General features: G+C 68.6%; 113 protein-coding genes, 1 tRNA gene and 2 other RNA genes (2 of these 116 running past the window's edge). 54 read left to right on the top strand and 62 right to left on the bottom strand.

Going from position 1 to position 109815, the window contains the following annotated elements; all coding sequences use genetic code 11:
• The 8 genes from AC3IPP_RS04175 to AC3IPP_RS04140 all read left to right on the top strand — a co-directional run.
• Positions 1-200, top strand: partial view of an ABC transporter ATP-binding protein gene (locus AC3IPP_RS04175; protein WP_489150480.1) — the final stretch only. 1672 nt of this gene lie to the left of the window's left edge; 200 of the gene's 1872 nt are visible here — the last part of the coding sequence; the start codon falls outside the window, past its left edge; its stop codon occupies positions 198-200.
• Positions 197-883: a lysophospholipid acyltransferase family protein gene (locus tag AC3IPP_RS04170; RefSeq protein ID WP_489150479.1), complete on the top strand. Its 687-nt coding sequence runs from the start codon at positions 197-199 to the stop codon at positions 881-883. The genes AC3IPP_RS04175 and AC3IPP_RS04170 overlap by 4 nt, the downstream gene beginning before the upstream one ends.
• Before the next feature lie 2 nt (positions 884-885).
• Positions 886-2187, top strand: a complete 1302-nt coding sequence (locus tag AC3IPP_RS04165; RefSeq protein ID WP_489150478.1) for a 3-deoxy-D-manno-octulosonic acid transferase — start codon at positions 886-888, stop codon at positions 2185-2187.
• Entirely contained in the window at positions 2184-3188 is a 1005-nt protein-coding gene (gene lpxK, locus AC3IPP_RS04160; RefSeq protein ID WP_489150477.1) for a tetraacyldisaccharide 4'-kinase, read from the top strand. Before AC3IPP_RS04165 ends, lpxK begins: the two co-directional genes overlap by 4 nt.
• A 326-nt stretch (positions 3189-3514) precedes the next feature.
• Positions 3515-4816: an adenylosuccinate lyase gene (gene purB / locus AC3IPP_RS04155; protein ID WP_489150476.1), complete on the top strand. Its 1302-nt coding sequence runs from the start codon at positions 3515-3517 to the stop codon at positions 4814-4816.
• A gap of 1 nt (position 4817) precedes the next feature.
• Positions 4818-5216, top strand: a complete 399-nt coding sequence (locus AC3IPP_RS04150) for a hypothetical protein (RefSeq protein WP_489150475.1) — start codon at positions 4818-4820, stop codon at positions 5214-5216.
• A complete protein-coding gene (locus AC3IPP_RS04145) occupies positions 5213-5719 on the top strand; it encodes a DNA-deoxyinosine glycosylase (protein ID WP_489150474.1) in 507 nt (168 codons plus the stop codon). The genes AC3IPP_RS04150 and AC3IPP_RS04145 overlap by 4 nt, the downstream gene beginning before the upstream one ends.
• Before the next feature lie 132 nt (positions 5720-5851).
• A complete protein-coding gene (locus tag AC3IPP_RS04140; protein WP_489150473.1) occupies positions 5852-6472 on the top strand; it encodes a fasciclin domain-containing protein in 621 nt (206 codons plus the stop codon).
• A gap of 150 nt (positions 6473-6622) precedes the next feature.
• Here AC3IPP_RS04140 and AC3IPP_RS04135 read toward each other — a convergent pair whose 3' ends face one another.
• Positions 6623-6946 (bottom strand): DUF1476 domain-containing protein, encoded by a 324-nt coding sequence (locus tag AC3IPP_RS04135; RefSeq protein WP_003165778.1) that lies wholly within the window; start codon positions 6944-6946, stop codon positions 6623-6625.
• Between the two features lie 259 nt (positions 6947-7205).
• On the opposite strand from AC3IPP_RS04135, the gene purC reads away from it, so the two are divergent.
• Entirely contained in the window at positions 7206-7964 is a 759-nt protein-coding gene (gene purC / locus AC3IPP_RS04130) for a phosphoribosylaminoimidazolesuccinocarboxamide synthase (RefSeq protein WP_003165779.1), read from the top strand.
• Entirely contained in the window at positions 7964-8203 is a 240-nt protein-coding gene (gene purS, locus AC3IPP_RS04125) for a phosphoribosylformylglycinamidine synthase subunit PurS (protein ID WP_087141089.1), read from the top strand. Before purC ends, purS begins: the two co-directional genes overlap by 1 nt.
• 182 nt (positions 8204-8385) lie before the next feature.
• Here purS and AC3IPP_RS04120 read toward each other — a convergent pair whose 3' ends face one another.
• Complete coding sequence (locus AC3IPP_RS04120) at positions 8386-9555, bottom strand: class I SAM-dependent methyltransferase (protein WP_489150472.1); 1170 nt, start codon at positions 9553-9555, stop codon at positions 8386-8388.
• Positions 9556-9679: 124 nt separating this feature from the next.
• On the opposite strand from AC3IPP_RS04120, the gene AC3IPP_RS04115 reads away from it, so the two are divergent.
• The 3 genes from AC3IPP_RS04115 to purQ all read left to right on the top strand — a co-directional run bounded on the left by AC3IPP_RS04115 (position 9680) and on the right by purQ (position 12208).
• On the top strand, positions 9680-10162 hold the full coding sequence (locus AC3IPP_RS04115; protein ID WP_489150471.1) for a YbhB/YbcL family Raf kinase inhibitor-like protein: 483 nt from the start codon (positions 9680-9682) through the stop codon (positions 10160-10162).
• 108 nt (positions 10163-10270) lie between these two features.
• Complete coding sequence (locus tag AC3IPP_RS04110) at positions 10271-11512, top strand: MFS transporter (RefSeq protein WP_489150470.1); 1242 nt, start codon at positions 10271-10273, stop codon at positions 11510-11512.
• A 33-nt stretch (positions 11513-11545) separates the two neighbouring features.
• Positions 11546-12208 (top strand): phosphoribosylformylglycinamidine synthase subunit PurQ, encoded by a 663-nt coding sequence (gene purQ / locus AC3IPP_RS04105; RefSeq protein WP_489150469.1) that lies wholly within the window; start codon positions 11546-11548, stop codon positions 12206-12208.
• Here the strand turns inward: purQ and AC3IPP_RS04100 are convergent.
• Together AC3IPP_RS04100 and AC3IPP_RS04095 are read right to left on the bottom strand one after the other, a co-directional pair.
• Positions 12205-13299 carry an aspartyl/asparaginyl beta-hydroxylase domain-containing protein gene (locus AC3IPP_RS04100; RefSeq protein ID WP_489150468.1) on the bottom strand — a complete coding sequence of 365 codons (1095 nt, stop codon included), beginning with the start codon at positions 13297-13299 and terminating at the stop codon, positions 12205-12207. The genes purQ and AC3IPP_RS04100 overlap by 4 nt on opposite strands.
• A gap of 39 nt (positions 13300-13338) precedes the next feature.
• Positions 13339-13578, bottom strand: a complete 240-nt coding sequence (locus tag AC3IPP_RS04095) for a hypothetical protein (RefSeq protein ID WP_489150467.1) — start codon at positions 13576-13578, stop codon at positions 13339-13341.
• 112 nt (positions 13579-13690) lie between these two features.
• Here AC3IPP_RS04095 and AC3IPP_RS04090 point away from each other — a divergent pair, with 112 nt between their 5' ends.
• The 4 genes from AC3IPP_RS04090 to AC3IPP_RS04075 are packed head-to-tail and all read left to right on the top strand — an operon-like array spanning position 13691 to position 18194.
• A complete protein-coding gene (locus AC3IPP_RS04090; protein WP_489150466.1) occupies positions 13691-14485 on the top strand; it encodes a hypothetical protein in 795 nt (264 codons plus the stop codon).
• Between the two features lie 41 nt (positions 14486-14526).
• Positions 14527-16737: a phosphoribosylformylglycinamidine synthase subunit PurL gene (gene purL / locus AC3IPP_RS04085; protein WP_489150465.1), complete on the top strand. Its 2211-nt coding sequence runs from the start codon at positions 14527-14529 to the stop codon at positions 16735-16737.
• Positions 16737-17111, top strand: a complete 375-nt coding sequence (locus AC3IPP_RS04080; protein WP_489150464.1) for an indole-3-glycerol-phosphate synthase — start codon at positions 16737-16739, stop codon at positions 17109-17111. Before purL ends, AC3IPP_RS04080 begins: the two co-directional genes overlap by 1 nt.
• An 18-nt stretch (positions 17112-17129) precedes the next feature.
• Positions 17130-18194, top strand: a complete 1065-nt coding sequence (locus tag AC3IPP_RS04075; RefSeq protein ID WP_489150463.1) for a glycosyltransferase family 4 protein — start codon at positions 17130-17132, stop codon at positions 18192-18194.
• Positions 18195-18200: 6 nt separating this feature from the next.
• Here the strand turns inward: AC3IPP_RS04075 and AC3IPP_RS04070 are convergent, their stop codons facing one another.
• The 5 genes from AC3IPP_RS04070 to AC3IPP_RS04050 all read right to left on the bottom strand — a co-directional run bounded on the left by AC3IPP_RS04070 (position 18201) and on the right by AC3IPP_RS04050 (position 20734).
• On the bottom strand, positions 18201-19022 hold the full coding sequence (locus AC3IPP_RS04070; RefSeq protein WP_087141080.1) for a TIGR00282 family metallophosphoesterase: 822 nt from the start codon (positions 19020-19022) through the stop codon (positions 18201-18203).
• On the bottom strand, positions 19019-19564 hold the full coding sequence (locus tag AC3IPP_RS04065; protein WP_489150462.1) for a 5-formyltetrahydrofolate cyclo-ligase: 546 nt from the start codon (positions 19562-19564) through the stop codon (positions 19019-19021). Before AC3IPP_RS04065 ends, AC3IPP_RS04070 begins: the two co-directional genes overlap by 4 nt.
• A gap of 211 nt (positions 19565-19775) precedes the next feature.
• Positions 19776-19936: non-coding RNA, 6S RNA (ssrS, locus tag AC3IPP_RS04060), on the bottom strand.
• 181 nt (positions 19937-20117) lie between these two features.
• A complete protein-coding gene (locus AC3IPP_RS04055) occupies positions 20118-20459 on the bottom strand; it encodes a cell division protein ZapA (protein WP_489150461.1) in 342 nt (113 codons plus the stop codon).
• A complete protein-coding gene (locus tag AC3IPP_RS04050) occupies positions 20459-20734 on the bottom strand; it encodes a hypothetical protein (protein WP_489150460.1) in 276 nt (91 codons plus the stop codon). Before AC3IPP_RS04050 ends, AC3IPP_RS04055 begins: the two co-directional genes overlap by 1 nt.
• 144 nt (positions 20735-20878) lie before the next feature.
• Between AC3IPP_RS04050 and tkt the strand changes: the two genes are divergently transcribed.
• The 8 genes from tkt (at position 20879) to AC3IPP_RS04010 (ending at position 30156) form a co-directional block, all read left to right on the top strand.
• Complete coding sequence (gene tkt, locus AC3IPP_RS04045; RefSeq protein WP_489151035.1) at positions 20879-22828, top strand: transketolase; 1950 nt, start codon at positions 20879-20881, stop codon at positions 22826-22828.
• Between the two features lie 5 nt (positions 22829-22833).
• Positions 22834-23682, top strand: coding sequence for an alpha/beta hydrolase (locus tag AC3IPP_RS04040; RefSeq protein ID WP_489150459.1), 849 nt, complete (start codon positions 22834-22836; stop codon positions 23680-23682).
• Entirely contained in the window at positions 23679-24071 is a 393-nt protein-coding gene (locus AC3IPP_RS04035) for a VOC family protein (RefSeq protein ID WP_489150458.1), read from the top strand. Before AC3IPP_RS04040 ends, AC3IPP_RS04035 begins: the two co-directional genes overlap by 4 nt.
• 4 nt (positions 24072-24075) lie before the next feature.
• The gene (gene purT / locus AC3IPP_RS04030; RefSeq protein WP_489150457.1) at positions 24076-25269 is read left to right on the top strand and encodes a formate-dependent phosphoribosylglycinamide formyltransferase; all 1194 of its coding nucleotides are present in this window, start codon (positions 24076-24078) and stop codon (positions 25267-25269) included.
• Between the two features lie 105 nt (positions 25270-25374).
• Positions 25375-27462, top strand: a complete 2088-nt coding sequence (locus AC3IPP_RS04025) for a carbon starvation CstA family protein (protein WP_489150456.1) — start codon at positions 25375-25377, stop codon at positions 27460-27462.
• 64 nt (positions 27463-27526) lie between these two features.
• Positions 27527-27709, top strand: a complete 183-nt coding sequence (locus AC3IPP_RS04020; protein ID WP_489150455.1) for a YbdD/YjiX family protein — start codon at positions 27527-27529, stop codon at positions 27707-27709.
• 128 nt (positions 27710-27837) lie between these two features.
• Entirely contained in the window at positions 27838-28845 is a 1008-nt protein-coding gene (gene gap, locus AC3IPP_RS04015) for a type I glyceraldehyde-3-phosphate dehydrogenase (RefSeq protein WP_489150454.1), read from the top strand.
• Positions 28846-28959: 114 nt separating this feature from the next.
• Positions 28960-30156, top strand: coding sequence for a phosphoglycerate kinase (locus AC3IPP_RS04010; RefSeq protein ID WP_489150453.1), 1197 nt, complete (start codon positions 28960-28962; stop codon positions 30154-30156).
• Positions 30157-30212: 56 nt separating this feature from the next.
• On the opposite strand, the gene AC3IPP_RS04005 is transcribed toward AC3IPP_RS04010, so the two are convergent.
• Positions 30213-30614 (bottom strand): hypothetical protein, encoded by a 402-nt coding sequence (locus AC3IPP_RS04005; protein WP_489150452.1) that lies wholly within the window; start codon positions 30612-30614, stop codon positions 30213-30215.
• Positions 30615-30770: 156 nt separating this feature from the next.
• Here AC3IPP_RS04005 and fba point away from each other — a divergent pair, with 156 nt between their 5' ends.
• A complete protein-coding gene (gene fba / locus AC3IPP_RS04000) occupies positions 30771-31835 on the top strand; it encodes a class II fructose-bisphosphate aldolase (protein WP_489150451.1) in 1065 nt (354 codons plus the stop codon).
• A 67-nt stretch (positions 31836-31902) separates the two neighbouring features.
• Here fba and AC3IPP_RS03995 read toward each other — a convergent pair whose 3' ends face one another.
• Positions 31903-32541 (bottom strand): DUF2799 domain-containing protein, encoded by a 639-nt coding sequence (locus AC3IPP_RS03995; RefSeq protein WP_489150450.1) that lies wholly within the window; start codon positions 32539-32541, stop codon positions 31903-31905.
• Positions 32542-32635: 94 nt separating this feature from the next.
• Here AC3IPP_RS03995 and AC3IPP_RS03990 point away from each other — a divergent pair, with 94 nt between their 5' ends.
• Together AC3IPP_RS03990 and rpoH are read left to right on the top strand one after the other, a co-directional pair.
• Entirely contained in the window at positions 32636-33619 is a 984-nt protein-coding gene (locus AC3IPP_RS03990) for an RluA family pseudouridine synthase (protein ID WP_489150449.1), read from the top strand.
• Between the two features lie 228 nt (positions 33620-33847).
• The gene (gene rpoH, locus AC3IPP_RS03985; RefSeq protein ID WP_087141064.1) at positions 33848-34732 is read left to right on the top strand and encodes an RNA polymerase sigma factor RpoH; all 885 of its coding nucleotides are present in this window, start codon (positions 33848-33850) and stop codon (positions 34730-34732) included.
• An 18-nt stretch (positions 34733-34750) separates the two neighbouring features.
• On the opposite strand, the gene AC3IPP_RS03980 is transcribed toward rpoH, so the two are convergent.
• The 8 genes from AC3IPP_RS03980 to AC3IPP_RS03945 form a co-directional block, all read right to left on the bottom strand.
• Complete coding sequence (locus AC3IPP_RS03980) at positions 34751-35557, bottom strand: response regulator (protein WP_087141063.1); 807 nt, start codon at positions 35555-35557, stop codon at positions 34751-34753.
• 119 nt (positions 35558-35676) lie between these two features.
• Complete coding sequence (locus tag AC3IPP_RS03975) at positions 35677-36972, bottom strand: adenylosuccinate synthase (RefSeq protein WP_040345924.1); 1296 nt, start codon at positions 36970-36972, stop codon at positions 35677-35679.
• Between the two features lie 93 nt (positions 36973-37065).
• Complete coding sequence (locus AC3IPP_RS03970) at positions 37066-38226, bottom strand: phosphoserine transaminase (protein ID WP_489150448.1); 1161 nt, start codon at positions 38224-38226, stop codon at positions 37066-37068.
• A 54-nt stretch (positions 38227-38280) separates the two neighbouring features.
• Complete coding sequence (locus tag AC3IPP_RS03965; RefSeq protein WP_489150447.1) at positions 38281-39198, bottom strand: DnaJ C-terminal domain-containing protein; 918 nt, start codon at positions 39196-39198, stop codon at positions 38281-38283.
• Positions 39199-39277: 79 nt separating this feature from the next.
• Positions 39278-42967, bottom strand: a complete 3690-nt coding sequence (locus tag AC3IPP_RS03960; RefSeq protein WP_489150446.1) for a baseplate multidomain protein megatron — start codon at positions 42965-42967, stop codon at positions 39278-39280.
• Between the two features lie 19 nt (positions 42968-42986).
• The gene (locus AC3IPP_RS03955) at positions 42987-43436 is read right to left on the bottom strand and encodes an NlpC/P60 family protein (RefSeq protein ID WP_489150445.1); all 450 of its coding nucleotides are present in this window, start codon (positions 43434-43436) and stop codon (positions 42987-42989) included.
• Positions 43437-43609: 173 nt separating this feature from the next.
• The gene (locus AC3IPP_RS03950; RefSeq protein WP_489150444.1) at positions 43610-44263 is read right to left on the bottom strand and encodes a DUF2163 domain-containing protein; all 654 of its coding nucleotides are present in this window, start codon (positions 44261-44263) and stop codon (positions 43610-43612) included.
• Between the two features lie 3 nt (positions 44264-44266).
• Complete coding sequence (locus AC3IPP_RS03945) at positions 44267-44878, bottom strand: phage distal tail protein, Rcc01695 family (RefSeq protein WP_489150443.1); 612 nt, start codon at positions 44876-44878, stop codon at positions 44267-44269.
• Positions 44879-45041: 163 nt separating this feature from the next.
• On the opposite strand from AC3IPP_RS03945, the gene AC3IPP_RS03940 reads away from it, so the two are divergent.
• On the top strand, positions 45042-45740 hold the full coding sequence (locus AC3IPP_RS03940) for a DUF805 domain-containing protein (RefSeq protein ID WP_489150442.1): 699 nt from the start codon (positions 45042-45044) through the stop codon (positions 45738-45740).
• A gap of 118 nt (positions 45741-45858) precedes the next feature.
• Here AC3IPP_RS03940 and AC3IPP_RS03935 read toward each other — a convergent pair whose 3' ends face one another.
• The 8 genes from AC3IPP_RS03935 to AC3IPP_RS03900 form a co-directional block, all read right to left on the bottom strand.
• On the bottom strand, positions 45859-46392 hold the full coding sequence (locus AC3IPP_RS03935) for a phage tail tape measure protein (protein ID WP_489150441.1): 534 nt from the start codon (positions 46390-46392) through the stop codon (positions 45859-45861).
• Entirely contained in the window at positions 46385-46558 is a 174-nt protein-coding gene (locus AC3IPP_RS03930) for a phage tail assembly chaperone (RefSeq protein WP_087138720.1), read from the bottom strand. The genes AC3IPP_RS03935 and AC3IPP_RS03930 overlap by 8 nt, the downstream gene beginning before the upstream one ends.
• Positions 46558-46848: a GTA-gp10 family protein gene (locus tag AC3IPP_RS03925; RefSeq protein WP_489150440.1), complete on the bottom strand. Its 291-nt coding sequence runs from the start codon at positions 46846-46848 to the stop codon at positions 46558-46560. Before AC3IPP_RS03925 ends, AC3IPP_RS03930 begins: the two co-directional genes overlap by 1 nt.
• Positions 46848-47258, bottom strand: coding sequence for a phage major tail protein, TP901-1 family (locus AC3IPP_RS03920; RefSeq protein WP_489150439.1), 411 nt, complete (start codon positions 47256-47258; stop codon positions 46848-46850). The genes AC3IPP_RS03925 and AC3IPP_RS03920 overlap by 1 nt, the downstream gene beginning before the upstream one ends.
• Before the next feature lies 1 nt (position 47259).
• Entirely contained in the window at positions 47260-47667 is a 408-nt protein-coding gene (locus AC3IPP_RS03915) for a DUF3168 domain-containing protein (RefSeq protein ID WP_489150438.1), read from the bottom strand.
• Positions 47664-47966, bottom strand: coding sequence for a phage head completion protein (locus AC3IPP_RS03910; protein ID WP_489150437.1), 303 nt, complete (start codon positions 47964-47966; stop codon positions 47664-47666). The genes AC3IPP_RS03915 and AC3IPP_RS03910 overlap by 4 nt, the downstream gene beginning before the upstream one ends.
• Positions 47967-48007: 41 nt before the next feature.
• A complete protein-coding gene (locus AC3IPP_RS03905) occupies positions 48008-48274 on the bottom strand; it encodes a head-tail connector protein (protein ID WP_489150436.1) in 267 nt (88 codons plus the stop codon).
• Positions 48275-48465: 191 nt separating this feature from the next.
• The gene (locus tag AC3IPP_RS03900; protein WP_489150435.1) at positions 48466-49689 is read right to left on the bottom strand and encodes a phage major capsid protein; all 1224 of its coding nucleotides are present in this window, start codon (positions 49687-49689) and stop codon (positions 48466-48468) included.
• A 127-nt stretch (positions 49690-49816) separates the two neighbouring features.
• Here AC3IPP_RS03900 and AC3IPP_RS03895 point away from each other — a divergent pair, with 127 nt between their 5' ends.
• A complete protein-coding gene (locus tag AC3IPP_RS03895; protein WP_489150434.1) occupies positions 49817-50245 on the top strand; it encodes a hypothetical protein in 429 nt (142 codons plus the stop codon).
• Between the two features lie 7 nt (positions 50246-50252).
• On the opposite strand, the gene AC3IPP_RS03890 is transcribed toward AC3IPP_RS03895, so the two are convergent.
• The 10 genes from AC3IPP_RS03890 to AC3IPP_RS03845 form a co-directional block, all read right to left on the bottom strand.
• Entirely contained in the window at positions 50253-50660 is a 408-nt protein-coding gene (locus AC3IPP_RS03890) for an HK97 family phage prohead protease (protein ID WP_489150433.1), read from the bottom strand.
• Positions 50661-50837: 177 nt separating this feature from the next.
• Positions 50838-51068 (bottom strand): hypothetical protein, encoded by a 231-nt coding sequence (locus AC3IPP_RS03885; RefSeq protein WP_489150432.1) that lies wholly within the window; start codon positions 51066-51068, stop codon positions 50838-50840.
• A gap of 162 nt (positions 51069-51230) precedes the next feature.
• Positions 51231-52409: a phage portal protein gene (locus AC3IPP_RS03880; protein WP_489150431.1), complete on the bottom strand. Its 1179-nt coding sequence runs from the start codon at positions 52407-52409 to the stop codon at positions 51231-51233.
• Between the two features lie 161 nt (positions 52410-52570).
• On the bottom strand, positions 52571-53815 hold the full coding sequence (locus AC3IPP_RS03875) for a DNA-packaging protein (protein WP_489150430.1): 1245 nt from the start codon (positions 53813-53815) through the stop codon (positions 52571-52573).
• A complete protein-coding gene (locus AC3IPP_RS03870; RefSeq protein WP_489150429.1) occupies positions 53715-54170 on the bottom strand; it encodes a hypothetical protein in 456 nt (151 codons plus the stop codon). Before AC3IPP_RS03870 ends, AC3IPP_RS03875 begins: the two co-directional genes overlap by 101 nt.
• A gap of 121 nt (positions 54171-54291) precedes the next feature.
• A complete protein-coding gene (locus AC3IPP_RS03865; protein WP_489150428.1) occupies positions 54292-56703 on the bottom strand; it encodes a PAS domain-containing protein in 2412 nt (803 codons plus the stop codon).
• A gap of 32 nt (positions 56704-56735) precedes the next feature.
• Complete coding sequence (locus AC3IPP_RS03860; RefSeq protein ID WP_489150427.1) at positions 56736-57215, bottom strand: YcgN family cysteine cluster protein; 480 nt, start codon at positions 57213-57215, stop codon at positions 56736-56738.
• Positions 57216-57256: 41 nt separating this feature from the next.
• Positions 57257-57544: a DMT family transporter gene (locus tag AC3IPP_RS03855; RefSeq protein WP_489177461.1), complete on the bottom strand. Its 288-nt coding sequence runs from the start codon at positions 57542-57544 to the stop codon at positions 57257-57259.
• 47 nt (positions 57545-57591) lie between these two features.
• A complete protein-coding gene (locus AC3IPP_RS03850) occupies positions 57592-58182 on the bottom strand; it encodes a TetR/AcrR family transcriptional regulator (RefSeq protein WP_087138965.1) in 591 nt (196 codons plus the stop codon).
• Positions 58183-58229: 47 nt separating this feature from the next.
• Positions 58230-58823: a hypothetical protein gene (locus AC3IPP_RS03845; RefSeq protein ID WP_489150426.1), complete on the bottom strand. Its 594-nt coding sequence runs from the start codon at positions 58821-58823 to the stop codon at positions 58230-58232.
• A gap of 96 nt (positions 58824-58919) precedes the next feature.
• On the opposite strand from AC3IPP_RS03845, the gene AC3IPP_RS03840 reads away from it, so the two are divergent.
• From AC3IPP_RS03840 to AC3IPP_RS03820, 5 genes are all read left to right on the top strand, one after another.
• A complete protein-coding gene (locus tag AC3IPP_RS03840) occupies positions 58920-60737 on the top strand; it encodes an ABC-F family ATP-binding cassette domain-containing protein (protein ID WP_489150425.1) in 1818 nt (605 codons plus the stop codon).
• 187 nt (positions 60738-60924) lie between these two features.
• Positions 60925-62469: a S10 family peptidase gene (locus tag AC3IPP_RS03835; protein ID WP_087138962.1), complete on the top strand. Its 1545-nt coding sequence runs from the start codon at positions 60925-60927 to the stop codon at positions 62467-62469.
• 669 nt (positions 62470-63138) lie between these two features.
• Complete coding sequence (locus tag AC3IPP_RS03830; RefSeq protein ID WP_489150424.1) at positions 63139-64167, top strand: ABC transporter substrate-binding protein; 1029 nt, start codon at positions 63139-63141, stop codon at positions 64165-64167.
• A 65-nt stretch (positions 64168-64232) separates the two neighbouring features.
• Positions 64233-65678, top strand: a complete 1446-nt coding sequence (locus tag AC3IPP_RS03825) for a hypothetical protein (RefSeq protein WP_489177441.1) — start codon at positions 64233-64235, stop codon at positions 65676-65678.
• Complete coding sequence (locus AC3IPP_RS03820; RefSeq protein ID WP_489150422.1) at positions 65675-66805, top strand: DUF2336 domain-containing protein; 1131 nt, start codon at positions 65675-65677, stop codon at positions 66803-66805. Before AC3IPP_RS03825 ends, AC3IPP_RS03820 begins: the two co-directional genes overlap by 4 nt.
• A gap of 1 nt (position 66806) precedes the next feature.
• Here AC3IPP_RS03820 and AC3IPP_RS03815 read toward each other — a convergent pair whose 3' ends face one another.
• The 16 genes from AC3IPP_RS03815 to AC3IPP_RS03740 form a co-directional block, all read right to left on the bottom strand.
• Positions 66807-67937, bottom strand: coding sequence for a mechanosensitive ion channel family protein (locus tag AC3IPP_RS03815; protein ID WP_087138959.1), 1131 nt, complete (start codon positions 67935-67937; stop codon positions 66807-66809).
• Between the two features lie 170 nt (positions 67938-68107).
• Entirely contained in the window at positions 68108-69193 is a 1086-nt protein-coding gene (gene murG / locus AC3IPP_RS03810) for an undecaprenyldiphospho-muramoylpentapeptide beta-N-acetylglucosaminyltransferase (protein ID WP_489150421.1), read from the bottom strand.
• Between the two features lie 13 nt (positions 69194-69206).
• Complete coding sequence (ftsW, locus tag AC3IPP_RS03805; protein ID WP_087138957.1) at positions 69207-70388, bottom strand: putative lipid II flippase FtsW; 1182 nt, start codon at positions 70386-70388, stop codon at positions 69207-69209.
• Positions 70385-71914, bottom strand: a complete 1530-nt coding sequence (locus tag AC3IPP_RS03800) for a Mur ligase family protein (protein ID WP_489150420.1) — start codon at positions 71912-71914, stop codon at positions 70385-70387. The genes ftsW and AC3IPP_RS03800 overlap by 4 nt, the downstream gene beginning before the upstream one ends.
• 4 nt (positions 71915-71918) lie before the next feature.
• Entirely contained in the window at positions 71919-73028 is a 1110-nt protein-coding gene (gene mraY, locus AC3IPP_RS03795; protein WP_087138955.1) for a phospho-N-acetylmuramoyl-pentapeptide-transferase, read from the bottom strand.
• Positions 73028-74467: a UDP-N-acetylmuramoyl-tripeptide--D-alanyl-D-alanine ligase gene (locus AC3IPP_RS03790; RefSeq protein ID WP_489150419.1), complete on the bottom strand. Its 1440-nt coding sequence runs from the start codon at positions 74465-74467 to the stop codon at positions 73028-73030. Before AC3IPP_RS03790 ends, mraY begins: the two co-directional genes overlap by 1 nt.
• A complete protein-coding gene (locus AC3IPP_RS03785) occupies positions 74460-75917 on the bottom strand; it encodes a UDP-N-acetylmuramoyl-L-alanyl-D-glutamate--2,6-diaminopimelate ligase (protein ID WP_489150418.1) in 1458 nt (485 codons plus the stop codon). The genes AC3IPP_RS03790 and AC3IPP_RS03785 overlap by 8 nt, the downstream gene beginning before the upstream one ends.
• Complete coding sequence (locus AC3IPP_RS03780; RefSeq protein WP_489150417.1) at positions 75914-77692, bottom strand: peptidoglycan D,D-transpeptidase FtsI family protein; 1779 nt, start codon at positions 77690-77692, stop codon at positions 75914-75916. Before AC3IPP_RS03780 ends, AC3IPP_RS03785 begins: the two co-directional genes overlap by 4 nt.
• Positions 77689-78075 carry a cell division protein FtsL gene (gene ftsL, locus AC3IPP_RS03775; protein ID WP_489150416.1) on the bottom strand — a complete coding sequence of 129 codons (387 nt, stop codon included), beginning with the start codon at positions 78073-78075 and terminating at the stop codon, positions 77689-77691. Before ftsL ends, AC3IPP_RS03780 begins: the two co-directional genes overlap by 4 nt.
• Entirely contained in the window at positions 78072-79034 is a 963-nt protein-coding gene (gene rsmH / locus AC3IPP_RS03770) for a 16S rRNA (cytosine(1402)-N(4))-methyltransferase RsmH (protein WP_489150415.1), read from the bottom strand. Before rsmH ends, ftsL begins: the two co-directional genes overlap by 4 nt.
• Positions 79031-79507 (bottom strand): division/cell wall cluster transcriptional repressor MraZ, encoded by a 477-nt coding sequence (locus AC3IPP_RS03765; protein ID WP_087138949.1) that lies wholly within the window; start codon positions 79505-79507, stop codon positions 79031-79033. Before AC3IPP_RS03765 ends, rsmH begins: the two co-directional genes overlap by 4 nt.
• A 339-nt stretch (positions 79508-79846) precedes the next feature.
• Positions 79847-80225: RNase P RNA component class A (gene rnpB / locus AC3IPP_RS03760), an RNA gene on the bottom strand.
• Between the two features lie 286 nt (positions 80226-80511).
• Entirely contained in the window at positions 80512-81273 is a 762-nt protein-coding gene (locus AC3IPP_RS03755; protein ID WP_489150414.1) for an N-acetylmuramoyl-L-alanine amidase, read from the bottom strand.
• Positions 81274-81298: 25 nt separating this feature from the next.
• The gene (locus AC3IPP_RS03750) at positions 81299-81622 is read right to left on the bottom strand and encodes a hypothetical protein (RefSeq protein ID WP_489150413.1); all 324 of its coding nucleotides are present in this window, start codon (positions 81620-81622) and stop codon (positions 81299-81301) included.
• A 121-nt stretch (positions 81623-81743) separates the two neighbouring features.
• A complete protein-coding gene (gene sppA / locus AC3IPP_RS03745) occupies positions 81744-83543 on the bottom strand; it encodes a signal peptide peptidase SppA (protein WP_087138946.1) in 1800 nt (599 codons plus the stop codon).
• A 151-nt stretch (positions 83544-83694) separates the two neighbouring features.
• Positions 83695-84453, bottom strand: a complete 759-nt coding sequence (locus AC3IPP_RS03740; protein WP_489150412.1) for an SIMPL domain-containing protein — start codon at positions 84451-84453, stop codon at positions 83695-83697.
• A gap of 189 nt (positions 84454-84642) precedes the next feature.
• Between AC3IPP_RS03740 and AC3IPP_RS03735 the strand changes: the two genes are divergently transcribed.
• The 9 genes from AC3IPP_RS03735 (at position 84643) to AC3IPP_RS03695 (ending at position 93160) form a co-directional block, all read left to right on the top strand.
• Positions 84643-84718 (top strand) — tRNA-Ile (locus AC3IPP_RS03735).
• Positions 84719-85218: 500 nt separating this feature from the next.
• Positions 85219-85971 (top strand): hypothetical protein, encoded by a 753-nt coding sequence (locus AC3IPP_RS03730; RefSeq protein ID WP_489150411.1) that lies wholly within the window; start codon positions 85219-85221, stop codon positions 85969-85971.
• Between the two features lie 20 nt (positions 85972-85991).
• Positions 85992-86489, top strand: coding sequence for a GAF domain-containing protein (locus tag AC3IPP_RS03725; protein WP_489150410.1), 498 nt, complete (start codon positions 85992-85994; stop codon positions 86487-86489).
• A 277-nt stretch (positions 86490-86766) separates the two neighbouring features.
• Positions 86767-87660, top strand: a complete 894-nt coding sequence (locus AC3IPP_RS03720; RefSeq protein ID WP_489150409.1) for an ROK family protein — start codon at positions 86767-86769, stop codon at positions 87658-87660.
• Positions 87661-87723: 63 nt separating this feature from the next.
• Entirely contained in the window at positions 87724-88401 is a 678-nt protein-coding gene (locus AC3IPP_RS03715; protein WP_489150408.1) for an SDR family NAD(P)-dependent oxidoreductase, read from the top strand.
• Positions 88401-89219 carry an HpcH/HpaI aldolase/citrate lyase family protein gene (locus tag AC3IPP_RS03710; protein WP_489150407.1) on the top strand — a complete coding sequence of 273 codons (819 nt, stop codon included), beginning with the start codon at positions 88401-88403 and terminating at the stop codon, positions 89217-89219. Before AC3IPP_RS03715 ends, AC3IPP_RS03710 begins: the two co-directional genes overlap by 1 nt.
• A 217-nt stretch (positions 89220-89436) precedes the next feature.
• Positions 89437-91500, top strand: coding sequence for a capsule polysaccharide biogenesis protein (locus AC3IPP_RS03705; RefSeq protein ID WP_489150406.1), 2064 nt, complete (start codon positions 89437-89439; stop codon positions 91498-91500).
• Between the two features lie 149 nt (positions 91501-91649).
• The gene (locus tag AC3IPP_RS03700; protein ID WP_489150405.1) at positions 91650-92795 is read left to right on the top strand and encodes a beta-ketoacyl-ACP synthase III; all 1146 of its coding nucleotides are present in this window, start codon (positions 91650-91652) and stop codon (positions 92793-92795) included.
• A gap of 98 nt (positions 92796-92893) precedes the next feature.
• A complete protein-coding gene (locus AC3IPP_RS03695; RefSeq protein ID WP_087139307.1) occupies positions 92894-93160 on the top strand; it encodes a hypothetical protein in 267 nt (88 codons plus the stop codon).
• Positions 93161-93234: 74 nt separating this feature from the next.
• On the opposite strand, the gene AC3IPP_RS03690 is transcribed toward AC3IPP_RS03695, so the two are convergent.
• The 4 genes from AC3IPP_RS03690 to ctrA form a co-directional block, all read right to left on the bottom strand.
• Complete coding sequence (locus AC3IPP_RS03690) at positions 93235-93762, bottom strand: porin family protein (RefSeq protein WP_489150404.1); 528 nt, start codon at positions 93760-93762, stop codon at positions 93235-93237.
• Between the two features lie 211 nt (positions 93763-93973).
• Entirely contained in the window at positions 93974-94507 is a 534-nt protein-coding gene (locus AC3IPP_RS03685) for a porin family protein (protein ID WP_489150403.1), read from the bottom strand.
• 218 nt (positions 94508-94725) lie between these two features.
• Entirely contained in the window at positions 94726-97416 is a 2691-nt protein-coding gene (gene ppdK, locus AC3IPP_RS03680; RefSeq protein ID WP_489150402.1) for a pyruvate, phosphate dikinase, read from the bottom strand.
• Between the two features lie 233 nt (positions 97417-97649).
• Positions 97650-98351 (bottom strand): response regulator transcription factor CtrA, encoded by a 702-nt coding sequence (gene ctrA / locus AC3IPP_RS03675; protein ID WP_003165857.1) that lies wholly within the window; start codon positions 98349-98351, stop codon positions 97650-97652.
• A gap of 373 nt (positions 98352-98724) precedes the next feature.
• On the opposite strand from ctrA, the gene AC3IPP_RS03670 reads away from it, so the two are divergent.
• From AC3IPP_RS03670 to AC3IPP_RS03655, 4 genes are all read left to right on the top strand, one after another.
• On the top strand, positions 98725-99096 hold the full coding sequence (locus tag AC3IPP_RS03670) for a chromosomal replication initiator DnaA (RefSeq protein ID WP_128116018.1): 372 nt from the start codon (positions 98725-98727) through the stop codon (positions 99094-99096).
• Positions 99093-99809: a DUF6456 domain-containing protein gene (locus AC3IPP_RS03665; protein WP_489150401.1), complete on the top strand. Its 717-nt coding sequence runs from the start codon at positions 99093-99095 to the stop codon at positions 99807-99809. The genes AC3IPP_RS03670 and AC3IPP_RS03665 overlap by 4 nt, the downstream gene beginning before the upstream one ends.
• A gap of 113 nt (positions 99810-99922) precedes the next feature.
• On the top strand, positions 99923-100714 hold the full coding sequence (locus AC3IPP_RS03660) for a hypothetical protein (protein ID WP_489150400.1): 792 nt from the start codon (positions 99923-99925) through the stop codon (positions 100712-100714).
• A gap of 24 nt (positions 100715-100738) precedes the next feature.
• On the top strand, positions 100739-101797 hold the full coding sequence (locus tag AC3IPP_RS03655; RefSeq protein ID WP_489150399.1) for a linear amide C-N hydrolase: 1059 nt from the start codon (positions 100739-100741) through the stop codon (positions 101795-101797).
• A gap of 22 nt (positions 101798-101819) precedes the next feature.
• Here AC3IPP_RS03655 and AC3IPP_RS03650 read toward each other — a convergent pair whose 3' ends face one another.
• Positions 101820-102113, bottom strand: coding sequence for a hypothetical protein (locus AC3IPP_RS03650; protein WP_087139314.1), 294 nt, complete (start codon positions 102111-102113; stop codon positions 101820-101822).
• A gap of 70 nt (positions 102114-102183) precedes the next feature.
• Positions 102184-102621: a SufE family protein gene (locus tag AC3IPP_RS03645; protein ID WP_087139315.1), complete on the bottom strand. Its 438-nt coding sequence runs from the start codon at positions 102619-102621 to the stop codon at positions 102184-102186.
• 158 nt (positions 102622-102779) lie between these two features.
• Between AC3IPP_RS03645 and AC3IPP_RS03640 the strand changes: the two genes are divergently transcribed.
• Complete coding sequence (locus AC3IPP_RS03640; RefSeq protein WP_489150398.1) at positions 102780-104417, top strand: sensor histidine kinase; 1638 nt, start codon at positions 102780-102782, stop codon at positions 104415-104417.
• Between the two features lie 3 nt (positions 104418-104420).
• On the opposite strand, the gene AC3IPP_RS03635 is transcribed toward AC3IPP_RS03640, so the two are convergent.
• Positions 104421-105044, bottom strand: a complete 624-nt coding sequence (locus AC3IPP_RS03635) for a LysE family translocator (RefSeq protein WP_489150397.1) — start codon at positions 105042-105044, stop codon at positions 104421-104423.
• A 106-nt stretch (positions 105045-105150) separates the two neighbouring features.
• Here AC3IPP_RS03635 and AC3IPP_RS03630 point away from each other — a divergent pair, with 106 nt between their 5' ends.
• On the top strand, positions 105151-105591 hold the full coding sequence (locus AC3IPP_RS03630) for a DUF6389 family protein (protein WP_489150396.1): 441 nt from the start codon (positions 105151-105153) through the stop codon (positions 105589-105591).
• Here the strand turns inward: AC3IPP_RS03630 and AC3IPP_RS03625 are convergent.
• Positions 105588-106463, bottom strand: coding sequence for a hypothetical protein (locus AC3IPP_RS03625; protein ID WP_489150395.1), 876 nt, complete (start codon positions 106461-106463; stop codon positions 105588-105590). The two genes, AC3IPP_RS03630 and AC3IPP_RS03625, sit on opposite strands and share 4 nt — an antisense overlap.
• 55 nt (positions 106464-106518) lie before the next feature.
• On the opposite strand from AC3IPP_RS03625, the gene AC3IPP_RS03620 reads away from it, so the two are divergent.
• The 3 genes from AC3IPP_RS03620 (at position 106519) to AC3IPP_RS03610 (ending at position 109019) form a co-directional block, all read left to right on the top strand.
• Positions 106519-106848, top strand: coding sequence for a DUF1491 family protein (locus tag AC3IPP_RS03620; RefSeq protein WP_087139320.1), 330 nt, complete (start codon positions 106519-106521; stop codon positions 106846-106848).
• A gap of 192 nt (positions 106849-107040) precedes the next feature.
• Complete coding sequence (locus tag AC3IPP_RS03615; protein WP_489150394.1) at positions 107041-107421, top strand: hypothetical protein; 381 nt, start codon at positions 107041-107043, stop codon at positions 107419-107421.
• A gap of 56 nt (positions 107422-107477) precedes the next feature.
• A complete protein-coding gene (locus tag AC3IPP_RS03610) occupies positions 107478-109019 on the top strand; it encodes a hypothetical protein (protein ID WP_489177440.1) in 1542 nt (513 codons plus the stop codon).
• 16 nt (positions 109020-109035) lie between these two features.
• Here AC3IPP_RS03610 and AC3IPP_RS03605 read toward each other — a convergent pair whose 3' ends face one another.
• The gene (locus tag AC3IPP_RS03605; protein ID WP_489150392.1) at positions 109036-109176 is read right to left on the bottom strand and encodes a hypothetical protein; all 141 of its coding nucleotides are present in this window, start codon (positions 109174-109176) and stop codon (positions 109036-109038) included.
• Between the two features lie 158 nt (positions 109177-109334).
• Here AC3IPP_RS03605 and AC3IPP_RS03600 point away from each other — a divergent pair, with 158 nt between their 5' ends.
• Positions 109335-109815: the 5' portion of a peptide chain release factor 3 gene (locus tag AC3IPP_RS03600; protein WP_489150391.1), read on the top strand. Its footprint extends 1148 nt past the window's final position; the window shows 481 of its 1629 coding nt (coding positions 1-481); the start codon lies at positions 109335-109337; its stop codon lies beyond the right edge, outside the window.

The raw sequence follows: 109815 nt of genomic DNA, 5'->3' as shown, positions 1-109815 counted from the left end.
TCGCCCACCGCCTGTCGACGGTGAAGAACGCCGACCGCATCTATGTCATCGACGGCGGCCGCGTGGTCGAGGAAGGCGCGCACGACGCCCTGGTGGCGCGCGGCGGCCTCTACGCCCGCCTGGCCCGGCAGCAGTCGCTGGACAGCGACCCGGTCGTCCTGCCCCCGCTGGCTGAACTGCCCGACGAGACCGGCGCATGAGGCCGCTGCGCAACCCCGCCATCCAGAACGCCCTGGCCTGGACCCTGGCCCAATGGATGCGCTTCTGCATCGCCACCACCCGCTGGACCCATGAAGACCAGCATCTGGCCGAGGAGGTCTGGCGCGACGGCGGCGGGGTGCTGTGCGCCTTCTGGCACTCGCGCATCAGCCTGGCGCCGTCCTGCTGGCCGCGCGACCGCGCCCAGCCCGCCAAGGTGCTGATCTCCCTGTCCGCCGACGGCGAATTCATCGCCAAGGCCGTGTCGCGTCAGGGCTTTCCGGCCGTGCGCGGCTCTTCGACCAACAAGGACAAGACGGAAAAGGCCAAGGGCGGCACGCAGGCCCTGCGCGACGGGCTGAAACAGTTGAAGGTCGGCGCCCTGGCCCTGACCCCCGACGGCCCGCGCGGCCCCGCCCGCCAGATGGCCGAGGGCCTGCCCCTGATGGCCAAGATCTCCGGCGCGCCCGTGCTGCTGATCGGCATGTCTTGCAAACCGGCGATCCGGCTGAACAGCTGGGACCGCGCCCTGCTGCCCCTGCCGTTCGGCAAGGGCGCCGTGGTCTGGGACCGGGTCGACTGGCCCGAAGGCGGCGATCTGGCCGCCGTCGCCGCCGAGTGGGGCGAGCGCCTGACCGCCGTCGAGGCGCGCGCCGACGCCCTCACCGGGCTGGAGCGCGTCTGAACGTGTCCTTCAGCCCCGCCCTGATCGCCTATCAACTGCTGACCCGCCTGCTGGAGCCGCTGGCCCCGCGCCTGCTGGACGCCCGCGTCAAGAAGGGCAAGGAAGATCCGGCCCGTGTCGATGAACGGCTGGGCCAGCCCGGCATGGCGCGCCCGGACGGGCCTTTGATCTGGATTCACGGCGTCAGCGTCGGCGAGGCCCTGTCGATCCTTCCGCTGGCCGAGCGCATCCGCAAGGACCGGCCCGATGTGACGGTGCTGGTCACCACCGGCACCCTGACCTCGGCCCAGGTGCTGGCGACCCGCCTGCCGCGCGGCGTCATCCATCAGTTCGCCCCGGTCGACGCTCCCTCGGCCGTCGCGGCCTTCCTCGACCACTGGCGGCCCAACGCCGGCGTCTTCGTCGAGAGCGAACTGTGGCCCAACCTGCTGACCACGGCGCAAAAGCGCGGCGTGCCTCTGGCGCTCGTCAGCGCCCGCATCACCGACAAGACCGCGCAGGGCTGGAAGAAGGCGCCCGGCATGGCCCGCGCCCTGATGAACGGCTTTTCCCACGTCTGGCCGCAGGATCAGGACAGCGCCGACCGGCTGACCGCGCTGGGCGCCCGCGTCGACGGTCAGGTGAACCTGAAGCTGTCCGGCGAGCCCCTGCCCTATGACAAGGGCGAGTTCGCCCGCCTGTCGGCCCTGATCGACGACCGCCCCGTCGTCGTGGCCGCCAGCACCCATGAGCATGAGGAAATGGCCATCGTCGGCGCGCTGGACCATCTGGCCGACCGCCTGTTCCTGATCGTCGTCCCGCGCCACCCGGAACGCGCCGACGCCATCGCCGAGGCCCTGGCCCACGACGGCTACGGCTTCGCCCGGCGCAGTCAGGGCCAGCCGATCTGCGACCAGACCGACATCTATCTGGCCGATACGCTGGGCGAGCTAGGCCTGTTCCTGCGGCTGGCCGATGTGGTGGTCATGGGCGGCTCCTTCGCCCCGGCGCTGGGCGGCGGCGCGGTCGGCGGCCACAATCCGCTGGAGCCTGCGCGCCTCGCCAAGCCCATCGTCACCGGCCCCGACGCCAGCAACTGGCAGGCCGTGACCCGAATGCTGAAACAGGCGGGCGGCCTCGTCTCGGTCCTGTCGCCCGCCGAACTGCCCTCGGTCGTCGGCCCCATGCTGGCCGATCCCGAGGCCGCCCGCGACATGGGCGAGCGCGCCCGCCGCTCCGCCGAGGCCGCCGCCGCCGGGCTGGACCGCCTGTGGCTGGCGCTTCAGTCCCATCTGCCCGCCGCCCCTTCACGCAGGCGCCCATGAAACTGAACACCCCCCGCTGGTGGTACAGCCGCGACCGCCGCCACGCCCCGATGACGCGCATGATGCTGAAGCCCGCCTCCTGGCTTTGGGCGGGCGTGACGGCGCGCAGGATCGCCCGCGCCGCGCCGGTCGATCCGGGCGCGGTGGTCATCTCCATCGGCAATCTGACGGTCGGCGGATCGGGCAAGACGCCCGTCGCGCGCGAGACGCTGCGTCTGCTGCGCGCCCAGGGCGTCGAAGCCGCCGCCCTGTCGCGCGGCTATGGCGGCAGGCTGGAAGGCCCCGTCCGCGTCGACCTGAATCAACACACCGCCGCCGACGTCGGCGACGAGCCCCTGATGCTGGCGCAAGACGCTCCCGCATGGATCGCGCGCGACCGCGTGGCGGGCGCCCGCGCCGCCGCGGCCGACGGCGTGCAGGCCCTCGTGCTGGACGACGGCCACCAGAACCCGGCGCTGAAGAAGACCCTCAGCCTGATCGTGGTCGATGGCGAGACGCGCGGCGACGAATGGCCCTTCGGCGACGGCTCCGTCTTCCCTTCCGGCCCGATGCGCGAGCCGCTGAAGGCCGGGCTGGCGCGCGCCGACGGCGTGGTCGTCATGCTGCCGACCGATGCGGACGCCGCCGATCCTGAACTGCTGGAGGTCTTCGGCGACCTGCCCGTCTTCATCGCCCGGCTGGAAGCCGCCGCCCCGCCCCCGCCCGGCCCTCAGGTCGGCTTCGCTGGCATCGCCAAGCCGTGGAAGGTCGAGCGGTCGCTGATCGCCGCAGGCTGCGACCTCAAGGATTTCGTCCCCTTCCCCGACCACGCCGCCCTGTCCGACCGCGACTTCGCCTTCCTGAACGACCGCGCTGCCGTCTATGAGGCGGGCCTCGTCACCACCGAAAAGGACTGGGTGCGCCTGACGCCGGAACAGCGCGCCGCCGTCACCGCCTGGCCCGTCGCCGCCCGGTTCGAGGACGAGGCGGACTTCACCGCCTTCATCATGCGCGCCCTCTGAATTTTTTCTTCTGCAATCGGCCAGCCTACCCCTCCGCCTGTGCCAGACTGCCCTGTCAGCCACAGGGGATTTCAGACGATTCAGACGAATTGGACTCTCTTTTTCCTTCTCCCCTTGAAGGAGAAGGTGGGCGCCGGAGGCGCTCGGATGAGGGGTGGCGGCGCGACGTGCCGAAAAGAGGCGCGGGCTGTCGGAGCAAAATTGTCATCTGTGACGCAAACACCCCTCATCCGTCAGGCTCCGCCTGCCACCTTCTCCCTCAAGGGGAGAAGGAAACCCGCGCCCCGTCTTGACTCCCAGCCCCTCTGGACCGACACGACCCAACCATGATCACGCGCTATTCCCGCCCCGACGCCGTCGCCATCTGGTCGCAAGAGACCAAGTACAAGATCTGGTTCGAGATCGAGGCCCACGCCGCCACCAAGATGGCCGAGCTGGGCGTGATCCCCAAGGAATCGGCCGAGGCCATCTGGGCCAACGGCAAGGACGCGACCTTCGACGCCGACCGCATCGACGAGATCGAGCGCACCACCAAGCATGACGTCATCGCCTTCCTGACCCATGTGTCGGAAATCGTCGGCGAGGAAGCCCGCTTCCTGCACCAGGGCATGACGTCTTCGGACGTGCTGGACACCTGTTTCGCTGTGCAGCTGGCGCGCTCGACCGACCTGCTGCTGGGCGGCGTCGATCGCGTTCTGGCCGCGCTGGAAACGCGCGCCAAGGAGCACAAATACACCCCGACCGTCGGCCGCTCGCACGGCATCCACGCCGAGCCGGTGACCTTCGGCCTCAAGCTGGCCGGCTATCACGCCGAGTTCCAGCGCGCCAAGCGCCGCCTGATCACCGCCCGTGAAGAGATCGCCACCTGCGCCATCTCGGGCGCCGTCGGCACCTTCGCCAACGTCGATCCGGCCGTTGAACAATACGTCGCCGACCAGATGGGCCTCGCCGTCGAGCCCGTCTCGACCCAGGTCATCCCGCGCGATCGCCACGCCGCCTATTTCGCCGCGCTCGGCGTTGTCGCCTCCTCGGTCGAACGTCTGGCCGTCGAGATCCGCCACCTGCAGCGCACCGAAGTCCTCGAAGCCGAGGAGTTCTTCGACAAGGGCCAGAAGGGCTCGTCGGCCATGCCGCACAAGCGCAACCCGATCCTGACCGAGAACCTGACAGGTCTGGCCCGTCTGGTCCGTTCGGCCGTGACCCCGGCGATGGAGAACGTCGCCCTGTGGCACGAGCGCGACATCAGCCACTCCTCGGTCGAGCGCGGCATCGGCCCGGACGCCACCATCCACCTGGACTTCGCCCTGCACCGTCTGGCGAACGTGGTCGAGCGCCTGAACGTCTATCCTGAGAACATGCAGAAGAATATCGACCGCCTTGGCGGCCTGGTCTTCTCGCAACGGGTCATGCTGGCCCTGACCCAGGCGGGCGTGTCGCGCGAGGACGCCTATGCGGCGGTTCAGGAGAACGCCATGAAGGTCTGGCGCGGCGAAGGCGTCTTCATCGACTTCCTGAAGGCCGACGCCCGCGTCACCCTCCCCCACGACGAGTTGGAGGCCCTGTTCGACCTCGGCTACCACACCAAGAACGTGGATGTGATCTTCGAGCGGGTGTTCGGAGAAAACTGAGATGCCTTCGCTGGTCAGCCTCGCCCTCTTCTGGATGATCAACGGGTATTCCGCCCAGGAAGCTGAAGAACAGCCTCTTGAGATCGTGCAGACGGTCGATCACGACGCTATGGAACGGTGCCTGCAAGGCATCGCGGGCTTCAGCCTGACCATGCAATGTCGCGTGGACGCCGAAGGACGCGGCCAAGGCTGCGAAGTTCAAAATCCCACGGCCGCCTCACGGCGCAATGACCGCACCTTCCAGTGCATGGCCTCCAAAATGCGCTTCCACTACGCCGATGGAACGCCGGCAGAGGGTGAGTGGGTGGAGTTTCGCCTCGGCGGCCAGACTGTTCTGGGAGAAGGCGAATACGCTCGGCATCGGAACGAGCGCCGGAAGAGGGAACGTGAGCAGCATTGAGCACGCCTCCGGAGCGCAGCGTCGGCTTCGCCCCCGTCGTCGACGCACGCACCCGCGTCCTGATTCTCGGCAGCCTGCCGGGCGACGCCTCCTTGAAGGCGGCTCAGTATTACGCCCACCCGCAAAACGGCTTCTGGCGGCTGATCGGGGCCGTCGCCGCTCAACCGGACCTGGCGGCCCTGCCCTATGAGGCGCGGCTGGAGCGCCTACAGGCGGCGCGGATCGGCCTGTGGGACGTGATCGCCTCGGCCGAGCGGCAGGGCAGCCTGGACGCCGCCATCCGCAACCCCGAAGGGGCCGACCTGGCCGACCTGACGGCGCGCCTGCCCGACCTGCGCGCGGTCGCCTTCAACGGCGGGACGGCCGCGCGTCTGGGTCGACGCGCCCTGTCCGAAATGTCTGGCGTCGCCCTTATCGATCTGCCCTCGTCCAGCGCCGCCCATACCCGGCCCTTCACCGAGAAACTGTCGCACTGGTCGGCCCTGGCCCCCTATCTGGGCTGAGACGAGCCTCACCGCACATCACGCGCCGCGCCGGAAAAATTGATCGAGAGCGCATCCTTTTGCGCGGGCAGCCGTATTCCTTCCCGACGCGGCCTTCCCCCGCCCGCAAGCCGACGTCGATGGAGGAATCACATGACATTCACCCGCACCACCGCCCTCGCCGTATCGTCCGCCGCCCTGCTGGCCGTGGCCGCCTGTGGCCAGAACGAGACGAAGAAGGAGCCGGCGCCGGTCGAGACCGCCCCGCCCGCCATGGCCCCCGCCACGACCGAGCCCATAGTCGGCGGCGTAGCGATGAATCCGTCCGACAACCTGGTCGCCAACGCCTCCAAGGCCCCGAACCTGACCACCCTGGTCAGCGCGATCCAGACCGCCGGTCTGACCGAACGGCTGCAAGGCCCCGGCCCCTTCACCGTTTTCGCGCCTGACAACGCGGCCTTTGACAAGATTCCCGCGGCCACGCGCGAGGGCTGGATGCAGCCCGCCCAGAAGGCGGCGCTGACCAAGCTGCTGACCTATCACGTCGTGCCCGGTCGCCTGACCGCCGCCGACATCGCCGCCCAGGCCCAGGCCAACGGCGGAACAGCCACCCTGACCACGGTCCAGGGCGAGAAGCTGATGGTCAAGGACGCCGGCGGCGGCCAGTGGCGGATCACCGACGCCAAGGGCGGAACCTCGACCATCACCCAGGCCGACGTCGCCCAGTCGAACGGCGTGGTTCACGTCGTCGATACGGTGTTGATGCCGAAATAGACGTCGGATCGAACCGACCGGCTGCGGGCGCGTTGATCAGATGCGCCCCGGCGCCTCCGGTCACTCCCGTTTCCCCGGCGGGAGGCAGATCGAAGAAGGGCCGCAACCGGCGACGGTTGCGGCCCTTCTGGGATCAGTCTGTGACGCAGATCACTCGCCGGCGCGGATTTGCTCACGCGCGATTGAGGCCAGTTCGTCCATCTTGGAGCGCAGTTCGCCTTCGGACACGGTCATGCCCGAGGCCTTGAAGTCGCCGGCCACCTTGCGGAAGACGTCTTCCTCGCCCGGCTGTTCGAAGTCGGCGCGGACCACTGCGGCGGCGTATTGCTCGGCGCTCTCGGTCGACAGGCCCATCTTCTCGGCAGCCCACAGGCCCAGCATCTTGTTGCGACGCGCGATGGCCTTGAATTCCTGTTCCTGATCGAGGGCGTACTTGGCCTCATAGGCCTGTTCCCGATCGTCGAAGGTCGTCATGCGCGTCGTAACTCCAGTCACGGACCAGTCTCGTCCGCAAACGGCTCTATGGCCCCCGGCGCGACCGAACGCAACCAGACTTCGGTCGGACAAGCTGACCTAGGGGCGGTTCAGGATATTTGTGTCACAGACGCCCTTCGGCTAAAGGGCGCGTGGTTCTATATAGCCGCCATCGATTCAGAACCGCGCCGCCCTGACCTTCGGGCCGCGCGTTTTTCGTTTTGAGACCGTCCGTTTCCTTCCCGTCCGGGACCCGAAGATGAACACCAAGCGCAAGAAGCTCTACGAGGGCAAGGCCAAGATCCTGTACGAGGGTCCTGAGCCGGGCACGCTGATCCAGTATTTCAAGGACGACGCGACCGCCTTCAACGCGCAGAAGAAGGCGACGCTTGAGGGCAAGGGCGTCATCAACAACCGCATCAGCGAATTCATCATGTCGCGCCTGAACTCGATCGGCGTGACCAACCACTTCATCAAGCGCCTGAACCTGCGCGAGCAACTGATCCGCGAAGTCGAGATCATTCCGCTGGAAGTCGTCTGCCGCAACGTCGTCGCCGGCTCGCTGGCCCAGCGCCTGGGCCAGGAAGAGGGCACGCCCCTGCCCCGTTCGATCATCGAATTCTACTACAAGAAGGATGAGCTGAACGACCCGATGGTGACGGAAGAGCACATCACCGCGTTCAACTGGGCCACCACCCAGGAACTGGACGACATCCTGGCCATGACGGTGCGGGTGAACGACTATCTGTGCGGCATGTTCGGCGCCGTCGGCATCACCCTGGTGGACTTCAAGATCGAGTTCGGCCGCGTGTGGGAGAACGACTTCGCCCGCGTCATCCTGGCCGACGAAATCAGCCCCGACTCGTGCCGTCTGTGGGATTCGACCACGGGCGAGAAGCTGGACAAGGACCGCTTCCGCCGCGACATGGGCGACGTCATCGAAAGCTACACCGAGGTGGCCCGCCGCCTCGGCATCATGAAGGACATGCCGACCGTGATTCAGGGAGGGCTGCATTAATGGCCAAGGTTAAAGTTCACGTCTTCCTCAAGCCCGGCGTTCTGGACGTCCAGGGCAAGGCCGTCGAAGGCGCCTTGCAGGGCCTGGGCTGGAACGGCGTCGCGAACGCCCGCGTCGGCAAGCTGATCGAGTTCGACCTCGATGACGCCGTCGCCGACAAGGAGGCCGAGGTGAAGCGCATGTGCGAGACCCTGCTGGCCAACACGGTCATCGAAAGCTACCGGATCGAAGTCGCCTGAGGGCGATGACGGTTCAGACGATCAAGGCCGCTCGAAAGGGCGGCCTTTTTTCTTTTCCTCCCCATGCAATGGGGAGGTGGCGCGGAGGCGCAGCCGACGTGACGGAGGGGCTGCTTGGTTCCGCTGTCGTAAAGCCCCTCCACCGCTACGCGGTCCCCCTCCCCATTGCATGGGGAGGAAAGTCACCCGCACAGATAGTCGCGGCTGAGCGGCACGGCCGTCTGCTTCTTCGTCAGCTGCAGCTGGAACACCATGTGGCCCAGTTCGCGGAAGGCGACCTCGCTGGCGGCGAGATAGAACTCCCACATCCGGCAGAAGCGTTCATCGTACATAGCCAGCGCCTCGCCGCGCCTCGCCAGGAACCGCTCACGCCAAAGCCGCAGCGTCTCGGCGTAATGCAGCCGCAGCACCTCCATGTCCGTGACCCACAGGCCCGCGCGCTCGATGGCGGGCAGCACTTCGGACAGGGCCGGGATATAGCCGCCGGGGAAGATGTATTTGCGCACCCACGGCTGGGTTCGGTTGGGCGGCGACTTGCGGCCGATAGCGTGGATCACCGCCACGCCGTCGTCGTCCAGCAGACGGGCAACCGTGTCGAAATACTCCTGATAGTTCGGCACGCCGACGTGCTCGAACATCCCAACCGAGATGATGCGGTCGAAGGTCTGGTTCAGGTCGCGATAGTCCTGCAACCGGAAATCGACCCGGTCCGTGACGTCCAAAGCCGTCGCCCGCTCATTGGCCGTGCGGTGCTGTTCGGTGGACAGGGTGACGCCGGTCACGCGCGCTCCGCGCTCGACCATGGACAGGCCCAGTCCGCCCCACCCGGCGCCGATGTCTAGAGCGCTATGCCCTGGCTCCAGCAGCAGCTTGTCGATCAGGCGGCGCTTCTTGGCGACTTGGGCCTGCTCCAGACTGGCGTCCGCCGTCTCGAAGAAGGCGCAGGAATATTGCAGGTCTTCGTCCAGGAACAGGCGATAGAAGTCGACCGTCAGATCATAGTGATGGCTGACATTGCTGCGCGCGTGGAGCCGGTCGTTGGCCTGCTCCGCTCCGCGCTTGAGCCGCTGCATCCAGGTCAGCTTGGGCGACCGCGGCCGCAGGGCCAGTTGCGAGGTCGTCAGTTGCAGGAAGTCATAGATGCTTCCGCCCTCGATCCGGAACGTCCCGTCCATAAAGGCTTCGCCCAGCGCCAGATCGGGATTGGCGGCGATGGCGACGGCGGTCTTCATGTCGGCCAGCACGGCCGTCAATTCCGGTTCGCCCGGCCCCGCCGTCAGTTCGCGACCATCCGGAAGCCGCACCCGGATCGACCGCGTTTGAAAGGTTCGGTCCAGCAGGGCTTGCAGCATCCCGTTCCTCCGCTCATCAAGACAGCTTGACTTTAGCTAGGGACAGAATGTCGCGACGCAACGTCCGTGACCAGTCTTTCGTTAGTTGGGTCGCCTGATCCGCCACCCAAGGGAGAGCGCCGCCATGAGCTTCACCATAACCTCGACCGATTTTTCCGACGGAGGCGTCCTGCCCGACGCCCAGGTCAAGGCGTTGGGAAACATCTCGCCGCAGCTGTCGTGGTCGGGCGCACCCGAAGGAACCAAGAGCTTCGCCGTCACCTGCTATGATCCCGACGCCCCGACCGGCTCGGGCTTTTGGCACTGGACAGTCGCCAACATCCCGGCCGACGTCGCCGCACTGGCCGCCGACGCGGGCGCCGTGGGCGGCGCGAACCTGCCCAAGGGCGTCGTTCAAGGCCGCACCGACTACGGCGAAGCCGGTTTCGGCGGCGCCGCCCCGCCGCCCGGCCACGGCCCGCACCGCTACATCTTCACCGTCTTCGCCGTCGACGTGGATCGGCTGGACGTGAACGAGGACAACTCGGGCGCCGTCTTCGGCTTCAACCTGCACTTCCACACCCTGGCCAAGACATCGATCACGGCGACCTACGAGAACCGGGGCTGACCAGCCGACACAAAGCGTGATGACCGCTTCGACGCCGCCCCGGTTGATGCCGTGGGCGGCGTCCTTATTTTGCAACGCAACGTCCCCCTTGCTGCATCGCGACAATCCATGGCCTCTGCCGACGCTCCCTGCATCGACGATCCGCGCTGCGTTGCGCCCGGCAGCGACGAGCGCATAGCCGAGCCGGGCAAGGTGGCGCTGGTGCTGCTGGCGCTGGCCATGGGCGGCTTCGCCATCGGCGTGACCGAGTTCGCGGCCATGAGCGTCCTGCCCGACTTCGCGGCGGGTCTTGGCGTCAGCGAGCCCAAGGCGGGCCATGTCATCAGCGCCTATGCCGCCGGGGTGGTGGTTGGAGCGCCGATTCTGGCCGTGCTGGGCGCGCGCCTGCCGCGCTGGCTGCTGCTGATCGGCTTCATGGCCCTGTTCGCCGTCGGCAATGCGCTCAGCGCCATCGCCCCGACCTATGAGTGGATGCTGGCCTTCCGCTTCCTCAGCGGCGTGCCGCACGGGGCCTACTTCGGCGTGGCGGCCCTGGTGGCGGCGTCGCTGGTGCCGCTCAGGCTCCGAACCCGCGCCGTCTCGACCATCCTGCTGGGCCTGACGGTCGCAACCGTGATCGGGGTGCCGGTCGCCAACGCCATCAGCCACCATTTCGGCTGGCGCTGGACCTTCGCCATCGTCAGCGTGCTGGCGGTGCTGACCATGGCCCTGGTCGCCCTGTTCGCGCCGCGCGATCCGGCCCATCCCGACGCCAGCCCCTGGCGCGAGCTGGGCGCCCTGAAGCGCGGCCAGGTCTGGCTGACGCTCGGCGTCGGCGCGGTCGGCTTCGGTGGCATGTTCGCGGTCTACGCCTATCTGGCCTCGACGTTGAAGGCGGTGACGGGCGTCGGGCCGGAAGTTCTGCCCTGGGTCTTCGCCCTGTTCGGCTTAGGCATGGTGGCGGGCAATCTGCTGGGCGCCTGGGCGGCCGACCGCTTCGGCATGCTGGCGGCGGGCGGCCTGTTGCTGTGGAGCGCGGCGGCGCTGGCCCTCTACCCCTTCGCCGCGCCGCACCTGTGGGCGATGATGATCGTGGTGCTGCTGATCGGCGGCGGCGGCGGGCTGGGCTCGGTGCTGCAGACCCGACTGATGGATGTGGCCGGCGACGCCCAGACCCTGGCCGCAGCCCTGAATCACTCAGCCTTCAATACGGCCAACGCCATCGGCCCCCTGCTGGCGGGCATGGCCGTGGCGGCGGGCTGGGGCTGGACTTCGACCGGCTGGGTCGGCGTGGCCCTGTCGCTGGCCGGTTTCGCCGTCTGGGTCGTGGCGTGGACGACAGGACGTAACACGCAGCAAAGCGACGCCTGACATTCGTCGCGAAGGGTGCTAGGAGGCCCGGCCATGAGCGCAGCCGTCATTGTATTCCCCGGTTCCAACTGCGATCGCGACTGCAAGGTCGCCGTCGAACGTTCCACTGGCGAGCAGGTCCAGATGGTCTGGCACGCCGAGACCGAGCTACCCAAGGGCCTCGATCTGATCGTGCTGCCGGGCGGTTTCTCCTACGGCGACTATCTGCGCTGCGGCGCGATGGCGGCCCAGGCCCCGATCATGCAGGCGGTCAAGAAGGCTGCGGACGACGGCGTCACCGTGGTCGGCATCTGCAACGGCTTCCAGGTCCTGTGCGAAGCCGGGATGCTGCCGGGCGCCCTGATGCGCAACAGCAGCCTGAAATACATCTGCAAGCCGATCAGCATCACCGTCGCCAACGCCCAGACCCGCTTCACCTCGGGCTATCAGGGCCAGCGCGAAGTCGTCATGACCCAGGGCAACGCCGACGGCAACTACTTCGCCGACGCCGAGACGCTGAAGCGCATCGAGGGCGAGGGCCAGGTGGTCTTCCGCTACGTCGACAACCCCAACGGCTCGGTCGGCGACATCGCCGGTCTGCAGAACGAACGCGGCAACGTCCTGGGCATGATGCCCCACCCGGACCGCGCGTTCGAAGCCGAACTGGGCAGCGCCGACGGCGCCGTCCTGTTCCAGAGCATCTACGCGGCGGCCTAAACGCCCAGTTTAGGCGCAGCCGCGCCGCTGGCGTCGATCGTCGCGAACAGGGCCCGGATCAGTTCCTGCTCCTCGGCGGTGATCTCTGGTTTCCAGACATCGAAGATCAGGATGGTGCGATCCTGGTCGCTGTCGTTTGCGGCCTCGTGCTCGATCGTATCGTCGAAGGCCCAGGCCTCGCCCGCCTTCCACTGACGCTCTTCGCCGCCGACGCGGAACCAGCAGTCCGGCGGCACGACCAGCGGCAGGTGGCAGATCAGCCGCGTATTGATCAGCCCGTGGTGCGGCGGAATCTTCGCCCCCGCCTGAAGTCTGGAGAACAAAATCGAGGGCGAGCGGCCGGGGATGCGGCACAGGGGCGCCGCCGCCAGCGCCTTCATCGTCTGCGGGCAGCGCTCGGCGACCTCGGGAACCTCGACCCCGTCTTTCCACAGGAAGACCGCGCTCCAGGCGTCATTGCCCAGCAGCCCCGCCTGATCATGCCGAGGGCGGTTGGCGCGATCCTCGATGTAGGGCGCAAACAGGGCCGGTTCGGCCAGGATGGCATCAAGCTCGGCGCGAATGGCGGGCGCCGCCGCTTCCACCTGCGCCAGCCAGGCGACGGTCTCGCGCGGCTGAAACTCGATCTGCGGCAGGCCCGGAAACATGTAGAATTTCGGCTGCTGATAATAGAGCCGCCGCCGTCCCGTCATCAGATCCAGAGAAGCGGCGAAGCGTGCGCTGGACGTCGCGGGGTCGAAGCCGCGCTGGGCCAGGCCGTCCCGCAGCCCCTGCTCAAAGCGGCGCGCGCCTTCAGCCTGAGCCGCGGCGGCGTGCTGAAGCTCGGCGCGCAGGTCCGGCGGCGGGGCGGCGATCGCCCGTCCCTGAGCCAGGGCGGCGCCGTAAAAACTCATGGCCGAGCGATGATCCCCCTGGGCGCTCAGAGCGTCGCCCTTGAACACCAGGGCGCGCGGCTCGCGCGGATTGAGCCGCAAGAGGGCCTCAGCCGCCGCCGCCAGGGTCACCGCATCCGACCGCTCGCGCGCCTGTCGAGCCTCGCGGATGAGGGCGTCGGCCTGAAGCTGCGGATCCGCAGGGTGAGCGTCGGTCATGAGCGGATGGAACCGCCCCCTGCGGCGACGGTCAAGCGTTCAGCCGTCCTTGCGATCCAGAACGCTGGCGCTGCGCCCGGCGTCCCCGACCTCGACGTCTTCCTCGATCGGTTCGCCGTCCTCGTCGACCGCGCGCTCCAGCGTGCCTTCAGCGCCGGATTCGTGGATGGCCGCCAATTCGCGGGCGCCGACGCCCAGGCCCCGCTCCAGGGCGCGGTTGGTTTCGACTTCTTCCTCGAGCGTCTGCTCGATCGGCTCGGGAGCGTTGGGATCAGGCATGGCGGCCTCCTTCTCGGTCTGCCTCAAAGCAAGGCGAAAAGCCGCGGACAGGTTCCCTTGAACCTTCTTCAGCGCGGCGCGTAGATACGGCGAAGCTGAGCCGGAGAGACGCATGACCGCCATCGAACGCCCCACCCCCGCCCAGCAGACGCGCCGCCTAGCCGTGCTGGCCGCCGCCGTCTTCGCCGTCATGGTCCCGCTGGTTCAGATGCTGGGCGGTTTCGGCCTGAGTCAGGCGGAGTTCGCCGCCGACGGAAACCAGACGCTGCGGGTGGCCGGTTACGCCTTTTCGATCTGGAGCCTGCTGTATCTGGGCCTGCTGATCTACGCCGGGCGTCAGGCCCTGCCCCAGACGGGCGAGAGCGTGCTGATCCACCGCATGGGCTGGCCGTCGGTCGTGGCCTTCTTCGGCATCGGCTTCTGGATCGTCATGGCGGCGCTGAACCTGAAGGCGGCCAGCGTCGTCGTCATCCTCGCCGCGCTGCTGGCCCTGCTGCTGCCGATGCTGGCCAGCGCGCGCACCATCCGCGCCACAGGGACGATGGAGCGGGACCGCTGGTTCCTGATCTGGCCGCTGGCGGCGCTGGCGGGCTGGCTGACCGTGGCGGCGCCGCTGAACCTGATCACCGTGGCCACGGCGTTCGAGGCCCTGCCCGCCGCCCTGTCGCCGACCGGCTGGGCCGTTCTGGCCGTGGTCGTGACGACCCTGGTCGGCGTCGGCGTGACCTGGGCGCTGCGGACCCTGGCCTATCCCCTGCCCATCGCCTGGGGGCTGGTGGGGGCCTTCGTGGCCGAGCAGGAGGTCAAGCCGGTGCTGGCTTTCACGGCCCTAGCGGCCGCCTTCGCGCTGGTCGTGGCGGGGGTCATCATCGTCTTCGGTCTGAGGCGCGGTATCGAACGCCGGTGACGGGCTGACAGACGCTCCAGAGACGGCTAGAAGGCCCGCCCATGAGCGCGCCCCAAAAGACCATCGCCCAGCTGGCCGAAGAGTACGGCCTCGCCCCCAATGAATATCAGGTCCTGCTGGACCGGCTGGGCCGCGAGCCCAACCAGGTCGAGTTGGGCGTGTTCTCGGTCATGTGGTCCGAGCACTGCTCCTACAAGTCGTCCAAGAAGCAGTTGATGAAGTTCCCCGTCACGGGCGACCGCGTCATCTGCGGCCCCGGCGAGAACGCGGGCGTGATCGACATCGACGACGGCGACGCCTGCATCTTCAAGATGGAGAGCCACAACCACCCCTCCTACATCGAGCCCTATCAGGGCGCGGCGACGGGCGTGGGCGGCATCATGCGCGACGTCTTCACCATGGGGGCGCGCCCGGTGGCCCTGCTGAACGCCCTGCGCTTCGGCGATCCCTCGCACGAGAAATCGAAGCGTCTGGTCAAGGGCGTCGTCAGCGGCATCGGCGGCTACGGCAACTGCGTCGGCGTGCCGACGGTCGCGGGCGAGACGAACTTCCACAAGGGCTACAACGGCAACATCCTAGTCAACGCCATGTGCGTCGGCCTGGCCCGCGCCGACGAGATCTACTACTCGGCCGCGCCGGAAGCGGGCCACGACGTGGTCTATTTCGGTTCCAAGACCGGCCGCGACGGCATCCACGGCGCCACCATGTCCTCGGCCGAGTTCGACGATGAGTCGGACGCCAAGCGCCCCACGGTGCAGGTCGGCGACCCCTTCGCCGAGAAGCTGCTGATCGAGGCCACGCTGGAGCTGATGGCTTCGGGCGCGGTCGCCGCCATTCAGGATATGGGCGCGGCGGGTCTGACCTCGTCCTCCGTCGAAATGGCGGGCAAGGGCGGCGTCGGCGTCGAGCTGGACCTCGACAAGGTGCCTCAGCGCGAAACCGGCATGACCGCCTATGAAATGATGCTGTCGGAAAGCCAGGAGCGGATGCTGGCCGTCCTGAAGCCCGGCTATGAAGACGTCGGCTATCGCATCTTCCAGAAATGGGGCCTGGACTTCGCCGTCATCGGCAAGACCACGAACACCGGCCATCTGGTGCTGAAGCACCATGGCGACGTGGTCTGCGACGTGCCGCTGGCTCCGCTGTTCGACGATGCGCCCCTGTACGACCGCCCGTGGGTCCAGCCCGAGCTGCAACCGCGCCTCGACCCGGCCGAAGTCCCGGCCCCGGAAAGCTGGAACGACGCCGTGCTGAAGGTCGTCGCCTGCCCCGACATGGCGTCCAAACGCTGGATCTGGGAGCAGTACGACCGCCACGTCATGGCCGACACCCTGCAGGACTCCTCCACCGGGGCCGACGCGGGCGTGATCCGCGTCCACGGCACGGAAAAGGGTCTGGCCGTCACCAGCGACTGCACCCCGCGCTATGTCCAGGCCGACCCCTACGAAGGCGGCAAGCAGGCCGTGGCCGAAGCGTGGCGCAACCTGACCGCCGTCGGCTCGCGTCCCATCGCCATCACCGACAACCTCAACTTCGGCAACCCGCAGCGCCCCGAGATCATGGGCCAGATCGTGCGCGCCACCGACGGCATGGCCGAGGCCTGCCGCGAGCTGGACTTCCCGGTCGTGAGCGGCAACGTCAGCCTGTATAACGAGACCAACGGCGTCGCCATTCCGCCGACGCCGACCGTCGGCGCCGTGGGCCTGCTGACCAACTATGACGTGACCACCGGCTTCGGCGGCGCGGCCGAGGGCGACCAGCTGGTGCTGATCGGCCAGACCAACGGCGAACTGGGCGCCTCCATCTATCTGCGCGAGGTGCTGGGCCGCGAGGACGGCGCCCCGCCGCCGGTCGACCTGAAGCTGGAACGCAAGACCGGCGACTTCGTGCGCGGCCTGATCGAGGCGGGCGAACTGACCCTGGTCCACGACCTGTCTGACGGCGGCCTGGTCGGGGCGGCGGCGGACATCGCCCTGGCCTCGGACGTCGGGATCGAACTGAACGCCTCCAGCGCCGCCCACGCCCACGCCTTCCTGTTCGGCGAGGACCAGGGCCGCTATCTGGTCGCCGTGGCCGACGCCGACGCCCTGATCGCCAAGGCCAAGGACGCGGGGCTGCACGCCTCGGTCGTGGGCCTGGTCAAGGGAACGGACTTCGCGTCCTCGGGTCCGAAGGGCGAGCTGTTCCGCATCCCCGTCGCCCATGTGCGCGAGTTCCACGAAGGCTGGATGCCGAACTGGATCGAAGGCTGATGCGCAGCGGCGCCCTCATCCTCGTCGTCGCGGGCGCCGCCCTGCTGTCGGCCTGCGAATTCGAGGGCGGCGATCCCGTCCAGCACGCCCTGCGCGATGCGGCCGCCGCCCGGCAGGCCGCCGCGCTGAAGACCACCGAGGAAGAAGAAGCTCAGGCGATCCGTCGCCCGACCGCCTCCGGCCCGGCCCTGCATGAGCCGGACGAACTGTCGCGCCTGATCGCCGCCCGTCGTCAGGCGGTGCAGGAGACGCGCGTCGCGCTGGCCGCCATCGCCGATCCGACCTTGAAGGCCCAGCTGACCGAAGACCTGAAGGCCGAAGAAGCCAGTCTGCGCGCGCTGGAAGCCCGCGCCGCCGCCAGAGCGTCCAACTAACCGGAGACACGCAGGGTCATGAGAACCGCCGTCGTCATGCCTGTCGGCGCGCGCTTCGACCTGCGTCAGCCGAACTCGATGGAGACGGTGGCGCGCACGCTGGCGCAGGCCGACAGCGGCGAGGTCCGCATCTTCTGCTGCGAAGGCGCCCAGGAGCACGGCGACCTGCCGGTGCAGACCCTGCCCGCTGCGGACCGGCTGAAGGCCCTGCGTCAGGCGCTGACCGACTATCGCCCCGACGTCATCGAATTCCATCAGCAGACGCAGCAGGCCGTCGCGCTGGCTCCGCATTTCCCGAACGCGGCCATCACCCTGTATCGCCACAATGCGGTGAAGCCGCCGCGCCACCTCATCGACCGCTGGCGCTATGAGCGGCGTTATGACCGCATGGACGGTCTGATCTTCGTCAGCGAGGCGGCGCGGCTGGATTTCCTGAAGGATTTTCCCCGACTGGAGGCCAAGGCCTTCGCCGTGCCCAACCCCATCGACGTGGACCTGTGGCGCGCGCCGGTCGAGGGGCGCGAGCCGCTGATCGCCTTCGCCGGACGGGCCATGCCGGAAAAGGGCGTGGACGTAATCTGCGCCGCCCTGCCCGCCGTGCTGGAGCGCCATCCCGACTGGCGCGCCGTGCTGATGCTGAACGACTGGGACCGTCATGCGGACTGGGCCGCACCCCACATTGCGCCGCTGGAACGGTTCGGCAAGCGGGTGCGTGTGCTGAAGTCGGCGCCGCTGGCGCAGGTGCGCGCCGAGATGCAGCGCGCGGCCATCGCCCTGACACCCTCCGTCTGGGCCGAGCCTCTGGGCCTGACCGCGCTGGAGGCCCATGCGGCGGGCGCGGCGTTAATCTCGTCCGGTCGCGGCGGCCTGCGCGAGGCCAGCGGCCCGCACGCCCTCTATGTCGACGAGGTGACGCCGCAGACGCTGGAGGACGCCATCAACCAGCTCGTGCAGGAGCCTGAGCGTCGCCTGGATATGGCGCGCGCGGCCCAGACCTATGTGGCGCAGACCCACACGCCACAGCACCGCGCCGAACAACTGGCCGCCCTGCGGCGGCGGCTGGTGCAGGCCAAGCGCGCCTGAACGCGCTCAGACCTGCGGGATCGCCTGGCTCAGTCGGCCGCCGACGCGGATCGGCTCGACGCGCGTGGCCAGGCCGGTGCGGTCATCGGTCTCGACGAAGACGCCGCAGATGGTGGCCGGGCCGCTGGCGGGGGTGTAGCGCCCGCCGGACAGCCGGGTGGTGAAGCGCCGCAGCGGCTCTTCCTTGTCGTTGCCGATGACGGAGTCGTAGTCGCAGCAGCCGCCCGCGTCGGTCTGATAGGCCGTGCCGCCGGGCAGGATCTGCGCGTCCGCCGTCGGGACGTGGGTGTGGGTGCCGACCACGAGGCTGGCGCGGCCGTCGCAGAAGTGGCCCATACCCATCTTCTCGCTGGTCGCCTCGGCGTGCATGTCGACAATGACGGCGTCAGCGACGACGCCCAGAGGCGCGGCCTCAAGCTCGCGCTCGACGGCGCTGAACGGGTCGTCCATCGGGTCCATGTGGACGCGGCCCAGCACATTGATGACCAGAACCCGGCGACCATCCGGCGTGACGAAGACGTCGGCGCCGCGCCCCGGCGCGTCCATCAGGCGCGGATAGTTGGCCGGGCGGATCAGACGCGGCTCGCGCACGATATAGGTCAGGGCCTCGCGCTGGTCCCAACTGTGGTTGCCCAGCGTCAGGACATCGGCCCCGGCGTTGAAGATGTCGTTGGCCGTGTTCTCGGTGATGCCGAAACCGCCCGCGGCGTTCTCTGCATTGACCACCACGAAGTCGAGCTTGAGGTCGCGCCTCAGCCCCGGCAGGTGGTCCGAAAGTCCATCGCGCCCGGACTTACCGACCACGTCACCGAAAAATGCCAATCTCATGGGATGGCTCTATAACCGGTCTCGGTCAGAACGCCATGCAGGCGGATGTCGTGCGGCTCCAAATCAAGGCGATCCACCGCCTGTCCCGCGTAAGCGAAGCCGATACGGCGCGCGTCGGGCATCGCTGCGAACGTCCGATCGTAAAAGCCGCCGCCCTGCCCCAACCGGCCGCCGTGACCGTCGAAGGCCAGCAGGGGCGTCAGGATCAGGTCCGGCCGCACCACCTCGCCCAGCGGCAAGGGCGCGGGGCATCCGGCGGCGTCGAGCTCCAGCGGCTCGCCCGGCGTCCAGGCGCGGAAGATCATGGCCGCGTCGCGTTCAATCACCACCGGCAGACACAGGCAACGGCCCGCCTGATGCAGGACATTGGCCAGGGCGTCCGTGTCCAGTTCCGACCCCATGGCGCGATACAGGGCGACGACGGCGCCGCTCGGCAAGGCGTCAGCATGACCCGCCGCGCGCTCGGCGGCCTCGGGGTCGGTCTCGGCCAGACGCTTGCGCAGGGCGCGCATGGCGGCGCGGAGTTGGTGCTTGGGGGTCATGGGACGCTCTTACACCACCGTCGCCCGCCTTTCCTCCCCACACTGTGGGGGGGCCGCGAAGCGGTGGAGGGGCTTTACATCAGCGGAACCCAGCAGCCCCTCCGTCTCGTCCGCTATCGCGTCCGATCCACCTCCCCATGAAATGGGGAGGAGAAGACGCTCAAGCAGCGCGCCGCCGCGCGGCAAGTGTTAGCGGGAAAAGAAGAGGGTTGGCGGCGCCGCGTGAGCCGTGAAGAACGTTTAAATCCTCTCGACCTGGGTAGCCAGGTGGGCTCCGTATGCCCAGGCCCTCGAGCCCGAACAGGGACAGATCCCTATGAGTGAATTAAGGTCAGAAGGATATGTTGTCTTCGACGTGAGCCGCAGCATGACCCGCCGCTGCGCAAGATAGGCGTTCGTGGCGATTTCAACAATCCTTTCCTCCCCATGAAATGGGGAGGGGGACCGCGTAGCGGTGGAGGGGCTTCTGCCAGCGGAACCAAGCCGCCCCTCCGTCTCGTCCGCTATCGCGTCCGATCCACTTCCCCATCAAATGGGGAGGAAAGTCGTCGCCCTATATCGTCTGGATGATCTTCTCGATGCGAGCGGCCACCGCGTTCAGCGCCTCGGCCACGCCGTCGCTGGCCGAGGTGGGCGCCGCAACCACCGCCGTTGCCGCCTTGGCGCGGCCGGAGTTCTGAACCACCGCCTGTCGCTTCGCCTCCCCAAGCTCATCGGCCAGCATCAGCGCCGCCATCAGGAACAGGCGCACGTCGCCGACCTGGCCCACCTGATCGGCCACGCCCTGCACCCGCTCGTTGAACTGAGCCGCCAGGTCGCGCACGCGCGCCTCCTGACCGTCGGCGCAACCCACCGCATAGGGGCGGCCGTGGACCTCTACCGTCACCGTCGCCATCAGTTCGCCTCCTCTTGCTGCGCGACCTGTTGCTGCGCCAGCACCTCGCGCACGGCGTCGGCCGCGCGAGCCAGCGCCTGCGCGGTTTCCTGACCAGCCGTCTCCAGCTCGGCGATGCGCGCCAGGTCGGCCGCGTTCGAGGGACGCGGCGCGAACAGGTCGTCGTCCGCGATAGGCGGCGCCGAGGCGGGCCTAGCCTTCAGCTCCAGCACCTTGCGCTCCAGATCGGCTAACGCTCGATCGATCCGCGCCTTTGCAGCCGTAACGGCGTCCATGGGGGTCCTTTCTTCCAGATTCCGTGTAGAACCTGCCGGCGCGCCGGGGTAAAGCGGCGCCACCCCCGCTTTATCCTGTTCCTGAGGAAAGGTCTCGCCGTGACCGACGCCCAAGCCGCATTCGCCAAGCCTTCGCCCAAGCAGATGGCCGACGCCATCCGGGTGCTGTCCATGGATGCGGTCGAAAAGGCCAAGAGCGGCCACCCCGGCATGCCGATGGGCATGGCCGACGTCGCCACCGTCCTCTACTCGAAATTCCTGAAGTTCGACGCCAGCCGCCCCGACTGGGCCGACCGCGACCGCTTCATCCTGTCAGCCGGTCACGGCTCGATGCTGATCTACAGCCTGCTGCACCTGACGGGCTACAAGGACGCGACCAAGGAGCAGCTGGAAAATTTCCGCCAGTGGGGGTTCAAGACCGCCGGCCACCCGGAATACGGCCACATGGCGGGGATCGAGACGACCACCGGCCCCCTGGGTCAGGGTCTGGCCACCTCGGTCGGCTTCGCCCTGGCGGAGCGGCATCTGGCGGCGCGTTTCGGCAAGGATCTGGTCGATCACCGCACCTGGGTCGTCGCCGGCGACGGCTGCCTGATGGAAGGCGTGTCGCAGGAGGCCATCGCCCTGGCGGGCCGCCTGAAGCTGAACAAGCTGTGCGTCCTGTGGGACGACAATGAGATCACGATCGACGGCAAGGTGTCGCTGTCGGACGCCACCGATCAGCTGGCCCGCTTCAAGGCCTCGGGCTGGGCGGTCAAGGCCGTCGACGGCCACGACTACAAGCAGATCCAGAAGGCCCTGGCCTGGGCCGTCAAGCAGGACAAGCCGACGCTGATCGCCTGCAAGACCAAGATCGGCAAGGGCGCCGCCACCATGGAAGGCAGCCACAAGACCCACGGCGCCGCCCTGGGCGCGACCGAGATCGCGGCGACCCGCCAGGCGCTGAACTGGCCGTTCGAGCCGTTTGAACTGCCCGAAGGGATCAAGACCGCCTGGGCCAAGGTCGGCAAGCAGGGTGCCAAGGCCCGCAAGGCGTGGGAAGCCCGCCTGCTGAACCACGACCACCGCGACGACTTCACCCGCGCCATGGCGGGCGACCTGCCCACCGGCGCCTTCGAGGCGCTGGACGCCAAGCTGAAGCAACTGGTCGAGGACAAGCCCGCGCTGGCCACCCGCCAGTCCTCGGGCGAGGCGCTGGAGACGGTGTTCAACGCCATCCCCGAAATGGTCGGCGGCTCGGCCGACCTGACCGGCTCGAACAACACCTTCGTCAAGAACACCCAGATCATGGACGCGCCGGACTATGCCGGTCGTTACCTGAACTACGGCATCCGCGAGTTCGGCATGGCCGCGGCGATGAACGGTCTGGCGCTGCACGGCGGGGTCATCCCCTACGGCGGCACCTTCATGGCGTTCGCGGACTACAGCCGCCCGGCGATCCGTCTGGGCGCCCTGATGGGCGTGCGCGTGGTCCACGTTCTGACGCACGACAGCATCGGCCTGGGCGAAGACGGCCCAACGCACCAGCCGGTCGAGCATCTGGCGGCCCTGCGCGCCATCCCCAACCTGCTGACCATGCGCCCCGCCGATACGGTCGAGGCTCTGGAGTGCTGGCAGGTCGCCCTGCAGCACAAGACCGCGCCGACCGCCATGTGCCTGTCGCGTCAGAAGACCCCGGCCGTGCGCGTGACCGACGCGGGCGAAAATCTCTCTAGGAAGGGCGCCTATGAGCTGAAGGCCGCCAACGGCGCAGCGAAAGTCACCCTGTTCGGCACCGGCACCGAAGTCGCCCTGGCCCTGAAGGCCGCCGAGGCGCTGGAGGCCGAAGGCGTGCCCACCCGCGTCGTCTCGGTCCCCTGCTTCGCCCTGTTCGAGCAGCAGCCCAAGGCCTATCAGGACGCCGTCATCGGCCGCGGCACCGTCCGCGTCGCCGTCGAGGCCGCCATCAAGCAAGGCTGGGAACGCTTCATCGGCGAGGACGGCGGCTTCGTCGGCATGACCGGATTCGGCGCCTCGGCCCCGGCCGAAGTCCTCTACCGCGAGTTCGGCATCACCGCCGAGGCCGTGGTCGAAGCCGCCAAGGCCCGGCTGTAAGCCCCATGCGCCGTCTCGCCCTCGTCCTGAGCCTCGGCTTGTCGATGGCGGGCGGCGCAACCGCCCTCGCCGCATCGGCCGAGGACGCGCCCGCCGTCGCCGAGACGCCCATCGTCATCGGCCGCTCCTACGCCCTGCCCTCAGCCGTCATGAACCAGACGCGCGAGATCAACGTCTGGCTGCCGCCCGGCTATGCTGAAAGCGGCCAGACTTATCCGGTCCTCTATGTGCTGGACGGCGGACAGGATCAGGACTTTCACCACATCTCCGGCATCGCCCAACTGGGGACCATCGTCGGCACGACGCGCGACGTCATCGTCGTGGGCATCGCCTCGGTCGACCGCCGCAACGAGCTGGCCCTGCCGACCGACGACGCCGAACTGATCGCCCGCTATCCGACGCAGGGCCATTCCGACCGCTTCCGCCGCTTCATCGCCGAAGAGGTCCAGCCCTTCATCGAAAGCCGCCTGCGCACCAGCGGCGAGACGGCGCTGATGGGCGAGTCTCTGGCGGGCCTGTTCGTGGTCGAGACCTTCCTGAAAGAGCCGCAGACGTTCGACGCCTATGTCGCCGTCAGCCCCAGCCTGTGGTGGGACGGCGGCAAGCTGGCGCGGCAAGCGGGCGCCCATCTGCGCGATCACTCCAACGACCCGCGCACCCTGATCCTGACGCTCGGCGACGAGGGCGAAATGATGCAGGCGCCGATGGATGTGCTGACCGCCAACCTGCGCGACCACGCCCTGCCCGGCGTCAAATGGGACTTCACCCCGCGCCCGAACGAGAGCCACGCCACCATCTATCACGGCGCCGCTCTGGACGCCTTCCGCCGCCTCTATGCGGTCCCTGCACCATGAGCCACCTCGGGGCCGTCAGCCTGCTGGTCCGCGACTACGACGAGGCCATCGCCTTCTACGTCGGCAAGCTGGGCTTCGATCTCAGCGAAGACACCGACATGGGCGGCGCAAAACGCTGGGTTCGCGTCACCCCCAAAGGCGGCCAGACCTCGCTTCTGCTGGCCCGCGCCGCGACGCCGGAACAGATCGCCCGGATCGGTGATCAGGCGGGCGGCCGCGTCTGGCTGTTTCTCTACACCGACGACCTGATGCGCGACCACGCCGCCTGGCTAGAGGCCGGCGTTGTCTTCCGCGAAACGCCCCGTCACGAGGCCTATGGCAAGGTGGCGGTCTTCGAAGACCTCTACGGCAACGCCTGGGACCTGATCGAACCCGCTGCTGGAGCCTGACGCCATGAAGATCGGCACGCCGCTTACCGACCACGCCACGCGCGTCATGCTGCTAGGCTCGGGCGAGCTGGGCAAGGAGGTGGCCATCGAGTTGCAACGCCTCGGCGCCGAGGTGATCGCGGTCGACCGCTACGCCAACGCCCCCGCCATGCAGGTAGCGCACCGCAGCCATGTCATCCCCATGACCGACGCCCAGGTGTTGAACGGCGTCATCCTGGCTGAAGCCCCGCACATCATCGTGCCTGAGATCGAGGCCATCGCCACCGACGTACTGGCCGGCATCGAGGCGGCGGGTCTGGCCCGCGTCATCCCCACCGCGCGGGCGACGCAACTGACCATGAACCGCGAGGGCATCCGCCGTCTGGCCGCCGAGGAGTTGGGCCTGCCGACCAGCCCCTACGCCTTCGCCGTCTCGGCCGAGGAACTGGCGGCGGGCGCCAAGGCCGTCGGCTTCCCCTGCTTCGTCAAGCCGGTGATGTCGTCCTCGGGCAAGGGTCAGTCCTATGTCGAAGGCCCCGAGGGCGTGGCCGACGCCTGGGCCTATGCGGAAGCGTCGGGCCGGGTCGCGGGCGGCTGCGTCATCGTCGAGGGGCGGATCGACTTCGACTATGAGATCACCCTGCTGACGGTGCGGTCGCTGCGTGACGGCGCCATCCGCACCGACTTCTGCGCCCCCATCGGCCACCGCCAGCAGAAGGGCGACTATGTCGAAAGCTGGCAGCCGCAGGCCATGAGCTCCGCCGCGCTGAAGGCGGCGCAGGCCATCGCCGCCAAGGTGACCGAGGCGCTGGGTGGTCTCGGCGTGTTCGGCGTAGAGCTGTTCGTGAAGGGCGACGAGGTCTGGTTCTCGGAGGTGTCGCCGCGCCCGCACGACACCGGGCTGGTGACGCTGGCCACGCAGGTCATGAGCGAGTTCGCCCTGCACGCCCGCGCCATCCTGGGCCTGCCGGTCGACGTCACCCTACGCGAGCCGGGCGCCAGCGCTGTCATCTACGGCGGGATGGAGGCCGAGGGCGTGGTGTTTGAGGGCGTGGCCGAGGCCCTGTCGGTCCCGACCGCCGACCTGCGCCTGTTCGGCAAGCCCGAAGCCTTCGAACGCCGTCGCATGGGCGTGGCCTTGGCCCGCGGCGCGGACACCGACGAAGCCCGCCAGCGCGCGACCGAGGCGGCGGGCAAGGTGCGGGTGGTGAAGCCCTGACGTCTCCCGCACCGCTTCTTCGACTTTTGTCGATTGGCGCCGCGCGCGATTAAGGTTCAAAAAAGGCGAAAGGTCGCACCCAGTCGACCCGGAGGACCGTTCGCCATGGGCAAGCTCAAGACGGCGCTGATATTCGGCGCCATCGCCATCCTGGGGGCCGTGTCCCTCGCCGTCATCGCCCTGCACCAGGGCGAAAGCATCAGCGCCGTGTGGATCGTGGTTGCGGCGCTGTGCGTCTACGCCATCGCCTACCGTTTCTACGCCCGCTATCTGGCCGGAAAGGTCCTGGGCCTGAACGCAAGGCGGCCCACGCCCGCCGTCAGGCACAACGACGGGCTGGATTACGTCCCGACGCCGCGCAACGTGCTCTTCGGCCACCACTTCGCAGCCATCGCGGGCGCAGGGCCTCTGGTCGGGCCGGTGCTGGCGGCGCAGATGGGCTATCTGCCCGGCGTGCTGTGGATTCTGGTCGGCGCCGTCGTCGCCGGGGCCGTGCAGGACATGATCGTCCTGTTCATGTCGACCCGCCGCGACGGCCGCTCGCTGGGCGACATGGTCCGCACCGAGATGGGTCCGATCCCCGGCGTCATCGCCCAGGTCGGGGTGCTGATGATCATGGTCATCATCCTGGCCGTGCTGGCGCTGGTGGTGGTCAAGGCCCTGGCTGAGAGCCCGTGGGGCACCTTCACCGTCGCCGCCACCATTCCCATCGCCATCTTTATGGGCCTGTACACCCGTTATCTGCGGCCCGGTCGTGTGGGCGAGGTGTCGGTGATCGGCGTGGTGCTGCTGGTCCTGGCCATCATCGGCGGCGGCCATATAGCGGCCGATCCCTTCTGGGGTCCGGCCTTCACTCTGTCGGGCACCACGCTGGCGCTGGCCATGATGGCCTATGGCTTCATCGCCTCGGTCATTCCGGTGTGGCTGCTGCTGGCGCCGCGCGATTATCTGTCCACCTTCCTGAAGATCGGCGCCATCGTCGCCCTGGCCATCGGCATATTGATCGTGCGCCCGCACGTGCAGATGCCCGCCATCACCCCCTTCATCGACGGCAGCGGCCCGGTCTTCTCGGGCGCTCTGTTCCCCTTCCTGTTCATCACCATCGCCTGCGGGGCCGTGTCCGGATTTCACGCCCTGATCTCGTCCGGCACCACGCCCAAGCTGCTGGAAAACGAGAACCAGATCCCGCTGATCGGATACGGCGCCATGCTGTGCGAAAGCTTCGTGGCCACCATGGCCCTGATCGCCGCCACCGTGCTGGACCCGGCCGTCTATTTCGCCATGAACAGCCCGGTCGCCGTGATCGGCGACAATGCGGCCTCGGCCGCCGCCGCCGTGGCCCAGTGGGGCTTCCACATCACTCCGGCCGAGCTGGAGCAGTTGGCCAAGGACGTCGGCGAACACTCCATCCTGTCGCGCGCGGGCGGGGCGCCGACCCTGGCCGTCGGCATGGCGCACATCCTGTCGGGCGTCATCGGCGGCAAGGCCATGATGGCCTTCTGGTATCACTTCGCCATCCTGTTCGAGGCCCTGTTCATCCTAACCACCGTCGATGCGGGCACCCGCGTCTGCCGCTTCATGATCCAGGATCTGCTGGGCATGGCCGTGCCCAAGATGCGCCAGACCCAGTCCTGGACCGGCAACGTCGTGGCCACGGCCCTGACGGTCAGCCTGTGGGGCTATTTCCTCTATACCGGCGTGGTCGATCCCCTGGGCGGGATCAACAGCCTGTGGCCCCTGTTCGGCATCGCCAACCAGATGCTGGCGGCGGTCGCCCTGATCCTGGGCACGGTCGTCCTGTTCAAGATGAAGCGGCAGAGGTTCGCCTGGGCCACGACGGTTCCCGCGGTCTGGCTGCTGATCTGCACGGTCACGGCGGGGCTGCAGAAGCTGTTCCATCCCGACGTGAAGATCGGCTTCCTGGCTCACGCGCGGAAGTATCAGGACGCCATGGCCGCCGGCGACATCCTGGCCCCGGCCAAGACCATCGGCGACATGCACCGGGTCATCATCAACGACTACGTCAACTCGGCGCTGACCGCGGGCTTCCTGTTCGTGGTGCTGACGGTCGTGGTCTATGGCGTCGGGGCCTGCCTCAAGGCGCTGAAGTCCGAGCAGCCGACCGTGGTCGAGACCCCGGCCGCGCACGAGCTGACCCTGGCCGACGAGGCCATGGACATCGCCCGTGCTTAGGTCGTCGTCATCCTCGGCATCAACCGGCGGCGCGGACCTGCTCTGCGCCTGCCGGGATACGCTGGTGCGGTGGGGCAAGGACGCCCGCCGCACCGCCGGGCTGATGATCGGCCAGCCGGACTATGACGCCTATGTCGCCCACACGGCCGTCACCCATCCGGATCAAGAGCCGCTGGACCGCACCGCCTTCTTCCGCCTGCATGAAGCCCGGCGTTTCGGCGAAGGCGGCGGCTTTCGCTGCTGCTGAGGCGGCTTGACCGTCCTCGGACGGTTACAGGCGATCATACCTTGTTACGGCGACGGGGTTGCAACTGCGCGCGCTCCGTCCCACTAAGGCGCCCATCATAATCGCCCCTGCTCTGGAGACCCCGCCCCATGACCGTTCGCGTCGCCATCAACGGCTTCGGCCGCATCGGCCGCCTCGTCCTCCGCTCGATCGTCGAGCACGGCCGCAAGGACATCGAGGTCGTGGCGATCAACGACCTGGGCCCGGTCGAGACCAACGCCCACCTGTTCCGCTATGACTCGGTGCACGGCCGCTTCCCCGGCACGGTCACGACCGGCGAGGACTGGATCGACGTCGGCACCGGCAAGATCAAGGTCACGGCCGAGCGCGACCCGGCCAACCTGCCGCACGCCGAGCTGAAGGTGGACATCGCCCTGGAATGCACGGGCATCTTCACCTCGAAGGACAAGGCCTCGGCTCACCTGAAGGCGGGCGCCAAGCGCGTGCTGGTCTCGGCCCCGGCCGACGGCGCCGACAAGACCATCGTCTTCAAGGTCAACCATGAGACCCTGACGGCCGACGACATCGTCGTGTCCAACGGCTCGTGCACGACCAACGCCCTGGCCCCGGTGGCCAAGGTGCTGCACGACCTGTTCGGCATCGAGCGTGGCTACATGACCACCATCCACGCCTACACCGGCGACCAGCCGACGCTGGATACGATGCACAAGGATCTGTACCGCGGCCGCGCCGCCGCCCTCAGCATGATCCCGACCTCGACCGGCGCCGCCAAGGCCCTAGGCCTGGTCCTGCCGGAACTGAAGGGCAAGCTGGACGGCTCGTCCATCCGTGTCCCGACCCCGAACGTCTCGGTCGTCGACCTGAAAGTCGTCGCCGGTCGCGAAGTCACGGTCGAGGAAATCAACGCCGCCCTGCTGGCCGCCGCCAACGGCCCGATGAACGGCGTCCTGGCCACGACCACCGATCCGCTGGTGTCGATCGACCTGAACCACGTCGCCGCCTCCTCGACCGCCGCCCTGCCCCAGACGCAGGTCGTCGACGGCAAGCTGGCCCGCGTCCTGACCTGGTACGACAACGAGTGGGGCTTCGCGACCCGCATGGCCGACACCGCCCTGGTGATGGCCAAGTTCCTCTGATCCGGCCTCGCGCCTGACAGACCGCTGACCTATGAGGGGCTCTCGCCGAACGGCTGAGAGCCCCTTGTTTCAAGACGACGGGCTCGCCGCCCCAGACCAAAAGACGGATCACCGATGACCTTCCGCACCCTCGACGACGTTTCCGACCTTTCGGGCAAGGCCGCCCTGGTCCGCGTGGACTTCAACGTGCCGATGGAGGACGGGAACGTCACCGACGACACCCGTCTGAAGGCCGCCCTGCCGACCATCCACCGCCTGCGCGAAGCCGGCGCCAAGGTCGTCCTGCTGGCCCACTTCGACCGTCCCAAGGGCGAGCGCGTGCCGTCGATGAGCCTGAAGCCTGTGGTCGAGCCGCTGGAGCTGCTGCTGCACGGCCCCGTCCGCTTCGCTGACGACTGCGTGGGCGATGACGCCAAGGCCGCCGTGGCCGATCTGGACGCCGGCGGCGTGCTGCTGCTGGAGAACGTCCGCTTCCACAAGGGCGAGGAAAAGAACGACCCGGCCTTCGCCGCCCAGCTGGCGGAACTGGGCGACCTCTACGTCAACGACGCCTTCTCGGCCGCGCACCGCGCCCACGCCTCGACCGAAGGTCTGGCCCGCCTGCTGCCCGCCTATGCGGGCGAGGCGATGAAGCGTGAGCTTCAGGCGCTCGACGCCGCCCTCGGCGCGCCGCAAAAGCCGGTCATCGGCATCGTCGGCGGGGCCAAGGTCTCGACCAAGCTGGACCTGCTGAAGAACCTGGTCGCCAAGCTGGACTACCTGGCCATCGGCGGCGGCATGGCCAACACCTTCCTGTTCGCCCAGGGCGTCGATGTCGGCGGTTCGCTGTGCGAGAAGGATCTGGCCGACACCGCCCGCGAAATTATCGAAGAGGCCCGCCGTCAGGGCTGCGAACTGCTGCTGCCGGTCGATGTGGTGGTGGCCAAGGGCGTGAAGCCGGGCATCGAGTCGGGCGTCCGCGCTCTGGACCGCATCGCCGCCGACGACCTGATCCTGGACGCCGGGCCGGAAACCGTCGCCCGCCTGAACCGCGCCATGGACCTGTCGAAGACGCTGATCTGGAACGGCCCGCTGGGCGTGTTCGAGGTTCCGCCCTTCGACAAGGCCACGGTCGAGGCCGCCAAGCACGCCGCCGAACTGGCCAAGGCCGGCAAGCTGGTCGCCGTGGCCGGCGGCGGCGACACGGTCGCGGCCCTGAACCACGCGGGCACGGCCGACGACATGACCTTCGTCTCCACTGCGGGCGGCGCCTTCCTGGAATGGATGGAAGGCAAGGTGCTGCCGGGCGTCGAGGCCCTGCGCGCCGCTTAAGCGACAACCATCAAGGCGAGGGCTGTTCGCGGCCCTCGCCCCTGATGCTCAAAGTTTCAATCTTCGCCGTCCATATCGACGGCCCGCGCGACCAGATCGCGCCACGTCGGATCGGTGTCGTCTACCAGATCGACGTCGTCCAGCAGGGCCACCGCCCCGCCGCCGTCGGGCAGGATCAGGCCCAGCACCTCCATCAGTTCACCGTCAGGCCCGACATGGGTCTCAGCCTGAACGATCACAGCCGCCTGCTCGCCGTCGTCTTCCCACCAGATGACCGGCTGGGGCAGTTCCATATCGATGACGCGCGCCTCTTCGGTGTCGCCCAGGGCGAAGACCGCCTTGCCCGCCTGAACGTCATCCAGCGTCGCCACCGCTCCGGCAAAGGGCGTCAGCCGCGACCAGTCGTCGACATCGAAGCCGCCGCCGTCTTCATCCAGCGCATCATTGTTCTGGCTCATCGCCGCTCCTTGGTCTGACGCTCTTCAGGCGCCGACCACATAAGGCCTGGGCGCCCAAAGTCCACCACGCCGACGTCTCGTCACATCGGCGTGACTTCCCCCGCCCGAACGGCTAAGACCTCCGGCAAAATCTTATAACGGTTCAGGAGACTATCCATGGCGCGCATCACGCTGCGACAACTGCTCGACCACGCGGCGGAACATGACTACGGCCTTCCCGCCTACAATATCAACAATATGGAGCAGGGCCTGGCCATCATGGAGGCCGCTGACGCCGTCAACGCGCCGGTCATCATCCAGGCCTCGCGCGGCGCCCGCTCCTACGCCAACGACGTCGTCCTGGCCAAGCTGATCGACGCCCTGGCCGAACTGTATCCGCACATCCCGGTCTGTATGCACCAGGACCACGGCAACGGCCCGGCCACCTGCGCCACCGCCATTCAGTACGGCTTCACCTCGGTGATGATGGACGGCTCGCTGGAAGAAGACGCCAAGACCCCCGCCTCCTACGAGTACAACGTCGACGTGACGCGCCGCGTCACCGAGATGGCCCACTCGTGCGGCGTCTCGGTCGAGGGCGAACTGGGCGTGCTGGGCTCGCTGGAAACCGGCATGGGCGAGGCCGAAGACGGCCACGGCTTCGAAGGCAAGCTGGACCACTCGGCCCTGCTGACTGACCCGGATCAGGCCGTCGACTTCGTCAAGGCCACCAAGGTCGACGCCCTGGCCATCGCCATGGGCACCTCGCACGGCGCCTACAAGTTCACGCGCCAACCGGACGGCGAAGTCCTGGCCATGAACGTGATCGAGGAAATCCATCGCCGCCTGCCCAACACCCACCTGGTGATGCACGGATCAAGCTCGGTGCCGCAGGACCTGCAGGACATCATCAACGCCTACGGCGGCCAGATGCCCCAGACTTGGGGCGTGCCGGTCGAGGAGATCCAGCGCGGCATCAAGAACGGCGTGCGCAAGGTGAACATCGACACCGACAACCGCATGGCCATGACCGGCGCCATCCGCAAGCTGCTGGCCGAGAAGCCGGGCGAGTTCGACCCCCGCGCCTATCTGAAGCCCGCCAAGGAAGCCATGCGCAAGCTGTGCCAGGAGCGCTACCTGCAGTTCGGCTGCGAAGGCATGGCCTCCAAGATCAAGCCGCTGTCCACGGCCCAGATGGCCAAGCGCTACGCCGGCGGCGAACTGGACCCGCGCATCGGCTGATCGCCGGTCGCAGTCTGATCAGATTGAAACGCCCGCCTCCGTCGACCGGAAGCGGGCGTCTTCATTTTCACCAGACGCCGTAACGACCATCCAGCATGCGTCGCAACGCCCGCAGCTCGACCTCGGCATAGCGCAGGTCGTCTTCGGCCCGGCGCGCGGAGCGATGCGCGTCGTCCAGTTCGCCCTCGACCTCGCGAATGCGGTTGCGGATACGCTGGCGCTCTTCGGAGGTCAGGCCTTCCTGACGCAGTTCGCGCCGCTTGGCGTCCAGCTTGTCCTCGCGGCTTTCGATGCGACGGATCGCCGAGTTCAGCGCGCTTTCGGCCGAAGAGACCGCCTGCTCGACCTCATACAATTGCCGCCCGTCGCGATGCGCGGGCACGAAGGCCCGCTCTTCAGCCGGGGAACAGACGCCCTGATAGGTTCCGCCCGCACGCCCCGCGCGGAAACCGTTCTCCCAGGTGCAGTATGTCCGCAGTCCGTCCTCGCGCGCCGACATATAGGCGCTCATGTTCGGGCTGACGCCGTGCTTGGCGCAGGCTTTGGCGTGGTCATCCAGACGGCTGGACGGACGCCCTTCCGCACCGTCGCGATAGCCCTGCCCGCCCCAGTCGCCGACCATGCATTGGCCTTCGCTCATCGTGGCGCAGCCCGACAACAGGACGACGCTCGATACCGCAATGACGGCGGCGGGGAGCAACTTCATTTAGTCTTCTCCATAGCAGGCCGCGCCTGAGGTCCGATGACGCCTCTTCACGCAAGCCATGCTATTTCACACTATGGCCGATGAACCTTTGCTGATGGAAGACGACGAAACGCCGGACGTGCTTAACGCGCGCATCGACGCCCCCGGCGTGCGTCTGGACAAGGCCCTGGCCGAGGCCTTCCCGACCCTGTCGCGCGCCCGGCTTCAGGCCCTGCTGGCCGAAGGCGCCGTGACCCGCGACGGTCAGGCGATCTCCAACGGTTCGGCCAAGGCCCAGCCTGGCCTCTATGCCGTCGCCTTGCCGCCGGTCGCCCCGGCCACGCCTCAACCCGAGGTCATCCCTCTGACCGTCCTGTTCGAGGACGCCGACCTGATCGTCATCGACAAGGCTCCCGGCATGGCCGCCCACCCCGCGCCCGGCTGCGAGACCGGCACCCTGGTCAACGCCCTCCTGGCCCACTGCGGCGACAGCTTGTCCGGCATCGGCGGCGTGGCCCGTCCCGGCATCGTCCATCGCCTCGACAAGGACACCTCCGGCGTCATGGTCGCCGCCAAATCCGACCGCGCTCATGCAGGGTTGTCCACCCTGTTCGCCGCCCACGACATCGAGCGCACCTATGTGGCCCTCACGCGCGGCGCGCCCACGCCCGAGAAAGGCCGCATCCAGACCCAGATCGGCCGCTCCAGCGGCGACCGCAAGAAGATGGCCGTGCTACGCTCCGGCGGACGCGAGGCCATCACCGACTATGTGGTTCAGCAGACATTCGGCCGCCCCGCCAAGGCCTCCAACGCCCCCCTGGCGGCCCGCGTCGCCTGCACCCTGCACACCGGCCGCACCCACCAGATCCGCGTCCACATGGCGTCCAAGGGCTCGCCCCTGCTCGGCGATCCCGTCTACGGCTCAGGCAGTCCCGCCGCCCCTGTCCGCGCCGCCGTCGAGGAGTCGGGCCTGAAACGCCAGGCCCTGCACGCCGCCGTCCTCGGCTTCGTCCATCCCGTCACCGGCCAGGCGCTGCGCTTCGAAACCGCCCCGCCCGAGGATATGCAACGGCTGGAAGCCCTGCTGGCCGAGCTCTGACGCTCTGCCCCGGCGTCGCGGCTGCGCCAAACTGCCCGCTTTATTAGCAACAATATCTGTGCTAGATAATCCGTCACGGTGAACGACCAGGGGTCGCCGCCGAATTGGGACAATCCGCCCCTTTCGCTTCGGGCAACGGATTCCCATCTTGTCAGTTGAGGGGCGAGGTGATGATGCACGTCATGTGGTCGGAACCGTAGCGCCAGCTCATGCAGCCGGAGGGACCATATGGCCAACAATACGCTGACGGTAATGTCGCCTGAACAGGGACTGTCCCGTTATCTTACGGAAATCCGTAAGTTTCCCATGCTGACCAAGGATGAGGAGTTCATGCTCGCCAAGCGGTGGAGCGAACACCAGGATCCTGAAGCCGCCCACCGTCTCGTGACCTCTCACCTGCGCCTCGTGGCCAAGATCGCCATGGGTTATCGCGGCTACGGCCTGCCGATCGGCGAGGTGATCTCCGAGGGCAACGTCGGCCTGATGCAGGCCGTCAAGAAATTCGATCCCGACAAGGGCTTCCGCCTGGCGACCTACGCCATGTGGTGGATTCGCGCGTCCATTCAGGAATACATCCTGCGCTCCTGGTCGCTCGTGAAGATGGGCACCACGGCGGCGCAGAAGAAGCTGTTCTTCAACCTGCGCAAGGCCAAGAGCCAGATCTCGGCCTTCGAGGAAGGCGACCTGCACCCGGAACACCTGGCGGCCATCGCCACCAAGCTGGGCGTGTCGGAAGAAGAAGTCACCAACATGAACCGCCGCCTCGGCGGCGACGCCTCGCTGAACGCCCCGCTGCGCGCGGACGGCGAAAGCGAGTGGCAGGACTGGCTGGCCGACGACAACGCCGTCAGCCAGGAGACTCAACTAGCCGAAAACGAGGAAAAGTCGATCCGCATGAGCCTGCTGCAAGAGGCCATGGAGGAACTGACCGACCGCGAGAAGCACATCCTGACCGAGCGCCGCCTCAAGGACGACCCGGTCACGCTGGAGGAACTCGCCGGCCAGTACGGCGTCAGCCGCGAGCGCGTGCGTCAGATCGAGGTGCGCGCCTTCGAAAAGCTGCAGAAAGCCATGCGCGCGGCGGCTGAGGAACGGAACCTGGTCGACGCCTGACGTCGACCCGTCTCCTCCCTACCCCGCCCGCGCCAGGGTCTCGGGCGGCGCCAGCTTCAGCACCGCCTGAACCGGCGCCGTCAGGGCGGCCTTGGTCGGCGCGCCGGCGGCCAGCACCGTATCCAGCCCCGCCGCGGCGATCGCCAGCGGCGCATCACCGGTCTTGATGGCCAGGGCCTTCAGCGTCTCCGCCTGCTGCTTGATGGCCCGCACGGCCTGCATCGGATCGCTGTCGAACTGCGTCAGGGCCGAGAACAGGATCCGCATCGCCTGATCCTTGACCGCCACCGCGGCCTCCGCGCCGGAACGCGGCTTGTCCGCCTTGCGCTTCTGCGGCCCGGCGTAATCGTCCGAGTTGAAGCGTCGCCGATCCGGCCCGACATAGCCCACCGCCTCGACCCAATCGCGCGGCTTAGTCGCCAGGTTCTCGATCCGCCGTTGCAGGTCGCCGCTGGTGAAGGGCTTTCTCAAGAACTCGTGTACGCCGGAATCGCGCGCGCCCTTGATGGCGCTGGCGGTCGCCTCGGCCGTCACCATGATGATCGGCGCGCGTCGGCACGACAGGCTGGAGCGACGGATACGCCGCACCAGGGCCTCGCCGTCCAGCTTCGGTCCCGCCCGTTCGGTGCAGATCAGGCCCGGCTCCATCTCGCGCGCCAGGTCCAGCACCCGCGCCTCGTCGCCCTCGACCACGATCTCGCGCGATCCGAACCCCTTCAACAGGTCCATCAGCAGGCGCGCGGCGGCGGGATTGGGGTCAACGATCAGCACGCGCCGAACCACCGGCGCGATCCTCTGTATCGTTTTGGCGTCTAGGGCGAACACGGGACGAGCTCCATTTCAGAGCCCGACCCTATGCCTCACGGGTTAAGGCGTCGTTGCCTCGACCAAAAATGTAAATCTAGCCTTGGAACGAGTCGCGCATCAGGCCTCCGTTTCAAGGGTTACCCTTGGAACGGATCGCGCATCAGGATGGTGTCGTCCCGTTCGGGGCTGGTCGACAGCAGGGCCACCGGCGCGCCGATCAGCTCCTCGATCCGCCGCACATACTTCAGCGCATGGGCGTTCAGATCCTTGAAGCTGCGGACGCCGCCCGTGCTTTCGGTCCAGCCTTCCAGCTCTTCGAACACCGGCTCGGCCGAGGCCTGATCTTTCAGGCTCGATGGCAGATAATCCAGCACCTCGCCATTGATGCGATAGCCGACGCAGATCTTCAGCGTCTTCAGACCGTCCAGCACGTCCAGCTTGGTCAGGGCGATGCCGTCGATGCCGTTGATCGCCACCGACTGGCGCACCAGCACCGCGTCGAACCAGCCGCAGCGGCGCGCCCGGCCCGTGTTCACCCCGACCTCGCGGCCGACGACCGCCAGATGCTCGCCGACCTCGTCGTTCAGCTCGCAGGCGAAGGGGCCTTCGCCCACGCGGGTCGTATAGGCCTTCACGATGCCCAGCACGTATCCAACGCCGCGCGGGCCGACGCCCGACCCTGCCGCCGCCTGTCCGGCGATGGTGTTGGAGCTGGTCACATAGGGATAGGTGCCGTGATCCACGTCCAGGAAGGCGCCCTGCGCCCCCTCGAACAGCACGCGCTTGCCCGCCTTCTGCGCGGCGTCCAGCACGCGCCACGCCGGTTTGACGTAAGGCAGGATCTTCGGCGCGATCTCCAGCAGTTGCGCCAGCAGCGCCGCCGGATCGATCGGCTCCAGCCCCAGACCCGCGCGCAGCGGATCATGGTGCGAGCGCAGGCGGTCGATCTTGATCTTCAGGTCGTCTTCATTGGCCAGGTCGCAGACGCGAATGGCGCGGCGGCCGACCTTATCCTCATAGGCCGGGCCGATGCCGCGGCCGGTCGTGCCGATCTTGGCGCCCGGCGCGCTGGCGGCCGCCTCGCGCGCCACGTCCAGCGCCGGATGGATCGGCAGGATCAGGCAGGCGTTGTCGGCGATGGTCAGGATGTCGGGGGTGATGGCCACGCCCTGCGCCTGGATTTTCTCGATCTCGCCGACCAGGTGCCAGGGGTCCACGACCACGCCGTTGCCGATGATCGAAGGCTTGCCCTGCACCACGCCCGACGGCAGCAATGCGAGTTTGTAGACCTTGCCGTCGACGACCAGCGTATGCCCGGCGTTATGGCCGCCCTGGAACCGCACGACCATGTCGGCCCGGTTCGACAACCAGTCGACAATCTTGCCTTTGCCCTCGTCGCCCCATTGGGCGCCGACTACTGCGACGTTCGCCAAGATCGTTTCTCCGCAATCCAGAATGCGGTGGGAGCCTATAACCCCTGAATCGTCCGGAGTCGCCCCCCAAAGGGCACGGAATGGGCCGCAGAATTATCCGACCCGTTCACCGACCGCCGTCTGGAACGCCCATTCCAGCCACGGCGTCGCGGCCACGACGTCCGCCGTCTCTATCGTGCAGCCGCACCACAGGCGCAAACCCGGCGGAGCATAGCGATGGGGCTCCATGTCATAGACCGCCCCCTCGTCCTCCAGCAGCGCCTTGAACCGCTTCACAAAGGCCTTCTGTCCAGCCTCGTCCATCGCCGCGATGCGCGGATCGACGAACTTCAGGCAGACCGAAGTGGTCGAGCGGATTTCGGGGCGCTGCGGCAGGAAGTCGATCCAATCGGTCCGCTCCACCCACTCGGCCAGAGCCGCATAGTTGGCGTCGGTACGCGCGATCAGTGCGGGCAATCCGCCCACGGCCTTGGCCCAGTCCAGCGCATCGATCCAGTCCTCGATGGTCAGGACCGAAAAGGTGTTCATCACCACCCCGTCCGCCAGGGTCCGGTCAAAGCCCTTCTTGTCGACGATCCGCAGCACCTTGGGCACCGCCCGGTCCGGACGATACGCATCCAGCCGCGCCACGGCGCGCGGCGACAACACCATCAGACCGATGCCCGCCTCGCCGCCCAGCGCCTTCTGGAAGCTGAAGGTCGTCACGTCCAGCTTGTCCCACGGCAGGTCCATCGCGAACGCCGCCGAGGTCGCGTCGCAGATGGTCAGCCCCTCGCGATCATCAGCGATCCAGTCGCCGTTCGGCACGCGCACGCCCGAGGTCGTGCCGTTCCAGGGAAACACCACGTCCTTCTTGGGATCGACCTGGGACAGGTCCGGCAGTTCGCCCCAGGGAGCCGTCAGCACTTCCGGCTCCAGCTTCAGATGGTCGCGCACATCGGTCGCCCAGACCTGGCCGAAATTCTCATAGGCGACGACCTGCACCGGCCGCTCACCCAGCATGCACCACAGCGCCGCCTCGACCGCGCCCGTGTCCGACCCCGGCGTATAGAGCAGCACATAGTCGTCCGGCGGGCTCAGCACCTCGCGCGTCAGCTTCAGCCCATGGGCGAAGCGCTCGACCACCTCCGGCGCGCGGATGCCCCGGCCCATCAGATTGGTCGGCAGCCCCGCCAGCGACCAGCCCGGACGCTTGGCCGTCGGCCCGGCCGAAAACCAGGGGCGAGCGGGCTTGGCGGCGGGCTTGGGCGTCATGACGGTCTCTGAAGTCTCGGGGAGGAGAAGAAAGGAAGCGAAGCCCTTAGGCCATCAACGGCCTGGCTTGTAGGGCCGGCGCTCACGCCATTCGGTCGCAAACCGGACCAGTTCGTCGTCCGGCGTTTCCGGCAGCGTCACCACCAGCCGGGCCAGCAGATCGCCGCGCTTGCCGTTCGCATAGGCGCCGCGCGCCTTCAGCCGCAGCACCTTGCCCGAGTTCGAGCCCTTGGGGATGGTCATCATCACCGCCCCTTCGGGCGTCGGCACCTGGATCTTGCCGCCCAGAACCGCGTCGGGAACCGACACCGCCAGATCCATCGTCAGATCGGCCCCGTCGCGCTTGAACACCGGATGCGGCTGGATGCGAAGCTCGATCAGGGCGTCGCCCGCCTGCCCCCCGCGCCCCGGCGCGCCCTGGCCCTTAAGCCGGATCACCTGGCCTTCGGCAGCGCCTTTGGGGATCGCCACGTCCAGCATCCGCCCATCCGAGAACTGGATGCGTCGCGTCGTCCCGGCGATGGCGTCCTCCAGGCTGATGTCCAGCGTGGCGCGCACATCCTGCCCGCGCCCGCCGCCGAAACCGCGCCCGGCCCCCCGTCCGCCGCCAAAGGCTCCGAAGATGTCCTCCAGGTCGATGTCGTCGAAACCGGCGCGCCCGCCGGGGCCGCCTTCGCCGCGCCCGCCGAAGCCAAAGCCGCCGGGCCGTCCGCCCTGCGCTCCGCCGCCGAAGCCGCGGAACTGCTCGCGTCCATCGGCGTCGATCTCGCCGCGATCATATTTGGCGCGCTTCTCAGCGTCGCCCAGCAGGTCGAAGGCGGCGGTGATGCGCTTGAACCGTTCTTCGGCCGGCTTGTCGCCGGGGTTCTTGTCGGGGTGCAGTTCCTTGGCCAGCTTGCGGAACGCCTTCTTGATCTCGTCCGCGCTCGCGCCCTTGGAAACGCCTAGTTCCTGATAGGGATCGCCAGCCAATTTTCGCTCCACTCGGATCAATACGGACCAGAGCGTCAGTTAAGCCATGCGCCCGCCCGCCGAAAGGGGCCGACATGGTTTAGATCGGCAGGTTCAGCGGAACTATCGCCTCCGTCCCCCAGCCATACCCGTCGCCCCGCTGGGTCACGGCGACCCGCACGCCCGCCCCGAAGCCGCCCGGAAAGTCCCCCGCGACCTCAGCCGCCCCATAAACGGCCTCCAATCCCTCGACCTCCCAGATCCGGCGCACGACCGCGCCGTCCAGCACCCGCACCCGAAAACGCCTCGGATCAACTTCGACCGGCTCGCCCTCCCAGCCGTCGCCGCCCAGACGCACGCGCGGCAGCCAGTTCAACCGCCACCCGCCGCCCTGCGCCGTCGCCCGTAAGTGCGCCGGTCGCCACGGCGCCGCGTTCCGGTTGCTCCATACGAAGCCGACCTCCGTCGTCCCCGTCCCGCCCGGCGGCACGCCCACAGGCCCCGCCCGCCAGATTCTAGGCAATCCGCGCTCGACCGCATCAACCTCGGCGCGCGGCGTGCCGCGCTCCAGCATAACGACCAGCGCCCCCGCTTCCGCCCCGCGCGCGGCCGCCTCCTCCGTCCCCTGCTGTCCGCGCAACAGGCCGCCCAACCGCCACACGTCGCCGCCGACCAGTTCGGCCCGACGGAACTGCACCAACTCCCATCCGTCGACACTCCGCACCGCCAGCAGATTGGCGCCCGACAGCACCGCCTCGGCCGGTCGGTTCTGCGGCGCCTGCCCCTCGATCCGCACGGTCAGCACGCCCGTCTCGTCCCAGCGCCCGACCACGCCGGGCCGCAAAGCCGCCTTCAGCGTCCCCATCGTCGCGGGCGTCTCCACCACCGCCCTCTGCGTCAGACTGTCGACCGAGGCCCCGCCATGCAGCGCCATCGGCGTCCACGGCTCGGCCGCCGCCGCGACCACCGGCCGCCCGTCCGCCTCCTCTCCCGGCAGGGGCGGCAGGTCCAGCAGCATCAGGAACGGCGCCCCCGGCGTCGCAACCCCGCCGCCGTCGCCGCGCCAGTCCTCCGGCGCATCCACGACCGCCACCTCGACCACCGGCGCCAACACCGCGCTGGGCGTCTCGTCCCAGTCCAGCCGGGCGATGCGCCAGTCGCCCGCACGCCCCTCCACCGCCGTCACATCGCCCGGCTCCAGTCTCAGAGCCTCCAGCGGCCCCAGCTTCAGCGTCAGCCGCTCGGCCGCCTCGCCCGCCAACAGCCGCTGCGCCGCCGCGATCGCCAGCCCGGCCCCGACCACGGCGGGCAGAGCCGCGTCCACGCCGCCGCCTTCGCCCTCGCTGCGCACTGTCGCCACGCCCAGCTGATAGTCCGCCGCCTCATCGATGAAGCGCAGCCGCGCCGCGCCGGGCCGAGGAGTCAGCCGCCGATCCGCCGCCTCGCTCCCGCCCTTGTCCGGCAGGGCCAGCGCCGCCTGCTGCAGCGTCATCTCCCGCGCCGTCTCACCCAGCACAGCCACCCGACCGTCCCGCTCGGCCGTCGTCGCCCCCAGCGCTTGCACCAACGGCGACAGCGCATCCTTCGTCGCCATCGGCCGGTCGATGACATAGCCCGTTACCGCACCGTCCACCGCCCCGACCGCATAGTCCGTCTCGCTCAGGCCGCCCCGCTTCAGGATCGCCTCGATCAACCCCCGCGCATCGCCGCCCACCCGCCCGTTCAGCCAGTGCCCCGTGCGCCAGGCGCCCGCATCCGCCCACACCTCATGCAGCGCCGGAAACGCCGGATAGGGCCGCGCGTCCCAGCACCAGACATCCGCCCCTTCCAGCATCCGCCCGCCATAGACGCCCGAGATCGGATTGTTCACCAACTGCGCATAGTGCCCCAGCACCGCCTCGATCAGCCGCCTCTGCATCCTGTCATCGCGGGCGCCCGTCGAGTGCGGCGGCAGGGCGTTCTCACTGCTCTTCGGATCCTGGAACAGGTTCGGCGCATTGCCCCCGCGATCCACCGCTGCACAGCCGAACTCGGTCAGCCGGATCGGCTTCATCCCCGGAACCCAGGCCGTCGGCGTCGCCTGCCGCACTCCGCCTACGCGCTCATGGTGCGCATTCGACCACCAGCCCTTCAGATCCTTGTAGCGCCATATCCAGTCCTCGCCATGGCCGCCGTCCTCGATCGCCGTGCGCCGCTGCGCCGCCCGATCCGCCGCGTCAGCGTAGAACCAGTCATACCCCTCGCCGCCCGCGACCTGCGCCGCCAGATAGGCCGGGTCCGACGCCCCCTTGAACGCTTGCCCATCCAGGCCGCCTGCGCCCCCGCGCCAGTCGCCCATCGGCGGATACCAGTCGATGCCGACGTAATCGATGTTCGGGTCCGCCCACAGCGGGTCAAGGTGAAACCTTGCCTCTCCCCCCCTCTGCCAACCGAAATACTCCGACCAGTCGGCGGCGTAACTCAGCTTTACCCCCGCCCCGACCACCGCCCGGCACTCGGCCGCCAGCGCCCTGAACTGCGCCACCGCCGGAAAGCCCCCGTCGGCATCGCGCGTCCACGTCAGCCCCCGCATCTCCGAGCCGATCAGCAGGCCGTCCGCCCCCTCTTCGGCGGCGATCCGGGCGTAGTGCAGCGCCAGCCGCCTCAAGCCCCAACCGCCCGCCGTCCCGAACAGGGCCGCGACCTCCGCCGTCGCCCCCGCGCCATCCGTCCCCGCGATCCGCCCCCGCCACGGATAGCCGGGGCAGTCCATGAAGACGAAGGGATACAGCGTCACCTCCAGCCCGCGCGCTTTCAGCGCCCGGATCGCCTGCCGCACGCTGTCGTCCGACGGAGTCCCGCCATAGGCTGGGCCGCCATCCGTCTGCGAGATCAGATGCCCATCCGCGCGCGTCACCCCCGCCACGCTCCAGGCCAGCGGCCGGGTCGGCTTGTCGCGCCGCTCCACCCCTGGCCGGATACGGCAGTGACCCATCCGCACGTCGTCGCCAAACCAGCCGACCACCAGACTGACCCGCTTCAACCTCGGCGCCTGGGCCGTCAGTTGATCCAGCGAGGCCTCCAGATCCGTCCGCCCCGCCGTCAGATGCACGTTCTCGGGCGTGGATCGCGCCAGCCCCTCGCGCCGCATCACCGGCTCCGTCGCCAGGCAGAACTCCCCCGCGCCGGGGATCAGGCACACCCCCTCCAGTCGGTCCTCCAGCTGCGGCTCAGCCCCCTGCGGCCGCCGGAACACCTCGAACGCCAGTTGCGGCGGCCGGTCGCCATAAGCATCCAGCGGCAGATCCTCGAACACCACATAGGCCGTCCCGCGATAGGCGGGCGCCCGCCCCTCCACCGCCTCGATCAGCGGATCGGGCAATTGATCCTCGGTCCCGCGATGCAGCCGCATCGTCACGCCCGCCATGTCCATCGGCTGGCCGTCGGCCCACACCCGGCCGATCCCGTCGATCGGCCCCTCGCACAGGGCCACGGCGAAGCTCAGCGAATAGGCGTAGTCGACCGTCTTCCGCCCGCCCTTGCCGCCCGACCGCTTCTCCTTGCGCTCCAGAAAACGCGCCGCCCAGATCACCTGGCCGACCATGCGCGCCCGTCCGAAGACGCAGGCCATCGGCGCCCCCTCGGCCGAGGACTGCAGCTTCAGCCCCTCCAGCCTCGGCCCGACCTGCCGCGCGGGCGCCAGTCCGGCGATCAACTGGTTGTCCGCCGCCCGTCCCAGGGCTGCGCCGATGAAGCCCCCGATCGGTCCGCCCAGCGCCGACCCGATCCCGCCCAGAACGACCTGCGCCATGCCTGCTCCTTCTTAAACTTCAGGCCAAAATTTCAGGCCAGCGAAACGCCGCGACCAAGCGCCTGCGCCACCACGCCCCCATCCAGCTCTCGACCACCGACCGCCCCCAATAGGCGTGGATCATCCGCCGCTCCGGCCCCCCCATGCTCTCGGAAAGCTCGGCGCTCAGGATCGCGCAGTGCTTGGCCGGACACCCCGCCGCCATGCGGAACAGCAGCACATCGCCCAGCCCCGCCTGATCCGGCGCAATCTCCACCAGCCGTCTTCGCGCCGCCGCCCACAGCGTCTCCTCGCCCCCGACCTCGGCCCAATCGGGGCGATAGGGCGGCGGCGCCTCCGGCTCCTCGCCGACCACCTCGCGCCACACCCCGCGCACCAGGCCCAGACAGTCCGCCCCCTCGCCCTTCACGCTGGCCTGATGCCGATAGGGCGTCCCCAGCCAGCCGCGTGCGGCGGCTACAACCCGCAACCGCAACGCCTCTCCCTCCCCGTCCCGGGGAGGGTGGTCGCGCAGCGACCGGGTGGGGAGGGCCAGGCGATCCAACCTCTGCGTCTGATCAGCCTCGCCGCCCCCACCCGGCTTCGGCTTCGCCTCAGCCACCCTCCCCGGGACGGGGAGGGAAAGGTTGGCGCTGATCTCCCTCATCGCCTGCGGCTCCGGCCGTCATTGCGTCCCGCCACAGGCCGAACCGTCAGGAAGTCCTCGCCCGGAATGTCCGGAAAGCCCTGAAAGTTGGCCCCATTCCCGAACACCCCCACGCAGGTCGCCCACCGCTTGTCGCAAACCCGCCCCGCGACCGCCGCCGCATCCAGCCCGCAGCGCCCATCGCCCAGCACCGCGTCGCAGCCCCGGCCATAGGTCCGCCCGACCACCCGTTCCAGCGCCGCCATCGGCCCGTCCAGATCGGCGACGAAGCGCCCGTTCTCCCTCCGGATCCGCGCCAGCCGCCCCTTCCACAGCCGCACCCTCAGGTCCGGCCGCATCCAGTCCACGCGCCACAGCTCGACCTCGGCGGCGTCATACCGCCCCGCCGCGATGTCCTCTTCGGTGATCGCCGCGTCATCCAGCCCGCCAGACGCCGACAGCGACCCCGCCGCCAGTCCGACCTCGCCGTCGCCCGCCCCGCCGGTCCAGCCGCTGGCCGCCCGACACGCCACGCCCTCGACCTCCAGATCGCGGTCATGGTCGGTGAAGCCCATCGCCCGCCCGTCCGCCCGCCTCAGCAGCCAGACATGGCACAGCGTCGCCGCCCCGCTTTCGATGCGGGCGGCCAGTTCGCTCGGAACATTCCGCATGGCTCAGACCCGCACTTCGATCAGAGGCATGGCGACCATCCGCCCGGCGCCGAAGCTCTCCAGCGTCACCTCCATCCGGTCCGCGTCGAACCGCACCGGCACGTCAAAGGCGAAGCCCGCGCTCACCGCCGCGCCCTGCGGCGGCGCCGTCGCCAGCGTCACCCGCCCTGTGGCCGCATCCAGATTGAAGGTCGCCGTCTCCACGCCCGCCACGGCCACCCGCACCGACCCTTCGACCGGCTTGGCGATGATCCGCCGATGATCCCCGTAGGCCTTGCTCAGTTGGAACACGCGCGTCTGCCCGTCCCCCGTCCCGATCGCCTGATCCAGCGGCGTCACGCCCGCCCCCGGCGCCCCGCTCCTGAAATCCGTGAAGTCGCGAAACCGGAACCCATGCAGCCGCCCGCGCCGCGCCTCGAAAAAGGCCGTCAGAGCCGCCATGTCATCCAGCGACCGCAACCCCGCCCCGATCAGATAACGCCTGCGCCCGTCCGCCCACGGCGTCGAGCGCCGCTCGAACCCCGAGGCCAGCGTCGTGATCTCCGTCCTCCGCTCGACCCCGCCGGTCGAACCGAACGCCAGCCGCGCAGGCAGGCGCACCTCATGAAAGGCCATGCGTCCTCGCTCAAAGTACCTGGATTGCGTCCCGTCGCGGGACAGGTTGCGAACGTCTCGCGAAAAACTTCACCTGACGGCAGTCTTCGGGTTGTCCGAACGGCCAGGCTCAGCCATGCTTTCGCCACATCACGGCGAAGCCGTTCAACGACAGGAGATCCGCGTGCGCGGCGAAATTCTCAGCTATGACGACACCTCGGGCGCGGGCCTGATCAGCGGCGACGACAGCATCCGCTACGGCTTCACCCGCGCGGACGTCCAGGCTGGCGGAACCGTCGCCGTCGGCGCCCGCGTCGACTTCGTGCCGGAAGGCATGGAGGCCACGCAGGTCATGATCCTGGCCTCCACCGCTCCCGCCGCCGCCTTCGGCCAGGCCGCCGCCTCATCGACGGGCGGCGCCCCGCTCGGCGCCTATGACTTCGCCACGGCTCTCTTTTCCTTCAACGGCCGCCTGCGCCGCCAGCATTTCTGGATCAGCTGGCTGATCCTGTTCGGCGTGGGCCTGGTTCTCAACTTCATCCCGTTCCTGAACCTTCTGGGCCTCGTCCTGCTGTGGCCGCACCTCGCCATCGGCGTGAAGCGCCTGCACGACATGGGCAAGGCGGGTTGGCTCATCGCCATCCCCTACGTCGTCATGATCAGCGGCTGGGTCTTCGCCTTCATGTCGATCGGCGTTTCGGCCCTCATGAACGCCCAGGCTCTGGAGAACGAGGATCCCGCCGTCATCCTCAGCACCTTCGGCCCCGCCCTCGGCATCCTCAGCCTGACCTGGCTGGTGGCTGTCGGCTTCTGGCTCTGGATCGGCATCATCGACAGCCAGCCCGGCGACAACAAATACGGCCCGAATCCCAAGGGCGAATAAGCTCTAAAGGGCGCTCTCCGGAGCGCCCTTTTTGTTGCGCTATCGCTTGGCGCGCGGCGCCTCGCTGCTTCAGCGCAGCTTGTCTGCGCTACCACTCGGCGCGCGGCGCCTCGCTGCTTCAGCGCAAGCCCAGGGCCGCCGCCCGCGCCAGCATCCGGGCGATCTGCGCCTCCGAACGCAGCAGCCCTTCGGCCCCGCCGTCCACCGTGACGTTAACCGTCACCCCGCCCCCCGAACCAAAGCGCCCGTTCGTCGGCTCGATCGTCCCCGCGCCCGCCGGACGGAACACCTCCGGCCCGCGCTCTCCGACCAGATAGGCCCCGCCGCCCAGAACCGGCCCGCCGTCCGCCCGCGCCCCGCCAAAGCCCCCCAGCGCCGCCGTTATGGCGCCCGACAGTCCGCCGCCGCGCGCACCCGCCGCCGCATTGACCGCGTTCAGCACCGCTCGGGCCAGCTCGGCCAGCGTCACCTCCCCGTCCGCCGCCGCCCGCGTCAGCGACCGCGTCAGGCTCGCCCCCGCGCGCCCAAACGCATCCTCGATCGAGGCCGCCGCCCGTTCCGCCGGCTCCTTCAGCGCCTCCAGCGCCGCCGCGGCCTCAGCCGCCCTCACCGGCACGGCGTCGATCCCGTCCGGCCTGAAACCATCAGTCATCCGGCCACATCTCCCTCATTCGCTCCAGTTCCCCGCGCCCCAGCGGCGCCGCCTGAACCGGGCCCGCCGTCAGCATTCGCCATTCCCTCAACGACAGCCGCCAGAAGCCTTCCGGCCCCACGCCCATCCGCGCCGCCGCCTGCATCATGTCCACCCAAGGGGTCATCAGGCGGCCGCCGCAAAGGCCTTCGCCACCGCCTCCGCCGCCTCGCGCGGATCGACCGACGCGCTCGCTAGCCCATCCGCCAACGCCGTCTCCCCCCCGCCGCGCAGCAGCGCCGCCAGCACCACCATCAGATCGCGCGCCGACAGAACCTTCATCCGCTCCGCCAGCGCCGCCATCCCGGCGACGCCCAGCCCCGTCTCAATCTCAGCCAGAGCCCCCAGCGTCAGGCACAGCCTCCGCTCCGCCCCGGCCAAACTCGCGACCACTTCACCCCGCACGCCGTTCACCATCACAGCGCCGAGAACCCGATCTCGCCCGCGCTGGCCAGGCTCAGCGCAAAGCTGGCCTCGCCCTCATGCTCGCCCGCATATTCCAGCGCCGCGACCAGGAACGCGCCCTCCAGCACGCCGAAGTCCGGCACGATCAGCCGCCACGTCTTCGCCGCCTGCTCAAAGAAGGCCTCGCGGATCAGGGCGTCCGACGCCGCGTCGCGGAAAATCCCCTGCCCCGACACCGCCGCCGACTTCACGCCCGCTCCGGCCAGCAGTTCGCGCCAGCGTCCGGCGCTGTCGCTGTCGGTCGCGTCCACCGTCTTGGCGTTCAGCGAGATCGTCCTCGCTCTCAGCCCCGCCACCGTCGTGAAGGCGCCGCCCGCGCCCTCGATCTTCAGCAGGATGTCCTTGCCCCGTTGTGCGCTCATCTCAGATCTCCTCCGTCACAGCTCTCAGCCGCACCACTGCCCAGGCCCGTTTCAGATCCGAGCTGCGGAACAGATCCGTAAACGTCACGCCCACGCTGACCGCCTTCACCCCGTCCGCTTCCAGCGGCGCATCGGCCAGCCGCGCCCGCACCGCCGCCGCCACGGCCCGCGCTTCCTCCAGCCCCCTGAACCGACTGGCGCAGGTCAGGGTCAGCCGCTGCTCCACCCCGCCGCCGTCCGCGTTCAGCGGTCGGCTCTCACACCGCCCGATCACCAGATGCGGAAACCCAGCCCCTTGTGGCGCCTCATCCCAGACGCGCACCGGATCGCCCAACAACGCCTTGAGCGCCCCGTCGCCGCGTAGATGTTCGATCAGCGCCTTCACCAGCGCCCCTTCATGATCCTTCATCGCGCCCGCTCCAGGTTCAGCCGCACGCGCCCCGCCGCCTTGGGGTCGGCCTCGATCCCGACCACGCCCCAGTCCGCCCCGCCGAAGCGCACCACCAGCCCCTCCTCCAGCCTCGGATCGGCCCGCACCATGGCGCTCAGCGTCTCGACGCCGCGCGTCACGCCCGCTTCCGTCCGCTCGCGCCGCCGTCGCGCCCCCAGCGCCAGCCACAGCGACCCGACCGGCTCATAGCTGACGACCTGCCCGCCATAGGGCGTCTGCGCCGCCACCGGCCGCACAAGGCTGACGACCACTCTCATTCCGCCGGCGCTCAAGTAGGCCGAAGGCCGATAGCGTCCAGTCAAAGCCGCACCACGCGATAGGGGGCGATCCACCCCTCGACCGACGCCGCGCTCATCTCGCCGTCGCCGCGCTCATAGGCGCGCATCACCAGCATCATCACCGCCAGCCTCAGCGGCGCCGCAGAGATCGAGGTCAGGTTCAACCCGACCTCCCCCTCCACCCGCGCCCTGGCCGCGTCGATCAGGGTCTGGATCAGCCCATCCTCCGCCTCATGCTCGACGCGCAGGAACAGCTTCGCCTCCGCGAGGCTCACGGGTGCGCTCATGCTAGAATCTCCTATGTTTTCTACCTTCTCCCCTTGGGGGAGAAGGTGGGCGCCAGAGGCGCTCGGATGAGGGGAAGGGTTCAACAGACGACCGGCTGACCAGGTGCGCGCCGCCCCCGCCCCCCTCATCCGTCTCGTTTCACGAGCCACCTTCTCCCCCGCAGGGGAGAAGGAAGACCCGCCGCCAGCTCTTACGACGCCGCGAACTTCATCAGCTTGATCGCGTCGAAGTTCTGCACCCCGCCGCCGACGCGCTTGGTCGTGTAGAACAGCACATAGGGCTTGGCCGAATAGGGGTCGCGCAACACCCGCACCCCCGCGCGATCCACGATCAGATAGCCGCGCGCAAAGTCGCCGAACGCGATCGACAGACTGTTCGCCGCCACATCCGGCATCGTCTCGATCTCGGTGACCGGATAGCCCAGCAGGCTCGCCGTCTCGCCCGGCCGCGTGGCCGGCGACCAGACATAGTTGCCGTCCGCATCCTTGAACTTGCGCACCGCCGAGACCGTGCGGCGGTTCATCACGAAACGCCCGTTCGGCCGATACTGGGCCTTGGGCGCATAGATCAGGTCGATCAGCTTATCGACCGGGCTGGCGCTGGCGAAGGCCCCCGCCGCGCCCGACGCCACCGTGCCGATCTGGCCCCAGGTCTGCGTCCCCTCGGTCGCCGTGTCATAGGCCAGAAAGCCCTTGGGCTTGTTGACCCCGTCGCCGCTGACGAAGGCCGCCGTCTCCTGCGCCGCAAAGGCGTCCTCGACCTCGGCCGCCAGCCATTCGTCCAGATCGATCAGGGCGTCGTCCAGCAGGCTCTGCGTCGCCGCCGGACAGGCGTAAAGATCGGCTGAAGAGAACTCCAACAGCGCCAGGGTCGCCGGGTCCGTCTCCGGACGCGCAGCCGTCTCGGCCACCCAGCCCGCCGTCACGCCCGCCGTCGACACCGGCTTCCTGAACACGCCCGAACCGACCGTCCGCACCGTGGCGATCTCGCGCATCGGGCTGCCCGCCATCAGGCGTCGCTCGATGGCCCGCTCCGTCTCCGGCGGCACGACATAGCCCGCCGAGTTCGACGCTGACGACAGCCCCGCCTTCAGCTCCAGACCATGCGCCTGACCCGACTTCATATAGCCGTCCCACGCCGCCTTCGCCTCCGGCGCCACGACGACAGGCGGCTCCGCGCCCAACATCGGACGACGGCTCTCGCTCAACGCACGGTCCATACGCGCCTGCGCCTGGGCCACCGCCTGATCGATGCGCGCCACCTTCTCCTCCAGCAGCGCATCAGCCGAAGCCTTCTTCTCGATCTCGTCCAGACGGGCGTCATTGGCCCCTTTGAACGCCTCGAACGCGGCCATCATCTCATGCATGGCGGCGCGCGCCTCGGGCGTGCCCGAGACGGTCTTGATCTCTTTCATGGTCTCTCCAGAAAAATGCGCGACCGTCCTGCGGCGCGCAGTCAACCGGGCCAAGCCCGGAACGCGTGCGATCCTTCGTGCATCCGGGGAACCGTGCTACGCCGTCCTCGGATCAAGGGATGGATCAATGTTCAAGATCGCCGTCGCCGCCCTGTCTGCGGTTGGGCTCATGTCATGCACGGCGCATGACGCTTCGGCTCAGCGCCCCTCGACCGCCTCGCCGTCAGAGGCGCAACGGCTGTCGCCGGGGCCAGGCCGCCTTTCGGCCTACACCGCGATCAATCTGCGGATGTTCGAAACCCTGGGCGCCTGCGAGCATCTCAATCGCGACAGCGGCGGCGATCAGGCTTTCGCGGAGCATCTCCGCCGCCACGCTCCGTCGGCCGATCAGGCCGAGCGCCGCGCCCTGCGTGAGGCCTATGACAGAGGCCGCAGCCCCGCCGTCGCCTCGCGCCAGACGCCTGAAACCTGCGCCATCGCCATGCGCGGCTATCGCCAGGAAACGCCCGGCCTGCACGGCCGCCGCGACGACCGCCCGCTCGCCTCGCCCGACTGACGCGCGATCAGCCGCTTAGTGTCTGTGTGCTGAACCGCGCCCCCGGCAGCATCGGAAACGTCACCAGCGACACCTCCCACAGCTCGACCGCGCTCAGCACCCTGAGCCGCCCGTCGCGCCGCGCCTTCTGCGCCCGGAACCCGATCGACAACCCGTCCAGCGCCCCGGCCCGCGTCAGGGCGGCGGCGTAGCGGGCCTCGGCGGACCAGTCCTCGATCCGCCCCTCGACCCACAGACCGCGTTCGTCCTCGATCATGCGGTCCCAGACGCCGACCACGGCGCGGCTCTCGTGCTGGTGCAGCATCCGCACCCCGCCCGCGCCGGTCTTCGCCAGACTGTCCGCAAACACCCCGCGCGCCGTCACATCCCCGTTCAGGTCCGCGACGCCCCACAGGGAGGCATAGCCGTGGATCATCAGCGCGCCCTTCTCCCTCCCCGTCCCGGGGAGGGTGGCTGAGCCCGCAGGGCGAAGCCGGGTGGGGACGGCCAGGCTATTCAAACGCTGAGCCTGCATCGCCACGCCCTCCCCACCCGGTCGCTTCGCGACCACCCTCCCCGGGACGGGGAGGAAAAACGCCTGCCTGTGGCTCCATCACTTCCCCTCCAACTGTCGCTCGATCCGCTCGACGGCTGCGCGCACGGCCTCGCCCTGCGCCTCCAGCCGCGCCAGCCGCTCGGCGACCAGCCTCTGTTCATCCACCCTCTGCTCCAGCGTCGCGATCCGCGCCGCCGCGCCCCCAGCCCAGACCAGCCCCCCGACCGTCTGCACCAGCAAGGCCGCGATCAGGGCGACCGGCGCCCTCTTCCAATCCGTCATCCGCATACCTTTCTCCCTCCCCGTCCCGGGGAGGGTGGCTGAGCCGTCAGGCTAAGTCGGGTGGGGGCGGCAAGGCAAATCAAACGCCGAGCCTGCATCACCCCGCCCTCCCCACCCGGTCGCTAACGCGACCACCCTCCCCATGAAGGGGAGGGAGAGGCGTCACGCCTAAGTCTCCACCCCCGCCATCCGGCGCCGTTCCTCATCGGTCAGGAAGCTCGCCGCATTCAGCCGCGCCCACAGCGCATCCCGCTCGACCTGCAAGGCCGGAACCGCATCCAGATCCGGCTCGATCCGGCAGTCGACAAAGCGGCTCCCCAGCCAGCCCGTCATCGCCCCGGCCGCCTTCCTCACCAGCGGGATCACCGTCCCGCGCCAGAAGGCCGCATTCGCCTCGCGATAGTTGGCGTAGGTCGCATCCCCCGGAATCCCCAACAGCTGCGGCGGCACGCCGAAGGCCAGGGCGATCTCGCGCGCCGCCGCGTGTTTGCCGGCGATGAAGTCCATGTCGTGCGGCGTAAGGCTCATCGGCTTCCAGTCCAGCCCGCCTTCCAGCAGCAGCGGACGCCCGGCGTTCCGCGCCCCCGCATGGGCCTCGCCCAGCTCCGCCTTCAGCGCCTCGAACTGCTCACCCGTCAGCCGCTCGCCGTCCTTGGCGCCATAGACCAGCGCCCCCGATGGCCGCGCCGCATTGTCCAGCAGCGCCTTGTTCCAGGCCCCCGAGGCGTTGTGCACGTCGATGGCGAAGGCCGCCGCCTCCAGCGGTGAAAATCCGTAATGATCGTCCGTCGGGTGAAACAGCTTCAGATGCATCACCGGCGACCAGCCGTCGCCGTGTCGCGCGATCCGCACCGACCGCCCCCCGACCGCATACTCATAGGCTTCCGGCCATCCCGCCCTTCCGGGGACCACCTTCACCCGGTCAGGCCTCAGCGCCCACAGCTCATCCGGTGCCCCGTCTCCGTCGGCGTCTCCGGTCGCCTCGACATAGGCGTTGCCCGCCGTCTGCAGTGCGCCATAGAGCGCCTCCATCAACTCCCCGCCCGACTGTTCGGGATTCGGCTTGTCGATCAGTCGCGCCAACGGATGATCCGCCGTCCGCACGCCCGCGACCATCACCATCAGCGGCGTCGAGGCCGCCGCCTCCGCGATCATCCGCACGCAGCGATAGGCCACGGCGTTCCTGCCGAACCCCTCATCGGCCAAGTGCGCGTAATCGCGCGGCGTCCACCGCGCCCGGCCCGCGCCGGTCAGGGCGATCAGCGGCCCCGTGCGGCTATCCTTGATTTCGGGCGCAGCGATCCGCCGCCGACCGAACGGTCGTCGCCAATCCATGTGTTTCTCCATGTCCATCTTCCTTCTCCCCTTGAGGGAGAAGGTGGCCCATCAGGGCCGGATGAGGGGTGTCGACGCGAGGCCTGCCTGGAAGCCGTCAACCCGCTTCCCCGCACCCCTCATCCGTCTTACTCCGCAATCCACCTTCTCCCTCAAGGGGAGAAGGAAACCCGCTAGAGCGCCCGCAACCTCGGCTGCGTCTTCCCGGCCAGCAGCAGATGCGTCAGCGCCCAGACCAGGGCATCCGCCCGGTCGGGACTCTTGGTCCCCGGCGCCTCGCTCCCCAGCGCCATCATCTCTTCTTCCAGCGCCGGAAACGCGCCGCAGTGGACCACCCGCCCCTGCTCGTAGAGCGCCGCCACCGGCTCGGCCCGCGCCTTCTTCGACCGACTGGCGTGCACCAGCCTCACCTGCGCCGGACAGTCCGCCTGCCCCAACAGGGTCCGCACCATCTCCCCGCCCTGATTGGCCTCGGCCAACACCAGGTCAGCCTCGAACTCCCGCGCCGTCTCGGCTGCGCGCCGCGCCCATCCGGCAGGCGACAGCCCCCGCGCCGAACGATCGGCCAGCACATAGCCCGTCCTGTCCCTGCGCCCCGCCGCCACGATCCCGCAGGCGTCGCCGTGGGCGCTGGCCGGCGGATCGACCGCCACCACCACCCGCTCGAACTTCGCCGGCCGGCTGCCTCGCGCCCGCGCCAGATCCTCGGCCCGGAACAGGGCGCCGTCGGCCTCGACCACCAGCCCCTCCATCTCCTGCGCCTCCAGCCGCGTTCCGGCGTAGAGCGCCTGCAGATGCCCCAGAAACCCCGGCGCCAGATTGTCCGCATTGTCCTTGGTCGCCAGCCGCGCCTTCACCACCCCCGGCTCGGCCAGCAACCACCTCAACGCCGGGATCGGTCGCGGCGTCGTCGTGATCGCCAGCTTCGGGTCCGCCCCCAGCCGCAGCCCGAACCTCAGGTTCGACAGCGTCGCCTCAATGTTCCTCCAGGCGCAGAATTCATCCGCCCACGCCGCATGAAACTGCGGCCCGCGCAGACTGTCCGGGTCTTCGGCAGAAAACGCATAGGCCGCCGCGCCCGAGGGCCAGACCAGCCTGCGCCGCCCCGCCTCCCAGCGCGGTCGGTTGTCGCCCGGCGCCTGCGCCTTCAGCCCCGACGGCCCCTCGACCATCACCTCGCGCACATCATGCAGCGCCGGCCCGACCAGGGCGAAGGTCCGATCCTCCGCCTTGGCCAGTTCGTTCATCCAGAACCCGCCCGCGAAGGTTTTGCCCGACCCGCGCCCGCCCAGCAGCACCCAGGTGCGCCAATCCGTATTAGGCGGCGGCCAGACCTGGTCGTCGTTCAGCCTCGGCGTCGCCTTCAGCAGCCGCAACAACTCCTCGCGTGTCGCCTGCGTCAGTCGCTTCTGCGCCAAATCCCTTGCGCTCTGCGACCCCGAGAAGATGATCGAGACGAGACTGCAGCTCTGCCCGCACGGCCCGTTCTTCGTCGTCGGTGATGTCACGATCGTCTTCGCTCATTCCGTCCTCTTCAGGGGCGCGTGGTTTGCGAGGGGACGCGGTCGCCAGCGCCGCCACCGACCTGGCCGTGCGGGCCAGCACGCCGATGGCGCGCCCCCGCTTCTCAGCCTCGGCCACGTCGGCTGGAGGCTCCGCGGCGGCCACCACGGCGATCGCTTCATCGGTCAGTTGCATCAACCGCCCCAGCGCCCCGTCCAGCCACTGCGCGACCGCCGCCGCCCGCTCCGCCTCGTCCCCTTTTCCCGCCATGACCGAACCATAGCGGACCAGCGTCCTCAGGCTGACAAACAGCCTCCAGAACCCCCCAAAGCCGGGAATTTACAGGGATCGACGCCCTCGGCCGCGATAGCCGGAGCGGAACGGCTGGCGCCTAGACCGCCATCGCGGGCGGTTCGTCGCAGGACAGCCACCGCGTCAGGGCGGCGGCCAGCTCCGTGATCTGGATCGGCTTGGCCAGATGGCCGTCCATCCCCGCCTCCAGGCAGCGCGTCACCTGCTCGGCCTGGACGTTGGCCGTCAGGGCCAGGATCGGCGTCCGCCGCCCGGTCCCCGCCTGCATCCGGCGAATCTCGCGCGTGGCCTTCAACCCGTCCATGACCGGCATGTGCACGTCCATCAGCACCAGATCATAAGCGCCCGAATGCACGGCGTGGACCGCCTCGGCGCCGTCGGCCACGGCGTCGATCTCCAGCCCCAGATTCCGCAGGATGGCGCTGACCAGTTCGCGGTTGGCGGCCGCGTCGTCGGCCATCAGCACCCGGCCGCGAATCGCAGAGTTCGCCGTCTGCCCCTGACGTGTCTCGACCGCATCGTCTTCGGCCTCGGCCACGGCCAGCGGCGCCTCGAACCAGAAGGTCGAGCCCTGCCCCGGCGTGCTGTCCACCCCGATCCGTCCGTCCATCAGCTCGACCAGACGGCGTGAAATCGCCAGCCCCAGCCCCGTCCCGCCATAGACCCGCGTCGTCGAGGCGTCGGCCTGGGTGAAGCGGTGGAACAGTTCGTCGATCTTCTCGGCCGGAATGCCGATGCCGGTGTCGCTGACCGCTGCGCGCATCCGCCACAGACCCTTCTCGTCAAACCGCCCGTCCAGCGTCAGCGTCACCTCGCCTCGCGCCGTGAACTTCACCGCATTGGACAGGAAGTTCAGCATCACCTGGCGCAGCCGCCCCTTGTCGCCGGTCAGGCGCGCGGGCGTATCGGCGGCCACCACCACGCGCAGGATCAGACCCTTGAGCGAGCACTGGCTCTCCACGATGGCGGCGGCTCCGTCCACCAGGGCCCGCGTGTCGAACGGCTCGGGGTCCATCTCGATCGCGTCGGCTTCCAGCTTGGAATAGTCGAGGATGTCGTTGATGACGCCCAGCAAGGCCTCCGATGCCGTGGCGATGCGCTCGACATAGATGCGCTCTTCCGGCGGCAGATGCTCCGACCCCTGCAGCAGGCCGGAGAAGCCGATCACGCTGGTCAGCGGCGTCCGCAGTTCATGGCTCATGTTGGCCAGGAATTCGCTCTTGGCCTGCACCGCGGCTTCAGCGGTCTCCTTGGCTTCCAGCACCTCCGCCTCCAGCGCCTTGCGCTGGGTCATGTCGCGGATCACCACCACCACGTCGTCGACATGGCCGTGTTCGTCTCTCAGGGCCTTGAAGGTGCATTCGACCCAGACGGTCTCGCCGTTCTTGTGCACCGCCCGATGCTCCAGGCGGGTCGGCTCTCCGCTCTTGACCGCCTTGCCGATGGCGCCCAGCACCAGGTGGCGGTCCTCGGGGTGAACATAGTCGGTCGACTGCCCCGTCATCTCTTCAAAGGTCCAGCCCAAAAGCTGCTGGATCGCCGGCGAGATGTATTTGCTCGACCCATCCATCTTGACCCGCGTGATGACGTCGCCGGTATTCTCGGCCAGCAGGCGATAGCGTCGCTCATTGGTCTGGGCCGCCCGCAACAGGCGTTCACGCTCGGTCACGTCCTGCATGACGCCGAACATGGCGATCACCCGGCCGGTGGAGTCCTTCTCCGTCGCGCCCTCGGCCGCCACGACGCGCTCGACTCCGTCGGTCCCGACCAGCCTCAACTTGAAGGTGTAGCCCTCGCCCGTCTTCAGCGCCCGCTCGACCAGGTGCTGGATCTCCGCGCGGTCGTCCTGATGATAGTGGCTGAACACATCCTCCAGCGTAGGCGAGAAGGCGCCCGGCGCGATCGCATGGATGCGATAGATCTCGTCCGACCAGGTCACGGCCCCGGTCATGACCTCATACCGCCAGCGCCCGACCCCGACCATGTCCTCGGCCAGGCGCAGCGTCTCAAGGCGCGCCGCTTCCTGGCGCATGGCCTCGGCATGCTCCATCAGCTCGCCCGCCAGCCCGGCCAGCTCGCGGATCAGCCGCAGCTCCGTCTCTGTCGGCGCCGGGCGCGGCTTGACGTCCATCACCCCGATCGCGCCCGCCGCGCGGCCGTCGACCCCGCGCACCGTGGCCCCCAGGAAGAAGCGCACGCGCGGCTCGCCGACCACCATGGGATGATCGCGATAGACCGGATGCTCCAGCGCATCCTCGACCACCACCACGGCGTCGACGCCCATGCCCGCCAGGGCGTGGCTGACGCTGCTCATGCGCGGAATGCTGGTCTCGTCCAGGCCCACGCCGGACAGGAAGACGGCGCGGTCCTCGTCCAGCACGGTGATCATGGCGTGGGGCGCGCGGAACGCCGCGCAGGCGATCGTCGTCAGTCGATCAAAGGCGTCACGCCCGCCTGCCGTCGACTTCGATTGTGTTGCGACAATAGCCATCTTGGTCCCCACCCTGGCCCGCTTCCAACGAATTATTCGTTAGCAACGCCCCGTTCGCCCATCCATTCCGGCGCTTCGAAGTCCAGCGCATCCTCCGGCTCTTTCAACGCCAGTTCCGAAATCGTCTGGCGCCGCACCGACACGCCGGCCGTGTGCACCGTCTCCGGATCGCCGGACACCAACGGGTGCCACCAGGCCAGCGTCCGCCCCTCATGCAGCCGGCGATAGGCGCACGACAGCGGCATCCACTTCAGCCGCTCGATGTTGTCGGGCGTCAGTTGCACGCAGTCCGGCACCTCGGCCTGGCGCTGGGCGTAGTCGGTGCAGGTGCAGCGATCCGGGTCGAACAGCTTGCAATGGACATGTGTCGGAATGATCTGGCCCGAGTCCTCGTCCTCGAACCGGATGACGCAGCACAGGCCGCAGCCGTCGCACAGGCTCTCCCACTCGGACGGAGACATCTCCGCCAGGGTCTTGGTTTCCCAGAAAGGCTTGGGCGACGTGGAATTCATGGGCGCGCCCTATACGCCCCAAATCCCCGTCTGTCGCGGCTTCAGTGACTGACGCTCTTGGAGAAGACGTTGATCACCACCACCCCGCCGATGATCAGCGCCAGACCGATGATCGCGGGCGTGTCCAGCTTCTGCTTGAACAGGAACACGCCGATCACCGAGATCAGCACCACCCCCAGCCCGCTCCAGATCGCATAGGCCAGCCCCACTGGCATCTGCTTGAGCGCCAGGGTCAGCAGGTAGAAGGCGATCCCGTAACACACCGCCAGCCCCGCCGTCGGCCAGGGTTTGGTGAACTGCTGCGACTGCTGCAACAGGGTCGTCCCCATCACCTCGAAGCCGATCGCGCCCAGCAGGGCCAGCCAGGTGGTCAGGTTCACGCGCCCGCTCCCCCATACGCATCCGTCAGCAAGCTGCCCGGCGTCAGCAGCGACAGCAGGGCCTTGCGCTGCTCCGGCGACATCTCATGCGTGCCGAACAGATCCGTCATCCACAGGCCGTCGGCGATCAGCCGCAACATCAGGGCGTCGTCCTTGCCCGCCAGGTCTTCGGGATCGTCGGCGGCCAGGGTCCGCATCGCCGCCCGCCAGCGCGGGATCAGGTTCGGCTCGATGGCGCAGGCGGCCAAGGCCGCGCGGCCGATGCTGACGTCCCGTTCGGTCGCCGGTTCGTTGACGACCGCCCGCAGATAGGCCCTGGCGTTGCGGCCATAGGGGTTGGGGTCGCGCGCCGCCTCGGCCAGCACCGCCGCCATCATCTCGGACGCCAGATGGTCGATCACGCCCTCCAGCAGGGCCTGCTTGTTGGGGAAGTGATGCAGCAAGGCGCCCTTGCTGAACGGCAGGCGGCCCACCACAGCGTCCAGCGTCACCGCCATCGCCCCCTGGTCGGCGGCGATCTCGATGGCCATTTCTATGATCTGGCGGCGAGTGTCTTCAGGCGTGCGGCGGAAGGTCTGCGTGTCCATGACGCTTTACATACCAACCGGACGGTATGCGTCAAGTCAAGACTCGCTCAAGCGCGACGCGCCCGCCGCCGGGCCAGATACACGCCGATCACCGCCGCCACAGTCAGGGCCATGCCCAGGAAGACGGCGCCCAGCCCCATGAAGACGGTGGCGAACAACTGCCCCATGAACCCCTGTCCGACGGCGATCACCGTCTGCGGCCCCTCCTGACCGTCATAGTCGGCCGAGATTCTGTAGGTTCCGGCCCGCTCGACGCTGAACACATTGATCGCCTCTCCCTGACGTCCGCCCATTGAATAGGTCGAGCTTCCCATGGGCGCGCTTACGGCCACCGGCGCGCCGTCCGCCGCTTCGACACGAACGGTCAGACCCGCCACCTGATCGACCGCATAGACCCGGCCGTCGACGACGCTGCGGTATTCCAGAAAGACCGTGTGCCGGCCGGGCTCCAGCGTCAGTTCGCGCGCGCCCGGCACGACGATCTGCTCCAGCCCGTCGTCCAGCTTCGGCAGTTGCGTGAACAGCACCACGCCCATGGCCGCGAACCCGCAGATCACGGGCAGCACCGCCGCCGCGTACCAGCCCCGACCTGGCCCCTTCTTCCCGGCGCGATCATCTCTGGCTGAAGCGCTCAGATCCATTCCATCCCTCCGTCGTCGTCGCCCGACTACAGCCCGCCGATGAGGAAGCGTCAACGCCGATGGCCGAAGCGCCGGTCAGTCGCTATATGCGCCCCCATGGCTGCCAGACCTCCCCTCGTCGCTCTCAAAGATGTCCGTCTCCAGGACGGTCAACGCCCGCTGTTCGACGGTGTCGACATGGCGATGGAGCCGCGCAGCCGCGCAGCCCTGGTCGGCCGCAACGGGGCGGGCAAGTCCACCCTGATGAAGGTGGTCATGGGCCTGATCGAGCCGGACTCGGGCGACCGCTCGTTCCAGGCCGGCACCCGTTTCGCCTATGTGCCGCAAGAGCCCGTCATCACCGGCGAGACCCTGGCCGACTACGCCGCCTCGGGCGAGGCCGAGCGCTGGACCGCCGAAAGCTGGCTGGAGACCTTCGGCCTCAACCCCGCCAAGTCGACGCAAGGCCTGTCTGGCGGCGAGATCCGTCGCGCCGCCCTCGCCAAGGCCTTCGCCGAAGAGCCCGACCTGCTGCTGCTGGACGAGCCGACCAACCACCTCGACATCCTGGCCATCGAACTGCTGGAAAACGAGCTGATCCAGGCCCGTTTCGCCCTGCTGGTGGTCAGCCACGACCGCGCCTTCCTGAACCGCGTCACCGACACCGTCCACTGGCTGGAAGGCCGCAAGGTCCGCACCCTCAACAAGGGCTTCATCGAGTTCGACGACTGGGCCGCCAAGGTCATGGAGGAAGAGGCCGAGTCCCTGCGCCGCCTGACCAAGCGCATCGAAGCCGAGACCTACACCTTCTACCGCTCCATCACCGCCCAGCGCACCCGCAACGAGGGCCGTGCCCGCGCCCTGCAGCAGATGCGTCTGGACCGGGCCGAGCGGGTCAAGGATCTGCCGCGCGAGCTGAACCTGGGCGTCGATTCCGGCGCCGTCTCGGGCAAGCTGGTCGCCGACATCAAGGGCGTCAGCAAGTCGTTCGGCGACCGCACCATCTTCAAGAACCTGACCACCCGCATCATCCGCGGCGATCGTCTGGCCATCGTCGGCCCCAACGGCGCGGGCAAGACCACACTGGTCAAGGTGCTGCTGGGCGAACTGGCGCCGGACGAGGGAACCGTCCGCATGGGCGCCAACCTGGAACCCCTCTACCTCGACCAGTCGCGCGAGGGGCTGAAGTCGGACATGACCCTATGGGACGCCCTGACGCCGGGCGGGGGCGACTCCATCCTGGTGCGCGGCCGCTCCATGCACGTCGCCGCCTACGCCAAGGACTTCCTGTTCCAGGAAGCCCAGCTGAAACAGCCCATCTCCACCCTGTCGGGCGGCGAGCGCAACCGCCTGCTGCTGGCGCGCGCCCTGGCCCAGCCCGCCAATCTGCTGATCCTCGACGAGCCGACCAACGACCTCGACATGGACACGCTGGAGAAGCTGGAAGAGCTGCTCGAATCCTATGACGGCACGCTGATCCTGGTGTCGCACGACCGCGATTTCGTCGATCGCCTGGCGACCTCCACCATCGCCCTGAACGGTCGCGGCGACGTGGTCGAGACCCCCGGCGGCTGGCAGGACTTCCTGCGCCAGAACCCGTCCTTCCTCGCCCCGCCCCCCACCCACGCCGAAGCCGCCCCCTCCGGGGCGCGTCGGGTCGAGAAGGCGGAGCCTTCCGACCGCGCGCCCAAAAAGACTGTGAAGCTCTCCTACAAGGACGCCCGTCGTCTGGAGGAGGTCGAAAAGCTGATGGAGACCCTGCCGGTCGAGATCGCCCGACAGGACGCCATCCTCGCCGACCCCGACCTCTATGCGCGCGACCCGGCAGCCTTCGACCACGCCATGAAGGCCGCCGAAAAGGCTCGCGCCGAGTTGGAGGCCGCCGAGCTGGACTGGCTGGAGCTGGAAGAGAAGAAGGCCGCGCTGGCGGGCTGACGAACGCGCGGCGCCTCACCGCACATTCTTCGCCAAATCGCTCCGTATCCAGCCAACCCTTCCGCGATAAAGGCGGAACCCACGGTTTACATTCGCCCCTGCTTGTCGCCTCATTCCAAGCTGGGCGGCGTCGTTCGCGCGCCCGGCTCTCGAGGGGGAGCCGCGTAGACAAACTGGGGGTTTATCCATGAAGAAACTGCTTGTCGTCGCCGCTTCGGCGCTGGCCCTGGCCGGGCCGGCCATGGCGCAAAGCGGGGGCCAGAGCGGGCCTCAGGGCGCGCCGCGCGTCGATGTCGCCGCCGCGAACCGCACCGAAGCCGTCATCCCGCCGCCCGTCATGTCCGAGACGCGCCACACCGGCGTCTTCGGCGGCCAGCGCATCGCCTACCGCGCCATCGCCGGCGAGACCTATCTGAAGGACAAGGAAGGCAAGCCGCTCGCGGCCATGGTCTCCTACAGCTACATCAAGGAAGGTCCGACGGACCCGAACCGTCCCGTGACCTTCCTGTGGAACGGCGGCCCCGGCTCCGGCTCCCTGTGGCTGCACATGGGCGCCTTCGGGCCCAAGCGCGTGGTCGTGCCGTCGGACGCCCGCGACGACGGCGCCGCGCCCTTCCCCATCATCGACAACGTCGACTCCCTGCTGGACGTCACCGACATCGTCTTCATCGACCCGATCGGCACCGGCTTCAGCCGCGCCCTGGGCAAGACCGACCCGGCCGACTACTGGGGCGTGACCAAGGACGCCAAGTCGATCGCCGAGTTCATCCGTCTGTGGCTGAACGAGCACGGCCGCTGGAACGCCCCGAAATTCATCGGCGGCGAGAGCTACGGCACCACCCGTTCGGCGGCGGTCATCAACGAGCTGGAAGGCAGCTACACCGACGTATCGATCAACGGCATCCTGCTGATCTCATCGATCCTGGACTTCAGCCTGGCCGCCGACGCCCAGGGCAATGAGTTGGGCTTCGTAACCACCCTGCCCTCGATGGCGGCCGCCGCCTGGTACCACGACAAGGTGCCGAACAAGCCCGCCACCGTCGAAGAGTTCGTCGCCGAGGCTCGCGCCTGGGCCATCGGCCCCTACGCCTCGGCCCTGCTGAAGGGCAACGCCCTGCCCGCCGACGAGCGGGCGGCTATCCTGCAGCAGCTGTCGCGCTATACCGGCATTTCACAGACCTATCTGAGCAACGCCAACCTGCGCCTGTCGCCCGGCCGCTTCTACAAGGAGCTGCTGCGTGATCGCGGTCTGACCATCGGCCGTCTGGACGCGCGCTACACCGGCGTCGACTACGACAACGCCGGCGACCGCCCGGACAACGACCCCAGCTTCTACGGCATCGACGGCGCCTATACCGCCGCCATGAACGCCTGGGCGCGCGAAGGCCTGAAGTACTCGCCCGACGTGGTCTACTCCTCGATCGGCGGCACCCGGAACTGGGACTGGAACCTGCCGACCGCCGGGCGCGGCGGGGCGGAGTATCTGAACGTGGCCCCCTACATCGGCCGCGCCCTGCGTGAGAACAGCGGCCTGCGCGTCTGGGTGGGTCAGGGCTACTACGACTTCGCCACGCCCTTCTTCGGCGCCGAATACTCGCTGAACCGTCCGGGCTTCCCGACCGACGGCCGCATCGAGTGGCACTACTACCACTCGGGCCACATGATGTACGTCCGCGACGACGATCTGAAGAAGCTGTCGACCGACATCCGCACCTTCATCCGCAATCGCTGATGATCCGCCGCCATCCGCTCCTGCGAGCGGGTGGCGGTCGCTTTCCTGTGGACAACACAAGGCGCTGATCCGCCTTCGCGAATTTCGTCCGCCCACAAATATCCACAGACTTGCCCACCGGGTCCGGGAGTTTTCCGCACAGACGCTCCGATTTGGGCACTTGCCCAATAACGGATTTCGCGGGAACGTCAACAGGCCGAAGGGACACGGCGGCGCGGAAATCCGGGGAGACCCGGAGATCAAGCGGACCGGTCCGGCTCTCTGACCCAGGGTTCCAAGCCTCCTCGGAGGACGCGGAAACACCGAAGCAGGGCCCAGGCTCCCGATCCTTTAGCGCCTCGGCGCCGGGATCACGGAGAACCAGGCCGGGATCGACGGACGGCGCGAGGTTCGCCTTGCGGAACGCCGAAGACCAGGGGCCGATGGAATGAAGGTCGAACGACGCCGGGTCCGCCCGCCGACGCTGAGATCGACTTCTGACCCGATAGCGGCCAAGTCCAACCCGGACTTGGCGAGGGGACGCGATCCGCGATCCGACCGGCGACGGTCTGGCTCAAAGGGTTACGTCCCCTCGCTCAATTCCGGCGCATGGTTTTCGGACTGAAATCCCGCCCGGCGACGCCTCGCCGCCTTTCCAAGCGCCGCCCGCCCCCCTACACCCTAAACGTGATGACTCGCGCCCGCCTGCACCGACGCGGCCTGATGGCCGGCGCCCTCGGCCTGACCGCCCTGGGCGCCCTGTCCGCGTGCGACCGCACCCCGGTCCAGACCGACGAGTCCGGCCGGGTGCGCCTGCGGGTGGCGGCGGGCGGACCGACGGGCGCCCTGCACGGCGGCTTCTACCAGGCCGTCGCGACCGGAGCCTATGAGCGGCGCGGCCTCAACGTTGAGATTCTGGCCGGACCGTCGGGCGCCGACATCCCCGCCCTGCTGGCCGCCAGCGCGGTCGAACTGGCCGTCGGCCGCGACAGCTTCCTGCCCCTGCGGCTGATCGCCGAGCGCGCGCCGATCAAGGCCGTGGCCGCCTTCCTGCAGAAGGATCCCGTCGTCCTGCTGGCTCATCCGGGTCAGGAGCTGGAGGATCTGACGGTCCTGCGCGGCCGTCGCATCCTGATGGAGCCGGGCGACCAGGCCGGCTTCTGGACCTGGCTGCGCGCCCGCTTCGACCTGACGCCCGATCAGGCCCAGCCGGGCGCCCCCGAGGACAATCTGAAGGCCTTCCGCGAGGATCGCGAAAGCGTGCTGATCGCCCGCCTGACCGACGGCGCGCCGGGCCTGATCGCGCGCGAGGTCGGCTTCCAGCCCCTGGTCCTGACCCCGGCCGAGGACGGCTATCCCTCCTATTCCGGCCTGGTGCTGGCGCCCAACGCCTTCGCCCGCGACAACGCTCAGGCCCTGCGCGACTTCATCGCCGCCTCGGTCGAGGGCTGGCGCGACTATGTCCACGGCGACGGGGCCAAGGGCGACGCCCTGATCCGCCGCGCCCATCCCGACCTGCCCCAGCGCGTGCTGGACGCCGCCCGCGCCTCGCTGCGCGCCCAGGCCATGGTCGACGGCGGCGACGCGGCCCTCTACGGCCTGGGAGCCATGACGCCCGAACGCTGGCAGGCCTTCGCCGAACAGACCCAGGACGCCTATTCCGCCGTTCCCGACTGGCGCGAAGCCTTCACCAGCCAGTATCTGCCCTCGCGCGGTTAAGCCTGTCCGGCGTTAGGCGAGGATTAAGCCGCGCCGCCTAGGGTGTCCGGCTGAACGTCTTCACCTTGCACGAGGCGCCGGTGCCGCGCATCCTGACCATAGCCGTCCTTCTGCCCGCGCTCGGCGCCTCGACGGCCGCCTTGGCGCAGGCCGCGCCGTGGGCGCCGCCCCAGGCGCAGGCGCCCTATCCGCCCGCCGCCTATGATCGCCAGCTGTCCTGGCCGGGCCGCGCCCAGGTCCATCCGTCCAGCCAGACGGCTCCCGCCTATCCGGCCGCGCCCGCCGACGGCTTCGCCCCGCCGCAGGACACGGCCTATTTCGCGACGCCCGCGGCTCAGACCGTCGCCCGACCGGCCGTCATTCCCCACGGCGGCTATCCCTGGCGCGCCGGAGCGCCGGGCTACAACCGCCAGCTGACGCCCGCCCAGGCCTGGGGCGCGCCGTCGCCGATCCCGGCCCCGCCGTCTTCGGCCAACGCCCTGACGCCCGCCCCCGACTTCCGTCCGGTGACCAGCCACCCCGACGCGACCTGGGGCCCCTATGTCTCGCCCCCGGCCGAGCAGCCCGCGCCCGCGTACACGCCCCCGGCGCCGTATCAGCCGACCTATCAGCCCGCGCCCTGGACGCGTCAGCCTCTTTCGACCCCGCCGCAACCCGTCGCGCCGCCGCCGTCGGACTACGCCCCGGCGCCTTACGTTCCCGAGCGCCAACCTCAGCCGATGGAGCGCGCTCCGGCGCCCGGCCACGTCCCCTGGACGCGCGCGCAGCCGCAGCCTCAACCCGCGCCGCCCGTTCAGCGCACGCCTCTGCCCGAGCCGGCGCCGATGCCGATGCCCGAGCCGCAGCGCCCGATGCCGCAACAGCCCGCGCCGAGGCAGCCAGCGCCGGTCCAGCCCGCCCCGCGCGTCGTCGCGCCCGCGCCCCAACCGGCGCCTGAGCCGGTCCGACCGCCCGCTCCAGTCCCGGCTCCGGCCCCGGCTCCTGTTCCCGAGCGCATTCCTGAGCGCACGCCAGCGCCCGCAGTCCAGCCCTCGGCCCCGCCGCCCGTCCAACCTGCGCCGCAACCGACGCCTGCGCCCGCCCCGGCTCCAGCTCCAGCTCCAGCTCCGGTTCCGACTGACCCGGCCTTCGACCCCATGGCCCCTCGCCGCGACGCGCCGATCTTCCAGTTGCAGCGGAACACGCCCCAACCGCCCGCCTCGACGCCCGCCCCCGCTCCGGCTCAAGGTCACGCGCCCGCCGCCCCGACGCCCGCGCCCCAGCCTGCGTCGAACGACGCCCCGGCCCCGCAAGGCAGCGCCCGCTACTATTCCGTCCATCGTCAGGCGGGGCGCCAGCCGGACGCCACGCCCCTGCCCGCGCCCAACTATCTGGACGCCATGCCGGTCGAGCTGGATCAGCCCATCACCTCGGATGATCTGGCCCAGCCCCCTGAAGCCCCCGCCGTGATGCGCGACGCCCAGGGCCGTCTGCGCGCCGCCCCGCTGGCCGATGACCCGATGCTGCCATGAGCGACGGCGCCGCCTCCTCTCCCTCCGTCGCTCCGCCGGCCGAGACCGGCTCGCGCCTGCCCGACCTGATCGCCCTGGCGCAGGAGGAGTCCAGCCCCAGGCGCCGCGCCCTGCTGCGTGAGCTGACCGACTGCTTCTTCGGCGCCGTCGAGCGCACCGAGGCCGAGACCGCCCTCTACGGCGCCGTCCTGTCCGACCTGACCGACGCCATGGAGACGGCCGTGCGCGCCGAACTGGCCGAACGGTTCGCCCAGTCGCCCGACGCCCCGCACCAACTGATCCGCCGCCTGGCCAATGATGAGGCCGAGACCGTCGCCGCCCCCGTCCTCACCGCCTCGCCGGTGCTGACCGAGGCCGATCTGATCGGCGTCGTGCGCTCGCGCGGTCAGGGCCACCTGCGCGCCGTCAGCCGCCGCGCCGCCGTGTCCGAGGCCGTCTCCGACGCCATCGTCGAGCGCGGCGACGACGAGACCCTGGGCGTGCTGCTCGGCAACGAAGGCGCCAGCCTGTCGCGCGCCGCCTCCGAGACCGCCGTCGAGCGCGCCCGCGCCAACCCGGCCCTGCACGCCGTCACGGTCGAGCGCTCCAGCCTGCCGCCCGACCTGTTGAACGACATGTATTTCAGGGTCGAGGCTCGCCTGCGCCAGCGCATCCTGGAGCAGAACGCCCGCATGGACCCGGCCCTGCTGGAAAGCGCCCTGGCCGCCGGCCGCACGCGCGTCGCCGCCGAGGACGGCGCCCTGCCGGCCGACTACGCCGAGAGCCTGGCCTATGTCGAAGAACTGCGCGCCGCCAATCAGCTGACGCCCCAGGTGCTGGCCCGCTTCCTGCGCTCGGGCGGCCAGACGGCCTTCCTGATCGCCCTGTCGCAACTGGCCGACGTCGACTTCCACACCGCCCGCCAGATCATCGAGCGGCGCGAGCTGGACGCCCTGGCCGTGATCTGCAAGGCGGCGGACCTGGATCGCGCCCTGTTCCTGACCTACGCCGTGGTGCTTCTGAACACCGACGACAACGCCATGGGCAAGGCCCGCGCCTATGCCGGGATGTACAACGAACTGACGCGCGAGGCGGCCCTGCGCACCCTGCGCTTCTGGCGCGCGCGCAAGGCCATGCAGGCGGCCTGACCTATTCTTCGTAGCCGGTCGGGCGCGGCGCCGGGCGACGGCGCTCGCGGTCGAAATCCATCCGGTCGCGCGGCAGGGCCTCGGGGCATTCGTCGCGCATGAAGGCCAGCATCTTCTCGCGCACCTCGGCCCGCAGGTCGAAGGCGACCGAGGCGTTGCGCGCGCTGGTCAGGCAGCGCACCTGGGCCGTCCGCTCGGTGACATCCGTGACCTGCAGCGCCACCACGTCGCCGTCCCAGTGCGGCGAGGCGTGGGCGATCTGCTCCAGCTTGATCCTCAGCCGATCGATCGGCGCTTCATAGTCGACATAGAGGAAGGACACGCCGATCAGCCGCGAATCCTCGCGCGTCCAGTTCTGGAACGGCTTCTGGATGAAGTAGGTCAGCGGCAGGACCATGCGCCGCCAGTCCCACAGCTTGACCACCACGTAGGTCGAGGTGATCTCCTCGACCCGGCCCCACTCGCCCTCGACGATGACGGCGTCGTCCAGGCGGATCGGCTGGGCGGTGGCGATCTGGATGCCCGCGATCAGATTGGTCAGGAAGGGCTGCAGCGCCAGACCGGCGACGATGCCGACCACCCCCGCCGAGGCCAGCAGCGACAGCCCCCACTGGCGCACGCCCGGAATGGTCAGCAGCGCCAACCCCAGAGTGATCAGGGCGATCAGGATGGCGGCGACCCGTTGCAGGATGCGCGTCTGGGTGACGTGCTTGCGGGCGTAGAGGTTGTCCTCCGCCTCCATGTTGAACTTCTTCAGGTGGACGATGGCGCCCATGTCCACCGCGCCCGCCAGCATCCAGCCGCACACCAGGATGAAGCCGAACAGCAGGCTGCGCCGGATGAACAGCGACGGCTCCGGGTCCAGCGGCGACACGGTGACGGCCAGGGCCAGGGCGATGATCATCACCGCGATCCGCACCTTCAGCCGGGCGCGCTTCAGCATCCCCTTCCAGAAGTCGTCGCGATTGCGCACCGCCAGCTTCAGCAGGGCGAACACCACCTGATTGGCCGCCCAGCCGATGAAGACGAAAACGACGGTGATGATCGACACCACCGCCCATTCCGGCAGCCAGTGGAACTGACGCCAGAGCGCAAAAATGGTGTTGGTCAGATTGGTGACGAACTGAGGCATGCCTTGACCATAGCCCTTCTCCCCGCCGGGGGAGAAGGTGGCTCGCGCAGCGAGACGGATGAGGGGGACGCCAAATAACGCACACCCACATCAGCCCGTGCGAATGAAGGACACGTCCCCCTCATCCGAGCGGCTTCGCCGCCCACCTTTTCCCCAAGGGGAGAAGGGTCTTATCTGGCCGCAGCCTCCACCAGATCGGCCAGCCTTTGCGCCGCATCCGGGATCGCCACGGACCGCGCCCCCGCCGACATGACCGCCAGCCCCGCCGGATCGGTCAGGATCGCGGTCAGCGCCACCGTCAGGCTCTCGACCGTCAGATCGTCCTCAGCGATCACCTTCGCCGCCCCTGCGTCGGACAAGGCGCGCGCATTCAGGGTCTGGTGGTCGTCGGTGGCGATCTTCAGCGGGATCAGCACCGACGGCAGGGCCGCCACCGCCAGCTCCGAACAGGTCGAAGCCCCCGCCCGCCCGAGCACCAGATGCGCCTTCGACAGCCGGTCGGCCATGTCGCGGAAGAAGGGGGCGACCTCGGCCTCTATCCCGGCGTCGAGGTAGATCTGGCGCGCGCTCTCCAGCGTCTCGGGCCGCGACTGCTGCTGCACCTTCAGCCGGTTGCGGATGGCTTCCGGCAGGGCCGCCAGCGCGCGCGGCGTGGTCTCGGACAGGATGCGGGCGCCCTGGCTGCCGCCCGTCACCAACACATGGATCGGCCCGCCGTCGACCGGCGCGGCGTAGGTGCGATCGAACAGGGCGCGGATATCCGGCCGCACCGGATTGCCGACCAGTTGAACGCGGCCCTTCACCTTGTCCGGCGCACGGCCCAGCGTCGGAAACGCCGCTGCGATCACGCCCACGCTGGTCGCCAGATAGCGGTTGGTGCGGCCCAGTACGGCGTTCTGCTCATGGATCACGGTCGGACGACGCGTCGTCACCGCCGCCAGCAAGGCCGGCGCCGACGGATAGCCGCCGAAGCCCACCACCACGTCCGCGCCCGTGCGCTGGAACGCGGCCTTGGCCTGACCGACGCCCTTCATAATCGCCAGTCCCGCCTTCAGCAGGCCGATGGGGCCGCGCCCCGTCGCCGCGTCCAGCGCCAGACGCTCTTCGGCGGGAAAGGCGTGGGCGTACTGCTCGCCACGCTTATCGGTGGCCAGCACCACGCGCCAGCCGCGCGCCGCCATCTCGCGCGCCAGCGCCTCGGCGGGGAACATATGGCCGCCGGTGCCCCCGGCGGCGACGACGCAGACCTTGGTCATGGATGGTGCTCTCTTACGGCAGCAGGCGGCGACGCGGGTTGACGTTCGACCCCAGTTCATAGGCGCCCGGACGACGCCGGGTCAGGGCCAGAGCAAAGCCCATCGTCAGCCCCATGGCCATCATGGACGACCCGCCATAGCTGATGAAAGGCAGGGTCATCCCCTTGGTCGGGATCAGATTCAGGTTCACCGCGATGTTGATGCAGGCCTGCAGCCCGATCAGCATGAACAGCCCCGCCGCCGCCGTCTGTTCGAAGGAGTCGTTCAGCTTCATCGCCTTGCGCATCCCGCGAATGACGATGAAGGCGTAAAGACCGATCATGATCAGCGACAACACCAGGCCGAACTCCTCGGCCCCGACGGAATAGATGAAGTCGGTGTGCAAGTCGGGGACGTGGCGCTTCATCACCCCCTCGCCGATGCCGCGCCCGACCAGGCCCCCGGCGCGGATCGCCTCGGACGCACGGTCGATCTGGTGAGTGTCGGTCGTCTCGGGCGACAGGAAGCGGCTCAGGCGGTCGCGCATGTGGCTGAACATGAAATACAGCGACACCACACCGCCCGCGCCGACCGCCGCCAGGGCCGCCACCCACTTCAGCGGCACCCCGGCCATGAAGAAGACGGCCATGAAGGTGGTGGTGATCAGCAAGGTCTGGCCGATGTCCGGCTGGATCAGCAACAGGCCGACCGTCAGCGCCCACAGGCCGAAGGCGATGCTGACGCCGGGCACGCCCTCGCCCTTCTGGGCCTCGGCGAACATCCAGGCGGCGAAGACGATCAGTCCCGGCTTGGCGAACTCGGACGGCTGCAGGCTGAACGGCCCCAGATTGATCCAGCGCGCCGCCCCCTTCACCGTATCGCCGATGAAAGGCAGGGCCGCCATGACCACGATGGCGCAGACCAACGCCAGCACCGCGATCCGCCGCACTCCGCGCGGCGACAGCAGCGAGGCGCTCAGCATCCCGATCAGCCCCATGCTCGAGAAGACCATCATCCGCCACGAATAGTGGAAGGGATCGCTGATCGATTCATCAGCCAGGATCGCCGCCGGGCTGGAGGCGAAGCTCAGCGCCACGCCCAGGGCCACCAGCGTCAGCGCCGCGCCCAGCAGGCCGCGATCCACCGTCCAGAACCAGCGCGCGATCAGGCTCTGATCGTTACGCGAGAAGGGATGGCTGTAGCTGTTGTGGGTCATGCGGCGGGCTCCGGCCGTGCGCCCAGGCTCAGGACGGCGGCGCGAAACGCCTCGCCCCGGACCTCGAAATCGGGGAACTGATCGAAACTGGCGCAGGCGGGCGACAGCAGGACCACCTGCTCGCCCCCGGCCGCGGCCGCGTCGGCGGCGGCCAGTTCGACGGCCCGCTCCATCGTATGGGCGACGATATGCGGGGTGTCGGCCAGGGTCACGGAGAAGGCGTCCGCCGCCTCCCCGATCAGATAGGCCTTGATCACGCGCGCGAAGAGGTCGCGCAAGCTGTCGATCCCGCCGTCCTTGGCCTTGCCGCCCGCGATCCAGAAGACGCTGGAGTAGGAGGCAAGCGCCTGTCGCGCCGCGTCGGCGTTGGTCGCCTTGGAGTCGTTGATGAAGCGCACGGAGCCCAGCCGCCCGACGGCCTCCATCCGGTGCGACAGGCCGGGGAAGGTCTGCAGGCCCTCGACCGCCGCCTCATGCGACACGCCCAGCGCCCGCGCCGTGGCATAGGCGAAAGCCGCGTTCTGGGCGTTGTGGCGGCCCGGCAAGGACCGCGCGGCGGTCAGATCGGCCAACACTTCGCCGCCCGCCATCAACACGCCAGCCGCCGCCGCATATCCTTCTCCCCTCGGGGGAGAAGGTGGGCCGCGAAGCGGCTCGGATGAGGGGGACGCCAGATACGACTGCGCCTCTTCGGCATGGGACGCGACAGGGGACACGCCCCCCTCATCCGTCTCGCTACGCGAGCCACCTTCTCCCCCGAGGGGAGAAGGAAGACTCAGAACCGTCTCGACCCGCCGCCCCTGCGCCCACAGATCCGCCGCAGCCGTCCGCCCCCATTCCTCGTCCACGCCGACCAGCGCCAGCGCCTCGGCCCCCTGCGCCTGGAAGATCCGGCGCTTGGCGGCGACATAGCCTTCCATCCCGCCGTGGCGGTCCAGATGGTCCGGCGACACATTGGTCAGGATCGCCACGTCCGGCGCAAAGCCCGTCGTCAGGTCCAGCTGATAGGACGACACCTCGATCACATAGACCGCATCCGCCGTCGGCTCGGGCAGGGCCAGCACCCCGATGCCGATGTTGCCGCCAATGTGGACGCTCAAGCCCGCCTGCTTCAGCACCCAGCCGATCAGGGCCGTGGTCGTCGACTTGCCGTTGGTGCCGGTGATGGCGACCACGCGCGGCCGCATCCCTTGCGGCAGGGCGGCCAGCGCCCGCGCGAACAACTCCACATCGCCGATGACCGGCACGCCCGCCTCATGGGCGCGCTCCACGCTCCAGTGCGGCTTGGGATGGGTCAGCGGCGCGCCGGGCGACAGCACCAGGGCGGCGAACCCCGACCAGTCGGCGCGGGTCAGATCCTCAACCACGAAGCCCTCGGCCTCGGCCTGCATCCGGCCCGAGACGCCGTCGTCCCACAGCACGGGGATCGCGCCCCCGGCCTGAAGCGCGCGCGCCGCCGTAATCCCCGACCGTCCCAGGCCGAAGACCGCAACACGACGCCCCTCGAAGCCGGGAACGGGGATCATCGGATCAACGCAGCTTCAGCGTGGCCAGACCGAGCAGCGCCAGCATGGCGGCGACGATCCAGAAACGGATGACGACGGTGGATTCCGGCCAGCCCATCTTCTCGAAATGGTGGTGGATCGGCGCCATCAGGAAGATGCGCTTGCCGGTCAGCTTGAAGTAGCCGACCTGGATCATGACCGAGGCCGCCTCGACCACGAACAGGCCGCCGACGATGCCCAGCACCAGCTCGTGCTTGGTCGCCACGGCCATGGAGCCGAGGGCGCCGCCCAGGGCCAACGAGCCGGTGTCGCCCATGAAGATCTTGGCCGGCGGGGCGTTGTACCAGAGGAAGCCCATGCCCCCGCCGATGATGGCGGCGCAGAAGATGGCCAGCTCGCCCGCGCCCGGCACGTGGTGGACCTGCAGATAGTCCGCGAACAGGAAGTTGCCGACCAGGTAGCTGATGATGCCGAAAGCGCCGGCCGCCATCATCACCGGCACGATGGCCAGGCCGTCCAGCCCGTCCGTCAGGTTCACCGCGTTCGAGAAGCCGATGATGGTGAAGGCCGCAAAGGCCACATAGAACCAGCCGATGTTCAGCAGCACCGCCTTCAGGAAGGGGAAGGCGATCGAGGTCTCAAGCCCGGGCGAGGTCGGCGACTGGGTCATCCACAGCACGGTCAGCACGCCGGCGATCACCGCCACGATCGTCTGGGCCAGCAGCTTCTGCTTGGACGTCAGCCCGGCCGAGGTCTGCTTCGTCACCTTGGCGTAGTCGTCGATGAAGCCCAGCACGCCGAAGGCCGCCGTCACGCCCGAGACGATCCAGATGTAGGGGTTGGTCAGGTCGCCCCACAGCAGCACGGCCACGCCGATGCCCGCCAGGATCATCAACCCGCCCATGGTGGGGGTGCCGACCTTGGACAGGTGCGAGACCGGACCGTCGTCGCGGATCGGCTGGCCCCGGCCCTGCTTGGCGCGGATCCAGTTGATGAAGCGGCTGCCCATGGCCACCGCCACGATCATGGCCGTGGCCATGGCCAGGGCCACACGCACCGTCTGATACTGGATCAGGTGCAGCAGCGGATATTCCTGGGCGATGTCCGCGTAATAGAGATAGAGCAAATAGAACATCAGGCGGACTTCCCTTGGGCCTCGGCGGCGACGCGCGCCTCTTGTTCGGCCACGCCGAGATTTGCAAGCGCGGCCGCGACCAGCGAGGCCTTCGAGCCGTTCGAGCCCTTGACCATGACCACGTCGCCCGGCTGGATCAGGGTCGCAGCCTCGGCGGCCAGTTCGGCGGCCGTCTCGCGCCACTCGCCGCGCAGCGCAGGCGGCAGGGCGTCATGCAGCAGGCGCATCTGCGGCCCGGCCGTATGCACCACATCCAGACCGGCGGCGACGATGGCGGGGGCCAGCCCTTCGTGAAGAGCCCGGCTGTGCTCGCCCAGCTCCAGCATGTCGGTCAGCACCACGACGCGGCGCCCGCCCGGCCCCACGGGCTTGGCGCCCAGGCTGACGAAACCGGCCTTCATCGACAGCGGATTGGCGTTGTAGCTCTCGTCGATCAGGGTGAAGGCGCCGCCGGGGACGGCCACCGTCCGCTCCTGCCCGCGCCCCGCCAGCGGCTGGAACCCGGCCAGCGCCTGAAGCGCCGTATCCAGCGACACGTCCAGCGCCTGCAGCATCAGGATGACGCACAGGCTGTTCAGCCCCCAGTGCACGCCCGACTGCGCGAGGCGATATTCAATGCGCCGTCCGTCCAGTTCAGCGGTGACGGTCGCGCCCTCGCTGTCGGCCACGAAGTTCAGCAGGCGCGCGTCGCAGCCCACCGCATGACCGAAGGTCCGCACCACGGCCCCGGCCTTTTCCGCGCCTTGACGCACGATGTCAGCATAGGCGTCGGCGGCGTTGACCACGGCGATCCCGCCCAGCGCCAGCCCCTCAAAGATGGCGGCCTTCTCGCGCGCCACGCCCGCCTCGCCGTCGGCGAAGGCTTCGATGTGGACCGGCCCGACCGTGGTGACGCAGGCAGCATGAGGCTGAACAAACTGCGACAGCGGCCCGATCTCGCCCGGATGGTTCATGCCGATCTCGAACACCGCGCGGTCGGTGCCCTGCGGCATCCGCGCCAGCGTCAGGGGCACGCCGATGTGGTTGTTGTAGCTCTTGATCGAGGCGTGCGCCGAACCGGCCAGATCGAGGCCCGCCTTGATCGCCTGGGTCACGCTGGTCTTGCCGACGCTGCCGGTGACGGCGCCGCGCAGGCGGGCCCGATCGCGCGCGGCGACGCCCAACGCCTCCAGCCCCTTCAGCGTGTCAGGAACCAGCACATAAGGCCCGCCCTCGACCGGCCGGTCGACCAGGGCCACCGTCGCGCCCGCGGCAAAGGCGGCGCCAGCGAACTCATGCCCGTCGCGCGCGCCGTGCAGGGCCAGGAACAGATCGCCCGGCGCGATCTCGCGGCTGTTGTAGGTCAGGCCCGAGACTTCAGCGTCGGGTCCATGAAGCCGTCCTCCGGTCGCCGAGGCGATGGCTTCGGCGGTCCAGAGCGGCGTGTGAGCGTCAGGCATGGTCTTTCAGGGCTTCGGTCGCTTCGGCGGCGTCATCGAAGGGATGCACGACCCCGCCGACGATCTGACCCTGTTCATGCCCTTTTCCGGCGATCACGACCACATCTCCTTCGCGCATCAGGGAGACGGCGTGGCGGATGGCCTCGCGGCGGTCGCCGATCTCCAGCGCGTCGGGGCAGCCGGCGCGGACCTGGGCGCGGATGACGGCGGGGTCTTCGGAACGCGGATTGTCGTCGGTGACGATGGCTGTATCGGCCAGACGCCCCGCGATCTCGCCCATCAGCGGACGCTTGGCCCGATCCCGGTCGCCGCCCGCGCCGAAGACGACGATCAGACGGCCGGTCGCGTGCGGACGCAGCGCGTTCAGCACCGTCTCCAGACCGTCGGGGGTATGGGCGTAATCGACATAGACCTCGCCGCCGCGCGCGCCGCCGGGGATGCGTTGCAGGCGGCCTTGCGCGCCTTGGATCAACTCCAGCGCCGGGATCACCCGGTCGGGGTCTTCGCCGCCGGCGATGCACAGACCCGCCGCCACCAGGGCGTTGGACGCCTGGAACGCGCCCGCCAGCGGCAGCAGGACATCGTGCACCCGGCCGCGCACGTCGAGGGTCAGGCGCTGGCCTTCCGGCGTCGCCCGGCGCGCCAACAGGGTCAGGTCGCGCCCGCGCTCGCCCACGCCCATCACGCCCAGACCGGCCATGATCGAGGCCGAGGCGAAGGCCGAATAGGCGTCGGAATCCGCGTTCAGAACCGCCGTGCGCCCGCGCGGCAGCAGGGCCTCGAACAGGCGCATCTTGGCGGCGCGGTATTCGTCCATCGTGCCGTGATAATCGAGGTGGTCCTGCGTCAGATTGGTGAAGCCCGCCGCCTTGATCGCCACCCCGTCCAGACGCCGCTGGTCGATGCCGTGGGACGAGGCCTCCAGCGCCAGATGGGTGACTTCCTTGCGGGCCAGTTCGGCCAGCAGGCGCGCGGCCTCGGCGGCGTCGGGGCTGGTCAGGCCGGGGCCGGTCAGGGCGTAGGTCTTGTCGCCCTTCTGGCCGACCACGCCCAGGGTGCCCATGCTGGCCGACTTCAGGCCGAGCCCTGCCCAGATCTGGCGGCAGAAGTTGGCGACCGAGGTCTTGCCGTTGGTGCCGGTCACCGCGACGCAGGTGCGGGGCTGGGCGCCGTAGAAAGCGCGTGCGGCGATGGCGTAGGCCCGGTGCACGTCGCCCGATCCGACCAGGACCGGCGCCGCGCCCGCAGGCGTGTCCGACGGCGCCAGCACAGCCGCCGCGCCCTTGGCCAGGGCCTGCGGAATGAAGGCGCGGCCGTCGGCCTGCGTCCCCGGCAGGGCGACGAACAGGGCGCCGGGCACGACCTGGCGGCTGTCGGCGGTGACGGCTGTGATCTCGGGGTCCGAGGCCACGTCGCGGCGCAGCAGTTCGGAAAGGCGCAGTTGGCTCATCGGCCGTCGCCCTCCACGTCCTGGAACTCCGGGATCTTTTCGCCCAGGGCGGTGGACCAGCGGTCGGCCTTGCGCTCGACGCCCAGGAAGCCGGCGATGCGGGCGGCGATGCGGCCCACGGCGGGCGCGGCGACATAGCCGCCGGTGCGCGGATAGACGCCCGGCTCGTCCATCAGGACAAAGACGGTGTAGCGCTTGGCGTCCACCGGCCCGTCAGCGGGGAAGACCCCGGCGAAGGAGCCGACGGCCACCGCCGGATTATAGCGGCCGTTGACCAGTTTGTTGGCCGAGCCCGTCTTGCCGCCCATCCGCAGGCCCGGCGCATCGGCGAACCGGCCCGAAGCGCGCGTGACGTTGCGGCGCATCAGATCGATCATGTTGGCCGAGGTTTCCGGCGAAATGACCTGATGCGTCTGGGCGTTGGGACGACCGCCCTTGCGCAGCGTCGGCGGCACATAGCGCCCGCCGTTCACCAGCGCGCCATAGGCCGACACATACTGGATCGGCGTGACCATGATGCCGTAGCCGAAGGACAGCGAGGCCAGGGTGCTGTCGTCCCACTTCCTCACCTTGGGCGGGGCGGCCGATTCCTTCAGCTCGATCGGGGCGGCGTCCAGCAGGCCCAAACGGCGGAAATAGTCGCGCATCACATCGCCGCCCATCTCGACCGCCAGGCGCGAGGTGCCGATGTTGGACGAGTGCAGATAAACCTCCTCCAGCGTCAGCACCTTGTTGGTGGCGTGGAAGTCGGTGATGCGGCGCTTGCCGATCTGCAGCGCCTGAGAGGCGTCGAACAGGGTGTTCATGTCGGCCCGGCCGGTGTCGATCCCGGCGGCGACGGTGAAGCTCTTGAACACCGAGCCCATCTCATAGTGGGCCGAGACGACGCGGTTCAGCGTGGCCTCTTCCGGCGCGGCGTTGCGGCGGTTGGCGTCGTAGGTCGGCCACGAGGCCATGGCCAGGATCTCGCCGGTCTGCACATCGGCGACGACGGCGACGGCGCCCTTGGCCTTATGCTCCTCGGCGGCGATGGCCAGTTCGTTCTCGACCACGCCCTGGACCCGCAGGTCGATGGACAGGGGGAAGTCCTCGCTGGCGGCGCCCGCCGCGCGAATTTCCTGATCGAAGGCCAGCTCGGCGCCCGCCACGCCCTCGCCGCCCGTGTCCGAACGACCGATCAGGTGCACGGCCGAGCTTCCCAGCGGATAGACGCGGCGGTCTTCCGGCTCGAACGTCACCCCGCCCAGGGCCAGGGCGTGGACCGCCCGGCGCTCGGCCGGCGTCAGGCCGTTCAGGGCGATCAGACGACGCTCGCCGCTCAGCACCCGATCCAGACGCGCGGCGGAAATGCGCGGCAGGGCGCGGCGCAGCTGGGCCTTGGCGGCCGGAATGTCCCAGACCTCGCGCGGGTCGATGTAGAGGCCGTAGTGGGTGATGTTGGTCGCCAGCAGCTGACCGTTGCGATCCACCAGATCGGCGCGCGTCAGGGCGCCGGGATGGAAGCCCGCCCCGGCTCCGCCGCGCGGCGTCAGCAGGGCGGCGTGCGCCGCGCCCAGGGCCAGGCAGGCGAAGACGACGCAGAAGGCCGCCATGATCAGGAAGATGCGGACGCGGGTGTCCTCTTCCGGGCGGGCGTCGGCGCGGGCGCGCTCGAACGAATGCTCCAGGTTCCACACCAGGGAGGCGACCCAGCGCCCCCAGGCCGAAACGGCGCCGCCGAAGGTCGCCTGCGGGCGGCCGCGATAGCCCATGCCGTGATGGTCATGCACGCTCATTGCACGGCCTCCGCGGCGGGAGCAGCAGGGGCAGCGACGGGTTTTTCAACCGGCGGCGGCGCGATCGCGGGCAAAGCCGCCGCGCCCGCCTGCTTCTTCACATCGACCGGACCCAGGCCGATCTCGCGCGACAGGGCCTCCAGCCGCGCGGGCTGCTCCAGCCGCGTGACCTCGGCGCGCAGCAGGCGGACCCGCTCGCGGTTCTCGCGGATGTCGCGCTCCAGGCTGCTGATCTCGGCGCTTTCGCGAGCGGCGGCCGCCTTGGCGATATAGACCGAGAAGACCAGCGCCAGCACGCAGGCCACGCCGATGATCTCGACGCAGCGCACGCCGCGCACCTTCCACTCGAACAGGCGCTTGATGGGCTCAGGCACAGTCATCATGCGCCCCTCCCCTTCACCGCGCCCCAGGCCGGGGCGCTGGTGCGAATCCCTGCGCGCAGCTTGGCCGAACGGGCGCGGGGGTTGGCGGCCAGTTCGGCCTCGCCCGCCTCGCGCGCGCCCTTGAACATCAGGTCGAAGCTGGGCTTGCGCATCTCGACCGCGACCGGCGCATGGCGCGAACCGCCCGGCGCATTGCCGGTGCGCTCGGTCATGAAGGCTTTGACGATGCGGTCTTCCAGCGAATGGAAGGTGACGACGACCAGCCGACCGCCGGGCGCCAGCGTCGCCTCAGCCGCCTCCAGCCCGCGTTCCAGCTCGCCCAGCTCGTCGTTGACGGCGATGCGCAGGGCCTGAAACACGCGGGTGGCCGGATGGATGGCGGCGCCGCGACGCCCGCCCAGAGCCTTCTCCACCACCTCGGCCAGATCGAGGGTGCGGGTGAACGGCTGCTCGACCCGGCGGCGCAGAATGGCGGTGGCGACCCGGCCCGACTGACGCTCGTCGCCGTACAGCTTGAAGATATGGGCCAGCGGCCCGTGATCCCAGGTATTGACGATGTCGGCGGCGGTGACGCCCTCATCGCTCATCCGCATGTCCAGCGGCCCGTCGCGCATGAAGGAGAAGCCGCGCTCGGCCTGATCCAGTTGCATGGACGAGACGCCGATGTCGAAGACGGCGCCGTCCAGCTTCGCCTTGCCGCTCTCCTCGAACGCCTCGGCCAGACCCGAGAAAGGCGTGCGGATCAGTTGGAAGCGGTCGGGGAAGTCGCGCGCCACGGCCTCTGCGAACGGCTGCACCGTCGGGTCGCGATCCAGCGCCACAACCTCGGCTCCGTGCTCCAGAATGGCGCGCGTATAGCCGCCCGCGCCGAAGGTGGCATCGATGACGACGTCGCCCGCCTTGGGCGCCAGCGCCTCGATCACCTCGGCCAGCAGGACGGGCGCGTGCGGAGAGGTCATGCCGCCCCTCCCGTCTTCGCCGCAGCGGCCTGGCGACGCATCTCGCCGAACTGTTTCAGGCCCTCGCGCGCCATGCGGCGCTGCTCGGCGCGGTGCGCGGCCCACTTGTCCTTGTTCCAGATCTGGAAGCGCTCGCCGACACCGTAGATGACGACCGTGTCGGACAGGTCGACCTCGGCGCACAGATGCTCCGGCAGGGTGATGCGCCCGCCCGAGTCATAAGCCAGCGGCTTCTGTTCGCCGAAGATCGAGGCTTCCAGCGCCGAGCGATAGGGATCGCCGAACGGCAGGCTTTCGATCACCGCGCGATATTCGGCGAACAGCTTGTCGCCGCCCGCTTCCAGGCAATCGGCTTCGATGGAGGGAAAGCAGAAGACGCCGTGCTCGGCGCCGTTCTCAGCCGTGCGGAATTCCTGGGGGATCAGGAGACGGCGCTTGCCGTCCAGCTGCTTCTCGTAGGTCGAGAGAAACACGCCCTGCCCTATCGAACCCTGCGGCCCGCCCCTGAAATCCGGTGAAAAACCCACGCGTCGGGCCGTAGCCCCTACTCATGAGCCACTGGGATAGCATGGGACAGAATGGGCCTCAATGGGATTAGTTGACGCCCTTTAACCTAATTTGCGGTTCGATCAGCGCCTCAAGGACTGTAAAATCAGAACATACACAGAACAAAATGAGTATTCACAGCCTGTGGACGAGTTCTAACGCCTTGATTTCAACGGAATGGTTAACGAGGGTGCCCCCTCCCGATGGGAGAGGGCCCGCCTCAAAACCCTCAAGCAGCACGAAGCGCGTTGGGGCCTCTAAAAATAAACACCAGACGGCCTGTAAGCCGGGTTCTGTTCCGCCCGAAAGCGGCGACGATCATTCCTCTGGGCCGCCCATTGCTGGACGGCTCTCGCGACCTACCCGGACGCCTGGGGCGGTGAGCCCTGCGGAGCGAGCCCCGCGCGACGTCCCTATTTGGTCTTGCTCCAGGCGGGGCTTGCCATGCCGTCGACGTTGCCGCCGACGCGGTGGGCTCTTACCCCACCCTTTCACCCTTCCCTGAGCCGAAACCCAGGCGGTTTGCTTTCTGTGGCGCTATCCCTCGGGTCACCCCGGGCGGGCGTTACCCGCCGCCTTTTCACCGTGGAGCCCGGACTTTCCTCGACGGGAGCAAGCCCCCGCCGCGACCGCCCGGCCGTCTGGCGAGCGCTAGATGCGCGCGAATGGGCGGAAGGTCAATGTGAGACAAAGCACGCCAACACTCTCCCTCCCCTTCATGGGGAGGGTGGTTGAGCCCGAAGGGCGAAACCGGGCGGGGGCGGCAGGGCGATACGGACACGACCGAAGCCGCTTCATCCGCCGTTATCATCGGGTCAGGCCCAAGGGTGACGGAGGGGGCGAGAAAGCGCCTGCATCACCGAGCCCTCCCCACCCGGTCGCTACGCGACCACCCTCCCCGGCACGGGGAGGGTGAGGCGTGGCGCTTGGCTTAATCCAGCACGCCCGTCACGCTCTCGACCGAGGCCAGTTGCAGCAGGCCGACCAGTCGCGCGCGCGTCTCGCCGTCGGCGACGCCGTCGACGCGATCGGGCCGCCAGTGGCGCTGGAAGGCCTCGACCGTCAGGCGGGTCTCGTCGTCATAGGCCCCGCCCGGCTGCACCCCATAGCCCAGCCGGTGCAGGCCCGAGCGCAGGACGATGACGCCCAGCCCCTCGTCGCCCGGCGACAGAGGCGCGCCCAGAGCGCCGATACGCTCGGGTGCCGGGTCGAACCACAGGCCGTGCCCGGCCTCGGCCAGACGCTTCCACGGGAAGAGCTCGCCGGGGTCCTGCTTGCGCTCGGGCGCCATGTCGGAGTGGCCGATGATGCGGGCGTCGGGAATGGACCAGCGGGTGCGGATGTCGCTGATCAGGGCGATCACCCCCTCGATCTGCGGCTCGGTGAAGAGGCGATAGCCGAACTCATGGCCCGGATTGACGATCTCGATGCCGATGGAGGCGGCGTTGACGTCGGTCTCGCCCTGCCAGGCGCCGCGCCCGGCGTGCCAGGCCCGGCGCTCTTCCGGCACCAGCCGTAGAACGGAGCCGTCCTCATCGACGACATAGTGGGCCGAGACCTTGGCCTCTGGGTCGCGCAGGCGGGCGATCGCCGCCTCGGCCGTCTCCATGCCGGTGTAGTGCAGCACCAGCATGTCCGGCGGGCCGCGCCGGGCGTCGAAGTTCGGAGAGGGCGCGTCCGGATAGACGGTCATGGCCAGAGGTTCATGAGGCGGGCGATCAACGCCCGTCCTTTTCCCAGCCGTAGGTCACCCAGGTGTCGCCCACCTTCTTGGCGTCAATGACGCCGTCGTCGCGACGACGACGCGCCGTCATGGCGCGACGGGCGCGCAGGGCGAAACCGGCGAAGAAGACCAGCACCCCGGCCACCAGGGCGATCATGGCCACGGCGGCGGCGGTGAAGATGGCCAGCAGGGCGCCGACCGTTACGGCCAGGGCGGTGGCGATCAGGCCCGCGACCCAGACGAAGGGCGCCAGCAGGCCGGAACCGGGCCGACGGCGCGCATTGAAACCCAGCTGGCCCATCGGGTCGGAGTTGATCATGAACTCAAAGCCTCTCTCAGCGTCCTGATGAACGCCTCAGGCGCAATGTCGGTCCATCGACCTGAACGGTCAATGCACTGCGACATCACGCACCAGTCACATTTGTTGTCCCGGCGAAGCCTCAGAAGGCCGGCTGATCCGCCAGGACCACAGAGCCGCGGCTGCGCATCCGGTCGGTCTCGACGCGGTTCAGCATGGCCTGGGCGGCGGGATCGCCCATCACCTGGCCGACCTTGACCATGGCTTCAGCGGCCTGGCCCGAGGCGCCGAAAGCCGTCGCCAGCGCCTCCCACGGGGTCTGCGGTTGCGGGAAGCGCTTGAACCGGACGGTCTCGGACGACGGGATCTTGGCCAGCTGGCGCGCCTTGGCGACGGCCTCTTCCAGACCGCCCAGCTGATCGACCAGACCCAGGCCGTGCGCCTGAGCGCCGGTCCAGACGCGCCCCTTGGCGATCTCGCGCACGCGCTCGACCGGCAGCTTGCGGCCCTTGGCCACACGGGCGACGAACTCTTCGTAGATGCGGTCCATCGAGGCGGCGAAGGCTGCGCGCTGGCCCTGGTCGAAGCTCTGCGTCGGCGAGAAGGCGTCGGCGTAGTCGCCGCCGACCGACAGGCCGCGCATGTCGACGCCGAAACGTCCAAGCGCATCAGCCAGCACGAACTTGCCGCCGAACACGCCGATCGAGCCGGTCAGGGTCGAGGGCTGAGCCACGATCCAGTCGGCTTCCGAACTGATCCAGTAACCGCCGGACGCCGCATAGGCGCCCATGGACACCACTACCGGCTTGCCCGCCGCCTTGGCCGCACGCACGGCGGCCAGCACCTGTTCAGACGCTTCCGGAGAACCGCCCGGCGAAGAGACGCGGAAGACGATGGCCTTCACGTCCTTGTCCTCGATGGCCTCATAGATGGCCTTGGCCGTGTCGTCCGAGCGGATGCTGGTCCCGCCGCCGAAGGGCGAGTCGTTGGCGCCGCGGCCGGTCATGATCGCGCCCTCGCCGCCGACGATGGCGATGGCAGACTTGGCCGAGCCCGAACCCGAGGTCGTACGCGCGCCCTTCAGCGAGGCGTATTCGCCGAATTTCACGATCTTGGCGTTCTTGCCGGCCTTGGTCTTGGCGGCGGCCTCGGCTTCCTCGACCTGGCCGATCTTGTCGACCAGCTTCAGCGACAGGGCCTGATCGGCCGTATAGGGACCAGCCTCGACAATGGCCTTCAGGGCCTCGGGCGTAGTCTTGCGGTCGCGGGCGATACTGGCGACCGCGCTGTCGTAGATGGAGCCCATCCAGGCCAGCATGGCCTCGCGGTGCGGAGCGGTGAAGTCGCTCTGCGTATATTCGTTGACGGCGTTCTTGTACTCGTAGCGCTGCTCGAAGTCGGCCTTGACGCCGTACTTCTCGAAGGCGCGGCCCAGGAACACGCTGTCTGCCGCCAGGCCCACCGCCTGGAATCCGGCGGTGTTCTGCAGCCACAGCTGATCAGCGCTGGAGGCGACCATATAGCTGGACATCACCGCGCCCACCGGCATGAAGCCCTGACTGTGCGCGATCACCGTCTTGCCCGAGGCGCGGAAGCGGGCGATCGCCTGGCGCACTTCATCGGCCGAGGCGGGCGTCATGCCGGCTTCCGGCGCGCGCACCAGCAGAACCTTGACGTTGTCGTCCGCCGCCGCCTGGGCCAGGACGTCCACGACCTGAACCACCGACAGGCTGGGGCCGCTGAAGGCCGCGAAAGGATTGACCGGCGTCTGATCCGTCAGGCCGCTGCGCAGATCCAGCTCCAGCACCGTCTGGGCGGGCGCCGTCGGCTTGGAGGCCCCGGCCGCCATGGCGAAGAAGATCAGCGCCACCACCGGCAGTACGACGAAGAAGGCCACAAGCCCGGCGAAAACGCCCAGCATGGTGAGGAAGAACTGCTTCATGGAAAGGCGGACGTCCAGGATCGCGGCCAGAGGCGGCCAAGCGTGAGGATAGAGGCCGCGCCCGGCGCGTCAAATGAACGGACGGTAATAAACCCATGAAAAAGGGCCCGCCGTCGCCGGCGAGCCCTTCTCCTTCACGGCAAGGTCGCGATCAGCGCCCGATGTCGTAGGTTCCGCTGATATCGATGCGGACCGTCAGTTCGCCTGCGGAGACCGGGGTCGAGGCGCCGCCGGCGTCCATGGCGACGCGGGCGTACATGGCCTGCGGACGCACCTCGGGCGCATAGCCGCCGCCCTCGGTCAGGGAGCGCACCGGCCCCAGGTCGACGCCCAGGGTCTGGGCGTACAGCCGCGCCTTGTCCTGCAGGGCGCGCACGGCCAGCACGCGGGCCTGATCCTCGGCCGCCTTCGGGTCTTTCAGACCGAAGCCGATGCCGTCGATCTGGTTGACGCCCGCCGCGACCACGGCGTCGGCGGTCGCGCCGACCTTCGTCAGATCCTGAATCGTCACCGTGACGCGGTTCGAGGCCTGATAGCCGCGCAGCTTGGGCGGTTCGTTCTGCTGATAGTCATATTGGGCCGACAGGTTCAGCCCCGAGGTCTGGATGTCGCGCTCGGCGATCCCGGCGCGACGCAGGGCGGCGACCACGCGGGTCATCTGCTGGGCGTTCTGGGCCATGGCCTCCTGGGCCGTCGGGGCCTCGGTCACCACGCCGAAGTTGATCGTCGCCTGATCCGGCGCGACCTTGACCTCGCCGTAGGCCGACAGGTTCAAGGCGGGTTGTTGAGCCATGGCGTGCACCTGTATCGGGGAAGAGCCGCCGGGCTGGGATTGAGCAGACGCGACGGCCGGCGCCGCCAAGGTCATCAGGGCCGTGCCCAGCATCAGGGCGCGTGCGGTGCGGGTCATTACGAGGTCTCCGTCGAAATCGAACGGGCAGGCGTGTTCGCCAGCCACGGCCTAACTTAGCCGTTTCAAACTGAACGAACGCAAAAGACCCCTGTGCAGGTTCCGTTCATCAGGGTGAAAAGCGTGACAGGTCCAAGGCGGCTTTGCAGCCGCCGCCTCGCCTGCTAGGCACCGCTTGCTGTGCTTCGGGGGCCCGTAGCTCAATGGTTAGAGCCGACCGCTCATAACGGTCTGGTTGGGGGTTCGAGTCCCTCCGGGCCTACCAACCGTGAAACCACGTACAGAATGTTGGAAACGGCGGCCCCGATAGGGCCGCCGAGCCCGGTTCAAGGGGCGCCGTATAGCGCAGCGCAACGCTGTTCGACATCAGCCAAGCACATATCAAAAGCTATACCTTCAGGACTATCCGGATTGGGCAGATAGACCATCCCCCCAGGAGTGCGCGGCAGACAGCGATCGTACCCCTCAAAATAGCACTGGGTGTATTCCGGATTGAGAGATGGTTGAGCAACAGCGAGTGTCGGCGATTGAAAAGATGCGACAGCCGCTACCGCAACAACACCCAATGCGGCCAACATAACTTTGCTTCTTGAAAATTTCATTTCACTCCCTCCAAGCGGTTTGTTCCGCCCAAAGAGAGAACATCTAAAATTCAATTCACGCAACAACGGTATTTGAAATACATCGCCTCACCACCCCCGTTTGAAGCCCCGAAGCGAACTACGCTAGGATCGCCCACCTCAACCTGATGCTCAGAAAAACCTGATGATCCTCTTGCTCAGCGTCGCACTGGCCTCCGCTTCCCCGGAGCCCGCCTTCGAGGCCCTGGAGCCGATTCCGGCAGCCGCTCAGGGCGAGGCCATCCCTGCCTGCACCGTCGACCGCCGCTGGTGCGCCCTGATCGAGACGGACGAGACCCAGGAGCGTCAGGTTCTGCGCCTCTATGACGGCCTGCCCGGTGAGCGGACGCCCGTCGCCTCCCACCTCATCGAAAGCGAGAACTCGGAAGGTTTCTGGACGGCGGGCGCCATCCTGCGCCGGGCTGGAAGCGACGACGTCATCCTCGGCGCCGACATGGGGCTGCAGGCCATGTATTCGGGCGGCGGCGGCATGTCGTCCTATCGGACGCTGGTGCGGTTCACGCCGGGCGCAGCGCCGCAGGAGATTCTGACGGTCCCCCTGTCGGGATCGCTGATGATCCGCGCCTGCTTCGGCGAAGAGGACATCAAGCAGCGCGCCGGGGCCTGTCATGACGAATATGAATTCGCCGCCGAGTTGAAGGCCGAGGGCGACGCCTTCCCGCCGCGCCTGACCTACGCCTCCACCGCCACCACCTTCCCCGGCCGGGTGTCGCGCAATGAGGACTCCCTCGCCAAGCCGCCGTTAATGCCCAAGGATCTGGTCAAGGCCGTCGACGCCGAATGCACGGTGCGCCGCGTCTTCACTTTCGATCCGGCGTTGAGCGCCTATGTTCCCGACGCGCCCCTGCCCGAGTGCGGCGACTATACCGTTCCCTAGATTGCGTTGAGCCTCGCCTGATGTCCTATGTCGCCCGTGACGATCGCCCCGCCGACAAGGCCAAACGCTACGCCGAGGTCGAGGCCGAGATTCTGGCCGTGCTGGACGGCGAACCGAACCTGACGGCGCGCATGGCCACCGTGACGTCGATGCTGGCCGACGCCTTCCCCGTCTTTTTCTGGACCGGCTTCTACGTCGTGGACGCGGCCAAGGCCGAGGAACTGGTGGTCGGTCCCTATCAGGGCACGCTGGGCTGCCTGCGGATTCCGTTCGGGCGCGGCGTCTGCGGCGCGGCGGCGAAGACCCGCCAGACCCAGGTGGTCGAGGACGTCCACGCCTTCCCCGGCCACATCGCCTGCGACAGCCGCTCGGCCAGCGAGATCGTGGTCCCGGTGCTGGACGCGGCGGGCGATCTGATCGCCGTTCTGGACGTGGACGCGACGGAGACGGCCGCCTTCGACGCCGTGGATGCGGCGGCGTTGGAACGGCTGATGGCCAAAGTGTTCGGGGCGGGTTGAGACGCGCCTCCCGCCTCCGCCCCTCCGCCCCTCCGCCCCTCCGCCCCTCCGCCCCTCCGCCCCTCCGCCCCTCCGCCGTCATCCTCGGGCTTGACCCGAGGATCCAGCCATCCGCGCCCTGAACCTCACCTGTAAGAGGCGGGACGGCGGCGCATCATCGTCAACCGACCGCTCGCCTGCACTGGATCCTCGGGTCAAGCCCGAGGATGACGGCGAGTAAGGTCGGGAGAGGGTTGCGCACACGACGCCCGCCTCCGCCCGTGCTACCTCCCCCTTCATGCGGATCGGAATCGACTTCGGCGGCACCAAGATCGAGGCGGCGGCGCTGGATGAGGCGGGCGCCTTCGCCGCGCGCATCCGCGAACCGAATCCCGGAACCTATGACGCCGCCCTTCGCCTCGTCGCCGAACTGATCGCGCGGGTCGAGGCCGAGGTCGGCCCCGCACAGTCGGTCGGTCTGGCCATTCCCGGATCGCCTTCGCCGCGCACCGGCCTGATCCGCAACGCCAACTCCACCTATCTGAACGACCGCCGCTTTGGCGACGACCTGGAGGCGACGCTGGGCCGCCCGGTGCGGCTGGCCAACGACGCCAACTGTCTGGCTCTGTCCGAGGCCGCCGACGGCGCGGGCGCGGGCGCGGCCAGCCTGTTCGGCGTCATCCTGGGCACAGGCTGCGGCGGCGGTCTGGTCATCGACGGTCGGATGGTCGAGGGGACGCACGCCGTGGCGGCCGAGATCGGCCACATCTCCCTGCCCTGGCCCTCGGCGGACGAGGCGCCCGGCCCCGCCTGCTGGTGCGGCCTGCACGGCTGTCTCGAGACTTGGATTTCCGGCGTCGGGTTCCAGCGCGATCACGGGGCCGTAACCGGCCGGGCATGGACGGCGCAGGCCATCGTGGACGCTGCGCGCGCAGGCGACGCGGGCGCCGCCGCCGCCCTCGAGCGTTACATCAACCGACTGGGGCGGGCTTTGGCCATGGTGGTCAATCTGGCCGATCCGGAGGTCTTCGTGCTGGGCGGCGGCATGTCGAACGTGGCCGAGCTTTACGACCGCCTGCCTGACATCGTGGCGCGCCATGTCTTCTCCGACCATTGGGACGGGCGGATCGTTCCGGCGAAGTGGGGCGATTCCTCGGGCGTGCGCGGCGCCGCACGGCTCTGGGGCGATTGATCCCTGATTGATTGGGCCGCGCGCCCCGCTATGGTCCGCGCCGAACCATTCAGGAGCAAGACGATGGGCGAACGGGTTGCAGCAATCACCGGCGGGCACGGCGCCCTGGGCCGGGCCGTGGTCGAGGCCGCGCGGGCCGCGGGCTGGACCGTCGCCGTCATCGACCACGCCGGCGGCCACGCCGCCCCCGAAGGCGTGCTGGAGATCGGCGGCGTCGACCTGACCGACGCGGCGCAGGCCAAGGCGGCGATCGAGGCCGTGGTCGCCCGCTTCGGCCGTCTGGACGCCCTGCTCAACATCGCCGGCGGCTTCGTCTGGAGTCCGATCGAAGGCGACGGCGACGAGTTCGACCGGATGCACGCCCTCAACGTCAAGACGACGCTGAACGCCAGCCGCGCCGCCCTGCCCCATCTGAAGGCCTCGTCTGAGGGCCGCATCGTCAACGTCGGCGCCAACGGCGCGATCAAGGCCGGACACGGCATGGGCGCCTACGCCGCCTCCAAGGCCGGGGTCCATCGCCTGACCGAGGCCCTGGCCGAAGAGCTGAAGTCTACCTCGGTGACGGTCAACGCCGTCCTGCCCTCCATCATCGACACGGCGGCCAACCGGGCGGACATGCCGGACGCCGATCCGAAGAAGTGGGTCGCGCCCGCCGATCTGGCGGCCGTCATCCTGTTCCTGGCATCGCCCGAGGCGCGGGCGGTGACGGGCGCCCTGATCCCCGTGACGGGCAAGGTCTGATGCGCGCGCGCAGCGTCCTCTACCTGCCCGCCTCGAATGCGCGAGCAGTGGAGAAGGCCCGCACCCTGCCCTGCGACGTGGCGGTGCTGGACCTTGAGGACGCCGTCGCGCCTGAAATAAAGCTTGATGCCCGCGCGGCGGCCGTCGCGGCGGCGCAGGAAGGCGGCTTCGGCCCGCGCCTCGGCGTGCGGATCAACGGGCTGGACACGCCGTGGGGCGCCGACGACCTGAAGGCGCTGCGGGGCGCCCCCGTCGAGTTGATCGTCGCGCCCAAGGTCGAGAGCGCGACCATGATCCACGCCCTGTCGGCGGCCTTGCGCCCCGGCGTCGATCTGTGGGCCATGATCGAGACGCCGCGCGCCCTGGTGGACCTCGGCGAGATCGCCAGGGCAGACGGGGCCTTGAGCGGCCTGATGCTGGGCGTCAACGATCTGGCCAAGGATCTGAAGACCGGCGCGTCGCCCAACCGCGAACCGCTGAAGCCCTGGCTGGCGGCGGTCGTGGCCCACGCCCGCGCCAACGGCCTGAGCGTCATCGACGGCGTGTTCAACCGCATCAAGGACGAGGCCGGGTTCGCCGCCGAGTGCGCGCAGGGGCGGCTGTATGGCTTTGACGGCAAGAGCCTGATCCATCCTTCGCAGATCGAAGGAGCAAACGCAGCGTTCGGCCCTTCGCCTGACGAGATCGAATGGGCCCGCAAGGTCGTCGCCGCCTTCGCCGCGCCCGAATCCGCCGGGCTGGGCGTCATCCGCGTCGAGGGCGAGATGGTGGAGCGGCTGCACCTGCAACAGGCGCAGGATTTGCTAGCCGACCTCTAATTTCCTTCTCCCCTTGAGGGAGAAGGTGGCAGGCGGAGCCTGACGGATGAGGGGTGTGAGCGCGCCCTATCCGAAAGACGCTCTACGCGAAGCCCCCAACCGCCCACCGCCGCGCCGACACCCCTCATCCGAGCGCCTCCGGCGCCCACCTTCTCCCTCAAGGGGAGAAGGAAGAGCGGGGTGGCGCCTTCCCCCGGCAGACCTTAGACACAACCTCATGACCGCACCGCTTCCGTCCCTGTCGAAAACCCGCGCCTGGGTCTGTGCGCCGGGGGTGTTGAAGGTGCCGTTCCTGTCCGCCTTCCTGCCTGATTACGACCTGTCCGCCCTGCCCGGATCGTCGATTGAGGCTGTCCTCGGCTGGGGCATGAAGCCGACGGCGGAGGCGGGCCGGCGCTGGGCGGCCAAACACGGCAAACCGTATGTCGCGCTGGAGGACGGCTTCCTGCGCTCGGTCGGGATCGGCGAGAGCGGGGCGACCAGCCTCAGCCTGATCGTCGATGATCTGGGCGTCTATTACGACGCGACCCGGCCCAGTCGGCTGGAACAGCTGATCGACACAGCCCCAGACTGGTGCGACGCCGCCATGAAGGCCCGCGCGCGCGGCCTGATCGACCGCATCGTCGCCTCTGGCGTGTCCAAGACCAATATGGGCGGGCCGCTGGACCTCAGCCTGCTGAAGCCCGGCCGCCGGGTTCTGATCGTGGACCAGACCTTCGGCGACGCCTCCATCGGCTATGGACTGGCGACCGAGGCCAGCTTCTCCGAGATGCTGGCGACCGCCCGGCGCGACGAGCCGGACGCCCAGCTGATCGTCAAGCGCCACCCGGCCGTGGCGGCGGGGCGCAAGCAGGGCTGCATCCCGGCCAGCGAACTGGACGGCGTCACCCTGATCGATACGGACGTGCAGCCCGCCGACCTGCTGGCGGCGGTGGACGCGGTCTATGTCGTGACTTCGGCGCTGGGGTTCGAGGCCCTGCTGCGCGGCCTGCCGGTGCGCTGCTTCGGCGCGCCCTTCTATTCCGGGTGGGGGCTGACGACGGACGCGGTGCAGACCGAACGGCGCGGTGTACCGCGCGATCTGGAACAGATCGCGGCGGCGGCGCTGATCGCCTACACCCGCTATGTTGATCCGGTGACGGGTCAACGCTGCGAAGCCGAGGCGGCGCTGGAGCGGCTGATCGCCCTGCGCGACCGGGCCGATCGGCTGGCGGGCGACTGGGCCGCCGTCGGTTTCGCCCCGGCCAAGCGGCCGCCGGTGCGCCGTCTGCTGAACTCGCCCAAGGGCCGCGTCCGCTATTTCTGGCGCTCATCCGCCGCCGTCGTCCATGCGCGGGCGACGGGCGGCAAGCTGATCTGGTGGGCCGGCAAGGAGACGCCGCAGATCCGCGCCGCCGCCGACGCCTTCGACGGGCCGGTCGTGCGGATGGAGGACGGCTTCATCCGCTCGCGCGGCCTGGGGTCCGACTTCTTCGGCGCCCTGTCGGTCGCGCTGGACGATCAGGGCGTCTACTACGACCCGACCCGGCCCAGCCGCCTGGAAAGCCTGATCGAGGCGGGCGAACCATCGCCGGATCAGGTCGTGCGCGCCGAGGTCCTTCGCGCCCGCGTGGTCGAAGCCGGTCTGTCGAAATACAATCTGAAGGGCGCGGGCGTCCCGGCAAGCTGGCCGAAAGACAAGCCCATCCTGCTGGTCGTGGGTCAGGTCGAGAACGACCGCTCGATCATGATGGGCTGCGGACCGGACCTGCGCACCAACTCGGGTCTGGTGAAGGCGGCGCGGTCGGATCATCCCGACGCCTTCCTGATCTACCGCAACCACCCGGACGTGACGGCGGGCAACCGGCCCGGCCTGCTCGACCATGCGGCGATGGAGGAGGTCGACGCCTCGGCCGACGATCTGGACATCGTGGACTGCCTGAACGCCTGCGACCGGCTGGCCACCCTGACCTCCCTGACCGGGTTCGAGGCCCTGATGCGGGGCAAGCCGGTCAGCGTCTATGGCCGCCCCTTCTATGCCGGATGGGGCCTGACCGACGACCACCTGACGTTCGAGCGTCGCACCCGCCACGCCAGTCTGCAAAGCGTCATCCACGCCGCCCTGATCGGCTATCCGGTCTATGTCACGCCGGACGGCTGGCCGTGCGAAGCCGAAGATCTGGTCGAGGCCCTGATCGCCGCGCGCGACCACCCCCTGCCCGCCCCGCCGCGCGGCCGCGTCAATCGCTGGTGGCGCGGGATCAAGGCCAGTCTCGACCGCAGCCTTCCCCCGGCCTATTGAGGACGTTCGTCATCGCAACGGACTGAGTCCGGCCCGCGAGGCGCCCGAACTTCGCCGCGTGGCGCCGACATAAGGCTTGTCGAGCGCCGGGGACTCCATGTTCCCTCATGCAGCGAGGCGCCGCGCGCCGAGCGTCAGGGAACTACACAGTGCAAAAAGCCGTCATCTCCGCCACCGGCCTGTTCACGCCCGAACAGTCGATCTCGAATGAGGAACTGGTCGGCGCCTACAACGTCTGGGCGGAAGGCTGGAACGCGGCCAACGCCGAGGCCATCGCCGCCGGAGAGCTGGAGGCCAAGACGCCCTCGTCCGAAGCCTTCATCGAGAAGGCCTCGGGCATCAAGGCGCGCTTCGTCATGGACAAGTCGGGGATCATCGACCCCGAGCGGATGTTGCCGCACCTGGCCGCGCGCGGCGACGACGAGCTGTCGATCCTGGCCGAAATGGCCGTGAAGGCCGCCCAGGACGCCATCAAGGCCTGGGGCAAGCCGGTCAGCGAGATCGGCGCCGTGATCTGCGCCGCGTCCAACATGCAGCGCCCCTATCCCGCCATGGCCATCGAGGTGCAGCAGGCGCTGGGGATCGAGGGCTTCGCCTTCGACATGAACGTGGCCTGTTCCTCCGCCACCTTCGGCATCAAGACGGCGGCGGATTTCGTGGCCTCGGGGTCGGTCAAGGCCGTGCTGATGGTCAACCCCGAAATCTGCTCGGCGCACCTGAACTTCAAGGATCGCGACAGCCACTTCATCTTCGGCGACGTCGCCACCGCCGTCATCATCGAGGCCGAGGATCAGGCCGGACCGGGCGGCTGGAACATCGTCGGCACGAAGCTGAAGACCAGCTTCTCGAACAATATCCGCAACAATTTCGGCTTCCTGAACCGCGCCGCCCTGCCGACCGACGCCCATGAGCCGGTCTCGTCCGACGGCCTGACCGACAAGATGTTCGTCCAGCAGGGCCGCAAGGTCTTCAAGGAGGTGGTGCCGATGGTCTCGGAGATGATCCTGGACCACGCCGCCGAACTGAACCTGGACCCGCACGGCCTCAAGCGCCTGTGGCTGCACCAGGCCAACATCAACATGAACACCCTGATCGGCAAGAAGGTGCTGGGCCGCGAACCCGAGGCCGAAGAGAACGTCATCATCCTGGACGACTACGCCAACACCTCCTCGGCCGGGTCGATCATCGCCTTCCACCTGAAGAACGACGGCTTCGCTCCGGGTGACACGGGCCTGATCTGCAGCTTCGGCGCAGGCTACTCGGCGGGCACGGTTTTTGTGCAAAAGCGCCCATAAACCCGCCGAACAGGAATCAATATTTCCGGCGGCGCTTGCACTGTTCGGAAATTTTTGCAAACCGTAACGCGTCGAGAAGCAGGGGGGACAGCGCCCGAATGACTCAGACAGCTTTGCCCTGGGCTGAAAAACTCAGCGATCCGCTGGCGCACGACGTGGCCACGGTGCTGCAACGCATGGGCGGTTCGGCCCATCAGGACATGGTGATCAACTGCGTCGCGGCGTTGAAACGCCAACGCGGCGAGTCGGTGACTCAAGACCTCAAGATGAAGATCATCGAAGTGTTCGAACGCTATCGCGACTTCTTCATTCGCCCCTTCGGCGAAGGGTCGATGCGCTGGGCCCTGGCGCCGGGCGTCGCCTGACCATTTAAAGATCGAACAACGAAAAAGGCCCGCTCCGATTGGAGCGGGCCTTCGTCATTTCAGACTATCCGCGCTTAGAAACGGCGGATGTAGCTGACCGAATAGGCGTCAGCCTCGCCGCGATCATCGCGGAAGTCGCGGCGGGTCCAGTCGGCGCGGACGCCGTTGACGCCGTCCAGGTAGTAGTTGGCGCCGGCGCCGTAGTTCCAGCTGTCGCCGCCGACCTTGCTCTCGGAGCCGGCCAGTTCCTGCTTCAGCTCGGTGTGGCCGTAACCGCCGCGCGCGAACAGCTCCAGCTTGTCGCCGACGGGATATTTGCCGACGACATATCCGGCGGCGTCCCACTCGTGCTTGATCTGGCCGTCGACGCCGGCGACGCTGATGTCCTTGTCCTTGACCCCCACGCCGACCTCGGTCTCCACGGCCAGGTAGCGGTTCAGGTTGACGCCCAGGCGGCCGGACACGGCGCCGGTCTGGGCCGCATCGCCTTCCATGTGCGTGTAACCCAGCGAACCATAGCCGCGCGGTTCAGGATTCGATTGAGCAAACGCCGGAGCTGCGAGAACAGACACAGCAGCGGCGGCGAGAAGAACGTTACGCATTATTTCATACTCCTTAGATGATGTGACTTCTGTGATCACATGCCCCATCCAACGAAGCTTAAATGGTTGCGCCGCCACCTACGTTCCATAGGACAAACATCCAAGCATGGCGTAAGTTACGCAAAAGACACACACAACGTTACCCAAATAACGCAAAAGAAAGGGCGCGCTCCGCCGGGGAGCGCGCCCAACCGATCCGCCGGGAATCGGATCAGAAACGACGGACGTAGTTGACCGAATAGACGTCCACTTCGCCGCCGTCGTCGGTGAAGTCGCGACGGGTCCAGTCGCCGCGCAGGCCGTTCTGGCCGTCGAAGTAGTAGTTGGCGCCGACGCCGTAGTTCCAGCTTTCGCCGTCAGCCTTGCGCTCGACCCCGGCCAGTTCGGCCTTCATCTGCGTCGTGCCGTAGCCGCCGCGTGCGAACAGTTCGAAGTTGGGCGTGACCGGCAGGGTGCCGACCGCATAGGCGGCCAGATCATAGTCGTGCTCGATCTTGCCCTTGGCCCCGGCGATGGTGAAGTCGTCGTCCTTCACCCCGATCGAGCCTTCGCCCTCAACGCCGAAGTAGGGGTTGAACTTGGCCCCCAGACGGCCAGTGACAGCGCCCAGGTTTCCATCTGAATGGTCCAGCTGCGAATAGCCGAGCGTGCCATAGTAGGTGGGGCCGCCAGGCTGCACGACCTGGGCCGCAGCCGGCAGGGCGAATACAAAAAGGGCGGCGGCGGCGAGAATAACGTTACGCATGAGCTTCAATCACTCCTTATTGCGATGAACAGGCTTGGCCTGACCACCTTGCGGAGAAACAAAGCTCAAGCGCACAGCGTCGTTCCCTGTGCTTTATGAAGCAATCCATGACTGTGCGGACCAAAGCACACACCGCGTTCCGTCAAGGGTGACTATTTCACGGCATGAAAAAGGCGACCCTTTCGGGCCGCCCTTCTCTTGTCGACGATTAAAGGGCCTTAGCGGTCCTTCTCACGCTCCTCGCCCGAGCGTGCGCTCAGGGCGGCCTGGGCCGCCGCCAGACGGGCGATCGGCACGCGGTAGGGCGAGCAGGAGACGTAGTCGAGGCCGACCGTCTCGCAGAAGGCGATGGAGGCAGGGTCGCCGCCGTGTTCGCCGCAGATGCCCATCTTCATGCCCGGCTTGACCGCGCGGCCGCGCTCCTCGGCGATACGGATCAGGTCGCCTACGCCGCTCTGGTCCAGACGGACGAAGGGGTCGGTCTCGAAGATGCCCTTGTCCAGATAGGCCTGCAGGAAGTGTCCGGAATCGTCGCGGCTGATGCCGAAGGTCGTCTGCGTCAGGTCGTTGGTGCCGAAGCTGAAGAATTCGGCGTATTCAGCCAGATCGGCGGCGCGCAGGGCGGCACGCGGCAGCTCGACCATGGTGCCGACCAAGTATTCGACGCTGTCGCCGGCGTCCGCAAACACGGCCTTGGCCGTGCGGTCGGTCAGTTCGCGCAGATACTTCATCTCCAGACCCAGGGCGACCAGCGGGTGCATGATCTCCGGGATCGGGGCGACGCCCGACGACGCCTTCACCTGCAGCGCCGCCTCAAGGATGGCGCGGACCTGCATCTCGTAGATTTCCGGATAGGCCACGCCCAGGCGGCAGCCGCGGTGGCCCAGCATGGGGTTGGTCTCATGCAGTTCGCGGGCGCGGCGCTTCAGCTTGGCGGCGTCCAGACCTTGCGTCGCCGCCAGGGCGTCGATGTCGGCGTCGGTGTGCGGGATGAACTCGTGCAGCGGCGGGTCCAGCAGGCGCACAGTCACCGGCAGGCCGCTCATGATGGTGAACAGCTCGACGAAGTCGGCCTTCTGGAACGGGGCGATCTTGGCCAGGGCCACGCGGCGGCCCGCCTCGTCATCGGCCAGGATCATCTCGCGCACGGCGGCGATGCGGGCCTCGTCGAAGAACATGTGCTCGGTGCGCGACAGGCCGATGCCCTCGGCGCCGAAGCCGCGCGCGGTCTTGGCGTCCAGCGGGGTCTCGGCGTTGGCGCGGACCTTCAGGCGACGGATGCCGTCAGCCCAGCCCATCAGGGTCTGGAAGTCGCCCGTCAGCTCCGGCTCGATCATGGCCACGGCGCCGTCCAGCACCTCGCCCTTGCCGCCGTCGATGGTGATGACCTCGCCCGCCTTGAAGGTGCGGCCGCGCGCGGTGAAGGTTCCGGCCTTCTCATTGATGGCGATCTCGCCGGCGCCCGAGACGCAGGGGCGCCCCATCCCGCGCGCCACGACCGCCGCGTGGCTGGTCATGCCGCCGCGCGCCGTGACGATGCCGCGCGCCGCGTGCATGCCGTGAATGTCTTCCGGCGACGTCTCGTCGCGGACCAGGATGACGGCGTCGCCGTTCTGGCCCAGACGCTCGGCTTCGTCGGCGTCGAAGACGATCTTGCCGGTCGCCGCGCCCGGCGAGGCCGGCAAACCCGCCGCCACCACAGTGCGCGCCGCCTTGGGGTCCAGCGTCGGGTGCAGCAACTGGTCCAGCGCACCGGGCTCGACGCGGCTGACAGCCTCGTCCTGAGAGATGACGCCTTCGGAAGCCAGATCGACGGCGATCTTCAACGCCGACTTGGCCGTGCGCTTGCCGTTACGGGTCTGCAGCATCCACAGACGGCCCTGCTCGACCGTGAACTCGATGTCCTGCATGTCGCGATAGTGGCTTTCCAGCCGCCCCACCACGTCGACGAACTGGCCGAAGACCTCGGGCATGGCCTCTTCCATCGACAGCGCCGTCTCGCCCATCTCCTCGCGGCCCGCCTTGGTCAGGGACTGCGGCGTGCGGATGCCCGCCACCACGTCTTCGCCCTGGGCGTTGATCAGGAACTCGCCATACAGCTTGTTCTCGCCGGTCGAGGGGTTGCGGGTGAAGGCGACGCCGGTGGCCGAGGTCTCGCCCATGTTGCCGAACACCATCGACTGCACGTTGACGGCCGTGCCCCAGCTCTCGGGGATGTCGTGCATGCGGCGATAGAATTTCGCCCGGTCGTTCATCCAGCTTTCGAACACGGCGCCGACGGCGCCCCACAGCTGGGCCTGCGGATCCTGCGGGAAGGGCTGGCCCAGTTCGCGCTCGACCAGGGCCTTGTAGTCCGCGACCACCTTTTCCCAGTTCTCGGCGGTCAGTTCGGTGTCGACCGAAACGCCCAGGCGATCCTTGTGGTCGTCCAGCACCTCTTCAAAATAGTCGTGGCCCAGACCCAGCACCACGTTGGAGTACATGGTGATGAAGCGGCGGTAGGAATCGAAGGCGAAGCGACGGTCGCCCGACAGCTTGGCCAGCCCCTCGACTGTCTGGTCGTTCAGGCCCAGGTTCAGGACGGTATCCATCATGCCCGGCATGGAGGCGCGGGCGCCCGAGCGCACCGACACCAGCAGGGGGTTGGCGGCGTCGCCGAAGGTCTTGCCCACCACGCCCTCGACGTGGGCCAGGGCGGCCTTGACCTGATCGGTCAGGTCGGACGGATAGGTTTCCTCATTGGCGTAATACCAGGTGCAGACCTCGGTGGTGATGGTGAAGCCGGGCGGCACCGGCAGGCCGAGGGACGACATCTCGGCCAGGTTCGCGCCCTTGCCGCCGAGAAGGTTCTTCATCGACGCGTCGCCGTCAGCGGACCCGCCGCCGAAGCCATACACCCACTTGGTCATTTCGTAGTTCCTGAACCGTGGTCATGCGAGACTGAGTCCCGCCTATGCGGGGTTTCACTAGCGCGCTGCACCTGCGAAGGCGAGGCCGCAGGCGTAACAATCCGTGAGGGGTTGTATCGTTCGTCATCGTCTTCAAGCCCAAACCATGGACCGGCCAAAGGAAAACGCCCGCCGGTTTCCCGACGGGCGTTTGCGTTCACACGGCCCCGAGTGGAGGCTCAGGCCGGATCCGTTCAGGCGGCGACGGTGATCGCGCCTTCGGCCGGGTCGCGCAGGACATAGCCGCGGCCCCAGACGGTTTCGATATAGTGCTTGCCGCCGGCGGCGGTCGCCAGCTTCTTGCGCAGCTTGCAGATGAAGACGTCGATGATCTTCAGCTCCGGCTCGTCCATGCCGCCGTACAGGTGGTTCAGGAACATCTCCTTGGTCAGGGTCGTACCCTTACGCAGGGAGAGCAGCTCCAGCATCTGATATTCCTTGCCGGTCAGATGCACGCGGTGGCCGTTCACCTCGACGGTCTTGGCGTCCAGGTTCACCGCGATCTCGCCGGTGTGGATGATGGCCTGGGCGTGGCCCTTGGAGCGGCGGACCACGGCGTGGGTGCGCGCGATCAGCTCGTCCTTGTGGAAGGGCTTGGTCAGGTAGTCGTCGGCGCCGCCGCCGAACGTCTTGACCTTGGTGTCGATCTCATGGCTGCCCGAGAGGATCATCACCGGCGTATTGATCTTGCCGTTGCGCAGCTGGCGCAGAACCTCAAGCCCGCTCATGTCCGGCAGGTTCAGGTCCAGCAGAATGAGGTCGTAGTCATAGATCTTGCCCAGATCGATGCCTTCCTCACCCAGGTCGGTCGTATAGACGTTAAAGCCTTCCGACTTCAGCATCAGCTCAATGCTTTGGGCTGTCGCGTGGTCGTCTTCGATCAGCAGGACGCGCATTATTGCCCCTCCAGGCAAAGCTTGGGATAGCCGCGCGGGAGCGACGGCCAGGTAACCTTGTTCCAACGTTAACGGGCCAAAACCTTAAGAAGGGTTAACGCATCCCGATATGAAACGCCTAAGGTGATTTGCGAATCGCCGTCCAGAGTCCTGAGTCAAGGATTCGTTAATTTATTTGGCGTCGCCCCCTCATTCCCCTGTTGACGTCTGACGCGTCTTCCACAGGGGGCGTGCACAACCGCCCCCGTCGATGCCGGGCCCTGCCTGGGGAAGCGACCGCTTCTGACGCTTCATAGGACAATATTCCTAATTCAGTCGCCAGACACACTCATAATGGCGACATCCACAGGAATGGCGGGAGGAAGCGCAGATCATGGAACCCTATCGCGTGCCGGTGACGGAGGGCGACCGCATCCGGGCGGACGCGGCCCTGTCGCTGTCGGGCCTGGCCCTGGGCGTGCCGACCGCCGAGATGACGCGGCGCGAACGGGTGCGGCCTCGGGCCTGCCGGGCGCGCTGGTCGGCCATGTATCTGGCGCACGTCTCGTTCGGCTGGCCGCTGGAGCGGGTGGCCCACGCCTTCGGCCTGAACCGGGCGACGGCGGGCGCCGCCTGCCGTTGGGCCGAGGACGAGCGCGACCGGCCCGACTACGACGCCTTGATGGACGGTCTGGAGGGGGCGCTGCGGGCAGTCATGGAGCTGCCGCTGGTCGATCTGGCGCCCGAGATCGGTGCCCGCCGATGAGCCGCCAACTGGAGCGCGCCCGCAGCCTGCTGCAACGCCCCGGCGCCTGGCTGGATCAGGCGGGCGGCGCCTATCCCTTGCGCCTCGGCGGCGACCGGCGCAGCCGCGTGGTGCTGACGCTGGACGAGGCCGTCTTCCGCGCCGTGATCGAGCGGCCGGGCCTGCGGTTGCGCGAAGGCGGCGGCTGGCTGCCTCGCGCGGCCAACGACCATGCTCCCGCCGCTCCTCCGCCCGGCCGCCCCGGCGTCATCGAGGGCGAGCGCGCGGTGATGGAGAGCGACGGCCGCCTGACGATGCGCCGCGCCAATCTGGGCGAGAGCCCGATCCTGTGGCTGGCCCGGCGCAAGGACCAGTCGGGCCGTCCGTGGCTGACCCCGGCCGAGGTGGCGGCGGGCGAGCGCCTGCGCGCCGAGGCCGAGGTCGCCGCGGCCGGTCCGTCCCTGACCATGCGCTGGGACGCCTTGCCGACCTCGCGCTCGGGCGGCGGGCGCGCGCGGATCGAGCCGGGCGACCGCGCCCTGTCGGCCTCAACGCGGGTGCAGGCGGCGCTGGTCGCCTGCGGCCCGCGTCTGCGCGCCATGGTCGAACAGGTCTGCATCCACGGCACGTCGCTGCAACTGGCGGAACAGGCCCTGTCCCTGCGCCGCCGTCAGGGCAAGACTCTGCTGAAACAGGGGCTCCAGGCGCTGGCGGAGCATTACGGCATCGGGTGACGACCGACCGACGAAATGCAAGCCGTGCAATCAAAGATTGCTGATCTACGATTACTTAAGCATGGCCATTCTACCCAGAGGCGATCCCATCGGTCGCAGTGAGTAGACTCCCCATGACGTTCCTCCGCCCCGCCTCGCTTCTTCTCGGTCTGGCGAGCGTCGCCCTCGCCAGCGGCGCCGCCGCCCAAGCGCGCGCCGACGACCAATGGCGCGTCACCGTCAGCCCCTATGTCTGGGCCACCTCGCTGGACGGCAAGGTCACCCTGGCCGGGCACAAGGCGCCGGTGGACGTGTCCGCCTCGGACGCCTTCGACCAGTTGGAAAGCGTGGTCATGGGCGACGTCGAGGTCCGCAAGGGCCGCTGGGGCGCCTTCGTCGACTATCAGTACGCCAAGACCAATGAGGGCGTGTCCCTGATGGGCGTTCCGGCTGAGCTGGGCACCCGTTCGACCACCGTCTCGGGCGGCGTGCTGTTCCGCTTGATCGACGATCCCGTCGGCGGCCGCACCGCCTTCGGCGACGCACGCAGCTTCCGCGTCGAACCGCTGATCGGCGCCCGCTGGAGCAAGCTGCGGGCCGAGCTGAACACCCCGCTGGGCGCCACGCAGAAGGGCGCCGAATGGACCGATCTGCTGCTGGGCCTGCGCGTCGAGAGCGACGTGTCCGAACGCTGGACCCTGCGGACCCAGGTCGACGCCGGCGGCCTGGGCGACGACGATCGTCACAGCCTGGCCTGGCAGGCCCTGGCCTCCTACCGCACCCCGCTGGCGGGCGGCGCCGTCTCGATCAACGCCGGCTATCGGATGCTGCATCAGAACTATGAGCAGGACGATTTCACCGGCCAGCGCTTCGACTGGAAGGTGACGCGCCACGGCCCGGTGCTGGGCCTGTCGCTGACCTACTGATCCCCCTCACCCCAAGGAGACGACATGCGTAACGGAATGAAGAAGGGCGTCGCCGCCCTGGCCGCCGCCTTCATGCTGGCCGTTCCGGCGGCCGAGGCGTGCACGCGCCTTGTCTATCATGGCCACGACGGCGCGGTGATCACGGCCCGGTCGATGGACTGGAAGGACGAGATCATGACCAACCTCTGGATCTTCCCGCGCGGCATGGCGCGGGACGGGTCCGGCGGTCCCAACTCCCTGACCTGGACGTCCAAATACGGCAGCGTCATCGCCAGCGGCTATGACATCTCGACCGTCGACGGCGTGAACGAGATGGGTCTGGTCGCCAACGTCCTGTGGCTGGTCGAGTCGGAGTACCCGGCCTATGACCCGAACAAGCCCGCCCTGAGCATCGCCGCCTGGGCGCAATACGCCCTCGACAACTACGCCACCGTGGCCGAGGCGGTCGAAGGCCTGCGCGACGAACCCTTCGTCCTAGTCAGCGACAATGTGCCGGGTCAGGACCGCCTGACCACCCTGCACCTGTCCCTGTCGGACAGCAGCGGCGACAGCGCCATCTTCGAATACATCGACGGCAAGCTGGTGATCCACCACAGCCGCGACTATCAGGTGATGACCAACTCCCCGACGTTCGATCAGCAGTTGGCCCTGAACACCTATTGGCAGGGCATCGGCGGCACAGTCATGCTGCCGGGCGCCAACCGGGCGGCCGACCGCTTCGCCCGCGCCGCCTTCTACACCAACGCCATTCCCAAGTTCGAAGATCAGAACATGGCCGTGGCCAGCGTGTTCAGCGTGATCCGCAACGTCTCAGTGCCGTTCGGCATCTCGACCCCGGACCAGCCGAACATCTCCTCGACCCGCTGGCGCACGGTCGTGGATCATAAGCGTCAGCTCTACTTCTTCGAGTCGGCCCTGACGCCGAACACCTTCTGGGTGGACCTGAAGAAGATCGACTTCTCGCCGCGCGCCCCGGTCAAGCGGCTGGAGCTGGGCGAGAACCAGATCAACACCCACGCGGGCGACGCCACCGCCAAGTTCAGCAATGCGCGGGCCTTCCCCTTCCTGGGTCCGCAACAGTAGGCCGCGACAAGGCGGTCGGGGTTCAGAAGATCCCGACCGCCGCCTCGGCCCAGATCACAAGCACGGCCAGGACCACCGTCCCAGCCAGCGCCAGCCGCACCAGCGGCGTCCGCGCCTTCCACAACAGCAGCTCCAGCAGCAGCCCCGCCCCGATCAGCAGGACGGCGGCGAACAGGAAGTCCTGCCCGTCCCAGGCGACCTCGGAGGTGAACTGCATGGCCACCAGCGGCGTCAGCAGGATCAGCCCGACCGCGCTCCAGCCGGCCGTTCGGATCGGATTGAAGAAGGAAGGCGCGCGTTTCGTCAGGACCGACATCGGACCGCTCCGCACAGGAAAAGACGCCTCATCATGCGCCTGATCGCGGCCGATCGGAAGCGAGACGACCTCAGCCCGCCGCCAGCGCCGCCTCGCGGATGCGGCCGACCATGCTGTTCAGACCGTTGGCGCGTTGCCGCGTCAGGGCCGAGGGCAGGCCCAGACGGTCCAGCGCCGCCCTGGCGTCGAAGCCCAGAATCTCCGCCGGAAGCCGCCCCGAATAGAGCCGCAGCAGCAGGGCGATATTGCCCTTGGACAGGGCGCTGTCGCTGTCGGCGTCGAAGAACAGGCGATCGCCTTCAGGCCGCATCGACAGCCAGACCTGGGCGGCGCAACCCGGCACCTTGTTCGCCTCGATCCGCGCCTCTTCGGGCAGCGGCGGCAAGTCCTTGCCCAGGTCGATGACGTACTCGATCCGCCCTTCCCAATCGCCCAGCAGGTCGAACTCCTCGACCAGTTCGGCCAGGGTCTCGTCGATGGAGCGGGCGGGGACGGCGGCGGACATCATGGGCGCGACATAGGCCGCTCTCGCCCTCGCCACAACCGCCCCTCTCTCAACCGCATCTCTCAACGCTTCTGGGCTCCCCCGACAGGCGAGCGCGCTAGGGGGCGCTCAAGGCGCAGTCTAGGCTATACGGCTGATTCAACCCCTGCGCCCGGATGGCCGTGACGTCTCGGACCGCCCTTCTCGATCCCATCCGCCGCCCTGAAGCCGCCGAGGCCGGGGACGGCGCCGCCGTGGCCGCCTGGCACGCGGGCTGGACGGCGGTCGTCGGGCTGACCGCGCTGGGCGCCGCCTGGCTGGGGCGCCCCTTGGCCGCGCCTGAGGCTCTGGCCCTGGCCGTCATGGCCGCGCCGGGCGTGGCGGGCCTCGCCCTGCTGGCGCGCGACACGGCGGGATTGAGAGCGGCGTTGATGACGCTGTGGGCCCTGGCGGCCCTGACGGCGGCGGCCCTGGCGGGCGGCGCGGCCGGGCCGTTGGCGGGCTTCGTCTTCGCCCCCCTGGCGGCGGGGCTGGCGCTGGGCGGACGGCGCCGCGCGGTCGTCGGCGCCCTGGCCTCGGTCGGCGCGGCCCTGGTCGGCGTGATCTCCACCGCGGCCATCGGACCGGCGACGCCGGGCGGCGGCCTGGCCGGCGCCTCGGCCCTGATCACGGCGGGCGGCGGCCTGATGGGACTGGCCCTGGGGCTTCGTCGCCAGTCGCGTCGTCTGACAGCCGCCGAAGACGCCGTGACGCGCGTCGAGGCCGTTCTGTCCGGCCAGCCGGGTCTGACCCTGACGCTGGACCCCGGCGGTCGCTACCGCGCCCTGGCCGCCTATGGCGCGGCGCCGGCCGCCCTGCCCGTCGATCTACTGTTCGAGGATGGACTGCTGGCCGTCGTGGACGAGGCCGATCGCGCGGCCGTCCTGACCGCCCTGGCCCGCGCGCGGAACGGCGCCGAGGCCCAGGTCCGCTTCACCCCGCGCCTGGCGCTGGACCGGCGCATCCTGCTGGTCGCCCGACGGCTCGGCGACGGCCCGCGCCTGATCGTTCAGGCGCTGGACGCCACCTTGCAACACGCGCGCGAGGCCGAACTGGACGCCGCCCGCGCCGAGGCCGAGACCCAGAACGCCGGCAAGACCCGCTTCCTGGCCCATATGAGCCACGAGCTGCGCACACCGCTGAACGCCGTCATCGGCTTCTCCGACGCCATGCGGCAGGAGCTGTTCGGCCCCGTCCCGCCGCGCTACGCCGACTACGCCCGCTCGATCCATGAAGCGGGCGGCCACCTGCTGGACCTGATCAACGACGTACTGGACGTCAGCCGCATCGAGGCCGACCGCTATGAGCTGTCGCTGGAACGCTTCGACGCGCGCGAACCGGTGCTGGCGGCGCTGGCCCTGGTCCGCATTCAGGCCGACGACAAGGGCGTCGAACTGGCCGCCGTCCTGCCGCCCACGGCGCTAAGCGTCCGCGCCGACCGTCGCGCGCTGAAGCAGATGGCGCTGAACCTGCTGGCCAATGCGGTGAAGTTCACCCCGCCGGGCGGAACCGTCACCGTCTCGGTGCAAGCGACTGATGACACGCTGGAAGTGACCGTGGCCGACACCGGCGTCGGCATCTCGGCCGAAGATCTGGCGCGTCTGGGCCGCCCGTATGAACAGGCGGGCGACGCCGAACAGCGGGCGCAAGGGTCGGGGCTGGGTCTGGCCCTGGTCCGCGCCCTGGCCGGACTGCACGGCGGGGCGCTGACGCTGGACAGCGCGCTGGGCGTCGGCACGGCGGCGACCGTGCGCCTGCCGCTTGAGACGCCCGACGCCTGAGCCTCAGACCTTCGAGGCGGCCAGCTTCAGCCCGAAGCCGATGAAGACCACGCCGACCACCCGGTCCATCGTCCGCACCACGGCCGGGCGGCGCAGGAACCGGCCCAGCGGCGCCGTCGCCAAAATCAGCCCGGCGAACCAGACGATGGTCAGCGCCACATGGACCCCGACCAGGAAGAAGGTGAAGGCCGCCACATTCGCTCCCTGCGGCACGAACTGGGGCAGGAAGGTCACGTAGAAGACGCCGACCTTGGGGTTCAGCAGATTGGTCAGCAGACCGCGCCGAAAGGCGACCGGACCACTGGGGGGTAATGCGGCGCCGGGCTCGCCCAGGCTCTTGCGCGGCTTGAACAGCATCTGCGCGCCCAGCCAGACCAGATAGGCCGCGCCCGCCCACTTCACCACCGTATAGGCCAGCTCCGACACCCGCAGCAGCGCCCCGAACCCCAGCGACACCGCCGCGCCCCAGACCAGACAGCCCAGCAGGATGCCCGCCCCGGCGAAGACGGCCGAACGCCCGCCCTCGGCGGCCGCCGAGCGCAACACCATGGCCGTATCCACCCCCGGCGTGATGGTCAGGATGGTGATGGCGACCAGAAAGGCGGCGAACAGGGCGGGATCGAACATGACGGGCAATGGAACATGCCGCCCCGCCTCGCCGCAACCGTCGAACTGGACGGCGCCGCCGCGCCCGACCTAGGAAAGACCCATCCAGCCCTACGAGGAGCGATCCATGGACGAAACCGCCTATCGCGCCGCCCTGCGCGCCACGCTCGACGCCCATGATCACCCGGCGCTGGAGCGCATCCGCGCCCTGCTGGCCGCCCTGCCGGAGGCGGCGCGCGAAATCCACGTCGTCGTCTTTCCCGATCAGGACGGCGAAGGCGCCTTCAGCGTCCACGTCAGTCTGGACGGTCCCGACCTCTACGTCCTGAACAAGGCGATCGAGCCGCACCGCACCCTGTTCGAAGTCGTCCACGGCGAGGAAGGCTTCGAGCCTGACCTGCCCATGTTCGGACGCGATCCCGGCTTCAGCGTTCAGGACTCCATCGTCGATACGGCCGCCGACTGGATCGAGGCCCTGTGGCCGCGCGCCGGACAGACGCCCGTCCCCGTCATGATCTATGGCGACGAGGATTACGGCTCCGCCGCCCCGCGTCGGCTGGAGCCCTAGACCGGCCCCATGGCCAGAAAGGCGCGGGCGGCGGCGAAGTCGCCCGCCTCGAAACGAGCGGTCGCCACGCTGTCGTCGCGGAACAGGAATTCGATCAGAAAGGGCTCGCGCGGGTCCAGCGCCGCCAGCGCCTCAACCGCGCTGTCGGGAAAGCGCCAGACCTCGCCCGCCCGCGCGCCGGACGCCAGCAGGTCGCGCGGCGCGAGATCAGAACCGGCGGCGAAGACGGCGCGGCGCGCAGCCTCGGGCGGCAGGCCATCCCCCGCCAACCACGGCCGGGGCGAGCGCGCCGCATCGCGCATGACGATGCGCGCGGCATAGGGCCGAGGCTTGCCGACGAAGGAGACGACCGCCGCCGGGCGCGCATCCTGCGGCGCCTTGCCGGTCAGGCCGAACCGCACGGGCGAGGCGCCGGTCGCCCCGTCCTGGAACAAGCGCCAGCCGTCGCGGGCGCTCTCGAAACGGTCGGCGCTCCAGACGGCCTTGTCGCCGGGGAAGTTGATCCGCGCCGCCCGCGACCAGCCGGCGAAGGCGTGGCGCACCCGCGTCTTGACCTGGTTCAGTTCGACGTCGTTGCAGGGGGTGGCCTCGGCCCGCGCCCTGGCCCGCCCGGCCGTGGCGGCCAGTTCGGTCGCCGGACGCCCGGCGCGCAGGGCGGCTCCGCGCGCCTGCAACGTCGCCGCCTCCAGCGCCTGGGTCAGGCGCGGCTCGAACAGACGGCACTTGTCCTGCGCCGCCCGCACGAAGGCGCGCTCATAATAGACATCGCCCCCAAGGTTCTGGCCAGCCGTCGCCGTCCCGGCCGCGAAGGTCAGGGCGATAATGGCGGCCAGCGTTCTGCTGACGAAACGGGAAGGCGGCGCTATCCTCATGGCTCCACCCTAGCCGCCGCCGGTTCCGGGTCCGTGTCCAAACAGGGTGAACCAATTGCTTCTTTCCACTGACGTCTGGGTCGGCGCCCTGATCCGCCGCGCCGAGCTTGAGGGCGCCAACGCCGTAGTGGTGAAGAAGGGCGACGCCCGCGCCGGGGCCGTCATCGTCAAGGCTTATGACACCGCCACCCGCACCGCCCGCCTGTGGACCGAGGCGACCGGCCAGGACGGCGAGCCCCTGTGGATCCAGCCCGTCGCCAGCGAATTCGAAAGCGAACTGGACGCCTATCTGGACCGCCAGCGCCGCTATGACCCCGACCTCTGGATCGTCGAGATCGAGGACCGCCAGGGCCGCCATTTCCTGACCGAGAAGACGCAAGGCTGACCCGCTCCCGCCGGGAAAGGGTTCACCGGCCGACAGGGCCACTCAAAACCGCCCTAAAGCAGGCCGAAGGCTGGTAGGGCCCTCAAAATAGTAACCGGCCTGTTCACCGCGTTCGTGAACCGGAACGCAAGCGCGGGCGTCCTACAACCTGTCGCATGGGGGCCAGAAGGGTCCTGCGAGCGGACACGGTCCATGCTGTTTCTCTTGAACGATGTCGTCTTCGACCTGGACGAGGCCTGCCCGGCCCCGAGCCATGACGTGCGCCGGTTCGAGACCCTGTCTTGCGACTATGTGCTGGAGATGGGTTGCGAGTTGTTCGCCGAAGACCCGCTGCTGCATCGCACCGACCCGGCCCGCGCGCGCCGTCTGGCCTGGCTGATCGCGCACAAGGCGCAGGGCGTCAACGCCGCCCTGTTCGCCGCGCCCGAAGCCGGTTGCGCGCCCGAAGTGGTCGAACCGCGCTTCTGCGCCTTGCCCGAGATCGTCCTGCGCCACCTGCAACAGCGCGCGCGTCGCGGCGCCCTGAACGCAGCGACGGCGGACAAGGCGGTCTGGGGCCGTCTGGCGGCCTAGGGGCTTCCCGAACCGAACGACGTTCGCTATCTCATCCCGCAGGGGGAGAGCGAACCATGCGCCAGACATCCAGAGAGCGGCTGCGTCAACACCTGTTTGGCCTCAGCGGCCTCATCCTAGTCGTCCTCGCCAGCCCCGCCCAGGCCGGATGGTTGAAGGCCGAAAGCGAACGCTTCATCGTCTACAGCGACGGAAACGCAAACCAGCTGCGGCGCTTCACTCAGGAATTGGAGTCTTTCGACCGGCTGTTGCGGATTCGCCTGGGCGTCAATCTCGATCAGCCGACCTATCGCAAACTGCCCGTCTACCTGTTGGGTTCGCGATCGGCGATGCTGCGGATCAGACCGGACGCGCCCGAAGGACTCGCGGGCTTCTACATGGCGACGGATGAAGACATCTTCGGCGTCGCTCGCCGCGACGAGGAAATGCACACCCTCAAACATGAATACGCGCATCACTTCATGATGCAGAATTTCTCCCATGCCTATCCATCGTGGTTCATCGAGGGCTTCGCTGAATACTTCGCCACGGCCGATTTCAAGCGTGACGAGATTCACGTCGGACGTTTCAACCAGAACCAGGCCTATTGGCTGATCAACGGAACTTGGGTGTCGATGGAGCAGCTTCTGGCCGAACGGCCCGGCGCCTCGCTGCGCCATCGCGAGACCTATTATCCGCTGGCCTGGCTACTGACCCACTGGTTCATGAGCGACACCGAAAGACGCAAGACCCTGGGGGTCTATCTGGCGGCGGTAGGCGACGGCGCGGATCCGGTTCAGGCCATGCAGGACGCCACGGGGATGACGACGACGGAGTTGCAACGCACCCTCCGCCGCTACATGCGTGATCGCATGACCTATGTGGTGATGAAGACCTCCTTCGATCAGGTCGAGATCGCCGTCACCTCAATGCCCAAATCCGCCGACGACATCTTGCTGCTGAACCAGAGACTGAAGGTCGGCGTGCCGGAAGACCAACGCGCGGCCACCGCCGAAGACGTGCGCCGCGTCGCCGGCCGTCACCCGGACGATCCGCTGGCCTTGCTGGCGCTGGGCCACGCCGAGTTGCATTTCGGCGACGCCGCCGCCGCAGAAGCGCCGCTGCAAAGGCTGCTCACGATCCAGCCGGACCATGTTGAAGGACTACAATACCTCGCCCGGGCTCGAATGGACGCCGCCGCCGAGGAAGACGACCTGGAAGCCGCCCTGAAGCTTAAAATCGAAGCGCAAGACTATCTGTCACGCGCCTACGCTGCGGACGACGCCAACTTCGCCAGTCTGCTCTTAATCGCCGAGAACCGCGCCGATGCCCACAGCTACCCTAATGACAACGACGTGGCCGTTCTGGAGCAAGCCTTTATCCTGGCGCCGCAGTTGAGCACAGTTCGCTTCAATCTGGCTCAGGCTCTGCTGGAGCATGACCGCAAGACCGAGGCCGCGACCTTGCTGCAACCGCTGGTGAACAATCCCCACGCCCCCAATGCGTCAGCGCGTGCCCTGCTACGACAGATCGAAGGTCGCGCCGAAGACGGCGAAGACGACGAAGCGTTCATCGACAATGGCGATCAGGCGCAGTCGGAGCCCGCAGGCGACGATTAAAAAGGCTTCGGCGCGTTTAGAGCAGGACCCCGAACAGAGTGTGCACCACGATCGCCGCCAGGACGATCAGGGCGAACCCCGCCATAAAGCAGACCAACGGGTGAATCTTGCGCTCGCCCTGTGCGGGCGCGATCTTGCCTGAGTGGACCAGAGCCATGACGTTTCCCTTCCCTTGTGCGGCGGACTCATGGCCCACCATCTCCCGAAAACGAGCATGCCTCGAATAACCATCATACGCGAAGGGTCTTTCACGACATCGTGAACGTCGACAATTGAGCCCCGGCGCGGTAGGTCGCGCGTCCTAAAGGAAGCTCTATGTCCAAACTGACCCTCGCTCAGGAGGCCGACCGCCGTCGGACCTTCGCCATCATCGCCCACCCGGACGCCGGTAAGACGACCCTGACCGAGCATATCCTGCTGGCGGGCGGTGCCGTGCGCGCGGCCGGGGCGGTCAAGGCGCGCGGGGAAAACCGCCGCGCCCGTTCGGACTGGATGAAGATCGAAAAAGAGCGGGGCATCTCGGTCACCGCCTCGGTCATGACGTTCGAGCACGACGGCAAGATGTTCAACCTGCTGGACACGCCGGGGCACGAGGACTTCTCGGAAGACACCTATCGCACCCTGACCGCCGCCGACTGCGCCATCATGGTGCTGGACGCCGCCAAGGGCATCGAGCCGCAGACGCTGAAGCTGTTCGAGGTCTGCCGCCTGCGCGACATTCCGATCATCACCTTCATCAACAAGCTGGACCGCGAAGCCCAGGATCCGATGGCCCTGCTGGACGAGATCGCGTCCC

This window comes from Brevundimonas sp. KH_060 (genome assembly GCF_057838275.1).
Note: the sequence above shows the minus strand (reverse complement) of the source record. Positions and strands in the feature narration are given on the sequence as shown.

Bases quoted from the DNA above. Each gene is read 5' to 3' on its own strand.
- lpxK (WP_489150477.1), top strand. From the start codon at position 2,184: ATGAAACTGAACACCCCCCGCTGGTGGTACAGCCGCGACCGCCGCCAC.
- AC3IPP_RS03650 (WP_087139314.1), bottom strand. From the start codon at position 102,113: ATGTCGGTCCTGACGAAACGCGCGCCTTCCTTCTTCAATCCGATCCGA.
- AC3IPP_RS03790 (WP_489150419.1), bottom strand. From the start codon at position 74,467: ATGCCTGACGCTCACACGCCGCTCTGGACCGCCGAAGCCATCGCCTCG.
- AC3IPP_RS03660 (WP_489150400.1), top strand. From the start codon at position 99,923: ATGACGTTCCTCCGCCCCGCCTCGCTTCTTCTCGGTCTGGCGAGCGTC.
- AC3IPP_RS04140 (WP_489150473.1), top strand. From the start codon at position 5,852: ATGACATTCACCCGCACCACCGCCCTCGCCGTATCGTCCGCCGCCCTG.
- rpoH (WP_087141064.1), top strand. From the start codon at position 33,848: ATGGCCAACAATACGCTGACGGTAATGTCGCCTGAACAGGGACTGTCC.
- AC3IPP_RS03890 (WP_489150433.1), bottom strand. From the start codon at position 50,660: ATGATCCACGGCTATGCCTCCCTGTGGGGCGTCGCGGACCTGAACGGG.
- AC3IPP_RS03870 (WP_489150429.1), bottom strand. From the start codon at position 54,170: ATGGCGGGAAAAGGGGACGAGGCGGAGCGGGCGGCGGCGGTCGCGCAG.
- AC3IPP_RS04115 (WP_489150471.1), top strand. From the start codon at position 9,680: ATGAGCTTCACCATAACCTCGACCGATTTTTCCGACGGAGGCGTCCTG.
- AC3IPP_RS04010 (WP_489150453.1), top strand. From the start codon at position 28,960: ATGACCTTCCGCACCCTCGACGACGTTTCCGACCTTTCGGGCAAGGCC.
- AC3IPP_RS03705 (WP_489150406.1), top strand. From the start codon at position 89,437: ATGACCGCACCGCTTCCGTCCCTGTCGAAAACCCGCGCCTGGGTCTGT.
- AC3IPP_RS03695 (WP_087139307.1), top strand. From the start codon at position 92,894: ATGACTCAGACAGCTTTGCCCTGGGCTGAAAAACTCAGCGATCCGCTG.
- purS (WP_087141089.1), top strand. From the start codon at position 7,964: ATGGCCAAGGTTAAAGTTCACGTCTTCCTCAAGCCCGGCGTTCTGGAC.
- AC3IPP_RS03725 (WP_489150410.1), top strand. From the start codon at position 85,992: ATGTCCTATGTCGCCCGTGACGATCGCCCCGCCGACAAGGCCAAACGC.
- AC3IPP_RS04035 (WP_489150458.1), top strand. From the start codon at position 23,679: ATGAGCCACCTCGGGGCCGTCAGCCTGCTGGTCCGCGACTACGACGAG.
- AC3IPP_RS03715 (WP_489150408.1), top strand. From the start codon at position 87,724: ATGGGCGAACGGGTTGCAGCAATCACCGGCGGGCACGGCGCCCTGGGC.
- purC (WP_003165779.1), top strand. From the start codon at position 7,206: ATGAACACCAAGCGCAAGAAGCTCTACGAGGGCAAGGCCAAGATCCTG.
- AC3IPP_RS03665 (WP_489150401.1), top strand. From the start codon at position 99,093: ATGAGCCGCCAACTGGAGCGCGCCCGCAGCCTGCTGCAACGCCCCGGC.
- gap (WP_489150454.1), top strand. From the start codon at position 27,838: ATGACCGTTCGCGTCGCCATCAACGGCTTCGGCCGCATCGGCCGCCTC.
- AC3IPP_RS03840 (WP_489150425.1), top strand. From the start codon at position 58,920: ATGGCTGCCAGACCTCCCCTCGTCGCTCTCAAAGATGTCCGTCTCCAG.
- AC3IPP_RS03630 (WP_489150396.1), top strand. From the start codon at position 105,151: ATGGACGAAACCGCCTATCGCGCCGCCCTGCGCGCCACGCTCGACGCC.
- AC3IPP_RS03880 (WP_489150431.1), bottom strand. From the start codon at position 52,409: ATGGAGAAACACATGGATTGGCGACGACCGTTCGGTCGGCGGCGGATC.
- AC3IPP_RS03720 (WP_489150409.1), top strand. From the start codon at position 86,767: ATGCGGATCGGAATCGACTTCGGCGGCACCAAGATCGAGGCGGCGGCG.
- AC3IPP_RS04090 (WP_489150466.1), top strand. From the start codon at position 13,691: ATGACCGCCATCGAACGCCCCACCCCCGCCCAGCAGACGCGCCGCCTA.
- AC3IPP_RS04080 (WP_489150464.1), top strand. From the start codon at position 16,737: ATGCGCAGCGGCGCCCTCATCCTCGTCGTCGCGGGCGCCGCCCTGCTG.
- AC3IPP_RS03755 (WP_489150414.1), bottom strand. From the start codon at position 81,273: ATGACCGTCTATCCGGACGCGCCCTCTCCGAACTTCGACGCCCGGCGC.
- AC3IPP_RS03645 (WP_087139315.1), bottom strand. From the start codon at position 102,621: ATGATGTCCGCCGCCGTCCCCGCCCGCTCCATCGACGAGACCCTGGCC.
- AC3IPP_RS03945 (WP_489150443.1), bottom strand. From the start codon at position 44,878: ATGGCCTTTCATGAGGTGCGCCTGCCTGCGCGGCTGGCGTTCGGTTCG.
- AC3IPP_RS03905 (WP_489150436.1), bottom strand. From the start codon at position 48,274: ATGAGCGCACCCGTGAGCCTCGCGGAGGCGAAGCTGTTCCTGCGCGTC.
- AC3IPP_RS03710 (WP_489150407.1), top strand. From the start codon at position 88,401: ATGCGCGCGCGCAGCGTCCTCTACCTGCCCGCCTCGAATGCGCGAGCA.
- sppA (WP_087138946.1), bottom strand. From the start codon at position 83,543: ATGAAGCAGTTCTTCCTCACCATGCTGGGCGTTTTCGCCGGGCTTGTG.
- AC3IPP_RS03855 (WP_489177461.1), bottom strand. From the start codon at position 57,544: ATGGGGACGACCCTGTTGCAGCAGTCGCAGCAGTTCACCAAACCCTGG.
- AC3IPP_RS04135 (WP_003165778.1), bottom strand. From the start codon at position 6,946: ATGACGACCTTCGACGATCGGGAACAGGCCTATGAGGCCAAGTACGCC.
- AC3IPP_RS03950 (WP_489150444.1), bottom strand. From the start codon at position 44,263: ATGCGGAATGTTCCGAGCGAACTGGCCGCCCGCATCGAAAGCGGGGCG.
- AC3IPP_RS03820 (WP_489150422.1), top strand. From the start codon at position 65,675: ATGAGCGACGGCGCCGCCTCCTCTCCCTCCGTCGCTCCGCCGGCCGAG.
- AC3IPP_RS04120 (WP_489150472.1), bottom strand. From the start codon at position 9,555: ATGCTGCAAGCCCTGCTGGACCGAACCTTTCAAACGCGGTCGATCCGG.
- AC3IPP_RS04025 (WP_489150456.1), top strand. From the start codon at position 25,375: ATGGGCAAGCTCAAGACGGCGCTGATATTCGGCGCCATCGCCATCCTG.
- AC3IPP_RS03830 (WP_489150424.1), top strand. From the start codon at position 63,139: ATGACTCGCGCCCGCCTGCACCGACGCGGCCTGATGGCCGGCGCCCTC.
- murG (WP_489150421.1), bottom strand. From the start codon at position 69,193: ATGACCAAGGTCTGCGTCGTCGCCGCCGGGGGCACCGGCGGCCATATG.
- AC3IPP_RS03690 (WP_489150404.1), bottom strand. From the start codon at position 93,762: ATGCGTAACGTTCTTCTCGCCGCCGCTGCTGTGTCTGTTCTCGCAGCT.
- AC3IPP_RS03970 (WP_489150448.1), bottom strand. From the start codon at position 38,226: ATGACGCCCAAGCCCGCCGCCAAGCCCGCTCGCCCCTGGTTTTCGGCC.
- AC3IPP_RS03785 (WP_489150418.1), bottom strand. From the start codon at position 75,917: ATGAGCCAACTGCGCCTTTCCGAACTGCTGCGCCGCGACGTGGCCTCG.
- AC3IPP_RS03780 (WP_489150417.1), bottom strand. From the start codon at position 77,692: ATGAGCGTGCATGACCATCACGGCATGGGCTATCGCGGCCGCCCGCAG.
- mraY (WP_087138955.1), bottom strand. From the start codon at position 73,028: ATGTTCTATTTGCTCTATCTCTATTACGCGGACATCGCCCAGGAATAT.
- AC3IPP_RS04110 (WP_489150470.1), top strand. From the start codon at position 10,271: ATGGCCTCTGCCGACGCTCCCTGCATCGACGATCCGCGCTGCGTTGCG.
- AC3IPP_RS03860 (WP_489150427.1), bottom strand. From the start codon at position 57,215: ATGAATTCCACGTCGCCCAAGCCTTTCTGGGAAACCAAGACCCTGGCG.
- AC3IPP_RS03610 (WP_489177440.1), top strand. From the start codon at position 107,478: ATGCGCCAGACATCCAGAGAGCGGCTGCGTCAACACCTGTTTGGCCTC.
- AC3IPP_RS03635 (WP_489150397.1), bottom strand. From the start codon at position 105,044: ATGTTCGATCCCGCCCTGTTCGCCGCCTTTCTGGTCGCCATCACCATC.
- AC3IPP_RS03655 (WP_489150399.1), top strand. From the start codon at position 100,739: ATGCGTAACGGAATGAAGAAGGGCGTCGCCGCCCTGGCCGCCGCCTTC.
- rsmH (WP_489150415.1), bottom strand. From the start codon at position 79,034: ATGACCTCTCCGCACGCGCCCGTCCTGCTGGCCGAGGTGATCGAGGCG.
- AC3IPP_RS03740 (WP_489150412.1), bottom strand. From the start codon at position 84,453: ATGACCCGCACCGCACGCGCCCTGATGCTGGGCACGGCCCTGATGACC.
- AC3IPP_RS03835 (WP_087138962.1), top strand. From the start codon at position 60,925: ATGAAGAAACTGCTTGTCGTCGCCGCTTCGGCGCTGGCCCTGGCCGGG.
- AC3IPP_RS03895 (WP_489150434.1), top strand. From the start codon at position 49,817: ATGTTCAAGATCGCCGTCGCCGCCCTGTCTGCGGTTGGGCTCATGTCA.
- AC3IPP_RS04170 (WP_489150479.1), top strand. From the start codon at position 197: ATGAGGCCGCTGCGCAACCCCGCCATCCAGAACGCCCTGGCCTGGACC.
- AC3IPP_RS03625 (WP_489150395.1), bottom strand. From the start codon at position 106,463: ATGAGGATAGCGCCGCCTTCCCGTTTCGTCAGCAGAACGCTGGCCGCC.
- purT (WP_489150457.1), top strand. From the start codon at position 24,076: ATGAAGATCGGCACGCCGCTTACCGACCACGCCACGCGCGTCATGCTG.
- AC3IPP_RS03845 (WP_489150426.1), bottom strand. From the start codon at position 58,823: ATGGATCTGAGCGCTTCAGCCAGAGATGATCGCGCCGGGAAGAAGGGG.
- AC3IPP_RS04065 (WP_489150462.1), bottom strand. From the start codon at position 19,564: ATGACCCCCAAGCACCAACTCCGCGCCGCCATGCGCGCCCTGCGCAAG.
- AC3IPP_RS03815 (WP_087138959.1), bottom strand. From the start codon at position 67,937: ATGCCTCAGTTCGTCACCAATCTGACCAACACCATTTTTGCGCTCTGG.
- AC3IPP_RS03885 (WP_489150432.1), bottom strand. From the start codon at position 51,068: ATGCGGATGACGGATTGGAAGAGGGCGCCGGTCGCCCTGATCGCGGCC.
- AC3IPP_RS03900 (WP_489150435.1), bottom strand. From the start codon at position 49,689: ATGAAAGAGATCAAGACCGTCTCGGGCACGCCCGAGGCGCGCGCCGCC.
- AC3IPP_RS03865 (WP_489150428.1), bottom strand. From the start codon at position 56,703: ATGGCTATTGTCGCAACACAATCGAAGTCGACGGCAGGCGGGCGTGAC.
- AC3IPP_RS03605 (WP_489150392.1), bottom strand. From the start codon at position 109,176: ATGGCTCTGGTCCACTCAGGCAAGATCGCGCCCGCACAGGGCGAGCGC.
- AC3IPP_RS03750 (WP_489150413.1), bottom strand. From the start codon at position 81,622: ATGATCAACTCCGACCCGATGGGCCAGCTGGGTTTCAATGCGCGCCGT.
- AC3IPP_RS03670 (WP_128116018.1), top strand. From the start codon at position 98,725: ATGGAACCCTATCGCGTGCCGGTGACGGAGGGCGACCGCATCCGGGCG.
- AC3IPP_RS03935 (WP_489150441.1), bottom strand. From the start codon at position 46,392: ATGACTGATGGTTTCAGGCCGGACGGGATCGACGCCGTGCCGGTGAGG.
- AC3IPP_RS03995 (WP_489150450.1), bottom strand. From the start codon at position 32,541: ATGAAGTTGCTCCCCGCCGCCGTCATTGCGGTATCGAGCGTCGTCCTG.
- purL (WP_489150465.1), top strand. From the start codon at position 14,527: ATGAGCGCGCCCCAAAAGACCATCGCCCAGCTGGCCGAAGAGTACGGC.
- AC3IPP_RS04040 (WP_489150459.1), top strand. From the start codon at position 22,834: ATGCGCCGTCTCGCCCTCGTCCTGAGCCTCGGCTTGTCGATGGCGGGC.
- AC3IPP_RS03910 (WP_489150437.1), bottom strand. From the start codon at position 47,966: ATGAGAGTGGTCGTCAGCCTTGTGCGGCCGGTGGCGGCGCAGACGCCC.
- purQ (WP_489150469.1), top strand. From the start codon at position 11,546: ATGAGCGCAGCCGTCATTGTATTCCCCGGTTCCAACTGCGATCGCGAC.
- ftsL (WP_489150416.1), bottom strand. From the start codon at position 78,075: ATGATGACTGTGCCTGAGCCCATCAAGCGCCTGTTCGAGTGGAAGGTG.
- AC3IPP_RS03615 (WP_489150394.1), top strand. From the start codon at position 107,041: ATGCTGTTTCTCTTGAACGATGTCGTCTTCGACCTGGACGAGGCCTGC.
- AC3IPP_RS04075 (WP_489150463.1), top strand. From the start codon at position 17,130: ATGAGAACCGCCGTCGTCATGCCTGTCGGCGCGCGCTTCGACCTGCGT.
- AC3IPP_RS03930 (WP_087138720.1), bottom strand. From the start codon at position 46,558: ATGACCCCTTGGGTGGACATGATGCAGGCGGCGGCGCGGATGGGCGTG.
- purB (WP_489150476.1), top strand. From the start codon at position 3,515: ATGATCACGCGCTATTCCCGCCCCGACGCCGTCGCCATCTGGTCGCAA.
- fba (WP_489150451.1), top strand. From the start codon at position 30,771: ATGGCGCGCATCACGCTGCGACAACTGCTCGACCACGCGGCGGAACAT.
- AC3IPP_RS03730 (WP_489150411.1), top strand. From the start codon at position 85,219: ATGATCCTCTTGCTCAGCGTCGCACTGGCCTCCGCTTCCCCGGAGCCC.
- AC3IPP_RS03990 (WP_489150449.1), top strand. From the start codon at position 32,636: ATGGAAGACGACGAAACGCCGGACGTGCTTAACGCGCGCATCGACGCC.
- AC3IPP_RS03960 (WP_489150446.1), bottom strand. From the start codon at position 42,967: ATGGCGCAGGTCGTTCTGGGCGGGATCGGGTCGGCGCTGGGCGGACCG.
- AC3IPP_RS03850 (WP_087138965.1), bottom strand. From the start codon at position 58,182: ATGGACACGCAGACCTTCCGCCGCACGCCTGAAGACACTCGCCGCCAG.
- AC3IPP_RS04050 (WP_489150460.1), bottom strand. From the start codon at position 20,734: ATGGACGCCGTTACGGCTGCAAAGGCGCGGATCGATCGAGCGTTAGCC.
- AC3IPP_RS04100 (WP_489150468.1), bottom strand. From the start codon at position 13,299: ATGACCGACGCTCACCCTGCGGATCCGCAGCTTCAGGCCGACGCCCTC.
- AC3IPP_RS03800 (WP_489150420.1), bottom strand. From the start codon at position 71,914: ATGATCCCCGTTCCCGGCTTCGAGGGGCGTCGTGTTGCGGTCTTCGGC.
- ctrA (WP_003165857.1), bottom strand. From the start codon at position 98,351: ATGCGCGTCCTGCTGATCGAAGACGACCACGCGACAGCCCAAAGCATT.
- AC3IPP_RS04070 (WP_087141080.1), bottom strand. From the start codon at position 19,022: ATGAGATTGGCATTTTTCGGTGACGTGGTCGGTAAGTCCGGGCGCGAT.
- ftsW (WP_087138957.1), bottom strand. From the start codon at position 70,388: ATGACCCACAACAGCTACAGCCATCCCTTCTCGCGTAACGATCAGAGC.
- AC3IPP_RS04005 (WP_489150452.1), bottom strand. From the start codon at position 30,614: ATGAGCCAGAACAATGATGCGCTGGATGAAGACGGCGGCGGCTTCGAT.
- AC3IPP_RS03915 (WP_489150438.1), bottom strand. From the start codon at position 47,667: ATGAAGGATCATGAAGGGGCGCTGGTGAAGGCGCTGATCGAACATCTA.
- AC3IPP_RS04055 (WP_489150461.1), bottom strand. From the start codon at position 20,459: ATGGCGACGGTGACGGTAGAGGTCCACGGCCGCCCCTATGCGGTGGGT.
- AC3IPP_RS04150 (WP_489150475.1), top strand. From the start codon at position 4,818: ATGCCTTCGCTGGTCAGCCTCGCCCTCTTCTGGATGATCAACGGGTAT.
- AC3IPP_RS03685 (WP_489150403.1), bottom strand. From the start codon at position 94,507: ATGCGTAACGTTATTCTCGCCGCCGCCGCCCTTTTTGTATTCGCCCTG.
- ppdK (WP_489150402.1), bottom strand. From the start codon at position 97,416: ATGACCAAGTGGGTGTATGGCTTCGGCGGCGGGTCCGCTGACGGCGAC.
- AC3IPP_RS03920 (WP_489150439.1), bottom strand. From the start codon at position 47,258: ATGAGCGCACAACGGGGCAAGGACATCCTGCTGAAGATCGAGGGCGCG.
- AC3IPP_RS04095 (WP_489150467.1), bottom strand. From the start codon at position 13,578: ATGCCTGATCCCAACGCTCCCGAGCCGATCGAGCAGACGCTCGAGGAA.
- tkt (WP_489151035.1), top strand. From the start codon at position 20,879: ATGGCCGACGCCATCCGGGTGCTGTCCATGGATGCGGTCGAAAAGGCC.
- AC3IPP_RS03925 (WP_489150440.1), bottom strand. From the start codon at position 46,848: ATGGTGAACGGCGTGCGGGGTGAAGTGGTCGCGAGTTTGGCCGGGGCG.